This window comes from Sphingomonas molluscorum (assembly GCF_039522995.1).
Lineage (GTDB): Bacteria > Pseudomonadota > Alphaproteobacteria > Sphingomonadales > Sphingomonadaceae > Sphingomonas > Sphingomonas molluscorum.
The window spans coordinates 1-113048 of record NZ_BAAAEL010000006.1; the positions used below are offsets into that span (position 1 = coordinate 1).

General features: G+C 67.9%; 100 protein-coding genes and 4 tRNA genes (1 of these 104 running past the window's edge). 50 read left to right on the plus strand and 54 right to left on the minus strand.

From position 1 onward, the window contains the following. The 7 genes from ABDZ92_RS07830 to ABDZ92_RS07860 form a co-directional block, all read right to left on the minus strand. The coding region (locus ABDZ92_RS07830) for a hypothetical protein (RefSeq protein WP_343762286.1) at positions 1-275 on the minus strand (275 nt) is incomplete at its 3' end. A gap of 33 nt (positions 276-308) precedes the next feature. Then, positions 309-515, minus strand: a complete 207-nt coding sequence (locus tag ABDZ92_RS07835) for a hypothetical protein (protein ID WP_272695649.1) — start codon at positions 513-515, stop codon at positions 309-311. Between the two features lie 1092 nt (positions 516-1607). Next, positions 1608-1682 (minus strand) — tRNA-Glu (locus ABDZ92_RS07840). A gap of 75 nt (positions 1683-1757) precedes the next feature. Beyond that, positions 1758-3521 (minus strand): single-stranded-DNA-specific exonuclease RecJ, encoded by a 1764-nt coding sequence (gene recJ / locus ABDZ92_RS07845; protein ID WP_125961894.1) that lies wholly within the window; start codon positions 3519-3521, stop codon positions 1758-1760. Between the two features lie 50 nt (positions 3522-3571). Next, positions 3572-4252, minus strand: a complete 681-nt coding sequence (locus ABDZ92_RS07850) for a prolyl hydroxylase family protein (protein WP_125961892.1) — start codon at positions 4250-4252, stop codon at positions 3572-3574. A gap of 81 nt (positions 4253-4333) precedes the next feature. Further along, positions 4334-5314, minus strand: coding sequence for an RcnB family protein (locus ABDZ92_RS07855; protein ID WP_206432240.1), 981 nt, complete (start codon positions 5312-5314; stop codon positions 4334-4336). 98 nt (positions 5315-5412) lie between these two features. Next, positions 5413-5949, minus strand: coding sequence for a (2Fe-2S)-binding protein (locus tag ABDZ92_RS07860; RefSeq protein ID WP_125961891.1), 537 nt, complete (start codon positions 5947-5949; stop codon positions 5413-5415). 163 nt (positions 5950-6112) lie between these two features. On the opposite strand from ABDZ92_RS07860, the gene ABDZ92_RS07865 reads away from it, so the two are divergent. The 4 genes from ABDZ92_RS07865 to ABDZ92_RS07880 all read left to right on the plus strand — a co-directional run bounded on the left by ABDZ92_RS07865 (position 6113) and on the right by ABDZ92_RS07880 (position 11254). Next, positions 6113-6343, plus strand: a complete 231-nt coding sequence (locus tag ABDZ92_RS07865; protein ID WP_125961889.1) for a hypothetical protein — start codon at positions 6113-6115, stop codon at positions 6341-6343. Between the two features lie 66 nt (positions 6344-6409). Next, positions 6410-8011: an alpha-amylase family glycosyl hydrolase gene (locus ABDZ92_RS07870; protein ID WP_125961887.1), complete on the plus strand. Its 1602-nt coding sequence runs from the start codon at positions 6410-6412 to the stop codon at positions 8009-8011. Beyond that, entirely contained in the window at positions 8011-9018 is a 1008-nt protein-coding gene (locus ABDZ92_RS07875) for a glycosyltransferase family 4 protein (RefSeq protein WP_125961885.1), read from the plus strand. The genes ABDZ92_RS07870 and ABDZ92_RS07875 overlap by 1 nt, the downstream gene beginning before the upstream one ends. 103 nt (positions 9019-9121) lie before the next feature. After that, positions 9122-11254, plus strand: coding sequence for a TonB-dependent receptor domain-containing protein (locus tag ABDZ92_RS07880; RefSeq protein ID WP_343762298.1), 2133 nt, complete (start codon positions 9122-9124; stop codon positions 11252-11254). Between the two features lie 109 nt (positions 11255-11363). Here ABDZ92_RS07880 and ABDZ92_RS07885 read toward each other — a convergent pair whose 3' ends face one another. The 5 genes from ABDZ92_RS07885 to ABDZ92_RS07905 form a co-directional block, all read right to left on the minus strand. Beyond that, complete coding sequence (locus ABDZ92_RS07885; protein ID WP_125961882.1) at positions 11364-11579, minus strand: DUF4170 domain-containing protein; 216 nt, start codon at positions 11577-11579, stop codon at positions 11364-11366. 69 nt (positions 11580-11648) lie between these two features. Continuing rightward, positions 11649-12104, minus strand: coding sequence for a hypothetical protein (locus ABDZ92_RS07890; protein ID WP_239435908.1), 456 nt, complete (start codon positions 12102-12104; stop codon positions 11649-11651). 44 nt (positions 12105-12148) lie between these two features. Next, positions 12149-12505: a DUF3618 domain-containing protein gene (locus ABDZ92_RS07895; RefSeq protein WP_164521333.1), complete on the minus strand. Its 357-nt coding sequence runs from the start codon at positions 12503-12505 to the stop codon at positions 12149-12151. Beyond that, the gene (locus ABDZ92_RS07900; RefSeq protein WP_125961879.1) at positions 12502-12843 is read right to left on the minus strand and encodes a phage holin family protein; all 342 of its coding nucleotides are present in this window, start codon (positions 12841-12843) and stop codon (positions 12502-12504) included. The genes ABDZ92_RS07895 and ABDZ92_RS07900 overlap by 4 nt, the downstream gene beginning before the upstream one ends. A gap of 19 nt (positions 12844-12862) precedes the next feature. Continuing rightward, a complete protein-coding gene (locus ABDZ92_RS07905) occupies positions 12863-13459 on the minus strand; it encodes a hypothetical protein (RefSeq protein WP_204991352.1) in 597 nt (198 codons plus the stop codon). Between the two features lie 148 nt (positions 13460-13607). Between ABDZ92_RS07905 and eno the strand changes: the two genes are divergently transcribed. Further along, a complete protein-coding gene (eno, locus tag ABDZ92_RS07910) occupies positions 13608-14885 on the plus strand; it encodes a phosphopyruvate hydratase (protein WP_125961878.1) in 1278 nt (425 codons plus the stop codon). A 120-nt stretch (positions 14886-15005) separates the two neighbouring features. Continuing rightward, on the plus strand, positions 15006-15395 hold the full coding sequence (locus tag ABDZ92_RS07915; protein ID WP_125961877.1) for a hypothetical protein: 390 nt from the start codon (positions 15006-15008) through the stop codon (positions 15393-15395). A 119-nt stretch (positions 15396-15514) separates the two neighbouring features. Here ABDZ92_RS07915 and ABDZ92_RS07920 read toward each other — a convergent pair whose 3' ends face one another. Continuing rightward, positions 15515-15913 (minus strand): hypothetical protein, encoded by a 399-nt coding sequence (locus ABDZ92_RS07920; RefSeq protein WP_125961875.1) that lies wholly within the window; start codon positions 15911-15913, stop codon positions 15515-15517. A 103-nt stretch (positions 15914-16016) separates the two neighbouring features. Next, positions 16017-16388 (minus strand): tRNA-binding protein, encoded by a 372-nt coding sequence (locus tag ABDZ92_RS07925; RefSeq protein WP_125961873.1) that lies wholly within the window; start codon positions 16386-16388, stop codon positions 16017-16019. 73 nt (positions 16389-16461) lie between these two features. Between ABDZ92_RS07925 and ABDZ92_RS07930 the strand changes: the two genes are divergently transcribed. The 3 genes from ABDZ92_RS07930 (at position 16462) to ABDZ92_RS07940 (ending at position 19441) form a co-directional block, all read left to right on the plus strand. Next, positions 16462-16818, plus strand: coding sequence for an FtsB family cell division protein (locus tag ABDZ92_RS07930; protein ID WP_241211963.1), 357 nt, complete (start codon positions 16462-16464; stop codon positions 16816-16818). A gap of 129 nt (positions 16819-16947) precedes the next feature. Next, a complete protein-coding gene (pdhA, locus tag ABDZ92_RS07935; RefSeq protein WP_125961872.1) occupies positions 16948-17997 on the plus strand; it encodes a pyruvate dehydrogenase (acetyl-transferring) E1 component subunit alpha in 1050 nt (349 codons plus the stop codon). A 1-nt stretch (position 17998) separates the two neighbouring features. Further along, positions 17999-19441: a pyruvate dehydrogenase complex E1 component subunit beta gene (locus ABDZ92_RS07940; RefSeq protein ID WP_125961870.1), complete on the plus strand. Its 1443-nt coding sequence runs from the start codon at positions 17999-18001 to the stop codon at positions 19439-19441. A 40-nt stretch (positions 19442-19481) separates the two neighbouring features. Here the strand turns inward: ABDZ92_RS07940 and ABDZ92_RS07945 are convergent, their stop codons facing one another. From ABDZ92_RS07945 to ABDZ92_RS07955, 3 genes are read right to left on the minus strand one after another with little or no spacing between them, the layout of a single operon-like run. Continuing rightward, positions 19482-20087: a TadE/TadG family type IV pilus assembly protein gene (locus ABDZ92_RS07945; protein ID WP_164521332.1), complete on the minus strand. Its 606-nt coding sequence runs from the start codon at positions 20085-20087 to the stop codon at positions 19482-19484. A gap of 56 nt (positions 20088-20143) precedes the next feature. Further along, positions 20144-20731, minus strand: a complete 588-nt coding sequence (locus tag ABDZ92_RS07950; protein ID WP_125961868.1) for a TadE/TadG family type IV pilus assembly protein — start codon at positions 20729-20731, stop codon at positions 20144-20146. Then, complete coding sequence (locus ABDZ92_RS07955) at positions 20728-22452, minus strand: TadE/TadG family type IV pilus assembly protein (RefSeq protein ID WP_125961867.1); 1725 nt, start codon at positions 22450-22452, stop codon at positions 20728-20730. The genes ABDZ92_RS07950 and ABDZ92_RS07955 overlap by 4 nt, the downstream gene beginning before the upstream one ends. 113 nt (positions 22453-22565) lie before the next feature. On the opposite strand from ABDZ92_RS07955, the gene ABDZ92_RS07960 reads away from it, so the two are divergent. Together ABDZ92_RS07960 and ABDZ92_RS07965 are read left to right on the plus strand one after the other, a co-directional pair. Beyond that, positions 22566-23234, plus strand: coding sequence for a squalene/phytoene synthase family protein (locus ABDZ92_RS07960; protein WP_125961866.1), 669 nt, complete (start codon positions 22566-22568; stop codon positions 23232-23234). A gap of 62 nt (positions 23235-23296) precedes the next feature. Continuing rightward, complete coding sequence (locus ABDZ92_RS07965; protein ID WP_343762313.1) at positions 23297-23758, plus strand: EF-hand domain-containing protein; 462 nt, start codon at positions 23297-23299, stop codon at positions 23756-23758. Here the strand turns inward: ABDZ92_RS07965 and trmFO are convergent. Next, positions 23755-25071: a methylenetetrahydrofolate--tRNA-(uracil(54)-C(5))-methyltransferase (FADH(2)-oxidizing) TrmFO gene (gene trmFO / locus ABDZ92_RS07970; RefSeq protein WP_125962303.1), complete on the minus strand. Its 1317-nt coding sequence runs from the start codon at positions 25069-25071 to the stop codon at positions 23755-23757. The two genes, ABDZ92_RS07965 and trmFO, sit on opposite strands and share 4 nt — an antisense overlap. Positions 25072-25175: 104 nt before the next feature. Between trmFO and ABDZ92_RS07975 the strand changes: the two genes are divergently transcribed. Both ABDZ92_RS07975 and ABDZ92_RS07980 read left to right on the plus strand, forming a co-directional pair. Then, on the plus strand, positions 25176-25622 hold the full coding sequence (locus ABDZ92_RS07975) for a DUF488 domain-containing protein (RefSeq protein WP_125962304.1): 447 nt from the start codon (positions 25176-25178) through the stop codon (positions 25620-25622). A gap of 272 nt (positions 25623-25894) precedes the next feature. Then, complete coding sequence (locus tag ABDZ92_RS07980) at positions 25895-26125, plus strand: hypothetical protein (protein ID WP_125962305.1); 231 nt, start codon at positions 25895-25897, stop codon at positions 26123-26125. A gap of 94 nt (positions 26126-26219) precedes the next feature. On the opposite strand, the gene ABDZ92_RS07985 is transcribed toward ABDZ92_RS07980, so the two are convergent. The 4 genes from ABDZ92_RS07985 to yaaA all read right to left on the minus strand — a co-directional run bounded on the left by ABDZ92_RS07985 (position 26220) and on the right by yaaA (position 30938). Further along, entirely contained in the window at positions 26220-26567 is a 348-nt protein-coding gene (locus ABDZ92_RS07985; RefSeq protein ID WP_125962306.1) for a DUF952 domain-containing protein, read from the minus strand. Further along, positions 26564-29380, minus strand: a complete 2817-nt coding sequence (gyrA, locus tag ABDZ92_RS07990) for a DNA gyrase subunit A (RefSeq protein WP_206432267.1) — start codon at positions 29378-29380, stop codon at positions 26564-26566. The genes ABDZ92_RS07985 and gyrA overlap by 4 nt, the downstream gene beginning before the upstream one ends. A gap of 101 nt (positions 29381-29481) precedes the next feature. Further along, entirely contained in the window at positions 29482-30180 is a 699-nt protein-coding gene (locus ABDZ92_RS07995; protein ID WP_125962307.1) for an SDR family NAD(P)-dependent oxidoreductase, read from the minus strand. Further along, positions 30177-30938, minus strand: coding sequence for a peroxide stress protein YaaA (yaaA, locus tag ABDZ92_RS08000; protein WP_125962308.1), 762 nt, complete (start codon positions 30936-30938; stop codon positions 30177-30179). The genes ABDZ92_RS07995 and yaaA overlap by 4 nt, the downstream gene beginning before the upstream one ends. 197 nt (positions 30939-31135) lie before the next feature. Here yaaA and ABDZ92_RS08005 point away from each other — a divergent pair, with 197 nt between their 5' ends. Beyond that, the gene (locus tag ABDZ92_RS08005) at positions 31136-32395 is read left to right on the plus strand and encodes a tetratricopeptide repeat protein (RefSeq protein WP_125962309.1); all 1260 of its coding nucleotides are present in this window, start codon (positions 31136-31138) and stop codon (positions 32393-32395) included. A 79-nt stretch (positions 32396-32474) separates the two neighbouring features. Here ABDZ92_RS08005 and ABDZ92_RS08010 read toward each other — a convergent pair whose 3' ends face one another. Then, positions 32475-32942: an Lrp/AsnC family transcriptional regulator gene (locus ABDZ92_RS08010; protein ID WP_125962310.1), complete on the minus strand. Its 468-nt coding sequence runs from the start codon at positions 32940-32942 to the stop codon at positions 32475-32477. A 182-nt stretch (positions 32943-33124) separates the two neighbouring features. On the opposite strand from ABDZ92_RS08010, the gene ABDZ92_RS08015 reads away from it, so the two are divergent. From ABDZ92_RS08015 to ABDZ92_RS08030, 4 genes are all read left to right on the plus strand, one after another. Further along, positions 33125-34828 (plus strand): histidine kinase dimerization/phospho-acceptor domain-containing protein, encoded by a 1704-nt coding sequence (locus tag ABDZ92_RS08015; RefSeq protein ID WP_272695645.1) that lies wholly within the window; start codon positions 33125-33127, stop codon positions 34826-34828. Between the two features lie 14 nt (positions 34829-34842). After that, the gene (locus tag ABDZ92_RS08020) at positions 34843-35832 is read left to right on the plus strand and encodes a polysaccharide deacetylase family protein (RefSeq protein WP_125962312.1); all 990 of its coding nucleotides are present in this window, start codon (positions 34843-34845) and stop codon (positions 35830-35832) included. Between the two features lie 46 nt (positions 35833-35878). Further along, a tRNA-Ile gene (locus ABDZ92_RS08025) sits at positions 35879-35954 on the plus strand. Between the two features lie 136 nt (positions 35955-36090). After that, positions 36091-36480, plus strand: a complete 390-nt coding sequence (locus ABDZ92_RS08030) for a hypothetical protein (protein WP_125962313.1) — start codon at positions 36091-36093, stop codon at positions 36478-36480. A gap of 70 nt (positions 36481-36550) precedes the next feature. Here ABDZ92_RS08030 and ABDZ92_RS08035 read toward each other — a convergent pair. The 3 genes from ABDZ92_RS08035 to ABDZ92_RS08045 form a co-directional block, all read right to left on the minus strand. Then, positions 36551-36627 (minus strand) — tRNA-Pro (locus tag ABDZ92_RS08035). 286 nt (positions 36628-36913) lie between these two features. Beyond that, positions 36914-37162 carry a hypothetical protein gene (locus ABDZ92_RS08040; protein WP_125962314.1) on the minus strand — a complete coding sequence of 83 codons (249 nt, stop codon included), beginning with the start codon at positions 37160-37162 and terminating at the stop codon, positions 36914-36916. A gap of 134 nt (positions 37163-37296) precedes the next feature. Next, on the minus strand, positions 37297-38682 hold the full coding sequence (locus ABDZ92_RS08045; protein ID WP_125962315.1) for a M20/M25/M40 family metallo-hydrolase: 1386 nt from the start codon (positions 38680-38682) through the stop codon (positions 37297-37299). A 171-nt stretch (positions 38683-38853) separates the two neighbouring features. Here ABDZ92_RS08045 and ettA point away from each other — a divergent pair, with 171 nt between their 5' ends. Both ettA and ABDZ92_RS08055 read left to right on the plus strand, forming a co-directional pair. Further along, positions 38854-40533, plus strand: coding sequence for an energy-dependent translational throttle protein EttA (gene ettA / locus ABDZ92_RS08050; protein WP_125962316.1), 1680 nt, complete (start codon positions 38854-38856; stop codon positions 40531-40533). 118 nt (positions 40534-40651) lie between these two features. Then, positions 40652-41305: a peptidylprolyl isomerase gene (locus ABDZ92_RS08055; protein WP_125962317.1), complete on the plus strand. Its 654-nt coding sequence runs from the start codon at positions 40652-40654 to the stop codon at positions 41303-41305. A 6-nt stretch (positions 41306-41311) separates the two neighbouring features. Here the strand turns inward: ABDZ92_RS08055 and ABDZ92_RS08060 are convergent, their stop codons facing one another. From ABDZ92_RS08060 to ABDZ92_RS08080, 5 genes are all read right to left on the minus strand, one after another. Next, complete coding sequence (locus tag ABDZ92_RS08060; protein WP_125962318.1) at positions 41312-42544, minus strand: cytochrome P450; 1233 nt, start codon at positions 42542-42544, stop codon at positions 41312-41314. Between the two features lie 39 nt (positions 42545-42583). Next, the gene (locus ABDZ92_RS08065) at positions 42584-43417 is read right to left on the minus strand and encodes an NYN domain-containing protein (RefSeq protein ID WP_125962319.1); all 834 of its coding nucleotides are present in this window, start codon (positions 43415-43417) and stop codon (positions 42584-42586) included. Positions 43418-43533: 116 nt separating this feature from the next. Beyond that, positions 43534-43773, minus strand: coding sequence for a hypothetical protein (locus ABDZ92_RS08070; protein ID WP_125962320.1), 240 nt, complete (start codon positions 43771-43773; stop codon positions 43534-43536). A gap of 50 nt (positions 43774-43823) precedes the next feature. Then, the gene (greB, locus tag ABDZ92_RS08075) at positions 43824-44306 is read right to left on the minus strand and encodes a transcription elongation factor GreB (RefSeq protein ID WP_125962330.1); all 483 of its coding nucleotides are present in this window, start codon (positions 44304-44306) and stop codon (positions 43824-43826) included. Between the two features lie 11 nt (positions 44307-44317). Further along, on the minus strand, positions 44318-46366 hold the full coding sequence (locus ABDZ92_RS08080; RefSeq protein ID WP_125962321.1) for a lytic transglycosylase domain-containing protein: 2049 nt from the start codon (positions 46364-46366) through the stop codon (positions 44318-44320). 66 nt (positions 46367-46432) lie between these two features. Between ABDZ92_RS08080 and dapA the strand changes: the two genes are divergently transcribed. Then, positions 46433-47317: a 4-hydroxy-tetrahydrodipicolinate synthase gene (gene dapA, locus ABDZ92_RS08085; protein ID WP_125962322.1), complete on the plus strand. Its 885-nt coding sequence runs from the start codon at positions 46433-46435 to the stop codon at positions 47315-47317. A gap of 106 nt (positions 47318-47423) precedes the next feature. Next, positions 47424-47867 carry a PAS domain-containing protein gene (locus ABDZ92_RS08090; protein ID WP_206432268.1) on the plus strand — a complete coding sequence of 148 codons (444 nt, stop codon included), beginning with the start codon at positions 47424-47426 and terminating at the stop codon, positions 47865-47867. Positions 47868-47876: 9 nt separating this feature from the next. Here the strand turns inward: ABDZ92_RS08090 and ABDZ92_RS08095 are convergent, their stop codons facing one another. Together ABDZ92_RS08095 and ABDZ92_RS08100 are read right to left on the minus strand one after the other, a co-directional pair. Next, positions 47877-49724, minus strand: a complete 1848-nt coding sequence (locus ABDZ92_RS08095) for a sensor domain-containing diguanylate cyclase (RefSeq protein WP_164521354.1) — start codon at positions 49722-49724, stop codon at positions 47877-47879. Continuing rightward, positions 49721-51889 (minus strand): EAL domain-containing protein, encoded by a 2169-nt coding sequence (locus ABDZ92_RS08100; protein WP_164521355.1) that lies wholly within the window; start codon positions 51887-51889, stop codon positions 49721-49723. Before ABDZ92_RS08100 ends, ABDZ92_RS08095 begins: the two co-directional genes overlap by 4 nt. Before the next feature lie 68 nt (positions 51890-51957). Here ABDZ92_RS08100 and ABDZ92_RS08105 point away from each other — a divergent pair, with 68 nt between their 5' ends. The 11 genes from ABDZ92_RS08105 (at position 51958) to ABDZ92_RS08155 (ending at position 66626) form a co-directional block, all read left to right on the plus strand. Further along, positions 51958-52494 (plus strand): hypothetical protein, encoded by a 537-nt coding sequence (locus ABDZ92_RS08105; protein ID WP_343762334.1) that lies wholly within the window; start codon positions 51958-51960, stop codon positions 52492-52494. After that, positions 52491-53201: a cellulose synthase operon protein YhjQ/BcsQ gene (locus ABDZ92_RS08110; RefSeq protein WP_125962327.1), complete on the plus strand. Its 711-nt coding sequence runs from the start codon at positions 52491-52493 to the stop codon at positions 53199-53201. The genes ABDZ92_RS08105 and ABDZ92_RS08110 overlap by 4 nt, the downstream gene beginning before the upstream one ends. 14 nt (positions 53202-53215) lie before the next feature. After that, the gene (bcsA, locus tag ABDZ92_RS08115; RefSeq protein WP_272695641.1) at positions 53216-57568 is read left to right on the plus strand and encodes a UDP-forming cellulose synthase catalytic subunit; all 4353 of its coding nucleotides are present in this window, start codon (positions 53216-53218) and stop codon (positions 57566-57568) included. After that, positions 57568-60978: a cellulose biosynthesis protein BcsC gene (locus ABDZ92_RS08120; RefSeq protein ID WP_343762341.1), complete on the plus strand. Its 3411-nt coding sequence runs from the start codon at positions 57568-57570 to the stop codon at positions 60976-60978. Before bcsA ends, ABDZ92_RS08120 begins: the two co-directional genes overlap by 1 nt. Next, positions 60975-61439, plus strand: coding sequence for a cellulose biosynthesis protein BcsD (gene bcsD / locus ABDZ92_RS08125; RefSeq protein ID WP_125962094.1), 465 nt, complete (start codon positions 60975-60977; stop codon positions 61437-61439). Before ABDZ92_RS08120 ends, bcsD begins: the two co-directional genes overlap by 4 nt. Beyond that, the gene (locus ABDZ92_RS08130; RefSeq protein WP_125962093.1) at positions 61429-62490 is read left to right on the plus strand and encodes a family 8 glycosyl hydrolase; all 1062 of its coding nucleotides are present in this window, start codon (positions 61429-61431) and stop codon (positions 62488-62490) included. The genes bcsD and ABDZ92_RS08130 overlap by 11 nt, the downstream gene beginning before the upstream one ends. Positions 62491-62646: 156 nt before the next feature. Next, entirely contained in the window at positions 62647-63987 is a 1341-nt protein-coding gene (locus ABDZ92_RS08135) for a dicarboxylate/amino acid:cation symporter (RefSeq protein ID WP_125962092.1), read from the plus strand. 133 nt (positions 63988-64120) lie between these two features. Next, entirely contained in the window at positions 64121-64801 is a 681-nt protein-coding gene (locus tag ABDZ92_RS08140; RefSeq protein ID WP_125962091.1) for an RBBP9/YdeN family alpha/beta hydrolase, read from the plus strand. Positions 64802-64874: 73 nt separating this feature from the next. Next, the gene (locus ABDZ92_RS08145) at positions 64875-65462 is read left to right on the plus strand and encodes an alpha/beta hydrolase (protein WP_125962090.1); all 588 of its coding nucleotides are present in this window, start codon (positions 64875-64877) and stop codon (positions 65460-65462) included. A gap of 86 nt (positions 65463-65548) precedes the next feature. Then, positions 65549-66370: a glycoside hydrolase family 16 protein gene (locus ABDZ92_RS08150; protein WP_125962089.1), complete on the plus strand. Its 822-nt coding sequence runs from the start codon at positions 65549-65551 to the stop codon at positions 66368-66370. A gap of 49 nt (positions 66371-66419) precedes the next feature. Continuing rightward, entirely contained in the window at positions 66420-66626 is a 207-nt protein-coding gene (locus tag ABDZ92_RS08155) for a hypothetical protein (protein ID WP_125962088.1), read from the plus strand. Between the two features lie 61 nt (positions 66627-66687). Here the strand turns inward: ABDZ92_RS08155 and pip are convergent, their stop codons facing one another. After that, on the minus strand, positions 66688-67644 hold the full coding sequence (pip, locus tag ABDZ92_RS08160) for a prolyl aminopeptidase (protein ID WP_125962087.1): 957 nt from the start codon (positions 67642-67644) through the stop codon (positions 66688-66690). Positions 67645-67747: 103 nt separating this feature from the next. Here pip and smpB point away from each other — a divergent pair, with 103 nt between their 5' ends. The 6 genes from smpB (at position 67748) to recA (ending at position 75113) form a co-directional block, all read left to right on the plus strand. Next, a complete protein-coding gene (smpB, locus tag ABDZ92_RS08165) occupies positions 67748-68230 on the plus strand; it encodes an SsrA-binding protein SmpB (RefSeq protein ID WP_125962101.1) in 483 nt (160 codons plus the stop codon). A 56-nt stretch (positions 68231-68286) separates the two neighbouring features. Further along, positions 68287-68817 (plus strand): DUF2062 domain-containing protein, encoded by a 531-nt coding sequence (locus tag ABDZ92_RS08170; protein ID WP_125962100.1) that lies wholly within the window; start codon positions 68287-68289, stop codon positions 68815-68817. Positions 68818-68873: 56 nt separating this feature from the next. Further along, positions 68874-70967 (plus strand): M13 family metallopeptidase, encoded by a 2094-nt coding sequence (locus ABDZ92_RS08175; protein ID WP_343762355.1) that lies wholly within the window; start codon positions 68874-68876, stop codon positions 70965-70967. A 93-nt stretch (positions 70968-71060) separates the two neighbouring features. Continuing rightward, on the plus strand, positions 71061-73454 hold the full coding sequence (locus tag ABDZ92_RS08180) for a hybrid sensor histidine kinase/response regulator (RefSeq protein ID WP_125962085.1): 2394 nt from the start codon (positions 71061-71063) through the stop codon (positions 73452-73454). A gap of 40 nt (positions 73455-73494) precedes the next feature. After that, positions 73495-73848, plus strand: coding sequence for a response regulator (locus tag ABDZ92_RS08185; protein WP_125962084.1), 354 nt, complete (start codon positions 73495-73497; stop codon positions 73846-73848). A 170-nt stretch (positions 73849-74018) separates the two neighbouring features. Continuing rightward, positions 74019-75113 (plus strand): recombinase RecA, encoded by a 1095-nt coding sequence (gene recA, locus ABDZ92_RS08190; protein WP_125962083.1) that lies wholly within the window; start codon positions 74019-74021, stop codon positions 75111-75113. Positions 75114-75481: 368 nt separating this feature from the next. On the opposite strand, the gene ABDZ92_RS08195 is transcribed toward recA, so the two are convergent. The 3 genes from ABDZ92_RS08195 to ABDZ92_RS08205 all read right to left on the minus strand — a co-directional run bounded on the left by ABDZ92_RS08195 (position 75482) and on the right by ABDZ92_RS08205 (position 78768). Continuing rightward, positions 75482-76429 carry a family 43 glycosylhydrolase gene (locus ABDZ92_RS08195; protein WP_241211994.1) on the minus strand — a complete coding sequence of 316 codons (948 nt, stop codon included), beginning with the start codon at positions 76427-76429 and terminating at the stop codon, positions 75482-75484. Positions 76430-76489: 60 nt separating this feature from the next. After that, complete coding sequence (locus tag ABDZ92_RS08200) at positions 76490-78145, minus strand: S10 family peptidase (protein WP_125962082.1); 1656 nt, start codon at positions 78143-78145, stop codon at positions 76490-76492. An 80-nt stretch (positions 78146-78225) separates the two neighbouring features. Continuing rightward, a complete protein-coding gene (locus ABDZ92_RS08205; protein ID WP_125962081.1) occupies positions 78226-78768 on the minus strand; it encodes a hypothetical protein in 543 nt (180 codons plus the stop codon). Between the two features lie 209 nt (positions 78769-78977). Here ABDZ92_RS08205 and ABDZ92_RS08210 point away from each other — a divergent pair, with 209 nt between their 5' ends. Beyond that, positions 78978-81974: a TonB-dependent receptor domain-containing protein gene (locus tag ABDZ92_RS08210; RefSeq protein ID WP_125962080.1), complete on the plus strand. Its 2997-nt coding sequence runs from the start codon at positions 78978-78980 to the stop codon at positions 81972-81974. 66 nt (positions 81975-82040) lie between these two features. Here ABDZ92_RS08210 and ABDZ92_RS08215 read toward each other — a convergent pair whose 3' ends face one another. Further along, positions 82041-83813 (minus strand): 2OG-Fe(II) oxygenase family protein, encoded by a 1773-nt coding sequence (locus tag ABDZ92_RS08215; RefSeq protein WP_125962079.1) that lies wholly within the window; start codon positions 83811-83813, stop codon positions 82041-82043. 101 nt (positions 83814-83914) lie between these two features. On the opposite strand from ABDZ92_RS08215, the gene ABDZ92_RS08220 reads away from it, so the two are divergent. Genes ABDZ92_RS08220 through ABDZ92_RS08230 form a run of 3 tightly spaced genes read left to right on the plus strand, consistent with a single transcriptional unit; the run spans position 83915 to position 87185 of the window. Next, a complete protein-coding gene (locus ABDZ92_RS08220; RefSeq protein ID WP_125962078.1) occupies positions 83915-84655 on the plus strand; it encodes a 2OG-Fe(II) oxygenase in 741 nt (246 codons plus the stop codon). Between the two features lie 2 nt (positions 84656-84657). After that, positions 84658-85386 (plus strand): 2OG-Fe(II) oxygenase, encoded by a 729-nt coding sequence (locus ABDZ92_RS08225; protein ID WP_125962077.1) that lies wholly within the window; start codon positions 84658-84660, stop codon positions 85384-85386. Between the two features lie 35 nt (positions 85387-85421). Beyond that, positions 85422-87185, plus strand: a complete 1764-nt coding sequence (locus ABDZ92_RS08230) for a DUF885 domain-containing protein (RefSeq protein ID WP_125962076.1) — start codon at positions 85422-85424, stop codon at positions 87183-87185. Here ABDZ92_RS08230 and ABDZ92_RS08235 read toward each other — a convergent pair. The 8 genes from ABDZ92_RS08235 to ABDZ92_RS08270 all read right to left on the minus strand — a co-directional run bounded on the left by ABDZ92_RS08235 (position 87182) and on the right by ABDZ92_RS08270 (position 95372). Continuing rightward, a complete protein-coding gene (locus tag ABDZ92_RS08235; protein ID WP_125962075.1) occupies positions 87182-88222 on the minus strand; it encodes a glycosyltransferase family 4 protein in 1041 nt (346 codons plus the stop codon). The genes ABDZ92_RS08230 and ABDZ92_RS08235 overlap by 4 nt on opposite strands. Beyond that, positions 88219-89082 carry a UDP-2,3-diacylglucosamine diphosphatase gene (locus ABDZ92_RS08240; RefSeq protein ID WP_125962074.1) on the minus strand — a complete coding sequence of 288 codons (864 nt, stop codon included), beginning with the start codon at positions 89080-89082 and terminating at the stop codon, positions 88219-88221. The genes ABDZ92_RS08235 and ABDZ92_RS08240 overlap by 4 nt, the downstream gene beginning before the upstream one ends. A 114-nt stretch (positions 89083-89196) precedes the next feature. Further along, a complete protein-coding gene (locus ABDZ92_RS08245) occupies positions 89197-89484 on the minus strand; it encodes a DUF3325 domain-containing protein (protein ID WP_125962073.1) in 288 nt (95 codons plus the stop codon). Beyond that, entirely contained in the window at positions 89481-91070 is a 1590-nt protein-coding gene (locus tag ABDZ92_RS08250; protein ID WP_343762372.1) for a PepSY-associated TM helix domain-containing protein, read from the minus strand. The genes ABDZ92_RS08245 and ABDZ92_RS08250 overlap by 4 nt, the downstream gene beginning before the upstream one ends. After that, a complete protein-coding gene (locus ABDZ92_RS08255) occupies positions 91067-91381 on the minus strand; it encodes a DUF3649 domain-containing protein (protein WP_125962071.1) in 315 nt (104 codons plus the stop codon). Before ABDZ92_RS08255 ends, ABDZ92_RS08250 begins: the two co-directional genes overlap by 4 nt. 137 nt (positions 91382-91518) lie before the next feature. Then, positions 91519-92844 carry a PepSY-associated TM helix domain-containing protein gene (locus ABDZ92_RS08260; RefSeq protein ID WP_125962070.1) on the minus strand — a complete coding sequence of 442 codons (1326 nt, stop codon included), beginning with the start codon at positions 92842-92844 and terminating at the stop codon, positions 91519-91521. Positions 92845-92855: 11 nt separating this feature from the next. Further along, entirely contained in the window at positions 92856-94874 is a 2019-nt protein-coding gene (locus ABDZ92_RS08265) for a TonB-dependent receptor (RefSeq protein WP_125962069.1), read from the minus strand. Positions 94875-94928: 54 nt separating this feature from the next. Continuing rightward, complete coding sequence (locus tag ABDZ92_RS08270) at positions 94929-95372, minus strand: hypothetical protein (protein ID WP_125962068.1); 444 nt, start codon at positions 95370-95372, stop codon at positions 94929-94931. Between the two features lie 132 nt (positions 95373-95504). Here ABDZ92_RS08270 and ABDZ92_RS08275 point away from each other — a divergent pair, with 132 nt between their 5' ends. Continuing rightward, positions 95505-96632 carry a PLP-dependent cysteine synthase family protein gene (locus tag ABDZ92_RS08275; protein ID WP_272695637.1) on the plus strand — a complete coding sequence of 376 codons (1128 nt, stop codon included), beginning with the start codon at positions 95505-95507 and terminating at the stop codon, positions 96630-96632. Positions 96633-96795: 163 nt separating this feature from the next. Here the strand turns inward: ABDZ92_RS08275 and ABDZ92_RS08280 are convergent, their stop codons facing one another. Further along, entirely contained in the window at positions 96796-97590 is a 795-nt protein-coding gene (locus ABDZ92_RS08280) for an SGNH/GDSL hydrolase family protein (RefSeq protein WP_125962066.1), read from the minus strand. Between the two features lie 18 nt (positions 97591-97608). Further along, positions 97609-100077 carry a glycoside hydrolase family 3 protein gene (locus ABDZ92_RS08285; protein WP_125962065.1) on the minus strand — a complete coding sequence of 823 codons (2469 nt, stop codon included), beginning with the start codon at positions 100075-100077 and terminating at the stop codon, positions 97609-97611. Positions 100078-100225: 148 nt separating this feature from the next. On the opposite strand from ABDZ92_RS08285, the gene ABDZ92_RS08290 reads away from it, so the two are divergent. Next, a complete protein-coding gene (locus tag ABDZ92_RS08290) occupies positions 100226-101320 on the plus strand; it encodes a LacI family DNA-binding transcriptional regulator (protein WP_125962064.1) in 1095 nt (364 codons plus the stop codon). 60 nt (positions 101321-101380) lie between these two features. On the opposite strand, the gene xylB is transcribed toward ABDZ92_RS08290, so the two are convergent. Both xylB and ABDZ92_RS08300 read right to left on the minus strand, forming a co-directional pair. Then, positions 101381-102166, minus strand: coding sequence for a D-xylose 1-dehydrogenase (gene xylB, locus ABDZ92_RS08295; protein ID WP_206432250.1), 786 nt, complete (start codon positions 102164-102166; stop codon positions 101381-101383). A 33-nt stretch (positions 102167-102199) separates the two neighbouring features. Further along, positions 102200-103351 (minus strand): fumarylacetoacetate hydrolase family protein, encoded by a 1152-nt coding sequence (locus ABDZ92_RS08300; protein WP_125962062.1) that lies wholly within the window; start codon positions 103349-103351, stop codon positions 102200-102202. Positions 103352-103503: 152 nt separating this feature from the next. Here ABDZ92_RS08300 and ABDZ92_RS08305 point away from each other — a divergent pair, with 152 nt between their 5' ends. Then, positions 103504-105069: a carboxylesterase/lipase family protein gene (locus ABDZ92_RS08305; RefSeq protein WP_125962061.1), complete on the plus strand. Its 1566-nt coding sequence runs from the start codon at positions 103504-103506 to the stop codon at positions 105067-105069. On the opposite strand, the gene ABDZ92_RS08310 is transcribed toward ABDZ92_RS08305, so the two are convergent. Next, entirely contained in the window at positions 105066-105950 is an 885-nt protein-coding gene (locus ABDZ92_RS08310) for a diacylglycerol/lipid kinase family protein (RefSeq protein WP_125962060.1), read from the minus strand. The two genes, ABDZ92_RS08305 and ABDZ92_RS08310, sit on opposite strands and share 4 nt — an antisense overlap. Before the next feature lie 92 nt (positions 105951-106042). Here ABDZ92_RS08310 and hemB point away from each other — a divergent pair, with 92 nt between their 5' ends. Together hemB and ABDZ92_RS08320 are read left to right on the plus strand one after the other, a co-directional pair. Further along, positions 106043-107035, plus strand: a complete 993-nt coding sequence (gene hemB / locus ABDZ92_RS08315) for a porphobilinogen synthase (protein WP_125962059.1) — start codon at positions 106043-106045, stop codon at positions 107033-107035. Between the two features lie 75 nt (positions 107036-107110). Continuing rightward, entirely contained in the window at positions 107111-109342 is a 2232-nt protein-coding gene (locus ABDZ92_RS08320; RefSeq protein WP_125962058.1) for a fused MFS/spermidine synthase, read from the plus strand. A 6-nt stretch (positions 109343-109348) separates the two neighbouring features. On the opposite strand, the gene ABDZ92_RS08325 is transcribed toward ABDZ92_RS08320, so the two are convergent. Then, the gene (locus tag ABDZ92_RS08325; protein ID WP_125962057.1) at positions 109349-109840 is read right to left on the minus strand and encodes a hypothetical protein; all 492 of its coding nucleotides are present in this window, start codon (positions 109838-109840) and stop codon (positions 109349-109351) included. A gap of 83 nt (positions 109841-109923) precedes the next feature. Here ABDZ92_RS08325 and ABDZ92_RS08330 point away from each other — a divergent pair. Then, positions 109924-110000: transfer RNA gene (locus ABDZ92_RS08330), tRNA-Arg, on the plus strand. Between the two features lie 57 nt (positions 110001-110057). On the opposite strand, the gene ABDZ92_RS08335 is transcribed toward ABDZ92_RS08330, so the two are convergent. Both ABDZ92_RS08335 and ABDZ92_RS08340 read right to left on the minus strand, forming a co-directional pair. Beyond that, a complete protein-coding gene (locus ABDZ92_RS08335; protein ID WP_125962056.1) occupies positions 110058-111290 on the minus strand; it encodes an NAD(P)/FAD-dependent oxidoreductase in 1233 nt (410 codons plus the stop codon). A gap of 79 nt (positions 111291-111369) precedes the next feature. Then, positions 111370-112272, minus strand: a complete 903-nt coding sequence (locus tag ABDZ92_RS08340) for an ROK family protein (protein WP_125962098.1) — start codon at positions 112270-112272, stop codon at positions 111370-111372. Between the two features lie 373 nt (positions 112273-112645). Between ABDZ92_RS08340 and ABDZ92_RS08345 the strand changes: the two genes are divergently transcribed. Further along, a protein-coding gene (locus ABDZ92_RS08345; protein ID WP_125962055.1) for an ROK family transcriptional regulator crosses the window boundary here: on the plus strand, positions 112646-113048 show its 5' end (the start). 821 nt of this gene lie beyond the right edge of the window; 403 of the gene's 1224 nt are visible here — the first part of the coding sequence; it begins with the start codon at positions 112646-112648; its stop codon lies beyond the right edge, outside the window.

Consider the following 113048-nt stretch of genomic DNA (forward strand, 5'->3'; position numbering starts at 1 on the left):
TTCTTCTCCGCAATCGCCCTCGCTGCCACCGTCATCTTCTGGCTGTGATCAACGAGTCCTGACCCTAGTGCGAGTCCTGCGAGCGCAATGAAGATACGCGCATAGCCTTTAGGCATTGCTACAAGAACACCGCTGCGATTTTTCCCCGGCTGATCTTGTTCCTGATATTTGGTTCGGTGTCCATGACAATCCCTGGCCCTACCGCTGCCATGAGCCGTGCCGCCGGCCGGAACCTTGCGGAACATAATAGGAACGCGTATTTTCGACCAGGTCATGGATCGTATGAGTCGCACGGTGCAAGTCGATCGTTACGGGAGCCGCGCCCGAGCTTCGCGGCATGGTTGTTGATGCAGAGGGATCGAGGTGACTGGGTCGACCGCATCGCCGAACAAGCGCGCGCGGATCGTTCGTTCCCGCGCGAGGGAGATGCCGACCAAGTGCGTGCCCACCTCAACTAGCAACAGGCGGATGGCGACGCGTTCGCCGCGATTGACGACGCCGAGGTCGACTATCATGCCTACTGACCGCAAGCGCATTGCGTCGCTTGGCCGTGGGCGAATGCTTCCAGCGGATCCGCGCGAAGCGCTGCTGGCGATGGCGGCCGAGCGCAACGAGACCATGACCGCGCTGTCGCGCCTGATTGGGCGGAGCGCCGGCTACTTCGGCGGCTACGTTAAGCGCCAGTCGCCGGCCGCCCTGCCTGACGCCGACCGGCAGCTGCTCGGCAAGTACCTCGGGATCGACGACAGCCTACTGGCCGAAGGCGAAGCGGCCCCCTGCAACAATATTGCCTCGCGCGCCACGGCCGAGCCAGCCGACGAAGACAGAGCGGCGCCCCGATTGCCGCCTAGGAAGCCCGTGCAACGCCGCCAGGGCATAGCCCTCACACGCGCGCCCGGCGCGCCTAGTCGCGTTCCTGTGCCCCCGTGCGCTGCCTGTGCCTGCGTGACCAGCCCCGGTCCTGCGACCCCAATTTACGCGCAGAGACCCCCGCCTCGCCCGCGCTCTTTTTGTGGCGCTTTCGACGCATCCAAAAGCATAATCCGAGCCCTAGGAAGTCCGCCGAGGGTGTGCCGCTTTTTGTGCCCCCGGCGTGACGCAGATCGACGCAGCTGGAGACATACGCGGAGCCCGCAACGGCCGCCGCGAAAATTCTGCGGCTCAAGCCCCAGCAGGGAAGGTCGATCGGGAAATTCCTGATCTTCCGTACCACCTCTCTGAACCCGACCAAGAACGACAATTTTCCGCCGTTTTCTGGGTCACCTTTCGCTGCTGACTTCTTGCTGACCTCGGGTGCCCGTTTTCGTTATGTCGTTGAAGATGCGCCGTTTTCTCAACCTGAGAGGTCACCCTAAAACGTCATGACTTGATCATGATGAGATCAGGAAGAAAATCAGGGCGCAAAGCCGCAGAAAACCGTGAGTGTCAGGAAGATCAGGAGTTTCCCGCGGCCTACTTTGGCTGTGGCACTTCGCTCGCTACGAGAGGAGTAAGCGGCATCATCACCAGCCTGCTGAGCCAGTGGCGGTCGAGGACCTCTGGGGAACTGAGCCCCAAAAATGGGGAACTCGCTCGCCGTGCCTCTAAAAAACCACGCTATTTCAACGTGGTGACCCCTACGGGACTCGAACCCGTGTTTCAGCCGTGAAAGGGCCGCGTCCTAACCACTAGACGAAGGGGCCGTTGCCGGTTGCGGCGAACTAGGGAAATGCTGCCGGGCGGTCAAGCGGGTGTTTGCGATTTTTGTTTCGGGTCCATCAATCGGCCCAGGCTGCGTCTTCGACGTGGAGCTCGGCGGCGGGGCGGCTGCCCCAATCGTCGATCTTCGCCCGCCCGGCGAGCCATAGCCGCCGGTGGGGCGGCGCGCCGAGCAGCGCCATGCCGAGCGGCGTGTCCGCCTGCCGGAACGCCACGGCCTTCAGGCTGCGCCCGTCGTCTCCGGCGACCGTCAGCCGGACATGGCCGTTGCCGACCGTATCCGCGCGGATCACGCGCACCGGGCCGGCTGCCACGCGCGGCGCGGGCCAGCCGACCCCGTAGGGACCGCCCACCTCCAGAGCCTCCACCAGCATCGGGTTCACGCCGCCGGGGGCGAGCACCGCGTCGAACAGCAGCGCGCGTTCGCCGCGCGCGCGTTCCACGGCCTCGGCGAGGCTGTCGTGCAGAAAGTCGGCGAGCGCCGGAATCGTGTCCTCCGACACGGTGACGCCCGCCGCCATGGCATGGCCGCCGCCTGCGTGGAGAAGGCCGCTGTCCTTCGCCGAGAGGATCGCCGCGCCCAGGTCGACGCCTGCGATCGACCGGCCCGAGCCCTTGCCGACGCCATTCTCGTCGACGGCGATGACCAGGACGGGGCGCCCGAGCTTTTCCTTCAGCCGGCCTGCGACGATGCCGATCACGCCGGCATGCCATCCGCGCCCGGAAACCACCGCCACGCCGCGGTCCTGCTGCGCAACGCAGCGCTCCTCTGCCTCGGCCTGCACCACCGCCTCGATGGCGCGGCGTTCCTCGTTCAGCCGGTCCAGTTCCTCGGCGATCGCGCGAGCCTCGTCCCGATCCCGGGTGGTCAGCAGCCGGACGCCCAGGTCCGATCGGCCGACGCGCCCGCCCGCGTTGATCCGCGGCCCGAGCGCGAAGCCCAGGTCCGAGCAGGTCGGCGCCCGCGTCAGCCTGGACGCCTCGATCAGCGCGGCCAGCCCCAGGTTACGGCGCTGCGCCATGACCTTGAGCCCCTGGGCGACAAAGGCGCGGTTCAGCCCGCGCAACTGCGCGACGTCGGCGACGGTGCCCAGCGCGACGAGGTCCAGCAGCTCGATCAGCTTGGGCTCCGGACGGTTGGCGAACCAGCCCCGCGTCCTGAGCGTGCGCAACAGCGCTGCTCCCAGCAGGAAGGCTACGCCGACGGCTGCGAGGTGCCCGTGCTCGGCACCCTCGCGCTCGTCCATGCGATTGGGGTTCACCAGCGCATGCGCATAGGGGAGGGCGGCTGCGCACTTGTGATGGTCGACCACCACCACGTCGACCTTGGCCTCGCGCGCCGCGTCCAGCGCCTCGAACGCCTGGGCGCCGCAGTCCACCGTAACGATCAGGCTCGCGCCTTCTTCCTTCAGCCGCAGCAGCGCCGGGCCCGAGGGGCCGTAACCCTCCGTCATCCGATCCGGGATATAGGCGCGCGGCTCGATGCCCAGCTGGCGCAGCAGCAGGATCAGCAGCGCCGCCGAAGTCGCCCCGTCGACGTCATAGTCGCCGAAGATCGCGACCTGCTCGCCCGCCTGTACGGCATCAGCCAGCCGGTCGGCGGCCTTGTCCATGTCACGGAAGATCGATGGGTTCGGCATGAAGCCGCGAATGCTGGGGCTGCGATGCGCCTCCAGCGCGTCACGCGCGCAGCCGCGGGCGAGCAGCAGCTGGGTGATCAGGTCGTCGGGCGCGAAGCTCGCGTCGCACGGGTCTGCGGCCAAGCCGCGCCAGCGCCAGGGTTGCCCGAGGATCGAGCGGTGGATGTTCAGTACGGGACGCATGGGCGGCGCTTACGCCAACCGGAGGAGGATGGAAATCGCCGTCGTTTCCATCACTTGACCCAGGGGCGCTCGCGAAACCACTTGGTGATGATGTATTTGGTGCCGCGCACCACCGCCATCCCCTCGTGCAGGGTCAGCTTGTTGGGGCTGCCGTCCGGGTTCATGTTGTTCCAGGCGACGAGCTGGCCGGCATTGGGCTTGAAGCGGACGCCCGCCTGCGGGAACCAGGTGGCGCCGCCCTGCTCGACGGTGTTCAGGAACACCATCGCCGTCCAGGTCCGCTGCCCGCCCTGCTGCTCCATGTCGGCCCAGTAGCGCTCGCCCTCGTGGAAATAGTCGTGATGCGCGCGGAACTGCTGGCCGGGCGCATAGCGCTGGCCCTGCATGGTTTCGCCGAACTGGGGCTCGATGCCGAGCAGGTCCGCGATCCGTTCATCCAGGGGCTGGATCTCGGGAGACCAGCGGTCGAGGTCGCAGCTGTCGCTGGTGCGGAAATTGGGGTCGTTGGACTCGGTGAGCAGCGTCGAGCGGCGGCTGCCCGCATCGATGGTGCGCATCAGCATCGCGCATTCGTCCGGGCTCAGGAAGTCGGGATGGAAGAACATCTGGGCCGCCTCCGTCTTGGCGGGGCGGACATTCGGATTGGCCTTCAGCCGCTCGGCGACGCGGGTCCCGAACTCTGCCCGGACCGGGGACGGGGAGCCATGCGGACGGGTCGATTGCACCTTCATGGCACCGTTCCTTCGAACAAGGTGCCGGCGAACGCAAGGGGGCCCGGCAGTCGCCCGCCGGACCCGCTCGCATCGATCCCGTTACCAGAACAGGTCGTAGACGGTGTCGACCACTTCGCCGCTCTCCAGATCCACCAGCAGCGCGTCGTTATAGTAGCGGACCCAGCGATAGGGGCCGTACGCCGGCGGCAGGCGATAGTAGAACGGGTCGTTGATCCAATAGCTCGATCCATAGAGCATCGAGCCGAGCGTCAGCCCCACCGAAAAGCGGCGATAGCCATAGTGGTAGCCCGACGGCGGGTAGTAGCGCGGAAGGCGATAGACGTTGCGGTTCGCCTGGCGATACCGGTCCCAGTCGTAGCGGCGATCATCGCGCCAGCCGCGGCTCCACCCACGGCGATCGTTCCAGTCCTGCCGGTCCCGGGCTTGATTGCGCCAGCCGTCGTTCCGATCGTATCCGCGGTCAGGCCGGCGGTCATTCCGGTCGAAGCGGTCGCTCGGGCGACGATCGTTGCGATCGAAGCGGTCGCCGGCACGACGGTCGCGACCTTCCCAATTGCCGCCTGGACGACCGGGCTGGACCCCCGGACGATCGGGGCGGCCGTCGTTGCCGCGGACGTCCGGCCGGTTGCCCGGCCGAGGATCGGGACGATCAAAGCGGCCGTCCGGGCGCCGGTCGCCACCCTGCCACCGCTGCTGCCCGTCGCTGCGGGGGCGATCGAAGCCAGCCGGGCGTTCCGGGCGCTGAGTCCACTCCTCGCGCCGCTGCGGCCGCTCCCGCTGGAAGTCGCGCTGCGGCATCTGCGGGCGCGCCTGCTGCGGCCGCTGGTTCTGATAATCCCGCTGCGGCATCTGCGGGCGGGGCTGTTGCGCCCGCTCGTTCTGGAAGTTGCGCTGGGGCTGCGGGCGCTCGCGCGGAGCATTGCGCTGAACGCGCTGCGGTGCAGGGCGGCTCGCCTCACGCGCTTCGCGCCGGGGGCGATCGCCCCGATCCTGCGCCCATGCCGATGCAGGCACCAGCGCGGTGGCTGCCATCAACCCCATCAACAAGAACTTGGTCACTGCGGCTCTCCCAACCGGACCCGCCGGTTACGTTGATCCGCAGATAGGCCCTGCGCGATGAGCCGCGGCTGAACTCGGGTGACAGCCGCCTGAAAGGATCAGCGCGGGCTGAGCGCCGGCACCGCGCGTGCCGCCTCGTCATGGTCGGTGCCGGGCCTGGGCGCCGGCTCCAGCATCTCGTCGCCCCGGGCAAGCCGCGCCGCCCGCCGGACGGCCTCCGTCAGGCGCGGCTGGATGCCACAACGGCAAAGATTCGTCAGCGCCTCGGCGATCGCCGCATCGGAAGGATCGCGGTCCGTCCGCAGCAACGCGGCCGTCGCCATGACCAGGCCGGGGATGCAATAGCCGCACTGGCCCAGATTGGAGGCGAGGAAGGCGGCCTGCACCGGATGGCTGCGATCGCGCGACAGTCCCTCAATGGTGGTGACGAAGGTCCCTTCTAAGGCGCCGATCGCGACCTGGCAGGAACGCACCGCCTCTCCATCGACATCCACGGTGCAGGCGCCGCACTCTCCGACACCGCACCCGTATTTCGTGCCGGTGAGGTTCGACGCATCGCGCAGCGCCCACAGGAGCGGCGTCTGCGGGTCCAGTTGATATTCGACGGGCTGGTTGTTCACGGTGAAGCGGGTCATGAGCCTGCAGCCTAGCCGAGCGGCGGGGTTCGCGAAACGGCGCGTTTGCGCCGCTGGAGCGGTTCCACCTGCCGCTTCGGCTGAACCGATGCGTCTGGAGGGCGAATGCTGCAACTCCGCGGGGTGCCGGCCGTTGATCGGGCTCCGCAGGAGGAGAGCGATCATGGCCAAGGACGATATCCGCATGCACGGCCACAACACGCCCGGCATGGACACCAAGCGCGGGCACGAGCGGTACGAGGATCCCGTGGCTCCCGGCGACGCGATCGGCAGCGGGCCAGAAGGCGCGCGGGAGGGCGATCAGCGCGAGGCCGATGTCGCCGGCAGCACTGCCGACCGGGAGCAGGACAGCGCCCTTGGCGGCCACACGGCCACCCGTTCCTCGGGCGAGTGACGTGACTGGTGGCGGGGGGCGACCCGCCACCGCTTTCGGGTGCAGGCGATCGGACGGGGAGTGCTCATGGCAGAAGCGCGGCCGTGGTGGGAAGCGGCCACCATCTACCAGATCTATCCCAGGTCCTTTCAGGACAGTGACGGCGACGGGATCGGCGATCTCAGAGGGATAACCGACCGGCTGGACTATCTCGTCGAGCTCGGCATCGACGCCGTCTGGATTTCGCCAATCTTCCCGTCGCCCATGGCGGACTTCGGCTATGACGTGGCCGATTACTGCGACATCGACCCGCGGTTCGGGACGCTGGCTGACTTCGACGCGCTGCTCGCGGCCGCACACGCCCGCGGATTGCGGGTGCTGCTCGATTTCGTGCCCAACCACAGTTCGGACCAGCACCTCTGGTTCGTGGAGAGCCGCCAATCGCGGACCTCGTCGAAGCGGGACTGGTACATCTGGCGTGATCCGGCGCCCGGTGGTGGTCCGCCCAACAACTGGATCAGCGATTTCGGCGGCCCCGCCTGGGAATGGGACACGGCGACCGGGCAGTATTACTCTCACGCCTTTCTGAAGGAGCAGCCGGACCTCAACTGGCGCAATCCGGAGTTGCGGGCCGCCATGCTCGACGTCCTGCGCTTCTGGTTCGCGCGCGGGGTCGACGGCTTCCGCGTCGACGTGCTCTGGCACATGATCAAGCACGCCGACTTCCCCGACAATCCGATCAACCCAGGCTATCTGCCCGGCTCGGGTGAGAAGAACCGGGTGCTGCAGCTTCACTCGACCGACCAGCCGGAAGTCCATGACATCGCCGCCGACATGCGCGCGGTCGCCGACGGGTTCGCCGCGACGGGGCAGGAGCGGGTGCTGATCGGCGAGATCTACCTGCCCGTCGAGCGGCTGGTGGCCTATTACGGGAATGCCCGCCCGGGCGTGCATCTTCCTTTCAACTTCCAACTGATCGAGGTACGGTGGGACGCAGCCGAACTGGCGCAGCGGATCGCGAAATATGAAGCGGCCCTTCCACCCGGCGGCTGGCCGAACTGGGTGCTGGGCAACCATGATCGCTCCCGCATCGCGACGCGGGTCGGGGAAGCGCAGGCACGCGTCGCGGCCATGCTGCTGCTGACCCTGCGGGGTACGCCCACGCTCTATTATGGCGACGAACTCGCGCTTGCGGACGTGACGATCCCGCCCGGTCAGGCAGTTGACCCGCAGGAACTGCGCGAGCCCGGCCGCGGTCGTGATCCGGTGCGTACCCCCATGCCGTGGGACGAAAGTGCCAGAGCGGGCTTCACCACTGGAGATCCCTGGCTGCCGCTCAACCCGGATCACCCGACCCGCAACGTTGCGTTCCAGCAAGACGATCCCGCCTCGATGTGGACGCTGACGCGCGCGCTCCTGATGCTGCGCAAGAACACGCCGGCCCTGTCGGTCGGCAGTTGGCACCTCGTCGAGGGCGAGGGCAGGTTGCTCGCCTATGAGCGGCGTGACGGCGACACGCGGGTGTTGGTGGCGCTGAACCTTGGCGCTACTCCCGTGGAGATGAACGTGCCGCATTGGGCGGCAGGCTGTCGCCCGCTGCTCTCCACGCTGGGGGGTGCAACGGGCCCGACCGGCGCGCTGCTGCGCTTGAGGGGAAATGAAGGAATGATCCTGGGGACTGCCGCCTGATGCGGATCGCGATGCTGGCGCCGATCGCATGGCGCACACCGCCGCGGCACTATGGTCCCTGGGAACTGGTCACCAGCCTACTCACCGAGGCGCTGGTCGCGCGCGGCGTGGACGTGACGCTGTTCGCAACCCTCGACTCGATCACGTCCGGGACCCTCGCGGGCATCGTGCCCGCACCCTATTCGGAAGATCCCGCGGTCGACGCGAAGGTGTGGGAGTTCCGCCATCTCGCCCATGCGTTCGAGCGCGCGGGCGAGTTCGACCTGATCCACAACCAGGCGGATTTTCCGGCGCATGCCTTCTCCGGGCTAGTGTCGACGCCCATGGTCACCACGATCCACGGCTTCTCCTCCGACCGGATCTTGCCGATGTACGCGCCCTACCAGGATCGGGTGCACTACGTCGCGATCAGTGACGCGGACCGGCATCCGGCGCTGCGCTATGCGGCCACCATTCACCACGGCATTCCGATCGACGACTTCCCCTTCGATGCAGCGGGCAGCGACGATCTGCTGTTCTTCGGCCGCATGCACCCCGACAAGGGGCCGCGCGAGGCGATCGAAGTCGCTCGGGCGACCGGCCGGCGACTGCACATGGCCGGGATCGTCCAGGACGAGCGCTATTGGCGTGAGGAGGTCGAGCCCGGGATCGACGGCGTCCGCATCCTCCATCACGGTGCCGTCGGCGGCGCAAAGCGGACCGCGATGCTGGGGCAGGCACGGGCGCTGCTCCACCTGATCGGCTTCGACGAGCCGTTCGGCCTTTCCGTGGTCGAGGCGATGGCCTGCGGCACGCCGGTGATCGCCTACCGGCGCGGCTCCATGCCGGAACTGATCGAGGACGGGGTTACCGGCTTCCTGGTGGACGACCTGGACGGGGCGATCGACGCCGTGGCACGGGTCGACCAGATCGATCGCGCCGCGTGCCGCGCGAGAGTGGCGGCGCACTTCTCCGTCGAGCGCATGGCAGAGCGGTACGAGGCGCTCTATCGCCGGATCCTGGGCTAGCCGGCGCATCCATCAGAAAAACTTTGTCACAAAAGCAATTCGCCTATTGTGACGTTGTATCATTGCCCGCTAGGGGAGGCCATCCGCTTATGGGAGGGTCTCGATGTCGTTTGCTCGTCTTCTTCTTGGTAGTGCTGCGCTCGCCTGTGCGCTTCCGGCCAATGCGCGCCCGGATGCTGCCCCGGCAGAGACCGACGGCGCCCCGGTGGATGCAGCGGCGCAGGCAGGGCAGGGCAGCACTACCGACGCGAACCACCAGGAGATCGGCGCCAACATCGTCGTCACGGCGTCGCTGGACCGCCCGAAGGCGGATCTGCTCGGCGGCACCACCGTGCTTTCGGGAGACGCGCTGAACCGTTCGCTGCGACCTACCCTGGGTGACACCCTGGCGCGGCAGCCCGGCGTGAGTTCCAGCAGCTTCGGGCCCGGCGCCTCGCGGCCCATCCTGCGCGGCCTGCAGGGGGACCGCGCACGCGTGCTGACCGAGGGGATCGGCAGCTTCGACGTCTCGACCACCAGCGTCGATCATGCGGTCGCCATCAACCCGCTGATCGCCGACCGCATCGAGGTGCTCCGCGGTCCCGCGGCGCTGCTGTTCGGTCCGTCGGCGATCGGCGGTGTGGTCAATGTGATCGACAGCCGCATCCCGCGCACGCTTCCGGAGGAACCGGTCCATCTCGACGGTATCGTCGGCTATGGATCGGCTGCGGATGAGCGTACCGCCTCGGGCAGCATCGACGTGCCGGTCGGCGGCAAGGTCGTCCTCCACGCCGACGGCAGCTACACCAAGTCGGACGACCTGGAGACCGGGGGCCACATCCTGGCCGGGCCGCAGCGTCGCGCGGCGGCGGCCAGCAGCGATCCCGACATCGCCGATCTGGCAAACCTCAGCGGAACGCTTCCCAACAGCTCGGCCGAGACCTGGCAGGTCGCTGGCGGCGCGGCCGTCGTCGCCGATGGCGGCAACCTCGGCTTCTCCGTGTCGCACTACGACACCAACTATGGCGTACCCATTCGCTATGCGATCGAGCCTGGCGAGGAAGCGGAAGCGGTGCGTATCGTCATGCGCCAGACACGCCTCGACATGCGCGGTGAGGTGGAGACCGGCGGCTTCATCGACCGGCTTCGTTTCCGCGGCGCGATCGCCGACTATCGCCACCAGGAACTGGAGGACACCGGCGAAGTCGGGACGACCTTCTACAGCCAGGGGCTGGAAGCGCGCGTGGAAGCGCAGCAGGCGGTTCGCGGCGGCTGGCGCGGGACGACCGGCGCGCAGATGCTGATCCGCACGCTCAACGTCATCGGCGAGGAGAAATTCCTGCCGCGCAACGAGACGCAGCAATATAGTGTCTTCACCCTCCAGAGTGCCGATTTCGGCGCGGTGCGTGGGGAATTGTCCGGCCGCTACGAGCGCACCGAAGCGGTGGCACAGCCGGACGCGGACCTCGGCAACGGCCGGCTGGAGCGCAGCTTCAATGCCTTCTCGGCCGCCGGCGGCGCCAGTGTGGAACTGGGCAGCAGCGGCGTGCGCTTCGGCGTGTCGCTGTCGCACAGCGAGCGGGCCCCGACCGCCGAGGAACTCTTCGCCAACGGCCCGCACGCCGGCACCCAGGCGTTCGAGATCGGCGACGTGAACCTGGGCGTGGAGCGCAGCAACGGCGTGGAGGCGACGCTGAAGGGCGGCGGCGACGGCTTCGATTTCAGCCTCGCGGCCTACCACAATTGGTACGACGGCTTCATCTACGAGCAGCCCACCGGTGAGCTCGAGGATGGGCTGCCGGTCTACCAGTACAACCAGGTCGATGCCCGCTTCTACGGCCTTGAGGCGGAAGCCTCTGCGCGGCTGGCGCAGATCGGCAGCACCGCCGTGGTGGTGGATGGCGTCGCGGACTATACCCATGCGACGATCAAGAACGGCGGACCGGTGCCGCGCATCCCGCCGCTCCGCCTGCTCGGCGGCATCGAGGCGCAGGGCGTGCTCGCCCAGGGACGCCTGGAAGTGGAGCATGTCACCAAGCAGGACCGGGTCGCCGCTAACGAGACCGAGACGGGCGCCTATACGCTCGTGAATGCCTCGCTCACGCTGAAGCCCTGGGGACGCGACAACCCCACCAGTCTGCTTCTGTCCGCCAACAACCTGTTCGATGTGGTCGCGCGCCGGCACGCGAGCTACCTGAAGGACTATGCCCCGCTCGCGGGGCGCGATCTGCGCGTCACCGCCCGCTTCGCGCTGTAAGGGGCCGGGGCGGGGCCACCCGCTTCGGGTCACCCGCGCACGAAACAGAAACGGGGCCGCTTCCAATCCGGAAGCGGCCCCGTCTCGTGTCGGCTCTCTCGGGCTGCCGTTACTTCAGCTCGGGCTCGAGCAGGCGGTGCAGCGGCACCACCACATACTTCATCTCGGCATCGTCCACCGTCCGCTGCGCGGCGGCGCGCCACGCCTTTTCGGCGCTCTCATAGTCGGGGAACAGCCCGACCAGATCGACTTCCTTCAGATCGACGAAGTCGAGCGTCTGGGGGTCGCTGACGCGGCCACCGAAAACGAGATGCATCTTGCTCATGTCAGCTCCTGATGTGTGCTGCACTGCCGCATAGCGGCTCGAGCCGAGCACTCAAGGGCGCAGAGGCGATCAGGCCGCGCTGCTACCGGTAGCAGCCGTTTTTCCGCCGTCCTTGGCCGCCTCGACGACGTTGCCGAACGCCTTCTTCAGCGACTCCTTGGCGGCATCCTTGTCGGGGATCGCGCTGGTCAGCTGTTCCTTGCCCGCCTCGCGAGCGGCGGTGGCGGCAGCCGCGGCCGTCTCGGACAGACGCTTGCCGAGCGGGCCCAGCACCTTCTGCTCGCTTTCCGACTTGGGCAGGAGCGCGCCGAGGATGGCGCCGAGCGCAATGCCGCCCGCCAGCACCGCGAGCGGGTTTGCCTCGATGCCCTCGCTCGCACGCGCCGCTGCCGTCGCCGCGCTCTCGCGCGTGCTCTCATAGGCGTGGCTCGCGCTTTCGCGCAGGTGGGCGAGGGTGCCTGCGTCGCCCTGGGTGTCCGCGGACGTGTTGGTCGAAGCCGTGGTGTTGTTGCCGTTCGTGGTCATTCCACTTGTCCTTGCTAGGGGCCGATCACGGCCCAGTGATGGTGTCAGGATCCTGCGGGGGGCGGTGCTGGCGGCGGCTCCGGGCTAGCGACCGTGGCTGGTACCTTGGCGCGTGCCCGCTTCTGCTTGCAGCGCCGCCGAAGGCTGCGGATCAGCTTCGGCGTGATGAACAGGGCGAACAGCCCGGCTGCACCCGCCGCCACGGCGCGGGGCTCGCGCTGGACGACGGCGACGCCTTGCTCGACCGCAGCCGACGCCCGTTCCTTGACTCGGCCGGCCACATCCTCCGCGACGGTTCCGGGGTTCAGCCGGGCCTTCAGCGCGTCGACGGTACCCAGCATCCTGGACTTGGCCTGCTGCGCGTTCGCGCGCGCCGCTGCGATGCCCTGGGGTTCGGTCACAGCCCGTCTCCCGAAAAGGCGCGGCCCAGCCGCGTCGCCGCCATCTTGCCGAGGATGCCGGCGATCGCGAGCGCCACGAGCACGACCACGGCAGTCGCGCCGCCGTTGCCCAATGGCCCGCGAAGTACCAGGATCAGCCCGACGAGCAGGGCGCCGATTGCTGCAAAGGTGAGCACCAGCGCCCCGACGCCGAAGGCGATCCCCAGGATCGCGTCGTTCTTGCGGGAGGCGGCGACCGCCTTCCACACGGCCAGCTCGGCCTGGATCCACGTCCGGCCGTCAGAGACCAGTCGCTGGATCAGTTCGCCGATGCTGGCGTCGCTCCTGCTATCGCGCATCGCGTCCACTCGCTCGGGGTCAGGCCGTCGGGGTCGTGTCGGTGGCGTCCGCGGCGCCGTCCACGCCCGCCTTCACCACGCGCGCCAGGACAAAGCCCAGGGCGGCTGCGGTGCCGATCGCGACTGCCGGGCTCTTGCGTACGAAGCCGCGGACGTCCTCGATCAGCTCATCGACATCCTTGTCGCGCAGCGAGTCGGAGAAGCCCGACAGCGCCTGTGCCGCGGAGCGGGCGTATTGGCCGTACTGCTCGCCCAGCTTGTCGTCGACCGTGCCGGCGGCATCTTCCATCATCTTCGAAAATTCATCGAGTGCGCCGGTCGCGCGCAGCTTGCCTTCATCGGCAAGGCCGCGCGCCTTGTCCGTCGCCTGGCGACCCAGCTTGTTCGCCTCGTCCTTCAGCGTCTGTGCCGTACCCTTGGCCTTGTCCGCCGTCGTGCCGGTGGTGCTGCCGCCCGTGTCGGTCGTGCCTGCGGTCTCGAAGACGGACTCGTCGCTGCCGGTTGGCTTGAAGCTGACGTCCGCGCCACCGGCGGTGCTGGAAGAGGGGGTGAACTCGACGTTGGTGTCGCTAGGGCCCGTGCTCGAAAGCGGGTCGGTCCGGTTGGTGTCGCTCATCGTGCGTTTCCCTTCGTGGTTCGCCTGGAGAACCAAAGCCGGCGACGGCGGTTCCCGATCCGGCACGAATTGCCCCGCGGGGGCCGAGCGGATAGGGCTGCGCACGATCGCCGGCAGCGTCCGGCCGAGAAGGTAGGGAGATCGTTACGTGACCGCAATCATCGACATCCACGCACGCCAGATCCTGGACAGCCGTGGGAACCCCACCGTCGAGGTCGACGTGATGCTGGAAGACGGCAGCACCGGCCGCGCGGCCGTGCCCTCGGGCGCCTCCACCGGCGCGCACGAAGCCGTCGAGAAGCGCGACGGCGACAAGTCGCGCTGGATGGGCAAGGGCGTGCAGGCGGCCGTGGACGCGGTGAACGCCGACATCGCCGAGGCGGTACTGGGCCTCGACGCCGAGGATCAGGCAGACGTCGACCGGGCGATGATCGAGCTCGACGGCACGCCCAACAAGGGCCGCCTGGGCGCGAACGCGATCCTGGGCGTGAGCCTTGCGGTCGCCAAGGCGGCGGCGGATGCGCGCGGCCTGCCGCTCTATCGCTATGTCGGCGGCGTCTCGGCGCACCTGCTGCCGGTGCCGATGATGAACATCATCAACGGCGGCGAGCATGCCGACAACCCGATCGACTTCCAGGAATTCATGGTGATGCCGGTCGGCGCACCGAGCCTCGCCGAGGCCGTGCGCTGCGGGTCGGAGATCTTCCACACGCTGAAGAAGGGCCTGCACGACAAGGGCCTCGCGACCTCGGTCGGCGACGAGGGCGGCTTTGCGCCCAACCTCTCGTCCACCACCGACGCGCTCGACTTCATCATGACCAGCATCGAGAAGGCCGGCTACACGCCGGGAGACGACGTGATGCTGGCGCTCGACTGCGCCGCGACCGAGTTCTTCAAGAACGGCAAGTACGAGATGGTCGGCGAGGGCAAGTCGCTGACCCCGGTCGAGATGGCGGACTATCTGGCGGACCTCGCCGCGCGCTACCCGATCTTCTCGATCGAGGACGGCATGGGCGAGGACGATTTCGAGGGCTGGAAGGCGCTCACCGACAAGATCGGCGACAAGGTCCAGCTGGTCGGCGACGACCTGTTCGTCACCAACCCGGAGCGCCTGGCGATGGGCATCGGCAAGGGCCTCGCCAACTCGCTGCTAGTGAAGGTCAACCAGATCGGCACGCTGACCGAGACGCTGGAGGCGGTGAGCCTGGCCCAGCGTTCGTCCTACACCGCCGTCATGTCGCACCGTTCGGGCGAGACTGAGGACGCGACGATCGCGGATCTCGCGGTCGCGACCAACTGCGGCCAGATCAAGACCGGCAGCCTCGCGCGTTCGGACCGGCTCGCGAAGTACAACCAGCTGATCCGCATCGAGGAAGAGCTGGGCGACGCCGCCCGCTACGCGGGCCGCTCGATCCTGCGCGCGTAAGGGGAAGTGGGGGACGCGCGGGCAACGCGCGCTCCCCCGCCATCCTAAGCTGGAGAGCGTCGGGTGGCGAAGAGGGGCGGTAGCACTGGTAGCCGTCGCGTAACCGGCTAACATCGGCTGATGGCCTGCTCTAACTACGCGCTACTCCCTTCCGTCCTCTTCATGGTGGGCTGTCCCGCGGGCAAGCCGAGTGAAAAGGTCGTGGAGCAGATAGAAGGACAGCTGGCCGCCGATCCTTGTCTCAAGAACATCGCCAGCATGCGACGGACGTACGCGTTTGCGAGACGGGGCTGGAAGATCGATCCCAACAGGATTGACGTCAGCATCGAGCGCGCCGGCTTCGATGGACTTCCTGCGGGGAGGATCATCACCAGCCCTCCCAGCCAAGTTGGTATCGATGAGCGGGAGCGCTTTAGCGCCGCCGCGACCTATGTCGTCAGCGCAGATGCTCTGGATATCTGGGCTTGCGGCGGGACGCGGAGCGGGCTGCGCCATCTCCCACGCTTCTGACCTCTTGTTCTTTCTACACCAACGCCCAAAAGAGCCGCCCGCTCCGCCGGCCGCTCGATCCTGGTCCTCTGCCTACGCCGGGGTGACGGGGGAAAAGGACGGGGGAGAAGTCGCGAAGATCAAGGCGCCAGCCTAGCTGACGCGAGAAAGCGCAGGATCTCCTCGCGTGCTACCTGCTCTGCCTCTGTAGCGGGAACTGTCTCGCTGTGATCGAATGCCAAGTAGAACTTCCAAAACATCTTGGGCTCATCAACAGGGTGGGCGTCATCCAGTTGTATATCGGTAAGCACGCCAAACAAGGTATTAGCGGTGACGTCGCAGAACTCCCACGTCAGGATTCCGGCGGCATCATCGCGTGACAGCTCGATGCCGAGCCGATCAAAGGTTTGCGTGAGGTTGAGGCTGCCAACCACGGACCACCGAACCACATCTTCTTTCCCGACGCTGCGTGATCGACCGGTCTCAGGAGCGTCTCCGCGATAAAGCTCGCGTAAGTCGCGGAAAGCTTCGTCATACATGCCGCTACCCGCCTCTTGCGCTACTAATGTTGGCGGGCTGACTTTCCGAGCCCGTGGGTTGTGGACGACCGGCCCCCGCGACCCCTTTCCACCACCCCTCATGTCAGAACAGCCGCCCACCATCCGGCACCTTCCGATCCGGCGCGAACAGCACCACGGCACCGTCTTCGTCGGGAAAGCCGAGCGTCAGCACTTCCGACAGGAACTTCCCGATCTGGCGGGGCGGGAAGTTCACCACCGCGGCCACCTGCCGCCCGACGAGCGCCTCGGGCGTGTAATGCTCCATGATCTGCGCGCTCGACCGGCGAACCCCGATCGTCGGGCCGAAGTCGATCCGCAGCTTGATCGCCGGTTTGCGCGCCTCGGGGAACTCTTCAGCGGCGACGATCGTTCCGACGCGGACGTCGACCGCGAGAAATGCATCGAAGTCGATCGGCTCGGCAGCGGGGCTGGCGGGGTCGTGGCGTAGATGCATCAGCTTCGAATCTCTTGATGTTTTCGACTCGGGCGACCTTGCGCACGCCCGCGGCTTGCGCAAATATCGGGGCATGCCGCGCTCCTCGCCGCTTCACCCGATACTCCGTCGTGCAGGGTTTCCCGCGTTCGCGATTCTGTTCATGGGGTTCTTCGGCTATTATGCGGTGCTCGGACCCAACGGCATTCTCGCCTACCGCGATTATTCCCGCAAGCTGGCCCAGCGTCAGGCCTACTACGCTTGCCTGGACAAGGCGCGGGCGGAGTTGCGCAACCGCGTCGCGCTGCTCGATCCCCGCCACGCTGATCCCGACATGGTCGACGAACTGGTCCGCAAGCAGCTGAACGTCGCGCACCCGGACGAGTTCATCATGCCGCTCGGCAGCGGTGCCGGCAATGCGGATCGCTGCGCAGGGACGGTCGACGGCTAGGCCGAGTTGCGCTAGCAGGGCTCCAGCGCGGTCGCCCAGCCGCTCCGGCCGGGTGATTGCAGTTGGGAGAGAAACCGGCCTATAGGCTCGGCTCCTTTCCCCTTTCCCAGGCATGAGGGTACCTACATCGTGGCAAAGGCACCGGCGCAGAGCGCCAAGAGCGAACCTGCCGTTCCGAACCGTGAGCGTCCCAACGAACCGACGCGCTACGAGGCCTCGAAGGAGGAACTGCTCGACTTCTACAAGCAGATGCTGCTGATCCGCCGCTTCGAAGAGAAGGCGGGCCAGCTCTACGGCCTCGGCTTCATCGGCGGCTTCTGCCATCTCTACATTGGCCAGGAGGCGGTTGCCGTCGGCCTGCAGTCGGCGCTGGATGGCGAGAAGGACTCGGTCATCACCGGCTATCGCGATCACGGCCACATGCTGGCCTATGGAATCGATCCCAAGATCATCATGGCCGAGCTGACCGGCCGTGCCGCCGGCATCAGCCGCGGCAAGGGCGGCTCGATGCACATGTTCTCGACCGAGAAGAAGTTCTACGGCGGCCATGGCATCGTCGGCGCGCAGGTGTCGCTCGGCACCGGCCTCGCGTTCGGGCACAAGTACAACGAGGACGGCGGCGTCGCGATGGCCTATTTCGGCGACGGCGCGGCCAACCAGGGCCAGGTGTACGAGAGCTTCAACATGGCCGAGCTGTGGAAGCTCCCGATCATCTACGTGATCGAGAACAACCAGTACGCCATGGGCACCTCGGTCAACCGCTCGTCGGCGGAAGACCAGCTCTACAAGCGCGGCGAGAGCTTCCGCATCCCGGGCATCCAGGTCGACGGCATGGACGTGCTCGCCTGCCGCGGTGCAGCCGAAGAGGCGCTGGCGTGGGTGCGTGCGGGCAAGGGCCCGATCATCCTCGAGATGAAGACCTATCGCTATCGCGGCCACTCGATGTCGGATCCGGCCAAGTACCGCTCGCGCGAGGAAGTGCAGGCGATGCGCGACAACTCCGACCCGATCGAGGCCGCCAAGCGCGAGCTTGAGAAGCTGGGCGTCGGCGAGGGCGACCTCAAGACGATCGAGCAGGAAATCCGCAAGGTGGTGAACGAGGCCGCCGACTTCGCCGAGAGCACGCCGGAGCCCGATCCGGCCGAGCTCTATACGGACGTGCTGGTGGAGAACTACTGAGATGGCGATCGAACTGAAGATGCCGGCGCTGTCGCCCACGATGGAAGAGGGCACGCTGGCGAAGTGGCTGGTCAAGGAAGGTGACGTCGTCAAATCCGGCGACATCATGGCCGAGATCGAGACCGACAAGGCGACCATGGAGTTCGAGGCCGTCGACGAAGGCACGATCGCCAAGATCCTGGTCACCGAGGGCACCGACAATGTGAAGGTCGGCACCGTGATCGCGCTGATCGCGGGTGAGGGCGAGGACGTGGCCGAAGCCGCCAACGCGTCGCAGACCTCCACCGGTGCAGCCGCAGGCTCCAAGCCGGCCGAGGGCGAGGGCGGCGTGCAGACCCCGTCCGACCAGCGCACCGAAGCCGTCTCCGATGCACCGAAGGCGCAGGAGACCGGCACGACCCAGCTCGTCAACGCCGTCGAGCAGACGTCGACCGATCCCGAAGTGCCGGAAGGCACCGAGATGGTGAAGGTGACGGTCCGCGAAGCGCTGCGCGACGCGATGGCCGAGGAAATGCGCGCCGACGGCCGCGTGTTCGTGATGGGCGAGGAAGTCGCCGAGTACCAGGGCGCGTACAAGGTCACCCAGGGCCTGCTCGAGGAGTTCGGTCCCAAGCGCGTCATCGACACGCCGATCACCGAATACGGCTTTGCCGGCGTCGGCACCGGTGCCGCGATGGGCGGCCTGAAGCCGATCGTCGAGTTCATGACGTTCAACTTCGCCATGCAGGCGATCGACCACATCATCAACTCGGCCGCCAAGACCAACTACATGTCCGGCGGCCAGATGCGCTGCCCGATCGTGTTCCGCGGTCCCAACGGCGCCGCGAGCCGCGTGGGCGCGCAGCACTCGCAGAACTATGGCCCGTGGTACGCCAGCGTCCCCGGCCTGGTCGTGATCGCGCCCTATGACGCGGCGGATGCCAAGGGCCTGCTGAAGGCCGCGATCCGCTCGGAAGACCCGGTCGTGTTCCTTGAGAACGAGCTGATGTACGGCCGCACCTTCGAGGTGCCGAAGCTCGACGACTATGTCCTGCCGATCGGCAAGGCGCGCATCATGCGTCCGGGCAAGGACGTGACGATCGTGTCCTACTCGATCGGTGTCGGCGTCGCGCTGGAAGCAGCCGAGAAGCTGGCCGGCGAGGGCATCGAGGCGGAGGTCATCGACCTGCGCACGCTGCGCCCGCTCGACACCAAGACGGTGCTCGCAAGCCTGAAGAAGACCAACCGCCTGGTGGTGGTCGAGGAAGGCTGGCCGGTCTGCTCAATCGCGAGCGAGATCGCGGCAGTCGTGATGGAGCAGGGCTTCGACGACCTCGACGCACCGGTGCTCCGCGTCACCAACGAGGACGTGCCGCTGCCCTACGCGGCGAACCTGGAGAAGCTGGCACTCGTCACCGCCGACCGCGTGGTCGAGACGGTGAAGAAGGTCACCTACAAGGGTTGAAGATGAAAAGGGCGGCGGGCTGAAGAAGCTTCGCCGCCCCTCACGTCGCCGAGTAGACGGTGCAGACGCTCGGCGTCACGCCGGTAGCGCTCTGGATATCCTCGGTCCGCCGTTCGCGGACGGAGAAGGCGGTCTCAGAGCGTAGGACCATCGGTCCGAACAATGTCTCCGAAACGATCGGCTTATAGCGGTAGGTCACTTCGGCCAGGATCAGGTTGGTGGTGCTGCTGGCGGCAATCGAACGCGTGCTGCTCCCGATGAACTTCAGGCTGCCCGTAGTCTTGCCGGTTCCTTCCCTGCCGTAGCGCGGTTGGGATTCCGGGGTGTTCAGTGCCCCGGTGCATCGTTGCCAGCGGATCCATTGGCCTGCTTGGCTGCCGCTGAGCCCGTTGGGGGAGACGCTGGAGACGACGACGCGCCCGCGCGCGCCGAAGTCGATCCCGCCGCCAAGCAGGTTGGCGCCGAGCAGCAGCTCGTTGACATCGCGTTCATCGATATTGTCGCGGACGCGCGCCGCATTGTCGGCGATCGTGCTGGCGATCTGGTTCACCCGCATCTTGGCGATGGCGAGGTTCGCGGTCTCCACCCCATAGAGGGTGACCGTCAGCAGCAAGGGCAGCGACAGCGCGAACTCCAGGAGCGCCACGCCGCGGACGTCGGCCGCGACAGCGGCGGGAGTGTGCCGCGGTTCCCGGGATGGCGTCAGTCGCATCGGATGGTCGCCGAGGCGCGTGAGGTGAAGGGCTGGTTGCGCAGGGCGATCGTCGCCGAAACCGATCGCCTGCCTACCCAGCTGACGAAGCGCGAGATCGGCGTCAGGTTCGGATAGTTGGCGGTAACCTTATAGTAGGTGATGTCGTCTGCGGTTCCCAAGCCCGCGGAGCCCAAGGACGTGTCATACTGGCCGTTGTTGTTCGCGTCTTCGTAGCAATCACCCTTATTGTACACCGTCTTCGGATCCGTATCCTGAGTGATCTTTTCTGCGGACCCGACATTGGAGAAGTTGTAATAGCTTCGGGTCTCGACCGAGATGTATTGTCGATCCACGACTTGCCCGACCTCGTCCTTGATCATCTTCTCCACGTCGGCGGACGTCCGGCCGCCAACCGTCGCCAGGCGAGCGGCCTTGGTCATCGCACCTTGCACCATCGCGTTGATATAGCCCTGATACCCGAATTCGAGCGCGGCCATCAGGACGAGCAGAAGGATCGGGGTCACCAGCGCGAACTCCACGATCGTCGCACCGCGTCGATCCGAAGCCAACGCCAGACGAGAGCGGGTCGCGCTCACTGGCTAAGCCTCAGCGATCCGATTTTCGAACCGATCTCCTGGAATTTCGCGATCAGGTCTGCAGAGGTGCTGATGCCGGCCGCTTGGCTGGGCGAACTCGCGCAGTTCTGCATTTCCGAAGTGAGGGTGGTGGAGAAGGCGATCACCCACACGTCGATGTTCTGCCCCTTTGCCGCGTTGCACGCCATACGAAAGCGCTGAAGATGGCGGTTTACCTGGTTGGTGCCCGTCACTGCCGCCGAGCCGAGAACCCGCTTATCCAGGTTCTCGATGCCATAGCTGGAATATTCGTCGAGTGTCGGCGAGAGATCACCGTCCGTCATGAATATGAGGTACTTCCGCACGGAAAAACCGCGGATCTTCGAGGGATTGTCCGCAGTGAACTGATCGTTGGTCTCCGCAGGCCCCGCAAAAATGCCTTCCGACGCGATGAACCGAGCACCCCAGATCATGCCGATGTCGTGATAGGTCGATCCTAGCGGCTTCAAGTTGGCCAGATAGTTCGTGAACCCTTGCTTGTTATTGTAATATTCGGTGAGGCGGCTTGCCTCGCTCGCACAATAGTCACTTCTGGTTCGCTGCGCCGTCGCGTCTCTGCCGAATTCCACTTCCGGCCACCAAGGTCCCCAACGGCTGTCATCCGAGTTCGGAATGCGTGTGACGTCGAGATCCCAAGCATCCGCCGGCGCGGTGGTACCGCTTCCACCGTTGATCGTGCCGTTGTTCGTCTTGCGCTCTTCAATGCAGCCGGCCCAGCGTGCCGTGCTGCCGTTCGTCTGCGTCGGAACGGGAACCGTAGCGCCGGTAACATATCTGGAGACGTCGACCCAATATTGGCCGTAGGACCAGGCCCCTCCCGTCACCTCCTGGTACGTGCAGTATCCGAGAGACAAGAAAAAGCGGCTCCACGTCCCGCCCAGGGCGGCACAGTCCGACTCCGACCTGAACGAAGTTGTTGTTCGGGTGGTGGGCACCCATACCCGTGTCTGGTACGGGTATGTTGGACCGCGGATATAGTCTGGGTTCTTAGCGTACAGAATCCTTCCGACGTTGACCGTTCCGTTATACGGCACAAATCCATAGCGCAGCCGCAGGCTGTTCGCATGCAGTTGGTTCTGCGCGCCCGCCAGGGTATCGTATAGGGATGTTGCGGCCGAGCGTAGTGCGGCCATCTTGGACCCCGGCTGCTCGACTTCGTTGCACGCGCCGGCTTGGCCCGGCGGACAGTTCATGGAACCGGACATGTCGAGCACCAGCATGATGTCGGTCGAGACGAAGTCCTGCGTCGCCGAACAACTCGCCGAGAGCGCCATCGTCTTGAAGCCGAGAATGCCCATGATGGCCGTCGGGATCGTCGTACTGGCCGTCATCCGCACGGTGCCCAGCTTCGGAACGGTCACCACAGGCGTGAAGGCTGCCGCGTCGTACGTTCCCTGCGGAAAGTTGAAATTGAAGTACGCCTTGGCTTCGTTGTTCACTGCGTCCGTCAGCTGGGAGCCGCTGAGCAGCCGCCGGGCAGCGAGCACTCCGGCATCGCATGCTTGTTGCAACTGGTCCTGCGCCATATAGCCGCGAGCCATGTCGACCCCTGACCCGATCATCGCCATCAAGGGAATCAGGGCGGCCGCGACCAGCATCAGCGTGTTGCCGCGAACGTCCCGGGCGAGCGCGCTCAGGAACGGCCGCGCACCTGCACGCCGCTTGGGCAATCGCTTCTTCATTTCAGTGCCTTGGGACCATGACGTTCGACGGTCTCCTATGGTTCGCAGAGGGATAAGCTTGGTTGAACCATCATGGTTGATTTGATGTTTACCCAATTGCGGGAGGCCGTTGCATGACCGGCAACAATCCCGAACATGCTGTTCTTCTTGCCTACGCCCCGGCGAAGGGACGACCAGCGCTTGCGGCTGCTCTGGCCTTGGACGCAGCGCTTGCAGAGGTGCTGCGCTCTACAAGCGAGCCTGTGCTGGGTCAGATCCGCCTGCGGTGGTGGGGCGATGCCTTGCGCGCGCTAGATGACGGCCCTGCGCCTGCTGTCCCCGTCCTGGCGGACCTTGCCCGGGCGTTCGCCGGCACCGGGGTTCGCCCGTCGATGCTCAGTGGGATGACGGATGGGTGGAGCATGTTGCTGGAGGAGGAAGCGTTCGACGCGGAAACGCTGGATCGGCAGGGGCGGCTGCGCGGCGGGAGCCTGTTCGAGGCGTGCGGGCAGATGTTTGGAGCGCAGCCAGGTGACCCGTTGATCGATGCCGGTACAGGCTGGGCTCTAGCAGACCTGGCCAGACACGTCCGTGAGCCGGCGCTGGCAACCATGGCGGCGGCGCGTGCGCGGGTGCTGCTGGACCAGGCGCTGGGCATGCGATGGAGCAGCGCCGCCCGCAGTCTTGGGGCGGCAGCCCATTTCGCCCGAATGGACCTGGATGTGCCGCTCGATGCTCCATTGCCGTCCGGCTCGCCGCGCCGCCTCTCGCGGGTGCTGTGGCATCGGTTAACCGGACGTTAGGGCTATTCGCCGCCTGCAGCTTGCGATAGCCTGCGCTCCGGCACAGCGGGGCGGGGGCAGGCATGTGGCGGTACGGGGCGGGGGTCTTGTCGGCGTTGCTTCTGGCGGGGGGCGGCGTGATCCTGTTCCGGGGCACGGCGCAGACGGAGGCGCCGTTGCCGCAGCCAAAGGCGGCGCCCGTCGGCATGGCACCGCTGCCGCCGGTACCCGTCACGATACCCAGCGCCACCGAACGTACCCGCGAGCAGAAGCGCTTCGATCGCTATGACAAGGACCGGGACGGCAGCATCACGCGCGACGAATATCTCGCCAGCCGGCGCAAGGCCTATGCCAAACTCGACACGAACCGCGACGGCCAGCTCTCGTTCGACGAATGGGCGGTCGCCACCACGACCAAGTTCGCCAAGGCAGATGCGGACCGGTCGACGGCGCTGAATCCGGCGGAGTTCGCGACCACCGCGATCCCGCGCAAGCCTGCCGCGCGCTGCGCCTGTCCAGCCCCGCGCGCGGAGGCAGAAGACTAGGCGGGCATCCAGTCCGCAAGCGCAGCACGGGCACGCGCGGTGTACATCCTCTTGCGATCGGCCTTCTTGGTGCGGCCCTCGATCGGCGGGAACAGGCCGAAATTGACGTTCATCGGCTGATAGGTCTCGGCCTCGGCGCCGCCGGTGATGTGGCCGAGCAGCGCGCCCAGTGCCGTCTCGGGCGGAGGCGGCGGAAGGTCCTTGCCGGCAAGTTCGGCCGCCGCGAAGCGGCCGGCCATCAGGCCGATCGCCGCACTCTCGACATAGCCCTCGCAGCCGGTGATCTGCCCCGCGAAGCGCAGGTGGGGCCGCGCCTTCAGCCGAAGCGTGGCGTCGAGCAGCTCGGGCGAGCGGATGAAGGTGTTGCGGTGCAACCCGCCCAGCCGCGCGAACTCGGCCTTCTCCAGGCCCGGGATGGTGCGGAACAACCGAACCTGCTCGGCATGCTTGAGCTTGGTCTGGAAGCCCACCATGTTCCACAGCGTCCCCTGGGCATTGTCCTGGCGCAGCTGGACGACGGCATAGGGCCAGCGGCCGGTACGCGGATTGTCGAGCCCGACCGGCTTCATCGGGCCGTAGCGCAGCGTGTCGACGCCCCGCTCGGCCATGACCTCGATCGGCATGCACCCTTCGAAATAGGGGACGTTCTCCCACTCGCGATACTCGGTCTTCTCGCCCGCAAGCAGCCCGGCGTGGAAGGCGAGGTATTGGTCCTTGTCCATCGGACAGTTGATGTAGTCCTTGCCACCCTTGTCCCAGCGCGCGGCCATCCAGGCGACGTCCATGTCGACGCTGTCGAAGTGGACGATCGGCGCGATCGCGTCGAAGAAGGCGAGGGCGTCGCTGCCGGTGGCGCCGCCGATGCTCTCGGCCAGCGCGGGTGCGGTCAGCGGGCCGGTCGCGATGATCGTCGGACCCTCCGCGGGAAGGATGTCGACCCGTTCGCGAACGATCGTGATGTTGGGGTGCGTCTCCAGTGCGGCGGTGACCCCGGCGGAGAAGCCATCGCGGTCCACCGCCAAAGCCGAACCTGCGGGCACGCGGTGTTCGTCGCCCTTCGCCATGATCAGCGATCCGAGCGCGCGCATCTCGGCGTGAAGCAGCCCGACTGCGTTGCTTTCCGCATCGTCGGAGCGGAAGCTGTTGGAGCAGACGAGCTCGGCCAGCCCTTTGCTCTGGTGCGCGGGCGTGCAGTCGCCGCTGCCGCGCATTTCCGAAAGCCGCACGCGGAAGCCCGCCTGGGCCAGCTGCCAGGCTGCCTCGGACCCGGCGAGACCGCCGCCGATGATATGAATCTGGTGGGAATGCGTCACGAACGTCTCGAAAGCTGCTAGGTGAGGGAGGGCGGCGTGCGCCGCGATCGAAGGCTGCCTAGCCGATCCAGGAGCGGGTGCACAGCCGCAACGAAGGACATGCCATGCCGGACGCGCCGCAGACGATCTACACCATCGGCTATGAAGCGACGACCATGGCGGACTTCCTTGCCGCCCTGCAGCGCGCAGGCGTCCGGCGGGTGATTGACGTGCGCGCGCTTCCGCTGTCGCGCCGTCCGGGCTTCTCCAAATCGTCGCTTGCCGCGCATCTCGCGGAGGTCGGTATCGAGTACCACCACCTGAAGGCGCTCGGTACGCCCAAGCGCGGGCGGGACGCGGCGAAAAAGGGAGACGTGGCAACCCTCCGGGACGTGTACGCACATCAACTGGCGTTGCCCGAGGCGCAGGCACAGGCGGCGGCGATGCTGGCGCTGGCCGCGGAGATGCCGTCGGCGCTGCTCTGCTACGAGCGCGAGCCCGGGCACTGCCATCGAACGCTGCTGCTCCAGGCGGAAGCCCCGGACGCGCGCATCGTCGATCTGGTGCCGTAGCGTCCGGAACCAAGCCGGCGGCGGAACGTTCCGGCATTGTGGGGGAAGTCTCATGCCATTCCCGGATGACCCGGCCGCTCCGACCTCGCCTTGCGAGGGGAGGGGCGATCGCCGATCCGCCCGTGCGCCGCGATCGACAGCGATGCTGGCCATTCCCTTCAAGGGCGTTTTGCCCTAAGTAAACTCAAATAAAATGACGATCAGGAGCCGGCATGATCGGCTCCATCCAGGACAGGATCGGCGCATCGTCAAGATGCGTTCGAGAGGCAATCATGACTGAAGTCGACAACAACGCCTATTTCTACGAACGTGCCGAAGCGGAACTGAAGCTAGCGCAGAATGCCGAGCACCCCGCCGTGGTGAAGGCGCACTATCTGCTTGCAGGCTATTATCTCGACCGTGTCTATGGTCCCGGCGATGCGGAGAACACGCCGGCGGTGCCGCTGCCGTCGGCAGGCGAGCCGCTGGCGCAGTCAGACGCCTCCACGTCTCCGCCGGCCTAGGGCGCTGCTGCGCCACCGGCGCCGAATGGCTGGCCGACGTTACGAACGCCCTTGGCGCCGGTGAGGCTCCGGCGGATCACCGCCGGAGTCGTTGTCAGCCGGTGACCGGCAGCCGCACGCTGCCGTCGCTTTCCCGCTCGAGCGGGGAGTAGGCGACGATCGTGTCCAAGGTCAGCTTCCCATAGAGATGCGGGAAGTCCTGACCGCCGCGGGAAGGCTCCCAGCGGATAGCGTCGCCCAGCGCCTCCAGATCCACCTCGGCGACCCACAGCCCTTCCTGACCCGCGAAGTGCTTGTCCACCGTCTCGGTCAGCTGGGCTGCCGTCGATAGGTGGATATAGCCGTCCTGCTGGTCGATCGGGGCACCGGCGAAGCTGCCGGCCTCCAGTTCGGCCATCTGATCGGCCGTCAGAACCTTGAACGCGGCGTTGGGCTTGCTCATTCCTCGTCGCTCCCGCTGTCCTCTTCTTCGATCCGCTCGGGCAGGGTCTCTGGACCGGTGCCGTCATCGAGCTGGATCGCGTCGTCGGTCGAACCCGCAGCCGGGGTTGCGGTTGCACGTTCCTCGGCCACGATCGCCTCGGCCTCGTTCTCCGGCTCTTCCTCCTCGTCGATGCGGGCGGCGGAGACGACATGCTCCTGGGCGGCGACATGGAACAGGCGCACGCCCTGGCTGGCGCGGCCGGTCACGCGGGTGTCGCCCACCGACATGCGGATCAGCTTGGCCTGGTCGGTCACCAGCATCAGCTGCTCGCCCGAGCTCGCAGGGAAGCTCGCGACGACATGGCCGTTGCGATCGGAGGTGACGATGTTCGTGATGCCCTGGCCGCCGCGGTTGGTGCGGCGATACTCATAGGCGGAGGTGCGCTTGCCATAGCCGTTGGCGGTGACGGTCAGGATGAACTGCTCCGCCGCCTCGAACTCGGCCATGCGCTCGGGTGAGAGGGTGACCTCGCGGTCGCCTTCCTTCCACGGCGCGGCCTTGAGATAGGCGTCGCGCTCCTCGGTGGTGGCTTGGAAGCCGCCCAGGATCGACAGCGAGATCACCTCGTCGCCCTCGGCCAGGCTGACGCCGCGCACACCGGTGGAGGTGCGGCTTTGGAACTCGCGCACGTCGGTCGCAGCGAAGCGGATCGCCTTGCCGCACTTGGTGGCGAGCAGCACGTCGTCGGTCTCGGTGAGCAGCGCCACGCCGATCAGGCGATCATCGCTCTCCTCGTCGAAGCGCATGGCGATCTTGCCGGCGGTCGGCACGTTGGTGAACGCGTCCATCGAATTGCGGCGCACGGTGCCGTTGGCGGTCGCGAACATGACGTGCAGGTCGGACCAGCTCGCCTCGTCCTCCGGCAGCGGAAGCACGGTGGAGATGGTTTCGCCCGCCGCCAGCGGCAGCAGGTTGATCATCGGCCGGCCGCGCGTGGCGGGTCCACCCTCCGGCAGGCGCCACACCTTCATGCGGTATACCTTGCCGGCGGTCGAGAAGAACAGCACCGGCGTGTGCGTGGACGTCACGAACAGCGACGTGACGGCGTCCTCGTCCTTGGTCGCCATGCCCGCGCGGCCCTTGCCGCCACGCTTCTGCGCGCGGAAAGTGTCGAGCGGCGTGCGCTTGATATAGCCCTGCATGGTCACGGTGACGACCATGTCTTCGCGCTCGATCAGGTCCTCGTCGTCGATGCCGTCGACGGCATTGGCGATCTCGGTGCGGCGCGGGGTCGCGAACTCAGCCCGGACCTGCACCAGCTCGCCGCGCATCACGGCATAGAGCTTGGCGCGATTGCCCAGGATCTCGAGCAGCTCGGCGATCGAGTCCGCCAGCTTCGAAAGCTCGTCCCCGATCTCGTCGCGGCCGAGCGCGGTCAGGCGATGGAGACGCAAATCGAGGATCGCGCGGACCTGTGCGTCCGACAGGCGATAGGTGTCGCCGGTGACCTCGGCCTCCACCGCCTCCACCAGGCGGATGTAGGGCGCGATCTCAGCGATCGGCCACTCGCGCGCGAGCAGCGAAGCGCGGGCGGCGGCTGGGTTGGCGGCGCCGCGGATGATGCGCACCACCTCGTCCAGATTGGTGACCGCGATCACCAGGCCCAGCAACAGGTGGGCACGATCGCGCGCCTTGGCGAGCTCATACTTCGACCGGCGGGTGATCACCTCCTCGCGGAAGGAGATAAACGCGTCGATGATGTCCTTGAGGTTGAGCAGTTCCGGACGGCCGCCGCGGATCGCCAGCATGTTGGCGGCGAAGCTCGACTGCGCAGGCGTGTGCCGCCACAACTGGTTGAGCACCACGTCGGGGGTCGCGTCACGCTTCAGGTCGATGACGATGCGGACGCCCTCGCGGTTCGATTCGTCGCGAATGTCGCTGACGCCCTCGATCCGCTTGTCCTTGGCCGCTTCGGCAATCTTCTCGACCAAGCCGCTCTTGCCGACCTGGAAGGGGATTTCGGTGAGCACGATCGAGCGACGCTCGCCCCGCGCCTCGGTCGTGTAGCGCGAGCGCAGGATGATCGAGCCGCGGCCGCCGGCGTACGCAGCGCGCGCACCGGCGCGGCCCAGCATCAGGGCGCCGGTCGGGAAATCCGGGCCCGGCACGATCTCGGACAGTTCCTCGACGGTCACCGGCTCGCCGCCCTCGACCGCGCGGTCGATGGTGAGCAGGCAGGCGTCGATCACCTCGCCCAGATTGTGCGGCGGGATGTTGGTGGCCATGCCGACGGCGATGCCGCCCGCACCGTTGACCAAGAGGTTGGGGAAGCGCGCCGGCAACACCGACGGCTCGCGCTCCGACCCGTCATAGTTGGGGACGAAGTCGACCGTATCCTTGTCGAGGTCGTCGAGCAGGAAGGCGGCCGCACGATGCAGGCGCGCCTCGGTGTAGCGCATGGCTGCGGCCGGATCCGGGTCCATCGAGCCGAAGTTGCCCTGGCCGTCGATCAGCGGCACCCGCATCGACCAATCCTGGGTCATGCGCGCCAAGGCGTCGTAGATCGCCGTGTCGCCGTGCGGGTGGTATTTACCGATCACGTCACCGACGATGCGCGCCGACTTGCGATACGGGCGGTTGTAGTGGAAGCCGCTCTCGTTGGCCGAAAACAGAATGCGCCGGTGAACCGGCTTCAGGCCGTCGCGCACGTCGGGAAGCGCGCGCGAGACGATCACGCTCATGGCATAGTCGAGGTAGCTCGACCGCATCTCGTCGACGATGGAGACGGGGGAAATGTCGGAAGGGTCCGCGAGGCGAATCTCGTCGGTCAAGGCGTCCTGCTTTCGGGAAGATTGAAATCCGACGCCCTGACTAGCGGGGAGAGGCTCCTATGCCAAGCCGCGCGCACGCGTGCGCGTACGCGAGGGCAGGGTCAGAACGGGATTTCGGCGCCGTCCCAGGCGAACAGCTTGCCGCTGTCCTTCGGCTTCAGCTCCTCGATCACGTCGAGCAGCTGCATCGCGGCGCGATCCGGTGCGAACAGGCTGCCGGGTGCGACATTGCCCTGGAACGGCTTCGACAGCGCGCTGTCCACGGTGCCCGGGTGGAGCCCGACCACGATCGCGCGCGGGCTCTGCCGCTTCGCCTCGATCGCGGCGTTGCGGATCAGCATGTTGAGCGCCGCCTTGGCCGCGCGATAGCCGTGCCAGCCGCCCAGGCCGTTGTCGCCGATCGAGCCGACCCGCGCGGAGAGCGCGGCGACCACCGGCTCGCCGTTCTTTGGCAAGAGCGGCAGGAAATGCTTGAGCACCAACGCCGGCCCGATCGCGTTCACCGCATAGCTGCGCGCCAGCCATTCGGCGTCCAGTTCCTTGAAGCCGCGCTCCGGCACGCGATTGCCCTCGTGCAGCAGCCCGGTTGCAATTAGGATCAGCGAAGGGGAGGGGCCGGCCGCAACCCGCGCCGCCGCCGCCGCGATGCTCGCCTCGTCGAGAAGGTCGAGATGGTCCGCCCCAGTGCGGGAGCGGGCAAAGCCCCAGACACGGTCGTGCACGCCTTCCTCGATCAGCGCGCGCTCGATCGCACCGCCGATCGCCCCGGAGGCGCCGATTACGACGGCCGAGCCGCTCATGCGCGGGTGAACCGCCAGCGGGTGTCGCTGCTTTCCTGGGAATCGAAACGATAGCCGTCGCTGTCGAAGCCGCGCATCGCCTCCACCTCCGTGATCCGGTGCTCGCACATCCAACGCGCCATCATGCCGCGCGCCCGCTTGGCGTGGAAGCTCAGGAAGCGAGGGCCGTTCGGGCCAGGTTCGCGGAAATCGACGTCGATCACGCGGATCGTGTCCGGCAGCTTGCCCGCCACCGCTTTCCAATATTCCTGGCTGGCGAGGTTCAGGACCACGCCCGATCCCTCTGCGGCGACATCCTCGGCGAGCAGATCGGCGATCCGATCCTTCCACCAGTCGTACAGCGTCTTGGCCGAGCCCGGAGCCCAGCGCGTGCCCATCTCGAGCCGATAGGGTCGCATGGCATCGAGCGGGCGCAACAGACCATACAGGCCCGACAGGATGCGCAGGTGGTCCTGCGCGAAGTCGATCGCCGGCGCGTCCAGCGTCGTCACCTCGAAGCCGGTGTAGACGTCCCCGGCGAAGGCATGGATCGCGGGGCGCTCGGGCGCCTCTGCGAAGTCGCGGAAGCGGGCCGCATTCAGCTCCGCGAGCTTGGGCGAGATGTGCATCAGCTTGCCGAGCTTCTCGGCGCCAAGCGACGCGGCGCCCTCGGCAAGCGTGTGCGCTTCCTTTGCCAGGCGGGGCACACTGGGCGTGCTGCTGGCAGGAACGGGGGTTTCGTAATCGAGCGATTTTGCGGGGGAAACAACGGCAATCATCGCGCGGCTGCCTAGCGGGCAAGCGCGAGCGGGTCAAAAATTTCGCCCGGGCGTCCGCGCTCCGGGATCGGCTCCGTTCAATTCGCGTTCACCGGGGCAAGGGCATCCGTCCGGATGGCCGCTGCGACTTGTCTGGCGTATCTGCGCAACTTACAGACGGTCCGACGCGTGTGCGCACAGCATCAGGAGAGTTCCGAATGGGTTTCGTATCGAAGTCGGCGCTTGCCGCGGTTCTTGCTCTGGGAGCGGCAGCGCTGACGGCAGCCCCTGCCGAGGCCCAGAAAAAGAAGAAGGAAGAGGCTCCCAAGGTCCAGATCAACGACGCGTTCCGCGCCGCAGCGGTTGCGGGTGAGACGGCGGCGAAGGCGGGCGATATCGCGACCGCGAAGGCGCGCCTGGCCGAGGCGGACGCAGCCGCGACCTCCGACATCGAGAAGTTCTACGCAGCCAACCTGCGTCTGCAGGTGGCGCAGGCGTCCAAGGACAACGCGCTGCTGGCGACCGCGATTGACCAGATGATCGCGAACCCGAATACGCCGGCCGAGCAGCAGGCGACGCTGAACTACAACCGCGGCATCCTGGCGCTGAACGCCAAGGACAAGGCCGGGGCCCGGCAGTATTTCCAGCGCGCAAAGCAGCTGGGCTACAACGACCCCGAATACGACCTCCGCATGGCGAGCCTGGAGCTTGAGGGCGGCAACGTCGATCAGGGCGTCTCGGCACTCGACAAGGCGATCCAGGCGAAGGTTGCAGCCGGCCAGCCCGTGCCGAACGACTGGTACAACCTGGCGATCTCGCAGCTGTACAAGGCGAACAAGCCGGCGGAGACCGCGGCCTGGATGCGCCGCCAGCTCAAGGATTACCCGACCGCGACAAACTGGCGCAAGGCGCTGATCCTGTTCCGCGACCGTGCGGACCAGGGCCGCGCGCTCGGTGGCTCGGCCCGTCTCGACACCTTCCGCCTGATGCGGGAGACGGGCGCGCTGACCGACCAGGCCGAGTTCGGCGAATATGCGCAGCTCGCCCAGGACCTGGGCCTGCCGTATGAGACCGTGGCCGTGATCGACCAGGGCCGTGCGGCCGGCAAGATCCCGGCATCGGCCACCCAGTACAACGCGCTCAAGACCGAGGCGCAGGCCGGCATCCGTGCGGAGGGCTCGCTGTCGTCGCTCGACGCCAAGTCGCGCTCGGCTGCCAACGGCAAGCTCGCCGCCGGCACCGCCAACGCATACCTCGCCAACGGCGATGCGGCCAAGGCGGCGGAGTTCTTCCAGCTCGCCCTGCAGAAGGGTGGCGTCGATCAGGACGAGGTCAACACCCGTCTCGGCATCGCACTCGCCAAGAGCGGCCGCCGCGAGGAAGCCAAGGCGGCCTTCGCCAAGGTGACGGGCTCACCGCGCAACGAGCTCGCGGCCTTCTGGACGCTGTGGCTGGACTCGCCCAAGACGGCGGGCTGAACGAACACGGGCGGCAGGTTGCCCTGCCGCCCGCTGTTTCCGGAATGGAAGAAGGGCCGTGCGACTGTGTCGCGCGGCCCTATTCCGTTGGCACCGGGATGCCCGGCAGCTGCTTGGAAGTGCGGATCGTCAGCGAGGTCTTGACGCTGCTGACATTGTGGGCGGTCGTCAGCCGCGTGGTAAGGATGTCCTGGAACGCCTTAAGGTCGGTCGCGACGATCTTCAGGATGAAGTCGATCTCGCCGTTGAGCATGTGGCATTCACGCACCTCGGGGATGCCGGCGACATGTGCCTCGAACGCCGCAAGGTCGCTCTCCGCCTGGCTGCGCAGGCTCACCAGCGCGAACACCGTGATGGTATAGCCCAGCTGTGCCGGGTTCAGCGCCGCGTGATAACCGCCGATCGTGCCCGACTCTTCCAATGCGCGAACCCGCCGCAGGCAGGGCGGAGCCGTCAGTCCGACACGTTCTGCGAGTTCGACATTGGTCATCCGACCGTCCTCCTGAAGCAGCGAGAGGATTTGACGGTCGATACGGTCGAGAACCATGGAAGGGGCAACTCCGGGAATCTGATACAAGGAAAAAGGATTCTGTCCGCCCCCTATAAGATAATTACACGCCAAAGCAATTGTCCCACAATGTTACGGGCGCAAAATGTCTGTACCCGAACGCCTTTTCCCGGCGTAAGGAGATGCGGCAGGCGCGAACGGCGCCGGGGATCAGGTGGCGCGTGCGGTTCGACGATACTCTTCAAACAGTGCTCACCACGGACCTCAGCCATCCGCAGGCACGCCAGTCCGCGTGGCGGCAACTCGTCGACCTGATCGGCCGACGCCGTGCCTCCGCCGACCCGCGCGCGATCGCGCTGCTGGCCGACATCCGCGACGCGGTACCGCAGTCGGTGCGGGCGGCGAGCGCACGTGCCCTCGTCTTCGCGAACCCGCCCGCGACCCTGGTTCGCCTGCTCGCCGAAGACACGCTTACCGTGGCAGCCCCGGTGCTTGCGAGCGCCCGACTGGACGCTGCGGAATGGGTGGCGCTGCTTCCCGATCTTACCCCTTCGACCCGCTCGGTGCTGCGCAACCGCCGCGACCTGCCTGCCGAAGTGGAGCGGGCGCTGGCAAGCTTCGGTCCCGCCGACATGGTGTTGACCGACCAGAGCGCCGCGGATGCGAGCACCGCGCAGCCGGCGACCGCACTCGAAGCGCCGGCGCCGCTTCCGGAGGCTGAGCCAATGCCGGCGCGGATGGCTGAGCCGGTTGAAGCTCCCATCGCCACCGTCCCGGAACCCGTGGTCGAGGCCCCGGCGGCAGTACCGGAAGGTCCGTTCCGCATCGCCGACGTCGTGGCGCGGATCGATGCCTACCAGCGCCAGGCCGACAGCAAGCCGCGTCGTCCGGCTGCGGCTCCGGGAATCGTCACCAGCTTCCGGTTCGAAACCGACAGCCGCGGCGTGCTCTCCCGCGTCGACGGGGTCGAGCGGGGGCCGCTGCTCGGCCTTTCGCTCGCCCGTGCCGGCGAAACCGGATTGGCGCAGATCGATGGCGTGCCCGGCGGGGCCCTTCGCCGTCGCGCGGCCTTTTCCAACGCACGGCTGCGGGTCGGCGGCAGCAGCGACGCGGCAGGCGACTGGCGCATCTCGGGCGTGCCGAGCTTCGATCCCGCATCGGGTCGGTTCATCGGCTACCGGGGCTCGGCACGACGCCCGCGTTCGGACGAACGCGCGGAGCCGGCACCCACGCTCGCGCCTTCAACCGCCGACTCGCTCCGGCAGCTGGTGCACGAACTGCGCACCCCGGCGGGCGCGATCTCCAGCTTTGCCGAGATGATCGAGGCACAGATGCTCGGCCCGGTCCCGCCCGTCTATCGCGGGCAAGCCGGCGTGATCCGCCAGCAGGCGCGGGATCTCCTCGGCGTCATCGACGATCTCGATCTCGCCGCCCGGATCGAAGAGGACGCACTCGATCTGCGCCCCGGCACGGTGCCGCTTGCGCCGCTGCTCGCGGAGATTGCCGGCGAGCTGGCGCCGCTTGCGGAGCTGCGCGGCGCGTCCCTGTCGGTAGAGGGCGTTGACACCATGGTGCGCGGCGACCGCCGCGCGGTGGAGCGACTGCTGTCCCGGCTGCTGGCAACCTTGGTCTCGGCCGCACGGTCCGGAGAGACGATCCGCGTGGAGGCACTTGCCGGCGCCGGCGAGGCGCCGGTGCTCGCCTTCGCGCGACCCGCTGCGTTGGACGCCTATCCCGGCGACGCGCTGCTTGCGATCGACGACGAGGGCGAGGATGCCGCCCTCCTCGGCACTGGTTTCGCGATGCGCCTGGTGCGCAATCTGGCGAAGGAGCTTGGCGGTGCGCTGCTGTTCGAACCCGGTCAATTGATCCTGCGACTGCCGTCCGCGGACACCATCCCGCTGGGGCAGGCGCACGGCGGCTGATCGTGGAGGCGCCGATGGTCTTCCATCCGCCGGCGCCCGCTCCTGAGGCGCTGGTCCGGTGGCCGGACGCTTTCGGAACCCGCTTTACCCTTTTCGTCGACACCGAAGAGGAGTTCGACTGGTCTGCCGGGTTCCGCCGTGAGGGCTTCACCACCGGCGCCATGGCCGCGGTGCCCGAGGCGCACCGCCGCTTCTTCGAGCGCGGCATCGGTGTCGTCTATCTGGTGGACTATCCCATCGCGCGCGATCCAGCGGCAGTCGCGTTTCTGCAAGAGCCGCTAGCCGATGGCCGCTCGGAGATCGGTGCGCAGCTGCATCCCTGGGTGACGCCGCCGTTCGAGGAAAGGGTTAACGTTTCCAACAGCTTCGCCGGCAATCTTGCGGAAGCGGTGGAGGCCGCCAAGCTCGACCGGCTGGGTCATGCGATCAGCCGGGCATTCGGTCGACTGCCGTGCGCCTATCGCGCCGGGCGATATGGCCTAGGTCCGCATACGCTCCGTCTGCTTGCCGCCCGCGGCTACCGGGTGGATACGTCGATGCGCGCGAGGTTCGACTACTCCCGGGAGGACGGCCCCAACTACAGCGACATCGGCAACGCGGCATTCCGCACCGGCCCGCACGAGACGCTTCTCGAACTGCCGTTCACGACCGTGTTCACCGGCCGGGCACGCCGACAGGGGGGCGCCCTCCACAAGCGGCTCTCGCGGCTTCCCAAGGGCGCCGCAGTCGCCGCGAAGCTGGGCCTGTTGAACCGCGTTCCGCTGTCGCCGGAAGGGGTGTCTCGATCGGAGGCATTGGAAGCGATCCGGGTTTCGGTGGGAGAGGGGCTGCGGCTCCTGAACTTCGCCTTCCACTCGCCCTCGCTGGTGCCGGGGAACACTCCGTACGTCCGCGACGCGGCCGATCTGCGGCGCTTCTGGGCGTGGTGGGAAGGTGTCCTCGACCTGCTCGATCGCCTGGGCGTCCGCCCCGCCACGCTCGACGAGGTGCTGCAGGCTGCATAGCCCGCTTGCAGGAAAGCCCCAGCCTCCGCTATCGCAGCCCCGCTGGGGGCCTGTAGCTCAATGGTTAGAGCTGGCCGCTCATAACGGCTAGGTTGCGGGTTCGAGTCCTGCCGGGCCCACCAGCGTCTTCCCCAGGAAAGCTGCACCCTCGATCCCACTGCAACGCCCTGGCTCGTCAGGTGACCGGTCCCTCCCGGGCCCGCGGCCGGGGCGGAACGCTGCGCTTCGGCCGCCGTTTGGAGGACGAGGAGATTGCCCATGAACGACACCGGACCCTTGGACCGGGATCACCCGCAGGTAGATCCGCAGCGGACTAAGCCCAAGAACGCCTTTGATCGCAGCGACGGCGCTTCCGGTCAGGAGTACACGCCCGAGCGTGCGCTGGAGGAATATGGCGACAGTCCCGTCGCGCCCGTCCACCAGAGCGGCCTGCCGCAGGGCGGCGCGGCGACGCCCGCGGGGCAAGACCTCCCGCCCGACAATGGCAGCCGGGCCTGGATCAACCAGAAGACGGGCGAGGTGCACGGCAGCGGCGCAGGCGCCGGCGGCGGCAATCCGGGCGAGGACTATGACAGCGACCGCCAGGGCGGCTCCGGCTATCCGCTGACCGGGGCCGAACAGGAAGGGAAGGGGCAGGCTCCGGGCTGAGCCTACCGGCGTCTGGCAAGATCGAGGCACAGCCCGCGCTGGGGCTTGGAGTCGACCAATGGCGCAGAGATGGTCGGGGAGACAGGATTCGAACCTGCGACATCCTGCTCCCAAAGCAGGCGCGCTACCAGACTGCGCCACTCCCCGACGCCGGCTTGCCCTTAGGCTCACCCCCCACACCGGGGCAAGCGGCAATATCGCTCGCGGCAAGATAAGGCAGAATGCGGCAGGACTGCGCGCCACGAGTGCCGGAGGATGTCCAAGGGATCGCGGGAAGTTCGCCAACTTCTCTGAACCAGGATCTTCGCGGCGGAGCGAGAGCCCGGAAAGGTTCCGGGCGGCCCCTCTCTCGCGCAGGCAAAAGAAAAGGGCGCCCCGTTGCCGGGACGCCCCTTCTAACCGGTCCGTCCGGAGGAACCGGACGGGCGTCGGATCACATGGCGTTGGTTTCGCCCGCGTCCTCGACGTTGTCGGCTGCCTCGTGCAGGTTGTCAGCCTGGTTCTCGAGAGCGGCTTCCGAACCCTCGGTGGTGGCGTTGTCGGCCATGTCTTCCATGTTGTCGGCCATCATCTCGAGGTTGTCCGCCTGCGCGTCAGCCGCGTTTTCAGCCGGAGTGTTCGAACCGCAGGCCGTGAGCGACAGCAGGCCGGCGGCAGCAGCGACAAGAACGATCTTCTTCATTCGGGTGCTCCCAAGCAATCCAAAGTTCGCGGCCGGCCCGTCGCCGTCGCGAGGCTGCCGCAATAACGTTCGCGTCTGCGGCGTCAATCCCGCAAATTCATCGGCGTGTCATCATCGCGGCATTGTTGTGGCAATCAGTGGCCCGCGGCAGGGCGAGTGACTGCCCCGATCTCCTCCGGCGCATCCGCCACCACGGCCAGCATCGCCGTCCATGCAGCGACGTTCTGCTGCAACTGCGCACGGTCGATCTTGTCGAGCGTGTCATCGGGCGTGTGGTGATAGTCGAAGTAGCGGGTGCCGTCCTGGGAGAGGTCCACGGCGGCGACACCCTGGGCGAGCGTCGGCGCGATGTCGGTGCCGTCGCCCGCAACGGCATTGCCGCGGGTGATGCCGAGCGGCGCCAGCGCCGTCTGCAGCCGGTCGGCGACCGCGGTTGCGCTGGCAGGAAGGGCGGTGTCGAACTTCCAGACCCGGTCGGCACCGAAATCTGACTCGGCTGCCAGCGCGTGTCGTTCGCCGGCGTGTGCCTTGGCATAGGCGATGCCGCCGAAGCCGCCGACTTCTTCCGCACCGAACCACACCACCCGGATCGTGCGCCGCGGCCGGCCGGCCGCCATGATGCGCTTGGCGGCGGCAGCCGTGATCGCGACGCCGCTCGCGTCGTCGATCGCGCCGGTGCCCAGGTCCCAGCTGTCGAGATGGCCGCCGACCAGCACGACGCCCGCCTTCGGATCGCGGCCGGGTACCTCGGCGATGACGTTGCCGGACTCGCGCGTGCCGATCTGCCGCGGGGTGAGCAGCAGCTTCACGCGCACGGGCTTGCCGCGTTCGAGCACGCGCTCCAGCTGTTCCGCATCCGGAAGCGAGAGCGCGGCGGCCGGGATCGGTGCCACGCCTTCGGGGAAGTTGGTGACGCCGGTGTGCGGGTTGCGATGATAGTCGGTGCCGATCGAGCGGATCAGGATCGCGGCCGCGCCCTTGCGGGAAGCGATCGCCGGGCCCGCGCGGCGGACCTGGCCGAACGGGCCGTAGCTCGATCCGTCCTGCGCCGCGTGCATCGCATGGCTGACGAAGACGATCTTTCCCGCGACGCTTGCGGCGGGTGCTGCTTCCAGGTCGGCGAGGGTCGGGAAATAGACCACTTCCGCTTCCACGCCGTCAGCCGGGGTCGCGCCCGAGTTGCCGAGGGCGGCGAGGTGGAGCTGCTGGGGGAAGGGGGCGACGATCGACGCCTTCTCCTCGCCGCGTACCCAGACCGGCATCTGATAGGGTTCGATGCGGACGTTGCTGAAGCCCAGCGCCTTGAGCTTGGCCACCGCCCAGGTGCGCGCCCGGGCTTCGTCGTCGGTACCGGCAAGGCGCGGCCCGATCTCGGTGGTGAGCCCTTCGGTGATGTCCCAGGCGATCTCGTCCTTCAGCGCGGCGTCGCGCAGCTTCGCGACCTGGGCGGGGGACATCTGCGCCATCGCAGGCAGCGGCAGGGCGAGGGCGGCGAGCAGAAGGGCAGGCTTGAGCGGCATGGGCGTTCCGTCATGGGAGTGGCACGGGAAGCGGACGCCCCCCGCGGCCATGATGCGGCGCAGCCCGTTCGGGCGCAAGTCGCCCGCCTCCGCGTTGCCAATCGCGCCTCGGATCGCTATGTCCCGGTGCGAAAATCCCAGACCTGTAGACCCGCTTTTTTGGAGACCCCTGTGGCCGCCCAATACGCCTTCGTCATGAAGGACATGACGAAAACCTTCCCCGGCGCCCAGAAGCCGGTGCTGTCCAACATCAACCTGCAGTTTTACCAGGGCGCCAAGATCGGCATCGTCGGCCCGAACGGCGCCGGCAAGTCGACGCTGATGAAGATCATGGCCGGCGTCGACAAGGACTTCACCGGCGAAGCCTGGCCCGGCGAGAACATCACCGTCGGCTATCTGGAGCAGGAGCCCCAGCTCGATCCGAGCAAGACGGTGCTGGAGAACGTCAAGGACGGCGCGCGCGAAGTGGCCGACATGGTCGATCGCTTCAACGCGATCTCGGCCGAGATGGGCGACCCGAAGGACGACACCGACTTCGACGCCCTGATGGAAGAGATGGGCACGCTCCAGGAGAAGATCGACGCCGTCGACGGCTGGACGCTCGACAACCAGCTCGAGGTGGCGATGGAGGCCCTGCGCTGTCCGCCGTCCGATTGGCCGGTCGAGAACCTGTCCGGAGGTGAAAAGCGCCGCATCGCGCTCACCCGCCTGCTGATCCAGAAGCCGTCGATCCTGCTGCTCGACGAGCCGACCAACCACCTCGACGCCGAGAGCGTCAAGTGGCTGGAAAACCACCTGAAGGAATATGCGGGCGCGGTGCTGATGATCACCCACGACCGCTACTTCCTGGACAACGTGGTCGGCTGGATCCTCGAAATCGATCGCGGCAAGTACTTCCCGTACGAGGGCAATTACTCGACCTACCTGGAGAAGAAGGCGAAGCGCCTGGAGCAGGAGGACCGCGAGGCCTCCGGTCGCCAGAAGGCGATCCAGGACGAGCTCGCTTGGATCCGGCAGGGCGCCAAGGCCCGCCAGACCAAGTCCAAGGCGCGTATCGCCAAGTTCGAGCAGCTGGTCGCCAGCCAGGAAAGCCGCAAGCCGACCGGCGCCCAGATCGTCATCCAGGTGCCCGAGCGCCTGGGCGGCAAGGTGATCGAGGCTAAGGGCCTGACCAAGGCGTACGGCGACAAGCTGCTGTTCGAGAACCTGGACTTCTCGCTTCCCCCCGGCGGCATCGTCGGCGTGATCGGCCCGAACGGCGCCGGCAAGTCGACGCTGTTCAAGCTGCTGACCGGCCAGGAACAGCCGGATTCGGGCGAGATCGACATCGGTACCACGGTGCGCCTTGGCTATGTCGACCAGAGCCGCGACCACCTCGACCAGAAGAAGAACGTCTGGGAGGAGATCTCGGACGGGCTCGACTATGTGAAGGTCAATGGTCACGACATGTCGACCCGCGCCTATGTCGGCGCGTTCAACTTCAAGGGCCAAGACCAGCAGAAGAACGTCGGCAAACTGTCGGGTGGTGAACGCAACCGCGTCCACATCGCCAAGATGCTCAAGAAGGGCGGCAACGTGCTGCTGCTCGACGAACCGACCAACGACCTCGACGTGGAAACGCTGGGCGCGCTGGAGGAAGCGATCGAGAACTTCGCGGGCTGCGCCGTGGTCATCAGCCACGACCGCTTCTTCCTCGATCGTCTCGCGACCCACATTCTCGCGTTCGAGGGCAACAGCCACGTCGAATGGTTCGAAGGCAACTTCGAGGCTTATGAAGAGGACAAGCGCCGTCGTCTGGGTGATGCCGCCGATCGTCCAACCAGCCTCGCCTACAAGAAGCTGACGCGCTGATCGCGTCCTTCTGAACACGCGAAAGGGGCGGGCGGCCAGGTGCCACCCGCCCCTTTTGCTTGCCTGGCGGGCGCGGGCAGCGGGTCCCAAAGCCGGCGATCAGACGTTAGGGTGGTCTATGCGTTCGATTCTTGGCCTCGCTCTTGCCGCCCCGCTGCTCTTCCTCGCCACCCCCGCACTGCCGCAGGCGAAGCCGGCGCCCGGCACCATCCGCGTACGACTGGTGACTTCGGCCGGGCCCATCGTGCTCGCGCTGGACGGAAAACGCGCGCCGAAGACCACCACGAACTTCCTGAAATACGTCGACGATGGTCGGCTCGACGGCACGAAATTCTACCGTTCCGCCCCGCGCAAGGGCGATCCGAAGCAGGGCTTCATCCAGGGCGGGGTGGGGACCGACGCGCGGCGGACCTTGAGCCCGGTCGTGCTGGAGCCGACCGACAAGACCGGCATCCGGCATCTCGACGGTGTCGTGTCGATGGCGCACGCCGCCGACCCGAATTCGGCCACGGGCAACTTCTCGATCATGGTGGGGCCGAACCCGTCGCTCGACGCACGCGGCAGCTATCGCGGCTATGCAGCCTTCGGCCGCGTGGTGAGCGGCATGGACATCGTCCGCAAGATCCTGGCGCTGCCGACCTGCTGCGGACGCGAGGCGATGAAGGGGCAGATGATCGTCAAGCCGGTGCAGATCCTGCGGGCACAGCGCCTCGACGGGGTTCCCAAGCCCACGGGGTTGAGCAAGCCATGGCTGCTCAACATCCGCCGCTAGAGCCGTTCAGGCAAAGCTGAGGCGGACTTCGCTGCGCGGAAGCGTCGGGAAGCGGTCGTGGGGAATGGCCAGGTCCTGCGGTGGCAGACGGTACTCGGCGGCCAGGAGGAGCGGAACCAGCCGCCGCAGCAGCGCGAGGGTGATCCACTCGCCGGGGCAGCGGTGATCGTCCGCATGAGCGCCCGCGCCTTGCGGGATCAGGGCAAAGGCGCCGGGCTCCCGATCAAGGAAGCGTTCCGGTCGGAACGCCTCCGGTGCCTCCCACAGCCGGGGATCGTGGTTGGTGGCGTGCAGCCCCAGCATCACCCAGTCGCCCTGGCCGAACTCGTGGTCGCGGAACCGGAAGGGCGTCCGGACGCGGCCGCCGATGACAGGGAAGAAGGGGTAGAAGCGCCGCACCTCCTGCGCGAATGCCTGAAGCCGCGCGGGCTCCCGATCTGCCACAAAGGCTGCCGCGCCGGGCTCCTGGTGGAGCGCCAGGGTGGCGAAGCAGAGGAAGCGCGCCACGGCGACCGTCGGCCGCACGATGTTGAGCAGTTCGACGCCCGCGGTGCGCAGGTCCAGCAGTCCGCCGTCGAGATCGCGAAAGCCGGCAAGGCGCGCGATCGGCGTGTCCTCTCCCACCGTCCGCGTGCCGTCGCGCACCTGCGTCACGACCTCACGCGCCCAGCGCTCGGCGCGGCGGCGCAGCGCCAGGCCGCGCCACGCGCGCGTACCGACGCTGCCGGCACCGTCGATCATCGCCAGCATCTCGTGGGTGCGGCGGTCCAGCGCATCGTCCTCGATGGGCACGCCCAGCCAGTCACAGGCGGCACCGCACAGCAGGCGTCCGAACGCCTCGTGCATCTGCACCTCCTCCTGGTCGCGCCACTGCGGGAGTTCGGCATGCCAGCGGCGCTCGAACGCGTCCGCCAGCGCCTCGGCCGGATCACCGACCATCGTCGACAGGAACAGCTGCTTGCGATGGCGGTGGGCCGCGCCGTCCAGGGTCTGGACGCTGCCCTTGTCCTGTAGCTGCCGCAGCGTCGTCTGCGGCATGGCGCCGGCGCGGGTGAAGCTTTCCCCGTCGTAGAAGCGGCGCGCCGCCTCTTCTCCCATCATGCACACGACCGGGCGGAGCAGGATGCGCGCGCGGAACACATCGGTCCCGAGCGCGCGGCAGCGGTTGCCGATCCAATCATATCCTTCGGAAAAGAACGCGCGGGTGCTGTCGAGCGACGAGTCGTGGGGAAGCTCCATCCCGACAGAAGCGACCGAGCCGCCGGAGCGTTCCCCGGCTCAGCGCACCCGCTTCACGAACACGCCATTGTCCCGCCGCTCGACCTGGAAGTTCGGCACCTGCTCGATCAGGTCGGACAGGCGCGCAAAGCCGTAGTTGCGCGTATCGAAGCTCGAGCGGTTTCCGGCGCGCTGCCCCACTTCCGAAAGGCTGGCGAACTTCTGCGCGTCCTGCCGCGACTGGGCATAGGCATCCAGCAGCAGCTTCACGAGCGCGGCATCGACCTTGCGCTTCTGGTTGGCGGCCGCGGGCTCGGCGGCCGGCGGCTTTACTGCCGCGGTGCTGCTGGCCGCTGCCGGTTTGGCCGCGGTCCGCGTCCGCCCGATCGCGGGCGGCAGGATCAGTTCGGGCTCGGGCTCCGCCTCGCCTTGGAGTGCGCGGGCACGCGACACGTCGATGAAGCGGGTGCAGGATTCGCGGAATCCCTCCGGCGTGCGGTCGGTGCCGAAGCCATAGACCGGCACCCCCTCCTGGCGGATGCGCTGGGCCAGCGGCATGAAGTCGCTGTCGGAAGACATGATGCCAAAGCCCGTGATGCGCCCGCGGAACAGCAGGTCCATCGCGTCGATCGTCATCTTCATGTCGGTCGCGTTCTTGCCCTTCGTGACGTCGAACTGCTGGAAGGGTTCGATGCCATAGCGCAGTGTCAGGTCTGCCCAGCCCTTCAACGCCGGCTTGCGCCAGTTGCCGTAGATGCGCCGGACGTTGACCGTACCCAGCTCCGCCAGGATCGTGAGCACATAGTCCAGCGAGGCATGGGACGCGTTGTCCGCGTCGATCAGCAGCGCGACGTTGCCCGTAGGGGCGGTCGGGTGGGGCGGGGAGCGATCCATGGCCAATCCCTAGAACAGCCGGCGGCGGTTGGCGATGCGGCGACCGAAAACGGGCCCCCGCCGATGGCGAGGGCCCGTCCGCGCGACGAACTCGCTAACGGAGTAACGCTTGAGGTTCAGGCGTCGGGCGCACGCTGGTTGCGGCGCGCCTGGTCGTTATGGATCGCATCGTCCTTCTTGGGGCGGGTGATCGCCTCGGGATCGAGCGCCTCGGCCACCTCGTTCTGGCTCGCCACGTCGCGCTGCAGGTTGCCGCCGGCGCTGCTTGCGGTGGCGGGCGTGTCCTCGGCCTGGGCCGCGTCGATCACGGCGTTGTCGTCGTGGATGCGGGCACTCTCGGTGCGCGGGTTTTCCATGGTTGCTCTCCTTCGCCGCTATCAATCGACGAAGGGGCAGGGGCGTTCCGTCAGCCCGCCGGATAGGTGATGGCGATCACCTCATATTCGCGCTCGCCCGCCGGCAGCATCACGCGGCGCAGATCGCCCACCGCGGCGCCGCGCAAGGCGCGGGCGAGGGGGGCATTCCAGCCGATCCGGCCGCTGCCCGCTTCCGCCTCGTCGTCGCCGACCAGCGTCAGCACGCGCTGGTTGTCGTCCTCGTCCGCGATGGTGAGCGTCGCGCCGAACCAGGCGCGGCTGCGGTCCGGCTGCTGCGCGGGGTCGACGACCTTCGCTGCCTTCATCCGCTTTGCCAGCCAGCCGAGCCGCCGGTCGATTTCGCGCAATCGCTTGCGACCATAGATATAGTCGCCGTTCTCCGACCGGTCGCCGTTGCCGGCGGCCCAGGATATGGTCTCCACCAGCTGGGGCCGCTCGGTCGCGAACAGCGCGTCATATTCCGCCTTCAGCGCGGCATAGCCGGCCGGCGTGATGTAGTTCGGGCGATCCATCGGAAAGGAACTCAACCGGGCCGGTTCTTGCCCAGGTACCACGACAGGTTCGCCGGCCCGCGCGAGCGGGCGTGCTGCGGGTTCAGCAGGTCATAGACGACCGCATTCTCCAGCACGCGCTGCACATAGTTGCGGGTTTCGGTATAGGGGATCGATTCCACCCAATCGAGCGTGTCCACGGCACCCGTACGCGGATCGCCGAAGGCGCCAAGCCACTTGTTCACGTTGCCTGGCCCGGCATTGTACGCCGCCACCGCCAGCGGATAGCTGCCGCCGTAATAGTCGAGCATCCGCTGGAAATAGCTCGATCCCAGCTGGATGTTGTAGCCGGTGTCGCTGGTCAGCGAGCCGCTGTCGTAGCTCAGCCCCAGCTTGCTCGCCGCCTCGCGGGCGGTGCCCGGCATTAGCTGCATCAGTCCGCGCGCGCCGGCATGGCTTACCGCGGCGCGATCGAACTGGCTCTCCTGCCGCGCGATCGCGTGGATCATTGTGAAGTTGCTCTGCTGCGTCGCAGGCACCGGCACGGACGGATAGCCTGCCACCGTATAGTCGCTGTGGCCGTTCATCAGCGCGCTGCGCCCGACCATCACGCCCAAATCCGGCCGGCCGATCTTCTTGGAAAGTTCGGCCGCGAGCGCATGATCGGTGTCGCTGGTCGCGGCATTGGCGATCTGGCGCACGAACAGCGTCTGGTCCTGATAGGCGCCGGTGCGGCCTAGATACTGCACCGCCTGCACCACTTCGCGGCCATAGAATGCCTGGCGGGTCGCCGGATCCGGGGCAACCGCTGCCGTCGCGGAGGGCGCCCGCAAGGGCCGGCCCAGCCGCTCGAGCGCAAGCTGGCCATAGTAGACGTCGGACAGGGCCGCCGCGCTTTCGTACCAGCGGTTCGCGGTCGCCGTGTCACCCGCGGCTTCGGCTGCGCGTGCCGCCCAGTAGAACCCCTTGGCGCGGGTGGTGGGCGTACGCGATCCGTTGCCGTAGCGGCTGAACATGCCGACCGCGTCCGCCGGACGGCCGAGGTTCTTGAGCGCGATGCGCCCGGCGAGCCAGGCGAGGCTCGTATAGTCGTCACGCTCGCCATAGGGCTTGTCCGACACGTCGGTGCCGGCCGGATAGGCGTCGTCGATCTGACGCGCGATGTCGAACGCCACCGCATATTGCCGGTCGTTCGCCGCGCCGCTCGCGTTCGCGAGCAGCACTTCGTACCATTTCTCCACATTGCCCGGCAGCGCGGATAGCGTGCGCGGCTGGGCCAGATAGGCGCGCGCGGCGGGGCTTTGCCCGGAATTGCGCAGCCAGGTCGCGCGATCCGCGATGAAGCCCGGATCGTTGCGATCGGCGCCCACCACCATGCCGCCCAGCATCGACGCGTTCGTGCGGAAGGCGAGGCGGGCGCGGAAGAGCGCCTGCTTGGCGGGCGAGACATAGGGAAGCTCGCGCGCGGCCACGGTGGTCGAATTCGCCCACAGCAGCCGGTCCAGCCGCGCCTCGCGATCGGCCGGCGTCAGTGCGCTGGAGAAGACGCTGATCAGGCGCGCCTCGTCGGAGGGCCGCAGAACGCCGCTTCGCCAGGCAGCGCGGGCGGCCTCACGCGCCGCGTCGGCGCGGCCCATCGCCATCAGCGCCTCGGCATTGCGGAGGCGACCGGCCGCGGTCAGCGGCGGAAACCGCTCGAAGAACCGCACCGTGATCGACGGATCGCCCGCACCCGGCGCGGTTTCTGCTGCCGCGCGACGGCTCGTCTCGCCTGGCCAGCCCGGATGGGCGAGCAGGAAGCGCGCATAGTCGGTGAAGGGCAGGTTGTCCGACTGCTGCAGCCGCTTCCACTCGGCGAGCGGCGCCGCGATCGGATCGCTCGGCACCACCGGCTGCACCATTTGCTGGCTCGCCGGATATTGGCCGGGAAGCTGCTGCGGCACGGGCAGCGCCTGGCCGTAGAGGAACGAGGCGGCATGATGCTGGAGGGGGTCGGAGGCGACCGACGCGCCGGTCACGCCCGCCGCGAGCAACCCGCCCTTCAACATGTTCGAAAGCAAGGGGGTGAGCATGCTGGACATGATATGGAAGCCGGCCCTATGTCGCCAGCCAATTCTTCCCTTTTGTTGCTTGGAGCGTCCCTGCCCATGTTCTCCGGCTCGATCCCGGCCCTGGTCACCCCGTTCACGGACGGCGCGTTCGACGAGGCCGCCTTCCGCGCGCACATCGACTGGCAGATCGAGAGCGGCTCCACCGCCCTGGTGCCCTGCGGCACGACGGGGGAGGCGGCGACGATGACGATCGCGGAGCATAATCATGTGGTGCGCGTCTGCATCGATCAGGCCGCGGGCCGCGTGCCGGTGATCGCCGGTTGCGGATCGAACGACACGTCGGTGGCGCTGGAGCATGTGCGGGCGGCGAAGGGTGCGGGCGCGGCTGCGGCGCTGCTCGTGCCTCCCTATTACAACCGCCCCAACCAGGAGGGCGTGTTCCGCCATTTCGAGGTGCTGGCGCGCGACGGCGGGCTGCCGATCGTCCTCTACAATGTGCCGGGCCGCACCGTGACCGACATTGCCGTCGAGACGATGGCGCGAATCGTGACGGCCTTCCCGGATGTCGTCGTCGGGCTCAAGGATGCCACCGGCGCCATCCAGCGCGTCTCGGCGCAGCGTGCCGCCTGCGGCGCCGACTTCTGCCAGCTGTCGGGCAATGACGACATGGCGCTGGCGTTCATGGCGATGGGCGGACGCGGCTGCATCTCGGTCACCGCGAACGTGGCGCCGGCGCTCTGCGCGGAGTTCCAGGACGCGTGCCTGGCAGGGGATTATGGCCGTGCGCTCACGCTCCAGGACCAGCTCTATCCGCTGCACGCGGCGCTGTTCAGCGACGCGTCCCCGGGCCCGGTCAAGTACGCGCTCAATCGCCTGCGCCCCGGTTTCTCTGCCGAGATGCGCCTGCCGATGACGCCACCGTCGGAAGCGAGCCGCAACGCGGTCGACGCGGCATTGGCGCACGCCGGGCTCATTCAATAACGTCAGGGGCGGCACGACCCCGCTTTCGGATGCGCCGCCTGTAAGCTAATGTCCCCAGCGGGAAAGATGGTCATGAGGACGTCTTCTCTTTGGGGGGGCTGTGGTGATGCTCAGAATGCAGCGCGCGACGGCCTATGCGAACCGCATCGAGGCGGGTGAGCCCTTCGACACGCTCGACGACTGCGAAGACGCAATCCTGATTACGGAGGCGGCGCTTGCAGCGCCCGGCCCCCGCATCGTCTACGTCAATGCCGCGCTGGAGCGGCTGTGCGGTTATTCGCGCGAGGAGCTGCTGGGGAACACGCCTCGCCTGCTGCAGGGCTATGACACGGACCGGGAGGAACTGGCGCGGCTCCGGCGCGAGCTTGAGAGCCGGGGCCAGGCCGAAGGCGAAATCATGAATTATGACAAACGCCGCCAGGAGTATGTGCTCGGATGGACGATCGTACCCATCCGTGACTACGCGGGAGCGGTGCGCAACTGGCTTTCGCTCCAGATCGACGTGCTTCGGGAGAGCGCGGGCATGCGGGCGCAACCACCCGCCGCCTGAGCGGGCAGCCTATTCCGCCGCCTCTTCCACCCGCGGCGGCACCACTTCGATGCGGTCGCGGCCCAGCCGCTTGGCGCGGAACAGGGCCCGGTCCGCCTCTCCGATCAGTGTGTCCGTCGATCGTTCGTCGGCAGCGTTCCAGACGTCGATGCCGAACGACATGGTCACCGGCCCGAGGCGTTGTCCACGAAACTCGATCGTCATCTCACGCACGGCGCGGCGAAGCTCGTCCACGCGGCGGCAGATCAACTCCAGCGAGGCACCCGGGGCGATGACGGTGAACTCCTCGCCGCCATAGCGGCACACGATGTCGCCATGCCGGAAGTGCGCCTGGATCTGACCGGCAACCTCACGGAGCAGCGCATCGCCTGCCTCGTGGCCGTGCGTGTCGTTGAAGCGCTTGAAGTGATCCACGTCCGCCATGACGACGGCCAGCGGCGCGCCGGTTCGCTGGGCGCGCGCCGCCTCGATCTGCATCGCCTCTTCCAGGTACCTCCGGTTGAACAAGCGGGTGAGTGGATCGCGGATGGATTGTTCGCGAAGGCGCGCACGCAGGTTCTCGTTCACCAGTGCGAGCGCCACATTCTCCATCAGCAGTTCGAGGCGGAAGCGGTCCTCCGGGCTCGACAGCCCCTCCACGTAGATCAGGCCCAGGACCTCGCCGCCCGCAATGACCGGTTCGCACATCCGTTCGACGGGAACGCTTCCGCTGGCGTGCACGCAGACGATGTCGGCTCCCGGCCGCGCGACCTCGTGCGACTGGCCGCGCCGCAGCGCCCAGCACTGGTCCGGCAGGAAGGTCTCCGGGTTCGCGTAGGGCTCCCCCCAGGTCGAGATGCGGATGAGCAGGTTGTGCGAATGGTTGAGGACGTAGAGCGCGCCGGCCAGGTCCGGCAGGACCTGCGGCAGGAAACAGTCGAGCACGGTCGTGAGCTCGCCCTCGTCGCGGATCGCCTGCAGCCTGCGCGCCATCCCGCTCAGGAGCTCGATCGACTTCTGTCGCGTCTCCAGGGCCCGGCTTCGCTGGACCAGCTCGGCATTGGCACGGGCGAGCTGTGCCTCCGCCATGTTGGATTGCTCGATCGCGCTCGCCAGTTGCTCCGCCATGACATTGTGCGCGCGGGCAAGTTCGCGGAATTCGACACCGCCTGCCACTTTCGCGCGGGCATCCCGGTCCCCGCCACCGAAGCGGTTGACCGCGTCGAGCAGGTTCTCGAGCGGCCGGGTCATCCCCGTGCGGATCTGCCAGCCCAGCAGCAGGATCAACAGCGCGAGCAAGGGGCAGCCGACGAACAGGAGCACGCGGACGAGTTCGTAGCTCTGGTTCGCGTCTTCCGTCCGCTGGAGGAGAAGGCGCCGCTCGTCGTCCCGCATCGCCATGGTGATGGCGTTGATCTGCTGCATCAGCGATCGGCCGCGCTCCCGCGAGACGGGGTTCGCCGCCTGCGTCGCTCCAACTCGCCGGCCGCGCTGCACCGCCCGCGTCATGACCAGGGCCTTGTCGGTCGCGAGGCTGCGCAACGCCTCGGCCCGCTGCAACTGCTGTGGATTGTCTTGGACGAGCTCGATCACGGTATCGCGAAGCGTGGACGCACGGGCGATGTTGTCGTCGAAGTTCGCGAGGTACGAAGCGTCGTCGGTCAACAAATAGCCGCGAAGCCCGGACTCGGCCTGGCCGAGGTTGGCTTGCAGCGAATTCAGGCTGATGATGACCCGTTGCGAGTGCCCGACCCAGTCGAAGGCGGCGCGGGATTGGTAGCTGCTGTGAAGGAGAAGCCCGCCGAGCGACAGGGTGGCGATGGCGCAAAGGGCCATTACCGCATAGATGCGGGCGCTAAGGGAGGCGAGGATCTTCACGCGCGCACTCCGCTCAGTTGCAGCGGGCCTCGATGCCGCATCCATTCCTCGAACCGGGGCGCCGGCATGGGCCGGCCGAACAAATAGCCCTGGCCACTCCGGCAGCCGCTGGTACGTACCAGCTCCCATTGCGCCTCGTTCTCGATGCCCTCGGCCAGCACGTCGAGTCCGAGCCCGGCGCCAAGCGTCGCGATGGCTGCCACGATCAGGGCGTCCGGCCCGTCCGCCGTGATGTCCTTCACGAAGCTGCGATCCACCTTCAGCCGGTTCAGTGGGCAGGCCTTGAGCATGCTCAGTGCCGCATAGCCGGTGCCGAAATCATCGAACGCGACGCGGACCCCCTGCGCGTGCAACGCCATCAGCGCCTCGAGCGTGGCTGCGTCGTGGCGAAGCATGACCTTTTCGGTCACCTCCAGTTCCAGCGCGGTCGGGGCCAGTCCGGTCCGGTTGAGGATCGCGCGGACCTCGCCTGCCAGGTCCCGGCCGCGGAACTGAGCCTCGAACAGGTTGACGCTCATCCGAAACCGCGGCTCGCGCCGCCGCCACCCGACGGCCTGGGAGCAGGCGGTCTCCAGCACCCAGGTGCCGACTTCCGCCGCCAGCGGCCCGTGCTCGATCTGGTCCAGGAAATCGCCCGGCACCAGCAATCCGCGCTCCGGGTGGTTCCAGCGGATCAGGGCCTCGGCACCGATGAGGCTTCCGTCCGCGAGATCCACCTGGGGCTGATAGAACAGCTCGAACTCTCCCCGGGCCAGCGCCTGGGCCAGTGCCTCTCCGGCATCGCCTTCGTCCAGAGGCTCGTGCTTCAGGGCCTCTCCATACACGCGCCGGGTCCGTTTTCCGTCCCGCCGAGCGTCCTGGAGCGCGGCGCCGGCGGCTGCCATCAGACATTCGGCGTTGTCGGCATGCTTGGGGTAGCAGGCGATGCCCACCTGAGCGCGGAGGCGGAGGCGCTGCTTGCCGATCTCGAACGGCGCGATCAACGATCCAAGGATACGGTCCGCGACGACCAGCGCGGCGGAACGCGGCTCGCCCGGCTGCATCGGGCGCAGGACTGCGAACTCCTCTTCGTCCAGCCGCGTGACCGTGTCCCCTGGCGACACGCTGTCGAGGAGGCGGCGCGCAACCTTCTGCAGCGCGATGTCGCGGCTCCCCGGGGATGCCGTAGGCTCCAGCTGACGGAGCCCTGCCACGCCGACGCGCAGCAGATGGATCTGCTCGCCTCGCTCGAGGAACTCGGTGATCCGCTCCACCAGCACGGTTCGGTTCGGCAGGCCCGTAATGGGGTCCTGGTTCGCAGCATGCACGGCGAGGTCGTCGCTGCGCCGGCGCGACCCGATATCCCGCACCACGACGTCGTAGCCGGCTGGGCTTCCGCTGGAGGAGCTTGCGTGAACCAGCACCTCGACCGGGAACAACGTCCCGTTCGATCGCCGGGCATCCAGGTCCGTGGGCGTGTCGAGCAGCGATGCCATTCCCGCCCCGTCGCGGAGGGAGGGGAGGAAATCGACCAGCTGGGATCCCGTCGCTTCGGGCGCGGCAACACCGAACAGGCGCGCTGCCGCCTCGTTCCAGAAGGTTATCCGGCCCTGTGCATCGGTACAGGCGACCGCCTCCGAAGAAGCGGCGGCGGCAGGGCGAAAACGGGCAGGACCAGCGGCGCGCGCATGCGCCAGCCGCAGTTCCTCCATCCTCTCGGCGGCTCGAAGTCCCAACGCCCGCAGCGCCTGGCGATCCCGTGCCGAAAAGCCGCCGCGCGGACGCTGGTCGATCACGCACAAGGTGCCGACGATGTGGCCCGACGGGGCGCGAAGGGGGGCGCCTGCATAGAAGCGGACATAGGGCGGGCCGACCACGAGCGGGTTGTCGGTGAAGCGCGGGTCGAGCTTGGCATCGAGCACGACCAGCAGGTCGTCGCTTTCCAGTGCGTGCGAGCAGAAGGAAACGTCGCGCGGAGTGCCGCCTTGCTCCAGGCCCAGGCGGGCGACGAACAACTGGTCGGCTTCCCGCACCAGCGTGACAAGTGCGACGGGAGCCTCGAAGCGGCGCGCTGCTGCGCCTGCGATCTCCTGAAGGCGCGGATCCGCCTTTGGATCGCTCAGGCCATATTCTGCAACCGCAGCCAGCCGGGCGCCTTCGTCTGCACTAATCTTCGCTCGTCTCACACGCACACCTCACCAGGTGGCTCCGTCGTTAAACCGGAATAGTTAAAAACTGCGAACACCGTTCTAAAATGGGTCGACTGCACCCGGGTTCCTTCTGGCCCAAGTCCACACGGAGCCTCTACGGTGAAGAAATCGATCTGCCAGTGGCGAAACGGGGGCGCCGCCGCTATGCAATATGCTTCGTTAACTATCTTGCCGTAGGTGTCGAGCTGAACAAGGGGACAGCCATGCGGCAGGACGCGAAAACGCTGCTCGATCGTCTCGATCGGCATTATCTCGAATATCAGGACTTCACGGCGGTGGCCGAGGAGATCGAGCTGTGGCCGCTTTTTCAGACGCTGCTGCGCGATCCGCGGATTGTGGGAAACCGCGAGCAATCCGTGCCGGCGTCGGGCTCTGCTGCTGCGGATGGTACGCTGCCGTCCGCTCAGGAGGTGGCACCTGCCGCGCCTCGGTCTCCTTCCGCAGAGGCGGAGGCCCGGCCGGCCGCCGGTCTGTTCGGCCGATATGGGCGCGCCGCAGCACCTGCCCCCAAGGTTCCCGAGCCGGCCCGTGGGCCGGATCTCCGCAACTTCCTTCACGATCTCGGGAAAGGCCGCGCATGACCATGATCCTGATGCGCTCGCCCAAGGGCGGCGTGGGCACGACCTTCCTGACGGCCCGACTGGCGATCGCGCTCGCGGGGCGGGGGCATGATGTTTCTGCGGTGGACTGCACCACTCAGGAAGCGCTCAAGCTCTATTTCGGCCTGTCGCCCGCCCAGACGCTGGAGATGCTGGATGCCGAGGCGACGCCCGACGCGATTGCCGGCGTCGAGCTGTTCCAGGCGTATCCCGAGCAGAACGTGGAGCACGTGGCGGACCAGCTGCTCGCCCGCTGCGCCAAGGGAAAGGTCTGCCTCGTCGACCTCGGTACGGCGGCCGCGCAGCTGCGCGACCGTCTGCTGCCGCATGCCGCGCTGGAGATCTGCACGCTGGCGCCTTCACCGCTGGCGCTGGCTTCGCTAACCAAGGTCGATGCCCTTACCTCGGTTCTGTCGCTCACGCGTACGGCCTTCGTCCTCAACCAGATGGACGACCGCCGCCGCCTGTCGAACGACATTCACAAGCTGGTGCGCACGCTGCTGGGGGACCAGCTGCTCGGCACGGTGCGGCGCGACGAGGCGGTGATGGAGGCCCTGGCCGCCATGAAGCCGCTCGCCACCTTCGCCCCGGCCAGTGCGGCCCTGACGGATGTCGAACGGCTGACGGAGACGGTGATCGCACGATGCGGCCTCACGCCGGCCGGACGCTTGCAGGACGCTGCCGCGTGAGCCAAGGGGCGGCGATGACGGAGCCCGCCTCGCCGATGTCGCGCGTGGCGCGCGTGCTGATCGCGATACCCGTCCTGATGGCGGTCGTCGCGGTGCTTCTGATTCCGCTCGATTTCCGCACCCAATGGATCTTCGCCGGCACCACCATCATCGGTGCGCTGCTGATCGGGCGCAACAAGTCCCGTCGTGGTACCCTTGCGATCGCTGCGCTCTCGCTGCTGATGTCGACGCGGTACCTGATCTGGCGGACGACGACGACGCTGGAGTTCGACTCCATCCCCGAAATGCTGCTGGGAACCGGCCTCTACCTGGCCGAGCTTTATGCCTGGGTGATCCTGGTGCTCGGCTTCCTGCAGACCAGCTGGCCGCTCGACCGCCCGGTGATCGAGATCGAGGGGACGCCCGACACCTGGCCGATGGTCGATCTCTACATCCCGACCTACAACGAGAGCCTCGAGATCGTCCGCAACACGGCCTACGCGGCGATGGACATGGACTATCCGCGGGAACGCTTCCGCGTGTTCATTCTGGATGACGGGCGTCGCCCGGAGTTCCGGGCGATGGCTCGCCAGGTGGGATGCGGCTATCTGACCCGTACGGACAATCTGCACGCCAAAGCGGGCAACATGAACGCCGCGCTCCGCAAGACGGAGGGCGAGCTGATCGCGATCTTCGACTGCGACCATGTGCCGACCCGCGCCTTTCTCCAGCTGACCGTCGGCTGGTTCCAGAAGGATCCGAAGCTCGCGTTGCTCCAGACGCCGCACCACTTCTATTCGCCCGATCCGGTGCAGCGGAACTTGGCGGGGGCGGGCGACATGCCGGGGGAGGGCGACCTCTTCTACGGCGCTGTCCAGCGCGGCAACGATCTTTGGAACGCGACCTTCTTTTGCGGCTCGTGCGCGATCATCCGCCGCGAGGCGCTGATGCAGACCAACGGCTTCGCCGGCGAGACGGTGACCGAGGATGCGCATACCGCGCTCAAGCTGCAGCGCATGGGCTGGAACACCGCGTACATCGCCGCGCGCCTGTCGGCCGGTCTGGCGACCGAGCGCCTGGTGCTGCACATCGGCCAGCGCATTCGCTGGGCGCGCGGCATGACGCAGATCATGCGCATCGACAATCCGCTGCTCGGGCGCGGCCTGAACTGGCAGCAGCGCCTTTGCTACATCAATGCGATGCTGCACTTCCAGTTTCCGTTGCCGCGAATCGTGTTCCTGACCTCCCCGCTCGCCTATCTGCTTGCCGGCGCGAACATCATCCACGCCTCGGCCGGGCTCATCTTCGCCTATGCAGCACCGCACCTGTTCCTGGCGATGCAGTCGAGCGAACGCATCCAGGGCGGCGAGCGCCGTCCGTTCTGGGGCGAGATCTACGAGACGCTGCTCGCCTTCCACCTCGTCAAGCCGACGGTCTACACGCTGTTCCGTCCGCACGAGGGCAAGTTCAACGTGACGGACAAGGGCAGTCTGCTCGACCGGACCTATTTCGACTTCGCGACGGTCAAGCCGCACCTGATCACGATCGGCCTGCTGCTGTTCGGCATCGCCTTCGGTTTTGCGCGGCGGCTTCTGTTCCCGGGCGAGTTCGATGTGCAGCTGGACACGCTGTTCCTCAACACCGCCTGGGCGATGTTCAGCGTGGTCATCCTGCTGGCGGCCGTTTCGGTTGCACGCGAGCGGCGCCAGACGCGCCAGCACATCCGCTTGCCGGTAAAGCTGCCGGTGACCGTGTACCTCGACGATGGATATGTGCTCGACGGGACGACCAATGACGTGTCGCTGGGCGGCCTGTCGCTCACGCTGCCCGAAGGCGTGACGCTGACGGGACGGACCGTGACCGACGTTGCCCTGCCGATGGGAGACGACATGCTGACACTGCCGGTGGAGACGATGCGGAGCCGTGGATCGAACGCCTTTCTCCGTTTCCCCGAACTGTCCCCCGACCGGGTTCGCCTGCTGGTTCGGTCGGTGATGGGTCGCGCCGATGCCTGGCAGCCCGCGGGGCCGCACCCGACCGTTTCGGGCTTCCGTTCGCTCGCGCACATCACCGCGATCGGCATCGGCACGCTCGGCAACATCTTCCGCCGGGAGCCGAAGAACGTGGCGGCCGGCACCCCCGCGCCGATCAAGGCCGCTGCGGCCCTGGCACTCACCGTCCTCGGTGCGGCGATGCTGCGTCCGGACGCCGCCCACGCACAGGTGGCGCCGGAGACGGCCGGGGCGGCGGTTGCTCCGGCTGCCGATGGCACGGCACGCCAGATTCGCCTGACGCTGCGCGACCTGCAGCAGCGCCAGCCGATCCGTCTGGGCAGCACCCATGGTGAGATCGGCATCCCGTTCGGCGTGCGCTCCGACGCGGTGGTCACCGCGGCGACGATGACGCTGACCTTCGCCTATTCGCCCGCGCTGCTGGGCGACCTCAGTCAGATGGTGGTGCTGGTCAATGGCGAGACGGTTCGCACCATCCCGCTGGTGCGGGAAACCGCAGGCGGTACCCAGCTGACCTTTCCGGTCGATCCGGCGCTGTTCCTGCCGGGGGACAATCGCCTGAACCTGCGGTTCCTGGGCCATTATGCCCGCGACTGCGAGGACCCGTTCCACAGCTCGCTGTGGGCGAACATCAGCAACACGCGCACCTATCTGGACCTTTCCGTCCAGCCGCTGCCGCTCGACCCCAATCTTTCCCGCTGGCCGGCGCCGTTCGTCGATCGCGCCGATCCGCGCGCGCTCAACCTGCCGTTCGTGTTCCTGAGCACCCCCACGGCCGGTGAACTGGAGGCGGCGTCCGCGCTTGCCTCCTGGTTCGGCAGCCTGGCCAGCTACCGCGGCTTCTCCTTCCCGCCGCGCTACAACCAGCTGCCGCGCGGCAACGCCGTGCTGTTCCTGACCAACGCGCGCCGGATGGGGAGCTTCGGCGGCAACATCCAGGGGCCGTCCGCCTCCGTCGTCCGCAATCCGGCCGATCCCTCCGGCACGCTGCTGCTGGTGATGGGCCGCGACGACCGCGAGCTGAAGCAGGCGGCGGCGGCCCTGGCGCTCAGCCGCGGGCTCGCGGGTGGAACGAGCGCGTCCTTTGCCGGCGTCCGTATCCCGTCGATGCCGCGCTACAGCGCGCCGCGCTGGCTGCGGACCGACCGTCCGGTGGAACTCGGCGAGTTCACCCAGGCCTATGCGCTGCAGGGGCAGGGGTTGCCGCCCGGACCGCTCACGACCTCGTTCCGCGTCGCGCCCGATCTGTTCTTCTGGCCGCGTCAGGGCGGCGACCTGCGCCTGCACTACCGCTACCCCGGGGCGCCCTGGCTCGACCGGCGTGCCTCGCGGCTCGATATCTCGATCAACAACCAATATCTCGGCACGGAGCCGTTGCGCGGCGCGTCCTGGTGGCGGCGGTTGATGGGTGACGATGCGGCGGAGTCCTACACGTCCACCGCAGACATCGTGCTGCCCGACTATAACCTGTTCGGTCAGAACCAGCTGATCCTGGACTACAACCTGATCGTTGCCGACAAGAAGCGGTGCGAAGGCACGCTTCCGGACAATGTGCGGGTCAGCATCCTGCCGGACAGCACGATCGACCTCGGCCACGCCTACCACGCCATCCGCATGCCGGACCTCGCGACCTTCGCGGGCGCGGGCTATCCGTTCACCATCCGACCAGACCTGGGCGAGACGGTGGTCATGGTGGGTCCCAACCCGGCACCTGCGACGGTGGAAGCGCTGCTGGCAGTGATGGGTCGCCTGGGCGATTCCACCGGCGCCGCCGCGACCCAGGTGACGGTGGTGACCGACGGCTCGGCCGATCGCGCGACGGGCAAGAACGTGCTCGTCGTCGGCGACATGAAGCTCGCAGCCGGCTCGCTCTTCGCCGGCGCGCCCGTCCACTATGAGAACGGCCGCCTGCAGGTGCGCAAGCGGAACCCGATCATGCGCGCGGTCCAGTTCGTCTCCCCCGACAGCCGCGATGCAGAGGAATCGGTGGGAGAGGCGCTCTACAGCAGCGACAACTTCAGCGGCATCGTGAGCTTCCAGTCGCCGTTCGACAGCGACCGCACCGTGGTGGCGCTGCTGGCGACCGATCCGCTGAACCTGCCCCAGATGGTCGCGGGCCTGGCCGACGTGAAGATCAATGCGGCGGTCCAGGGCGATCTCTCGATCTTCACGGGCGACGACATGGCCAGCTTCGCGGTCGGCGATCGCTACTGGGTCGGTGCGCTGCCGTTCTGGATGAAGGCAGCCTATTGGACCAGCCAGCGTCCATGGCTACTGGCGCTTTCCGGCATCCTGGCGGCGATCCTGTTGTCCTGGCCCGCCTATTTCCTGCTCAAGCGACAGGAGCGCAAGCGGCTCCAAGCGGTGGAAAAGTAATGCGAACCCGATCCTTGCAGTGGCTGCTGAGCGGCGCCGTCATCGTCACGATTGCTCCTCCCGTGGCGGCACAGGCGCAGGCGGATGCCGTGCCGGCACTGCTCCGCCAGGCGAAATACTGGGAAGGCCGCGGCCGCCGCGACTTGGCCGTCCAGGCGTACCGCCGCGTCCTCGCGATCGACCCCAACAACGCCACTGCAAAGCGCGGCATGGCGGGCCCGGCGTCGACGCCTGCGCCCGCACCGGCGCCGGCCAAGCCGGCTGCCGCCCGTCCGCAGCCTAAGCCCCAGCAGCCCGCAGCGCGGCCCGCACCTGCCGCTCCGGCTCCCGCGGCTCCTGCGGCGCCCCGCCGCCCGGCAGCGCCCGCGCCCTCCCGCGATCCCGGCGGCGATGCTCGCGCGGCCGGGTTCACCGCGCTCGACGACGGCAACCTCGAGCGTGCGGAAACGCTGTTCCGCAGCGCGCTCAAGCGCTCGCCGAACGATGGCGACGCGCTGGGCGGCCTCGGCCTCGTCGAGCTCCGGCGCGAACGCTTTGCGGAGGCGCGCGACCTGCTGCAGCGCGCCTCGCGCCGCGGTACCGGCAACCGCTGGGCGGAGGCACTCCAGTCGGCGAGCTTCTTTGCGGATCTGCGTGCGGCGCAGGCCGACTTCGATGCCGGGCGTGTCGCAGAGGCGCAGGCAACGGCCGAGCGCCTGTCGCGCAGCGACAATCCCGCCGCGCAGACCGCAACCGAACTGCTTGCCCGCATCTACCAGCAGCAGGGCCGCTATGCGGACGCCGCCAATCTCTATACCCAGGCCGCCCGCGCGAGCGGGGGCGCCCAGGTGGGTGCATTGCGGGTAAGTGCGATCCGTGCGCAGGCACAGGCGGAGGTGGCCGCCGGTCGCCCGGGCCAGGCGCAGCAGCTCTACGACCGCGCCATCTCGCTCGACCCGAACGATCCGTGGCTTCGCTACGACTACGCCCGGTTCCTGCGCGACCAGCGCCGGCCGATGGATGCGACCACGATCATCAGCCCGCTCGCGCAGTCGGCCGCGCCGGAGTCTCTCTATGCCGCCGCGCTGTTCGCGCAGCAGTCCGGCCAGCTGGGCGCGGCCGAAACGCTGATGGCGCGCATCCCGGAAGGGTCGCGTACCGAGGAGATGAACGGCTTCGTGCTCGGCCTGCGCGCCGAAGCCGCCGTCACACGCGCGCGGGCGTTGGGTGCGCAGGGGCAGCAGCAGGCCGCGCTCCAGTCGCTCCGCCAGATTGCCGACATGCCCAACCTGCCGGCGGCGCAGACCGCCACCATCGCGACCGCGTTGTTCGAGCTTGGCGACACCCAGACCGCCTCCGTGCTGGCGCAGCGCGCTGCCGGCATGCCGGTGGCCTCTGCCGAGGCCTATGATCCGATCGTTCGGGTTCTGGCCGCCACCGGCCAGGACATGGCGGCCGAGGAAGCGCTCTCGCGTGCGACCCAGCTCGCCGGCGGCACGGCGCAGGGGATGCAAACCGTGGCGACGCTGCGCTCCGCGGTGGCCGTCGCACGCGCCGACCGCCTGCGTCTCGCGGGCCAATATGCCCCGGCCTTCGACGTCCTGCAGCAGGCATGGGCCGCGACGCCCGGCGACACCGACGTGCTCGCCTCCCTGGGGCGGCTCTACCAGACGGGAGGGCTCAACGCTCAGGCGGCGCAGACCTATCGCATGATCCTGGCGAAGGACCCGAACAACCGCGATGCGCTGATCGGCTTTGCCGAGACCGCATCGTCGGCCGGCGAGCACGGCGCCGCGCGCCAGGCGGCCCGGCAGGCGATCCGCGTCGCGCCCAGCGACTATCGCACCTATCTGGCGGCAGCGCGCATCGAGCAGGCGCGCGGAGACGACGGCGCCGCGCGCAAATATCTCCAGCAGGCGCGGACCCTCTATGTGGGACAGGCGGGGGCCGGCGGCGCCAATCCCTTCGCCGGCAATCCGTTCGCGCAGATGGCGCAGCCGGCGGTTGCGACCAATCCCTTTGCCCCCGTCCCCTCCGGCAGCAATCCGTTCGCCTTCGGCGCCGGCGGCGTCCAGACCGCGTCTGCGGCGCCGATGGGGCTCGCGCCCGTCGGTGGGGCGCCCGTGTCGCCCTTTGCCACCTCGCCCCGATCGGACGGCTACGCCGCTCCCTATCCGGCGGCTGGCGCTGCGGCGGCACCACAGGGCTGGATGCCCGGCGCTCCCGGTTCCCCCGGCTCGGCACCCCAGATGGCGGCGCAAGGCGGCGATCCGGTGCTCCAGGGGATCGAAGCCGACATGCGCCGGCTCGCCGCCAGCAGCGCTCCGCGCGCGGACGTCACCACCGGCTTCCGCGACCGCTCGGGCGAAACCGGACTCAGCTCGCTCAAGGAGGTGAGCGGCACTGCCAAGCTGTCGACCGGCTTTGCCGGCGGGCGCGTCGGCGTACAGGCGCAGGCCGTCGTCCTCGACGCCGGTCGTCCCACCGGCTCCGGGCTCGCCCGCTTCGGGCGCAACGGCACGGCCGAAGCGCAAGGTATTGTGGCGGAGCAGCCGTCGGAACTCACGCAGGCAGCGACCCAGCACGATGCAGGCGTCGCGGTTGCCGCCACCTATGAGGGCGATCTGGTGCAGGCAGACGTGGGCACCACCCCCCTTGGCTTCGCCAAGCATCATGTGGCGGGTGGGGTCGCGCTGACGCCGCGCTTCTCCGCCGAGGCGAGCGGCCGCGTCTGGGGTGAGCGGCGGCCGGTGACCGACAGCATCGTTTCCTATGCCGGTACGATCGATCCCGTGACGGGGGATTTCTGGGGCGCCGTGATGCGCACCGGCGGCGGTGCCTCGCTGTCCTGGGATCGCGACGGCACCGGCGCCTATGTCGACGGGGCCTGGCATCATTATGATGGCACCGAAGTTCGCGACAACCACTCGATCCAGTTCAACGCGGGCGGCTACACCCGCGCCTATCGCGATTCGCGCTCGTCGCTGACGATCGGGATCAATGCCAATTACCAGGCGTTCGGGAACAATCAGAACTACTTCAGCTATGGGCATGGCGGCTATTTCAGCCCGCAGAGCTTCTTCAGCGTGAGCTTCCCGGTGCGCTTCGCGATGAACACCAACGGCTTCGAGATCAGCGCCAACGCGGCGCCCGGCTATCAGAGCTACGAGCAGGACGCGGCGCCGCTGTATCCGACCGATCCGGGCGCGCAGACGGTCCTGGACCAGCTGAAGGCCCAGAACACCGATGTCCGCGCGAGCTACGACAGCCTCAGCGATACCGGCTTCGGCCTCGCTGCAGGGGCGTCGGTCTACTACGGGCTCGCCGGCAGCACCCGCGTGGGTGGTGACATCAATGTTAACACTTTTGGCCAATACAACGAAGTGCGTACCTCGGTAGGTATCAAACAGACGTTGGGAGGCGACAAGTGAGCAAGCCGATGCTGATGCCTTGGCGGCTTGATCCGTCAGAAACCGGGCTTCAGCCGCCGGTCATGCTCGCCTGCCACATGGTGGACGAGGCGTGGGAGGTAGCGGAGCCCGAGCAGGCGCAAGCGTTCTTCCGTGCCATCGGCGCCCGCATCGCGCGTGCCTACCCGCTCGGCGAGGCGCAGTCCAACGACGAGATCTTCGCCGCCATGAACGCCTTCTGGGCCGAGAGCGGTTGGGGCCGGGTGGTGCTGCGTTTTGCCGAAGGCGGGCTGCAGATCCTCCATTCGGAGTTGCCGCCGGCGCCGCACGGCATGGATGACGGCCGCTGGCACGACACCGCGGTGGCCGTGCTCGCCGGCATCTACGATCATTGGCTCGGCCAGCTCGGCGGCAGCGCGAGCATCCGCACGCGTGTCCTCGGTTCCAGCGAACGGAGCGTGGAATTCTTCTATGGTGCTTGATCGACGCGCGCTGCTGCTCGGTGCCGGCAGCAGCTTCGTCGTTGCATGCTCGGGGCGCGCGGCGGACAATGGCCACGACACCGCCGGCAATGCAGCGGCACCGCGCAAGACGCCCCCGGTGACAGGCGGCAACCCCGCCCTGATCCCGTCGCTCTGGACCGGCTTCAAGGGCAGCTTCGTGCAGCCGGACGGCCGGGTGATCGACACCGGCAACAACGGCGTCAGCCACACGGAAGGGCAGGGCTATGCGCTCGTCCTTTCCGCCACGGCAGGCGACCGCGACGCGTTCGACCGGATCCTCGCCTGGACGGAAAAGACGCTAACGCGCAGCAGCGACCCGCTCTATTCCTGGCGCTACGACCCCAATGCCGCCCAGCCCGTGCGCGATCCGAACAACGCCACCGACGGCGACATGCTGATCGCCTGGGGGCTGATGATCGGTGCAGATCGTTGGCGCGAGCGCTTCCTGGCAGAGCGGGCCGCGGCCATCCGGAACGCGCTGCACGACACCATGTTGCGGCAGGTCGGGAACGACCTCTTCCTGGTTCCTGGCGGCACCGGGTTCGAGCAGCAGGGCCGGCTGACGCTCAACCCTTCCTATTACGTGTGGCCCGCGCTCGAACGGTTCCGGGCGGCCGACGGCGACAAGAAGTGGGATGCCGTCATCAAGGGCGGGGAGGCGCTGATCGCCCGCGCGCGCTTCGGCCAGCATGCCCTGCCCACCGACTGGGTGGATGTGACGCCCGACGGCAGCATGTCGCCGGCTGCGGGGCGTGATCCGCGCTTCGGCTTCGACGCGGTGCGCGTGCCGCTCTACCTCGCGATGGCGGGGCGCGGTGCCAAGGCGGACGCGATCGCGCGCTTCTGGCGCGGCTATGGCGCCGGGCCAATTCCCGCGTGGATCGATGTCCGCACCGGGCAGACCGCACCCTTCGCCCTATCGAGCGGCGCGATGGTGGGCGTACGCCGCCTGCTCGGCCAGCCGCTGCCGGCACCGACCCCGCAGGCCGATTACTACGCCAGCGTCCTGCAGGCACTCGCCTATCTCTGAGCCGTAGCACCCGCCGTCGTTCAGGAGTTCGACCGGAACGACGGCGGTACGCTGCGCATGCTGATGCCCCTGCCGTAATCCCGAGTGGGCGCCAGCTTTTCCGTCCAGCAGAAAAGCTACGTTGGGATGTCTCCTGGCGAACCCCAGATCGGGTTCATGACCCAGGTTTCTGCAAGCGGCAGCGCGGTTCGCTTACCTTCGTTCGGCGTTCAGGTCCTAGTCGGCATGGTGGCGGGCGTTTTGCTCGGCTTGCTCGCACGCTCGATCCCGGGCGGGGACGCCAATTGGCTTGCGCAGACGCTGCACACGGTGGGGCAGAGTTTCGTCCAGCTTCTAAAGGCGCTGGTGCCGCCGCTGGTGTTCACCGCTATCGTCGGCTCAATCGCCGCGCTTCGCGAGCTGCGCAACGCCGCTCGGCTGGTGGTAGAGACGCTGGTCTGGTTCGCGATCACCGCGGGCATCGCGGTGACGATCGGAATCGTGCTGGGCATCTTGATCCAGCCGGGTCTCCATGCGGGCGTGGATCAGGCAGCGGCCGCGGTGCCGGCGACCACCGGCAGCTGGGTCGATTTCCTGAAAGGGCTGATCCCGGCGAACTTCCTGGGCATCACCGCGGCCACCAGCCAGGCGGATGCGAAGCTCTCGACCACCCTGTCGTTCAACGTGCTCCAGATCATCGTCGCCGCGATCGCGATCGGCGCGGCCGCGGTCCGGATCGGTGCCGCCGGCGAGCCGTTCCTGGCGTTCAACGCATCGGCGCTCCAGATCTTCCGGCGGCTGCTGCGCTGGGTGATCGCGCTGACGCCGATCGGCACCGCCGCGCTCATCGGCGATGCCGCGGTCCGCTACGGCTGGGGCACGCTGTCGAGCCTTGGGTCCTTCGCAGGTGCGATCTACCTCGGCCTCGCGCTCGTCCTGCTCGTCGTCTACCCGCTGCTGTTGGCGGCGCACGGGCTCAGCCCGCTGCGGTTCTTCGCATCCGCCTGGCCGGCGATCCAGCTCGGCTTCGTCTCGCGCTCGTCGGTGGGCACTCTGCCCCTGACCGAGGAAGTGACGGAGCGGGCGCTCGGCGTGCCGCGCGCCTACACGTCCTTCGCCGTCCCGCTTGCCGCGACGACCAAGATGGACGGGTGCGCGGCCATCTACCCGGCCATCTCGGCGATCTTCGTCGCGCAGTTCTTCGGCGTACCGCTTCACTTCGCCGACTATCTGCTGATCGTGTTCGTCTCGGTGCTCGGCTCTGCCGCCACGGCCGGCATGACGGGCGCGACCGTGATGCTGACGCTCACGCTCTCCACGCTCGGGCTGCCGCTCGATGGCGTGGGGCTGCTGCTCGCAATCGATCCGATCCTGGACATGGGGCGCACGGCGGTGAATGTCGCCGGGCAGGCGCTGGTGCCGACGATCGTCGCCAAGCGCGCCGGGATGCTCGACTTGGCACGCTACCATGCCGGCGGCGCTGCGGACCTCCAGCCGCGTCAGGCGCTTTCCGCCTGACGGGCACATCATTGGCCGCACGGCAAGGCCGTTCGGGCGCAGCTTGATTGTCTAGCTACATAGTAGGATTATCTTCGAACTGGCTGGCGGGCGTGATAGTCAAAGGGTTCTTCTCGGAACCAGGAGAAGCACGATGGCGAGTTCCTCTTCGAACGAAGCACTGCATCCGACGATCTTGACGGTGCCGGGGCTGAACGGCTCGGGTCCCTCTCACTGGCAGACGCTGTGGGAGCAGCGCCGCCCCGATACGGTGCGCGTCGATCTCGGCATGTGGCACACCCCGCATCGCAACAGCTGGATCACCAAGCTGGACCAGGCGATCCGCCGGGCGGAGGCCCCGGTGGTGCTGGCCGCGCACAGCCTGGGCTGCATCGCGGTCGCCTGGTGGGCGGAGCTTTCGCCGCAACTGCCGGACGGGCCCGTCGTCGGCGCGCTGCTGGTGGCACCCGCGGACGTCGATCGGCCGGAGGCGCCTGCCGAGGTCAAGGGCTTTGCCACGACGCCGCGCCTGCGGCTGCCGTTTCCCTCGATCGTGGTCGCTTCCCGGGACGACCCCTGGATCACGCTGGAGCGTGCGCGCGGCCTTGCCGCGGACTGGGGCAGCGAGTTCATCGATGCCGGAGAGCGCGGCCACCTGAACGCCGACAGCGGCCTGGGCGACTGGCGCGCGGGACAGGAACTGCTCGACGGCGTCCTCCTCGAAAGCTTCGAAGCGGGCGGGCACGGCACCGCCCCGACGGAAGCACGCAGCCTGGTTACACGCGAGGTACGGCGCCGCGCGGGCTTCGGCGGCTTCGAGGCACACGGGGCGTGAGCTCGGCGTCAGGGAAATAAGCAAGGCGGCGAGGGATCGCGACCGCCGCATAAAACAGGGAAGGGAGCTGCCTATGACCAGTCTGGCGATGTGGCGAGAGGATCTCTCCGTCATCACGCTTTCGGACCCGCAAGACCCGCTGCCTGCATGGCGGAAGCTGGGATGGCCGGCCGAAGGCGCGCGGCATCTGAGCGGGGGTTTCGCGACGCGGTCCGACCGGGCACGCTGGGCTGCCAAGCTGGACCGCGCCGTCACCGAGTCGGACCGGTCGGTGCTGCTGATCGCCAGCGGTCTCAGCTGCTTTGCCGTCGGCTGGTGGGCGAAACTGTCGCCGGCCAACTATGCCGCCCGGGTCGCAGGCGCGCTGCTGTTCGCGCCGGGGGAAGCACGGGAGGACCTGCGTGGCCGCTTCGCCGCGCCCCGGATCGCGATGCCCTTCTCCTCGCTGGTGATCGACGATGCGTTCGACGAGAAGGATGCGGAGCTGCAGCGCATCGCGAGCGACTGGGGCAGTGGCGTGGTGCGCACGCGGGAGCGGAACGTACCCGCCGGCGGCTCCTGGCGCCAGGCACAGCGTCTGTTCCGCCGCTTCACCACTGCCGTGGTCGAGCACGACGTGCAGCGCGCGCGGGCGCTTCGCGGGCTCAGCTCGGGCGAGTAACGCCGGCATCCGCTTCCCACTCCTGTCGGTATCGCCTAGGATCGTTTCATCCGGCGGCTGGAGACCGGGCAGTGGAGGAGGTGCCGATGCAATGGATGCTGCTCGCGGTTCAGGCGGCGACGCTGGGCGCCACCAACTATGCCGTGGACGCGCCGATGGCGGCGCCCGCGGCTCCGGCCAGTTTCGCGGACGAGTTTGCAGGCAACAAGGTCGACCAGCGCGTCTGGCGGTTCGACACCTCCCGCAACGCCGCCGGCTGGTACAACAACGAGAAGCAATATTACGCGGCGGACCGGCCGGAGAATACCCGCATCGAAGACGGCGTGCTCGTGATCGAGGCGCGGCGGGAGCCGCTCTCCAAGGCGAAGTTCCCCGACTGGGGAGGGCAGGCCTATAGCTCCGCTAAGCTCGTGACCCGCCAAACGCTCGGCTATGGCTTCTACGAGGTGCGTGCCAAGCTCCCCTGCGGCCGCGGCGCCTGGCCTGCCATCTGGATGGTTCCGGAGGACGCCTCCTGGCCCGCCGGCGGGGAGATCGACATCATGGAGATGGTCGGCTGGGACCCGAACGTCATCCATGCGACCCTTCACAGCGGCGCCTTCAACCATCGCCTCGGCACGCAGCGGGGCGCGCAGAAGCAGGTGGCGACCGCGTGCACCGCCTTCCACAACTACCAGCTCGACTGGAAGCCGGATTCGATCACCATCGGCATCGACGGCCGTGCCTATATGCGGGTGGCGAACGACCAGCCGGGTGGAGCAGCGGCATGGCCGTTCACCAAACCCTATCCGCTGATCCTGAACCTTGCCGTTGGCGGCGACTGGGGCGGGGCAAAGGGCGTCGACGACCGCAGCTTCCCGCAGCGTATGTCGGTCGATTATGTCCGCTACTGGAAGCACGGCGACTGATCGCACGGCGGCTGGACAGCGGCAGGATCGCGCCGCTATCCGCCCGGCGATGGGTATCATTGCAACGATCATGAACACGACCACGGGCCAGCCGATCCAGCGGATGAGCTTCGGCCGTATGCCGAAGCCATGGGCTTCCTTCACGCTGGAGACGGGCGAACTCGTCACTGCGGACCGCGTCGAAGTGGGCAAGCCCGCGCCGGGCAAGGTCGTCGTACCGGTGTCGGTCTGGGTGACGCCGAAGAAGTCGGGCTGAGCACCCAGGAGACGATACTGTACCTGGCCGTCGGCTGGGTACGAAGAAGATTGAGCGCCGCTTACGCCGCCGCGTACCGGTCGGTAGCGCGGACCAGCTGGTCCAGGATCCCCGGCTCGCTCCACGCGTGACCGGCACCCTCCACCAGCCGAAAGTCCGCCTCCGGCCACGCCTGGTGCAGCGCCCAGGCGGTGCGCGGCGGGCATACGATGTCGTAGCGCCCGTGCACGATCGTGCCCGGGATGCTCCGCAGGCGGTGCGCGTCGCGGATCAGCTGGTCCGGCTGCAACCAGCCGTGATGCACGAAATAATGATTCTCGATCCGCGCGAAGGCGAGGGCGAAGTGCGGGTCTTCGAACCCGGCGCTAAGGCTCCGATCGGGCAGCAACGTGATCGTGCGTCCCTCCCACAGGCTCCACGCCTTGGCCGCTTCGATCTGCGCCTCCACGTCGTCGCCCACCAGCCGCCGGCGGTACGCGCGCCGCATGTCGCCGCGCTCGGCTTCCAGGATCGGCGCCTGGAACGCTTCCCAATAGTCCGGGAACACCTCGGACGCGCCGAACTGGTAGTACCAGTGCAGTTCGCGCTCCGTCAGCGTGAAGATGCCGCGCAGCACCAGCTCGCTCACCCGCTCCGGATGCGTCTCGGCATAGGCAAGCGAAAGCGTAGAGCCCCAGGAGCCGCCGAACACCAGCCAGCGCTCCACGCCGACGTGGCGGCGCAGCCGTTCGATGTCGGCGACCAGATGCCAGGTGGTGTTCGCCTCCAGCGACGCGTGCGGGGTCGAGCGCCCGCAGCCCCGCTGGTCGAACAGCAGCACGTCGTAGCGCGCCGGGTCGAACAGCCGGCGGACGTCGGCGGAAATGCCGCCGCCGGGGCCGCCGTGCAGGAACACCGCGGGCTTGGCGCCCGGCGTGCCGCACCGCTCGTAATAGACGCTGTGACCGTCGCCCACGTCGAGGATGCCGGCCTCATAGGGTTCAATCGGCGGGTAAAGGCTGCGCAGCGGTTCGGTCATGCTCTGTTTCTTGCAGTTGCCTGGCCGCGCCGTCCAGCGGCGTGCACATCGCACCGTCGAGTACCTTTCCCTGCGCGACGCGAGCGCCTATGTCCGGCCTCCCATGGCCCGACCCAGACCCGCCACCTTCGACAAGCGCAAGACCGTCGCCGAGAACCGGCGCGCACGCTTCGACTATTTCATCGAGACCACCTACGAGGCTGGCATCGCGCTCACCGGCACCGAGGTGAAGTCGCTGCGCTTCGGCGAAGGCTCGATCGCCGAGAGCTATGCCGAGGTGAAGGACGAGGAGGTCTGGCTGATCAACGCCAACATCCCCGAGTTCAGCCACGGCAACCGCTTCAACCATGAGCCCAAGCGGCCCCGCAAGCTGCTGCTCAACATGCGTGAGATCAACAAGATGCACGGCGCCGTCGCGCGCGAGGGCATGACGCTGGTCCCCCTGTCGGTCTACTTCAACGGGCAGGGCCGCGCGAAGGTCGAACTGGCCCTCGCCAAGGGCAAGAAGGCCCACGACAAGCGGGACACCATCAAGGAGCGCGACTGGAAGCGCGAGCAGCAGCGCCTGCTGCGCGACCGCGGCTGACGCGCTTGCGCGACAAGCAGCTCGGCGTCCGCATCTTGCGGTGGGCGGCGGCGAACATGCCGACGCGCGAGAGCATGGGCGAGAACCGCTGGCTTCGTCCGGTGGCGCATCGCGTGCTTGCCCCGGAACTCTGGCGATTCACCCGGCGCTCGGTGCCTCGTGGCGTCGCGCTCGGGATGGTGACCGGCATCCTGATCCCGATGGGCCAGATCCCGGCCTCCGCCGTGCTGGCGCTGCCGCTTCGGGCGAACATCCCGGCCGCGGCGCTCACCACCTTCTTCACCAATCCGATCACGACGCCGCCGCTGTGGGTCGCAGCCTATTGGGTCGGAGCCTGGCTGCTGCGGTTCAATGCACAGGTGCCCGGCCAACCGCTTGCCACCCATGCCCAGGTCGATGTCGGCTGGCTCGACTGGCTGCTGGTCGATGCGGGCCCCGCGACGCTCGTCGGCCTGCTGTTCTTCTCCCTGCTGGGCGCGCTGCTCGGCTATTTCGGCAGCGCGTTCGGGTGGCGGTTGTGGATCGGGCGCAAGTGGCGCCGCCGCCATCGCCGTTCCGCACGGCACGAGGATACGTCTTTGAATTGACGGGTGATCCCCGCCCACTAAGACAGCCGCATTCCACCCAGTGTGAAGGACTCACCATGCGGCGTTCGCTTCTGTTATCCTCTCTGCTCGCCGGCTCCGCGCTGCTCGGCGCGTGCGCCACCACTGGCGCCGCCGACCCCGCTGCCGTCGCCGAGCAGACGCAGGCCGTCGGCCAGGCTGCAACCGGCCCGGTCAGCGCCGCGGGCACTGCCAAGCCGCAGATCGGGACCTTCGGCTTCGACGAAGCCGGCATGGACCGCACGATCGCGCCAGGGGACGACTTCTACGGCTTTGCGAACGGCACCTGGGAAAAGACGACGCCGATCCCGGCCGACAAGTCCAACTTCGGCATGTTCACGGTGCTGGAGGATCTGTCCCGCAGCCGCACCCGCGAGATCCTGGACGGCGTGCGCGCCGACGCGAACTCCAAGATCGGCGTCGCCTATGCGACCTACCTCGACCAGGCTTCGATCGACGCCAAGGGTCTCGCCCCGATCCAGCCCTGGCTCGGCAAGATCAAGGCGCTGTCCGGCAAGGCCGGCTATGCCGCGCTCGCGGCCGAGGCTTCGGTCAACGGCATCGAGGGTCCGTTTGGCGGCTATGTCGGCCCGGACGACAAGCACCCGGACGTCTATGCGCTGAACCTCAGCCAGTCCGGCCTAGGCCTGCCGGACCGCGACTATTACCTCTCCACCGACGCCAAGATGGTCGAGACGCGCAACGCCTATGTCGCGCACGTCGCCAAGATGTTCACCCTGGCCGGCGAGCCCAATGCGCAGGCGCGCGCCTTGGCGATCCTGGCCTATGAGACCAGCATCGCCAAGGCGCACTGGACCCGGGTCGAAAGCCGCAACGCCGACAAGACCTACAACAAGCTGACGCTGGCGCAGCTTCAAAAGCAGGCGCCCGGTTTCGACTTCCCGACCTATTTCAAGGCGATGGGCGCGACTGTTGACATGGTGATCGTGGCGCAGCCGAGCGCGGTGGCAGGCATCGCCAAGGCGATTTCGGCCGCTCCGGTGTCGGTCCTCAAGGACCAGATGCTGGTGCGCTCGCTCGACCAATATGCCGGCGTCCTGCCGAAGGCGTTCGACCAGGAGAGCTTCGCCTTCTACGGCACCACGCTGTCGGGCACCCCGGAGCAGCAGCAGCGCTGGGAACGCGCGGTCGACTTCACCAGCGACGCGCTCGGGGACGAGGTCAGCCAGGTCTACGTCGCGAAGTATTTCCCGCCCGAGACCAAGGCTGCGGCCGATGCGCTGGTTCGCAACGTGACCGAGGCGATGGGCCGCCGGATCGACCAGCTCGAATGGATGGCGCCCGAAACGAAGCAGAAGGCGCGCGCCAAGCTCGCGGCCTTCACGCCCAAGATCGGCTATCCGGACAAGTGGAAGGATTATTCCGACCTCCAGATCCGCGCCGGTGATGCGCTCGGCAATGCGGTGCGGGCCGCCAATTGGGCACATGCCGACAACTTCTCCAAGCTGGGTCGCCCGATCCAGAAGTGGGAGTGGTACATGACCCCGATGACGGTGAACGCCTATGCGAACCCCGTCATGAACGAGATCGTGTTTCCGGCCGCGATCCTGCAGCCGCCGTTCTTCGATCCCAACGCCGATCCCGCGGTGAACTATGGCGGCATCGGCGCCGTCATCGGCCACGAGATCAGCCACCACTTCGACGACCAGGGCCGCAAGTACGACGCGAACGGCAGCCTCACCGACTGGTGGACGCCGCAGGACGTGAAGCGGTTCGAGGAACGCACTGCAGCGCTCGTCCGCCAGTACGACGCCTATGAGCCGCTGCCGGGCCTTCACGTGAAGGGCGCGCTGACGCTGGGCGAGAACATCGCCGACCTCGCCGGCCTGACCGTCGCGTGGGACGCCTATCAGCACGCGCTCGGCGGCAAGCCTGCCGGCGTCGTGGACGGCTATACCGGCGAGCAGCGCTTCTACCTCGGCTGGGCGCAGGTTTGGCGGCGCAGCTACCGCGAGGCGAACCTTCGCCAGCGGCTGCTGACAGACCCGCACTCCCCGTCGCAGCAGCGCGCCTGGGTCGTCCGCAACCTCGATCCCTGGTACGAGGGCTTCAAGCCGGCACCCGGCAGCAAGCTGTACCTGGCACCCGACGCGCGCGTCCGGATCTGGTGATCCCGCCCCGGCGCGCGCCACGCCACCCGTGGTGCGCGCCGGCCTGCGGCCAGCCCGCTTGACGGTGCCTGGAAGGGCGCCCAACACGCCGCGATGGCACGCGTTTCCACCGCCACCGACGGCCCGGCCAAGGTCGACCGTCTCCCGTTCTTCGTTGCGCTCGGCATCGGCCTCGTCGCGGCGCTCCTCGTCCTCAAGATGGTCGGGGAGCCCGTGCTTGCGGCCGGCTTCCTGGCCGCAGCGCTGATCGTCCCGGCGGCGCTGTTCGCCTGGTACCGGTTTTCCAGCGTGCCTCCGGTCGAGGCGCCACCTGCCGACTGGGCCCTTGCGCACGCCCTTGCCGAAGCGAGCGAGGAAGCGCTCGCCGTCACCGATCGCGCAGGGCAGTTGGTTTGCGCGAACGGGCGCTATGCCGAGCGGTTCGGCGGCTATCCGACCCCGCCAGGACTGCCGCTGGAGGAAGAGGGCGCGGCGCAGCTTGCAGCCGCCGGACGCGCGGCGTGGCGCGACGGTCGTGCCTCTGCCTGGATCCGCGCGGACGGCACCGTGCTGGAAGCCGCCATCGAGCGCGTCGGCGACGGGACGCTGGTGTGGCGCTTTTTCGGTGGCGGCCGCGCGACCGCTTCGGTGGAGGCGGAGCAGTGGCTGTCGGGCCCGCACGGCGATCGGCTCGGCGGGGCAGGCATCATGGCCGCACTGCTTGGCTCCGACGGCCGTATCCGTTCCGCCAACCGCGTCTTGCGCGCCCGAGCCCTCGGGCATGAAGAGGGCTCGATCGTCGGCCGCGACTTCGCCCGTTTCCTCACCACCGACGGCGAGGGGCGCATCCGCTTTGAACGCGAGGGCGCAGGCGGAAACCCGTTGCGGCTGCTCCAGGTGCCGTTCCTGCCCGACGAAGGGGCGCCGATGCTCGTCGTGCTGCTCGACGAGGAGGCGGCCGAGGCTGCCGCGCCGATCTCCGGCGGGGCGGCGGGGCATGTCCGGGCGCTGGTTTCGCTGCTTCCGGTCGGCATGGCCCTGATCGACCGCGACGGCCGCTTCCTGCACATGAACCACGCCTTCGCGCGCGCGACCGGCGTCAACACCAACGCGCCGCCGCTGTACCCGGGCGATCTCGTGGTACGCGAAGACAAGGGCGCGCTCGCCGACGCGATCCGCCGGTTTGCGGGCGGGGCGCAGCACGCCTCGGACATGGCGGTGCGGCTGATCAGCCACCCCGACGAGCCGATTGCGGTCACCATCGGCGGCGGGCGCGGGCTTGGGGACGCTGCGGTGCTGTTGACCCTCAAGGATACGGGCGAGGAGTCGCGCCTGAAACGCCAGGTCGCGCAGGCGACAAAGATGCAGGCCGTCGGCCAGTTGGCCGGCGGCGTTGCGCACGATTTCAACAACATATTGACCGCTATTATCGGCCATTGTGACCTGATGCTGATGCGCCATACCCCCGGCGACAGCGATTATGACGACATCCAGCAGATCCGCGCCAACTCCAACCGCGCAGCCAGCCTGACCCGCCAGCTGCTCGCCTTTTCGCGCCAGCAGACGCTTCGGCCGCAGGTGCTGCAGCTTCCCGACGTGATCTCCGAAGTGTCGAACCTGTTGAAGCGCCTGCTGGGAGAGGCGGTCGAGCTGGTGGTGCGGCACGGTCGCAACCTCGGTCCCGTGCGCGCGGATCCCGGCCAGCTCGAGCAGGTGGTGGTGAACCTGGCGGTCAACGCCCGCGACGCCATGGTCGCCAAGAACCCCAACGGCCGCGGCCGCCTCGTGATCGAGACGCTGGCGATCGGCGCGGCCGAGGTGCGGGCGATGGAGAACGAGGTGCTTCCGGTCGGCGACTACACCGCGGTGCGGATCACCGATACCGGCACGGGCATCGCACCGGACGTGCTGCCCAAGATCTTCGAACCCTTCTTCACCACCAAGGAAGTGGGCAAGGGCACCGGGCTCGGCCTCTCGACCGTCTACGGCATCATCAAGCAGTCGGGCGGCTATATCTTTGCCGACTCGCAGGTGGGGCAGGGGACCTCCTTCACCATCTATCTTCCCGTCCATTCGGCGCCGGCGATCGCTGCTCCGCCCGCGCCGGTGCTGCCGCGGCGGGAGCGCCCCAGCGACATCTGGGGCACCGGCACGATCCTGCTGGTGGAGGACGAGGACATGGTCCGCTCGGTCGCCGAGCGCGCGCTGACGCGCCAGGGGTACAAGGTGCTGACGGCGGAGAATGGCGAGGCGGCGCTGGAGCTCCTCGCCGACCATCCGCAGATCGACCTGCTCGTGTCCGACGTGGTGATGCCGGCGATGGACGGGCCGACCATGGCCCGGCACGTCCGGCGCATCTATCCCGACCTGCCGATCCTCTTCATGTCGGGCTATGCCGAGGAGCAGCTTCGCCGCTCGATCGATCTTGGCAACGTCGCGTTTCTGCCGAAACCCTTCTCCGTTCAGCAGCTTGGCGAAGCTGCTCGTGACGTTCTGGCAACGAAATGAGGCTTGGCGTTCGTGCCGTCATCTGCTTAGACGCGCGGGCATGACAGCTCCCCAGCGTATCCTCATCGTCGAGGACGAGCCCCTGATCGCGATGATGCTCGAGGATTTCCTCGATATCCTCGGCAAGTCCGTCGCCGGCACCGCCGATTGCGTCAGCGATGCGCTGTCCCGGATCGAGGAGGGCGGCATCGATGCCGCGATCCTCGACGTCAATCTGCGCGGCGGTGAGAAGAGCTGGCCGATCGCGGATGCGCTTGCCGCTGCCGGCATTCCGTTCGTGCTTGCCACCGGTGGGTCCGGCGACGCGGTGGAGCCCACGCACCGCGACCGTCCGGTGTTGCCCAAGCCGTTCACCATGGATGGCGTGGAGAAGGCGCTTACCGAACTCGGCTGAGCGCCGTTCTGTTTCTCCAGTTGTTGTACGTCCGGGGCGCTCCATCCGCGGGAGTGATGCGGCGTGTCCGTCTCATGTAGTTCGCCTCTTGTTCTCACGGAACAAATCGAATACATGGCGAACAACGCGTTGAACGGCTCGCGCGGTTGCTCTAGCGATGGAGGCCACGAATGGCGGCAAACCTCAAGGTGATCGACAGCAAGATGGCAGCGACCAACGACAAGGCTGCGGGCGAGCGGCAGAAGGCGCTCGATGCGGCGCTCGCGCAGATCGACCGCGCGTTCGGCAAGGGTTCGGCGATGAAGCTGGGCCAGAAGGAAGCCATGCAGGTCGAGGCGATCTCGACCGGTTCGCTCGGCCTCGACATCGCGCTCGGCGTCGGCGGCCTGCCGCGCGGCCGCGTGATCGAGGTCTATGGTCCGGAAAGCTCGGGCAAGACCACGCTCGCGCTCCACGTGATTGCAGAGGCGCAGAAGAACGGCGGCACCGCCGCGTTCGTGGACGCCGAGCACGCGCTCGATCCCGTTTATGCCAAGAAGCTGGGCGTCAACATCGACGAACTGATCGTGTCCCAGCCCGACACCGGCGAGCAGGCGCTGGAGATCACCGACACGCTGGTGCGTTCCAACGCCATCGACGTGCTGGTGGTGGACTCGGTCGCGGCGCTGGTGCCGCGGGCGGAGATCGAGGGTGAGATGGGCGACAGCCACGTCGGCCTCCAGGCCCGCCTGATGTCGCAATCCTTGCGCAAGCTCACTGGCTCGATCAGCCGCTCGCGCTGCATGGTGATCTTCATCAACCAGTTGCGCATGAAGATCGGCGTGATGTACGGCAATCCGGAGACGACGACGGGCGGCAACGCGCTCAAGTTCTACGCCTCGGTCCGCCTGGACATCCGCCGCACCGGCCAGATCAAGGACCGCGAGGACATCATCGGCAACTCGACGCGGGTGAAGGTCGTCAAGAACAAGGTCGCCCCGCCGTTCAAGCAGGTCGAGTTCGACATCATGTACGGGGAGGGCATCTCCAAGATCGGCGAGATCCTCGACCTGGGCGTGAAGGCCGGGCTGGTGGAAAAGGCAGGCGCCTGGTTCAGCTACGACTCGGTCCGCATCGGGCAGGGTCGCGAGAACGCCAAGACCTTCCTCAAGGAGAATGACGAACTCCGCGACCGCCTGGAGCGCGCGATCCGTGCGCGTACGGAAAAGGTCGCCGAGGAAATGATGACCGGCCCCGATGCCGAGGACGGCGACGACGATCTCTGATCGCCCGCTGATGCCCTGAGAAAAGGCCCGCTGGCTTCCCGCCGGCGGGCCTTTTTTATGGCTACACTCGGCCGCGGCCAGGATCTTCTCGTTGCCGGATGCTCGAGGGACTCCCTTGCCAGCGTGACTTCACGCCGAAGTAGGAGAGTTCACCTACTTCGTACCCCGGCGGAGGCCGGGGCCCAGCTGCGATGGCTGCCGAACGTCAGCGTAGCCCTTCGCCTCACGGCGCCAGGTTGTGCGCGCCGTACCGCACGGAGCACCGCGAGCCGCCGCATCGTACGCTCGACGCCGCCCGCCCTCCAAACTCCAGACGCGCCGCGACTTCCCTCGCGCAGGCGCCCCGGCAGATCAGGGCGCTCGCTGTGTCAGTCGCTCATCTTGACCGGCTGGATCAGCCCGGACGCATCATAGCGGATCTGCTGGATCGCCACCCGGCGTTCCCCGACGTAGGGGCCGTTACCGGTTTGCCCCTCCCAACGGTGGTAGACGATCAGCCACTCACCCGTTTTCGGATCCCGCACGAAACTGTGGTGCCCAGGGCCCTTGTACTTGGCATCGGCCGTCAGGATCGCGCCGCGATACTGCCAGGGCCCGGTCGGCGAGGATGCGGTCGCATAATGGACGGAATAGTCCGAGCGGTTCCACCGACCGTGGCTGTATGAAAGATAGTAGACGCCGTTCCGCTCGTGCACGAACGCGCCCTCGGTGAAGTGCGGCGGCTGCTCGACGGGGACCTCGCGCGCGATCGTCACCATGTCCGGGGCGAGGTCGAACACCCGCAGCTTCGCGCCGGCACTGCCCCCCGCGTAGAGCAGTCGGCGTCCGGATCTCGGATCGATGAAAACGGTCGGGTCAATCGCTTCGAAGCCGTCGCCGCCCGTCAGCAGCGGCTTGCCGCTGTCAGTGCAGGGGCCGGCAGGGCTGGAGCAGACGGCCACGCCCAGCCGGCTCGGCGTCGGATTCTGCGGGCCGATCGAATAGTAGAAATAGTATCGGCCGCGATCGACGACCATGTCCGGCGCCCAGAGGTAGTGCACCGGCGCGCCGTCCGCCTTGGTCCAGCGAATGTCCCTCAGCCGCAGCAAGGGGTGCTTCTTCCAGTTCCGCCGGTCCGCCGTGGACCAGGCCTGAAGGCCGTCTCCGCCAGTGGGATAGATCCACATCTTGCCCTCCGCCACCATGGCCGAGGGGTCGGCCCCCGCAAAGACCGACGGAACGTCCTGGGCCACACCCGCAGTGGCTGAGAGGAGCAGGGCGGTCGCGGCGCCTGCAAGCGCGCTACGACGATGGTGGGAAAGCATCCTGTACGTCATCCGCCCACTCTGCCGGTGCAGCCGCGGGAAGCGCAAGGGTGCCCGAGCCGGCCGCCAGCCTCAGTTCGGCCCTTGCCCGGGCTCGCCTGCGGAAAGCGATGGCGCCTGCGGCGGCACGGGGCTGCTCGCCGCCTCGACCGCTTCGTCGTACCAGCCCGCCAGATCGACCTTCATCTGGTGCAGCGCTTCCGGGTTCACATAGCTCATGTGCCCGGCGGGATAGTAGCGGAACGAGAGGTTCCCCTGCTGCGACCGCTCCAGCATCATGTGCCCCAGGTCGTTTTCGGTCCCGAAGAACGGCGTTGCCATGTCGTAGTACCCGTTCAGCGACAGCACTTTCAGATACGGGTTCGCGCGCATCGCCGCGCCCAGGTCCAGCGCCGTGTTGGGGTTGTTCTGCGCGCCAAAGCCGCGTCCCGGGGCCTTGTGCTGCCAGTTCCACGTCCAGCCGGCGGCCTCTCGGGCGCTCAGCCGGTAGGGCATCTCCGTCTTGTAGCCGAGCGTATGGGTCACGTAATCGTGGAAGGTCGCGATGAACGCGCCGCTGATCGCGTCCGATGAGGCATCGGTTTCCGGCCGTTCGCCGGCCGCGTCCGGATCAATCCCGGTGTAGCGGGAGTCGAACCGGCCGATGGTCTGCCGCCGGTCGCGCAGCAACTCCTTCTGGAAGCGCGCGAGGTCGACGCGGAGGTTTGCCTGCTTGATGAACGCTGGCGAGAGTCCGATCAGCTGGCTCATCTGCTCGGCGATCGCGTTTTCTTCCGCGGGCGAGATGGTCTGCCCCTTCGCAAGCGCCGCGGCATAGGGCCCGACCGCAAAGGCGCGTGCCTGGGCGACGGCCGTTGCCACGTCGGCGGGCGGGTTCGGCAGCTTGCGGTGGTACCAGGCGGTCGCTGCAAAGCTCGGAAGATAGTTCAGGTACAGCTGGTCGAGTCCCGGCTGGCGATAGCCGTAGTTCATGATCGAGGAGAGCAGCACCACGCCGTTCAGCGCCATGCCCCGGTCCTGGAGCTGATAGGCGAGCGTCCCCGACCGCAACGTGCCGTAGCTTTCGCCGAACAGGAACTTGGGGCTGTTCCAGCGTCCGCTCTTCGTCACGTAGCGCAGGATCGCCTTGGCGAACACGTCGGCGTCCTCGTCGACACCGTAGAAAGCCTCGGGCTTCGCGTCGCCGAGCGGCCGCGAATAGCCCGCGCCGATCGCGTCCAGGAACACCATGTCCGTCTTGTCGAGCAGCGTCTCGCCATTCGGTCCGAAATCATAAGGTGCCGGCTTGATGAACTCGGGGTTGGTGGTCTTCAGGCGGACGGGCGCGAAGGAGCCCATGTGCAGCCAGAAGGTCGGGCTGCCGGGACCGCCGTTGTAGAAGAAAGTGATCGGGCGCTTGGTGCCGGGCTTGGTGCCGTCGAGCGTGTAGGCGGTGTAGAACATGCTCGCTGTCGGCTTGCCCTCGATGTCGCGCACGGTGAGCGTGCCCGCGATCGCCGTATAGCCGAGCGACCGGCCGCCGACCGTCACCCGGCCCTTGGATCGTGCTTCCTGCTCCTCGACTGGTGGAATGGCCCAGCCTGCCTCGGCCTGCTCCTTCATCTTGTCCTTGTGATCCTCGGCCCCCGCGCGCCCGCGCTCCACTTTGGGCTCTGCAGCCCCCTGGGCAGTCGCTGCGGCAGAAGAGCAAAGCAGCAGGGCGACGAGAAACCTGACACCGATCGACATTCACAAACCCCCAGAAGAAAACATGAATTCGGCACCGGCGCCCAGCCGCCCGCACGAGGCTGGCCGCACCATCGGCAGGGTCAGTTCACCCGCCGCACCCGCATGGCAGGCTGGCCCGCCACATTCGCCAGATAGCTGCCCATTGCCGCCCGGCGGATCGCGATCGCCATTCCCGGCTTCGGGTCGCGCGCCAAGGTGCGTCCGTCGATCTGCTGCCAGCGCGCGCCATCGGCGAGCACCATGACCCACTTCCCGTCCGGCGTCGTGCTGACACCTTTGATGCTGGTATCTATGCGGGTGGGCGGAGGGGGCGCCTGTTCCTGCTCGCGCACGGCGATCGCCGGGGCGGAAGCGCTGCGCCCGAATTGCGCCGCCTGCGCCTCCGCGATCCGGGTCCGAGTCGCCACCACCAGATCCCCCTTGTTCAGCAACACCTCCACCTCTGCGGTGCGGGCGTCGAGGCAGCGCAGTCGCGCCGCCGCGTCGGTGATCGTGCGGCATTGGAGCAGGGCCTGCAGGGGCTCGGCCCGACCCGGGTCGGCCTGGCGGGCGAGGGCAGTGGGGGAGGTGAGCACAAGTCCCAGCCCGAACGCCATTCCCAAAGCCGTATGTGCGGAAGCCATACTTCGATCCCCCGACGCACGCCAGTGGCGACGCGCTGTTCCTGAACGTTGCATTTATGCGACAGTGTCGCGCCATTTTCTTTCATCGTGAAAGCAGTCTTGCAACTATTTTTGTGCAGTGCATCGTAGGCGGACGAACAAAAGTTCGAGAGGCATGATCCTGAAAGATTCGAGCCCGTCTGGCTCGGGGGCAACAGAAGGGGAACTGCATGAATCGCAATCGTGGACGCCGCCTGGCGCTGCGCGCCGGCGCCGCACCTTTGGTATTGATCGCCGCTACACTCGGCTTTCCTGCTTTCGCGCAGGATGCGCCTCAGGAAAGCACCTCAACCTCGCAGAATGTCGGCATCAGCGCCGTACCGACCGGCAGCGGCGAGCCGAACCAGAGTGTTGACGAAAACCAGGGTACGATCGTTGTTACGGGATCGCGTATTGCACGCCGCGATCTGACTTCCGACAGCCCGCTCGCAGTCGTTTCCCAGGAAGAGTTCAAGCTTTCCGGCGCAGTGAACGTCGAAAGCGTAATGAACACGCTGCCGCAGGTCATTCCCGGATCGACCGGATTCTCGAACAACCCTGGTGGCGGCGTCGCGACGCTGAACCTGCGCGGTCTCGGCTCCAACCGGAACCTGGTGCTGGTCAACGGCCGGCGCTACATGTTCTATGACACCTCGCAGGTGGTCGATCTCAACACGATCCCGGCGTTTCTGATTGACGGCGTCGACGTCGTCACTGGCGGCGCCTCGGCCGTGTATGGCTCGGACGCGATTGCGGGCGTGGTCAACTTCCGCCTCCGCAACGACATCAACGGCGTTGAAGCCGGCAGCCAGTACAGCATCACCGGCGAAGGCGATGGCCGTCGTTGGGACACCTACCTCGCGATGGGCACCGACTTCGACGAGGGTCGCGGCCACATCACGGCTTATGGTGAGTATTACCAGCGCGGCGCGATCTTCCAGGGAGCACGCGACTTCTCGGCTGTTGCCCTGGGCGACGACGGCACCAGCCTGGTGCCGCTGGGCAGCCCGTCGGTCCCGAACGGCCGCTTCTACGTGAACCCGTCGACGGTCTGCGTGGGTGGCACCGGCGCGACCTGCGCCGGCGGCACGAACTTCACCCGCGGCGCGGGTTCGCTGTCGGCGAACGGTACGCTTGGTCAATATTACACCGGCCCGAACACTTCGCGCCCGTTCACGACCGACGACTACTACAACTACGCGCCGGACAACCTGCTCCAGGTTCCGCAAGAACGCTGGATGCTGGGCGCCTACGCCAACTACGAGGTGAACGAGTGGTTCAACCCGTATCTGGAGGTGTCGTTCGTCAACAACCGCGTTCAGAACGAGCTGGCGGCGACGCCGATCAGCGGCACGTTCGGCATTGCGCTGGACAACCCGTTCCTCTCGGCGGCGGATGCCTCGTCGCTGGCTGCCATCGATGCGCAGGAAGCTGCCATCGACGCAGCGCTGATCGCGGCCGGCGGCACGGCGCGCTACGGCAACCCGGGCGTGGTCAACGTCGCGCTCGCGTCGCGCACCAACGCGGTTTCCTCGCGTCAGGCGCTCGACGATCGCAACGCGTTCCGCGTGCTGATCGGCACCACGGGCGCGGTGACCGGCGACATCAAGTATGACGCCTATTACAGCTACGCCCGTACCCGGAACTCGAACATCCAGTACGGCAACATCTCGCGCTCCGCATTTGCGGCCGAACTGCTGGCGAACCGCCTCAACATCTTCGGCCCGGGCCTGATCTCGGCCGAGGAGATCGCCGCGATCTCGATCACGACGCAGAACACGGATATTTCCGAGCTGCAGGTGGCGCAGGCATCCATCTCGGGTTCGCTGTTCGATTTCGGTCTGGGTGGCGGCGACGTCGGCTTCGCACTGGGCGCCGAATATCGCTCGGTGGAAAGCCAGTTCATCCCCGATCAGGCGCTGTCCTCGGGCGATGTCGTGGGCTTCAACGGCGGTGATCCGACCGCCGGCGGCTACAACGTCAAGGAAGTGTTCGGCGAACTTCGGGTTCCGCTGCTGGGCGGCATGCCGTTCGCAGAGCGTCTCGAACTGAACGGCGCGTTCCGCTATTCGGATTATTCGCTGGGCGGCGTCGGTGGCGTCTGGACCTACACGGGCGGTGCGCAGTGGGCGCCGATCCGGGACATCACCTTCCGGGGCCAGTATTCGCGGGCGGTGCGTGCGCCGAACGTGGCCGAGCTCTTCGGCGGCCTGTCGAACGGCTTTCCGGGCGCGACCGATCCGTGCGCAACGCCGGGTGCGCAGAACGACGCCGGGCTCGTCGCCATCTGCACCGCCACCGGCGTTCCCGCCGGTGCGGTGGGCTCCGGCACGTCGCTGCAGCCTGCTAGCCAGATCGAGGGCGTGTTCGGCGGTAACCCGAACCTTCAGGAAGAAGTCAGCGATACCTACACCGCTGGCGTCATCCTGGCGCCCCGCTTCCTGCCGGGCTTCCACCTGACTGCCGACTATTTCCACATCAAGGTCGACAATGTCGTCACCTCGCTGGGCGGCGGCGTCGGCGGCATCCTGAACCTTTGCTATAACGTCTTCCGAGACGTGAACAGCATCTACTGCCAGGCGATCGCCCGCAACGAGGACGGCACGATCCAGAATCCGAGCTTCGTCACGGCGGTGAATGCCAACGCGGCGAGCCTCAAGACTTCGGGTATCGACCTTTCGGCGGACTACACCCAGACGCTGGGCTTCGGTCTGTTCGGGGCCGAGAGCAAGCTCAACGCCTTTTTCCAGGGTACCTGGACGGAGAAGAACGAGTTCGCTCCGGTGGTCGGCGAGGCGCCCTATACCTGCGCCGGCTACTTCGGTGCCAACTACTGCGGCACCCCGCAGTCGAAGTACAAGTGGTCGTCGCGCCTGTCGCTCATCGATGGGCCGATGACCGCCAGCCTGCGTTGGCGGTACCTGTCCAGCGTCAAGGCGGACTCGATCGCCAACGCGGACGTCGATCCGGCAGAGCTGGCCGTGCCGAAGCTCAAGGCGAAGAACTACATCGACCTCGCCTTCTCGTTCGACCTGACCGACACCTACAACTTCAGCTTCGGTGTCAACAACGTCGGCAATGTGAAGCCGCAGCTGATCGGCGACGATCAGGAACAGGCGAACACCTATCCGGGCGTCTATGACGTGCTGGGTCGCGACTTCTACGCGGCGGTTCGCTTCCGCTTCTGACGCGCTCGCGCGACCAAGCAGAACGGTGTGGCCCGGGGGAAACCTCGGGCCATTTCCTTGTCCGGCTTAGAAGAACACGTCGAAGGCCACGGTCAGCCGCTCTCCGCTGGAGAAGGGTCGGGTGCCGTGGAACAGATTGCTCGGGAACAGCACCAATTGTCCCGGCTGCGGCTCGAACTGGGCGAGCGGCCCCAGCGGAAGGTTCGCCGCGTCCGGCGGGCGCCCGATCTCCAGCCACCCCTCGCGTGCGGCGCGATCGAGATCGACCGGGACACTCACATACAAGGCGGAGCTCAGCACCCCGCGCGGATGGATGTGGCTGACGTGAAAGCCCGCACCGCGCAATCGTACCGACCAGGATCCGGCCAAACGGGGAGAAGTCTCCCGGTGGCGGAGCAGCGGATGGCGCGGATCTGCCGGGGGAAGTGCGGCCATATGGGCCGTGATCGCCTCCAGCAACAGCGCCTTCAGCCGGCGTAGCTGCGGCTCGGTCCGGGCAAGCAGACGCCCGCGCGTCTGGGTCCCGCCGCGCAGCGACTGCCCCACCGGGTGCGCCCGGCTTCGATGCAGGTCCCGCAAGAGGTCCGCCAGTTGCGCCAGCTCGGCCACGTCAATGGCGAGCTGCCGGGGTGCGTATAGGCCGGGCTGCCCGCTCAGCCATTGGTGGCGCGGGTCGTCCAGTAGCCGCCATGCCAGATCCAGGAAGGCCCAGCCTGCCACGCTTGCGCCATCCGCCGCGACATGTCGCTCCAGCAGCCGCGCGGCGAGCTGCGCGTCTCCCTGCGTCAATGCGCACCGCGCCCGCGGCATCAGCGTCTCTTCGGCGTCCGGCAGGGCATCAAGCACGCGGTGCGCCCGATCCAGATCGCGCGCCTCGATCGCCAGATCGGCTTCCTCCAGCAGCCATTCCGGACGCTGCCCAAGCGTGCTTCGCGCCGCCTCCAGCGCTGCCAGCGCCTCCATGTGCCGGCCCGCGCGATGCAGCAGGCGCCAGCGGGACTGGTGCAGCGCGATGCTCTCCGGAACCCGCGCGAGCGCCGCCTCGTGGCTTTCGGTCAGGCGATCGGCGAGGCCGGCTTCGGAACGCATGCGGGCAAGCTCCTCATGCGCTTCCACCCACTCGGGCACCCGGATCACAGCGTCCTCCAGCAACGCCATCCCGCCCGGATCGCCATCCGCCTCCAGCGCATTGGCCAGTCCCAGCAGCACGTCCGGCCCGGCCGCACCCGCCGTCGCGCAGTGACGAAACCGCGCCGCCGCATCCGCCTCCCCGCGTTCCAGGGCGACACGCGCGCGCCCTCGTAAGGCGGTCGGCCGCGCCGGCTCGAGCGACAGCGCCTGGTCGAATGCCGCCGCGGCTTCGTCGAGCCGGTCGTGGTCGCGCAGGATGGTGCCGCGGATGCTGTGCGCGTTCGCCGCCCGCGGGTCCAAGGCCAGCGCCGCATCCACATCGGCCAGCGCTTCGTCCAGCTGCTGAAGTTGCTGTCGAAGCACGGCGCGGTTCACCAGCGCGTCGATGCGCGCCTTTCCAGAGCCTCCTGCGGCAACCGAATAATGCCGAAGCGCCGCCTCGACATCGCCCGCGTGCGCACAGAAGTTCGCGTAATTGTTGTTGATCTGCCCGTCCTGCGGCGCGCGCGCCAGCGCCTGGCGAAAGAAGTCGCTGGCATCCGCAAGTCGGTCTTGCCGCCGCGCGATGAGCGCCATCAGATGAAAGGCTGCCGCCGGTGCGCTCTCCTGCGCGATCACCGGTTCCAGTTCAGCGCGCGCGCCGTTCAGATCGCCTGTCCGAAATGCCGATTCAGCGCGCGCAAGTCGCTGGAGAAGTCTGCTGTCCATGGCGCATGGTTTAAGCTTTGCTCCCGCCTGTCCAGCAGGACTTCGTCCGCGAACGAACACAAGCGCTTGAATGTTCGGCTCCGACCCCGGAAGGTGGCGGCATGCCCAACGAGCCCCTGCCGCTGTTCGATCTCAACCCCGCGCAAGATGTCGCGGCACTTGCACGGGAGTTTGCCGGAACCGGCCGCCTGCAGGTGCGCAACCTGCTCACCCCTCGCTCAGCCGATGTGCTCGCCGACGTGATCCAGCGGCAGACGCCGTACGGTTTGGCCTATCGCGAGCCGGGATCGGCGCCGAAGTCGGTCCGCGCGGATGCGGTGCGTGCCATGCCGCGGACCGAGCACGGGCGCCTGTGGCAGTCGATCGGCGCCGGGGTGGGGCAGGGGGACTATGGCTTCATCTACGGCCAGTATCCGATGCTGGACGCCTATCTGGGTAAATGGGCGCCGGGGCATCCGCTGGAACTGGTCCTCGAATATATCAACACGCCCGAGTTCCTCGGTTTCGTGCGGGCGATCACCGGCATGCCGTCGCTCATCAAGGCGGATGCGCAGGCGACGCTCTTCGCGCCCAACAACTTCCTCGCGATGCACGACGACCGCGGCACCGGCGAGGAGGGACGGCAGGTCGCCTATGTCCTCAGCCTCGCCCGGGAATGGCGCCCCGACTGGGGCGGCTATCTGCTGTTCTACGACGATGACGACGACGTGATCGCGGGCATGAAACCCCGCTTCAACTGCTTGAACCTCTTCCGCGTGCCGCAGCGGCACAACGTCAGCTACGTGCCTCCCTTCGCCCCGGTGGGCCGCTATGCGATCACCGGCTGGTTCCGGGATCGGTGAGCGTGCTCGAAGGACTCCAGCTCAACCCGGCGCTCGATTGGGAGGCACTCGCGGCAGAGTTTGCCGCGCGCGGGCGCATCCGGATCCACGGCTTCCTCGCCGATCCGGTGCCGGCGTTGCTCCACGCAGAGTTGCGCCGGCGCGAGGACTGGCGCCAGCTGGTCAACAGCGGCGACAAGCTGTTCGAGCTCGATCGGGCCACCCGCGCCGCCATGTCTGCCGAGCAGATGCAGGCACTGGAGGCGGCGGTACAGGCCGGCGCCCGGTCTGGCTTCCAGTACCGCTACGAGACGCTTCGCCTGATAGACGGCGATGGCGGCGGCAATGCGGGCGATCCGGAGCTTTCCGCCTTCACCCGCTGGATGTCGGGCGGGGCCGCGCGCTACCGTCTTCGCCAGCTCACCGGCTCGGAGGCGATCGACTTCGCGGACGGGCAGGCGACCGCCTATGCGCCAGGAGATTTCCTGACCGGACATACGGACGAGGTATCCGGCAAGCACCGGCATGCCGCCTATGTCTTCGGCCTCACGCCGCAATGGCGGACCGAGTGGGGCGGGCTGCTGCTCTTCCACGAGGAACGCGGCGCGGTCACCGGCATGTCCCCGGGGTTCAACACGCTGGATGTCTTCGCCGTTCCGCAGCTGCACAGCGTCTCCCGCGTCGCACCGGAGGCTGCGTACCGCCGCTATGCGATCACCGGCTGGCTGCGTTCCCGTCCGCCGCGCGCCTGACCTTCGTCCACTCCAGAAAAACGGGAAGCCTCTCCATGCGCCTTCTTGCCTCTGCCATCCTGCTGTCGTTCGTTCCGCTCGCGCCAGCGCCCGCGTTTGCCCAGGCGAGCGTGAGCACCGGCGCTGCCGACGCTCGACTGCAGAAGCTCTACGAAAAGGAGTGGGCATGGCGGCAGAATGAATTTGCCCGCGTTGCAGAGGACGACAGCTGGAGCGCGAGCGGCGACCACCTGCCCCACGTCGATGCCGCCACCCAGCAACGCCGGCTCACCTATTGGCAGGGGATCGCCCGGGAACTCGATGCGATTTCCGCGGCGGAGCTTTCGCCGGAGGAGCGGATCAACGCTGCGGTCTTCCGCACGACGCTGGAGGCGAACATCGCCAACCAGAAGTTCCGCCACTGGGAAATGCCGCTCAACGCGGACAGCAATTTCTGGTCCGGCCTGGCTGCGCGCCAGCCCTATGCCCGTGCAGAGCAGTACCGGCGCTATCTCGGCCGCATGCGCGACGTCCCGCGCTACTTCGACGAGCAGATCGCCAACATGCGGGCGGGCCTGAAGCGTGGCTTCAGCGTGCCGCGGGTGACGCTCGCCGGCCGCGATTCCTCGATCGCCGCCTATGCGGTGGCAGGGGTGGAGAAGAACCCCTTCTACGCGCCGTTCGCGACGATGCCGTCGAGCATTCCGGCGGCCGAGCAGGCAAAGCTGCGCGAAGAAGCGCGCGCGCTGATCGCCGGCCAGGTGGCGCCCGCCTATGATCGGCTGCTGCGCTTCTTCCGAAGCGAGTATCTGCCGAAAACCCGCACCACGCTGGCGGCAGAGGCGATGCCGGACGGCAAGTCCTTCTACCAGGCGCAGATCCGTGAATATACGACGCTGGACCTCACCGCCGAGCAGATCCATGCGCTGGGGCTGAAGGAAGTCGCGCGGATCAGCGCGGAGATGGAGAAGACCGAGGCGGCGGCCGGCTTCCAGGGAAGCATGGCCGAATTCCTGAAGTTCCTGCGCACCGACCCGCAGTTCTACGCACGCACGCCGGACGAGCTGCTCGGCGTGTCCGCCTATGCCGCGAAGCGGGTCGACGGCCAGCTGAAGAACACCATCGGCCGCTTGCCGCGCTACCGCTTCACCATCGTGCCGGTGCCCGACGCGATCGCGCCCTTCTACACCGCCGGTCGCGGCGGGCTGGAGGCGTGTTCGATGAACACCTACGACCTGCCGTCGCGCCCCCTCTACCAGATCCCGGCGCTGACGCTGCACGAATGCAATCCCGGGCACAGCCTGCAGGCGGCGATCTCGCTGGAGGGACCGGACCGCCCCGCCTTTCGCCGCCAGACCTATTTCTCCGGCTATGGCGAAGGCTGGGGGCTTTACACCGAATGGCTCGGCACCGTGATGGGCATCTACCGCACGCCCTATGAGGACTTCGGCCGGCTTTCCTACGAGATGTGGCGCGCGTGCCGCCTGGTGATCGATACCGGCGTCCACCACCAGGGCTGGAGCCGAGAGCAGGCGATCGCCTATCTCGCGCAGCATACCGCCCTGTCGCAGCACGAGATCGAGACCGAGGTCGATCGCTACATCAGCTGGCCGGGCCAGGCGCTCGCCTACAAGCTTGGCGAGATGACGCTGCGCCGCAAGCGCGCCGACGCCGAGCGGCAGCTCGGCACCGCGTTCGACCAGCGCTGGTTCCACGACGTGGTGCTGGGGCTCGGCTCCGTGCCGCTGCCGGTGCTGGAGCAGGAGATCGACCGCTGGATCCAGGGTGGCGGCAAGAACCCGAACGCGCCCGACGCCTAGCCCGCCAGTGCCTCCCGCTCGGTGGCGAGGTGGGCGAGGAACTGGTCGGTGCACGCCGACCACCCGTAGCGCCGGCCTTCGGCTGCGCAGGCGTCGCGGTCTGCGGTGAGCGCGATGCGGATCGCGCTTGCCAGGTCCCGGTCCACCGCACCGATCCGCCGGCCACCCAGACCGCGGCCCTCCGGCCCCAGGATGTCGATCGGCCCTTCGACCGGGAACGCGGCGACCGGCGTGCCGCAGGCCAGCGCCTCGATCATCACGAGGCCGAACGTGTCGGTGCGGCTGGGGAAGACCAGCACGTCGGCCGCACGATAGGCTTCCGCAAGCGCCGCCCCGTGCAGCGTGCCGAGGAAGCGTGCTTCCGGATAGCGGGCCGCCAGCATCGGCCGCGCCGGACCATCACCGACCACCAGCTTGGTTCCCGGAAGGTCGAGCGCCAGGAAAGCCTCCAGGTTCTTCTCCACGGCGACACGCCCGACATGCAGCATCACGGGTCCGGTCGTGCGGCGCAGCGCCGATCGGGGGGCGCCAGGGCGGAAGATCGCCGGGTCCACGCCGCGGGACCACGGCTTGGTATGGCGAATCCCTTGCGCCGCAAGCCGCGCGGACACGGATGGGGTGGCGGTCAGCACGGCGCTGGAGGGCTGGTGGAACCGCCGGAATGCGGGCCACAAGCATCGCGCCGGCAGATGCGTCCGCAGCGCCAGATAGTCGGGGAAGTTGGTGTGGAACGAGGTGGTGAAGCGCTGGCCGCGATCGAGGCACCAGCGCCGCGCCCCCCAGCCGAGCGGCCCCTCGGTGGCGATGTGCACCGCCTGGGGCCGGAACTGCTCCAGCCGGTGCGCCACTGCCCAGGACTGGCCAAATGCCAGGCGGATCTCGCGATAGCCGGGGCACGCCCAAGTGACGAACCCGTCCGGGGTCACGGTCTCCACGGTATGACCGCGTCGGCGCAATTCGTCGATCGTCGCGGCGAGAGTGCGGACGACGCCGTTCACCTGCGGGGCCCAGGCGTCGGTGACGATCGCGATCCTCATGCCTCGACCGCCACGCCGGCGCAGGCCGCGGCAGCGACTGCCGCCTCGGCATGCCAGTCGATCAACTCCATACGGCCATCGGCGTGCTCCACCAGCGCGGTGCAGCTCTCCACCCAGTCGCCGTCGTTGTAATAGGTCACGTCGCCGATCCGACGGATCTCCGCGGTGTGAATATGCCCGCAAACCACCCCGTCGACCCCGCGTTCGGCGGCGGCATGGGCGACCGTTTCCTCGAAGCGGGAGATGAAGCTCACCGCATTCTTCACCCGGTTCTTGGCGTAGGCGGAGAGCGACCAATAGGGCAGGCCCATCCGCCTGCGGCCTGCGTTCCACAGCCGGTTCGCCTTCAGCAGCAGCGTGTAGGCATGGTCCCCAAGGAAGGCGAGCCAGCGCGCGTAGAGCACCACGCCATCGAACTGGTCACCGTGCAGCACCAGCAGGCGGCGGCCATCCGCGGTGGTGTGGATGTCCTCGTCCAGCAGTTCGACGCCGCCGAACTCCAGCCCGACATAGTCGCGGAAAGCCTCGTCGTGGTTGCCCGGCAGGTAGACGACGCGCGTGCCGCGCCGGGCGAACTTCAGGATGGTGCGGACCACGTCATTGTGGCTGGCCGGCCAGTACCAGCCTTTGCGGATCTGCCAGCCGTCCACGATGTCGCCGACCAGGTAGAGCGTCTCGCACTCGACGGAGCGCAGGAACTCCACCAGCGCGCGGGCGCTGCTGCCGGGCGTGCCCAGATGGACGTCGGACACGAACACCGTCCGAAACGCCCGCCGCGGTGCCTCGGGTGCGTAGGACTCGGGTTCGGCGATCCAGGCGGGAAGGGTCTTGAGGGCGGGGGCGAGTGCGGTGCGCGGCATGTGCGAACTCCCATCGTCGGGCCGAGGGGAGCTTTAGGGCAGACAGGCTACAGGCGCTTTGCAATCGGGTGACGCCGCTGTCATCGCCCGGTCACCTGCGTGTCACGGATGAAGTCAGCGCACGTGCCGCCGGGCCTGGATGCGAAAGGCGAGGTGCAGGACCGCAGCGGTCGCGCCCAACGTGCAGGCTCCCAGCCAGACGATCAGGCCATAGCCCCAGCCGAACGCCAGTACCGCCAGTGCGGTGCCGAGCGCGATGCCGGCCCAGCCGGCGATCCGCAGGCGCCGGCTCGCTTGGCGCGGCAGCATGCGGTGCAGCAGGGGTCCCTGGTGGCGCGGCAGGCCGTGCATCAGGGCGCTGAAGCTCAGCGCCGCGACCAGGAGGAGCAGCAGGTGGATCATGCGAGTGCGAGCTCCTTTGCGCGCGGCGTGCGAAGGCCGGTCGCCTTGGATGCGTTGCGGTGGACCTTGCGTGCGCTCCAGCCGAGTGCCGCTGCGATGGCCAGCATCACCAGGTCGAAGCTCGGGAACAGCCAGTTGCCAGCGGCGATGCTCGTGATCGGATTGCGCGACGTGGTGACGGCGTTGACCACGGGAATTGCGGCATAAAGCGCCGCGCCGGCCGTCAGCACCTCTACCCAGGCGCGGCGGGCGGGGCGGGCGATCGCCCATACGAGCGACGCGCCCCAGACGATGAACATCCAGTGGATCTCCCACTCCGCACGACCGTCCATCTGCACCGGCAGCAGGCGGTTCGCGAGGAAATAGGTCGCGATGCCGGCCATCAGCCCGCCGATCGCGGCGATATTCAGGCGTTCCACCAGGCGGAAGCCGAAATGCGGTCGGGCAGGGTTCGGCAGCTTCGCCCGCCGCTTCACCGTCCACAGCACCAGGCCGCTACCGACCATGATTGTGCCGCCCACGCCGGAGAGGAAATAGAACCAGCGGAGCGCGATGTCGGCGAACCGGCCGGCATGAAGGCCCACCATCACGCTTTCGGTCGCCGCCGCGCCGCCCTGTTCCGGGCTTGCCGACGCGAACTTGCCGGTCGCGCCCGAGAAGGTGACGGACGGCCCGCGGGTGCCGATGCCGCTTCCCATCGCGCGGACCAGCGTCACGGTCGCGGTGGTGTCGCCCGGATTGGCGACGGTGACTACGCCCACGTCGGCGCCGTTCCAGCGGCGCTGCGCCTCTGCGATCATCGGCGCGATCGGCGCCATCGGCGCGGCGATCCCCGACCGTTCGACCGGTGGCGCCTCGCCTCGAAGCTGCTGGTAATAGCCGGTCGGCTCCGCATAGTTCGCAGCAATGCCCCAGGGCATGTACATCACCGCGAGCGTTACCAGCCCGGTATAGGTAATCATCAGGTGGAACGGCAGCGCCGTCACCGCCGTAACGTTGTGCGCGTCCAGCCAGCTACGCTGCCCTTTGCCGAACCGCAGCAGGAAGAAATCGACGAAGATCTTCTTGTGGGTGATGATTCCCGAAAGAATGGCGACCAGCATGAACATCGCTGCGATGCCCACCAGGTAGCGCGCCCACAGCACCGGCATGTAGTGAAGGTCGAAGTGGAAGCGGTAGAGGAAGAAGCCGCCCCGCGTCTCGCGTGCGGCAACCTTGTTGCCCTCACCGTCGAGCACCGCCTGCGTGTCGCCGCGTCCGCGACCGCCGCGCCCACCGGGCTTGCCCGGGGCGCCCGCCTTTTCGCCGGGGACCCAGAACGCCGTGGTCTCGGCACCGCGTGCGCTGGGGAGCGTGATGTACCAGCTGCGCGCATCACCGGCATGCTCGCCCAGCCAGCGTACCGCGCCCTGGGCGGATTGCACGGTGGAGGGATGGCCGCTCACTTCCGGGCGCATCCAGCGCGTGATCTCGTCCTGGAAGTATGCGGCCGTTCCCGTCGCGAACACCGCGAACAGCAGCCAGCCGAACAGCAGCCCAGTCCAGGTGTGCAGCCAGGCCATGCACTGGCGGAACCCGTCCTTCACAGCCGGCCTCCCGACGCCAGCGAGAGCCAGAGCCCGCCTCCCAGCAGGACGGCGGCGGCGATCAGCCCCGCCCAGAGCTTCCAGGGAGAACGAATGGCAAAGGCGGTGAGCGCGATGACCGGAAAGATCACGAACGCCAGCAGCGTCGAGGCCATCGTCGCCTGCGCCGGCGCGATCGGCCAGGTCCGCGCGAGCAGCCCCGTAGCGAGCGAGGTCACGACATAATTGCCCAGCGTCGCCGCCACGATGCGGGCGCTGAGCGCCAGCGACTGGCGGTGACCACCGTTGTGCTTGGCAGCGGCCGCGCTCACCGGCCGCTGTCCGGACCGAGGATGCTAGGGAATGCCGCCGCGAACGGGACAGGACGTGCAGCCTGAAGGCAGCCGAAGGACACGATCACGGTAATTCCCCACTCCGCTATTGCGTGTGGTTCTCAATAAAGCGCCCGTCACAACTGTAAAGGCTCCGTGCGAGCCATTCGCAAGAATCCTTCGATCCCGAGTGCCACCAGCATGGTGAGCCCCGTCAGCGGAAACAGGACGCCGGCCGCCGCCATCATGAGGAGGAGCGCCCGGGCAGCGCGGCGGTCCGGGTGGCGGGGCGGGGCGGCAAGAGTCCCCGGCGCGCGCCGCTTCCACCACATGGCCGCGCCGGTGAGCGACAGCAGCACCACGGCGACGCATCCGAACAGCATCAGCAGCCGGTTCGGCTCGCCGTACTCCTCGCCCTTGTGCGTGGCGATGCCCCATTCGACGACCTTCGCGCCGGCGCCGAAGCCGGCGAAGCGCGCGTCCTGCAACACGCGGCCGCTGCCTGCGTCCAGGTAGAGCGCGCGGCCGTCTTCCGCCCGGCGGATCGTCTTGGAAAAGAGGTAGGGCTCGCCCGGCGCCGCGGGCAGGCTCAGCACCCAGGGCGCCGTCATGCCATGGCGCGCCGCCAGCGCAGCCGCCCGGTCAACGCCGATGTCGCCGTGGCTGCCGTGCGGCATCGACGCTTCCTGGAGAGACCAGGGCAACGCCTCGGCCACGTCATGGCCGGCGTGGCCGCCGTGGCCCGGCATCGCGCTTGCCTGTGGCGGCTCCGGGCGGCCGAGCCCCTGGCTCGCGATCGTGCCGCGTAGCGCATTGCCCCAGGTGCCGGTCCACGGCATGCCGGTCACCGCCAGGAACAGTACCACCGTGCCGGCGACGACGCCGACTGCCGCATGGAGATCCCGCCAGAACAGGCGTCCTCCCGGGGTCCCGCGTACGCGCAGGGCCGGACTGCCGCCGCGCGGCCACCACAGGTACACGCCGGTCACGACCAGCAGGATTGCCCAGCCGCCTACCGCCTCGATCAGCGCGTTGCCGACCGGTCCGGTGAGGATCAGGCTGTGGAGATCGCGCACCGTCTGCAACGCGCCGCCCTTGCGCGTAAGTCCCAGCACCGTTCCGCGATACGGATCCACCCACGCCGTTTGCTGCGTCCCTTCAGACGTGGTGACCAGCATACGCCAGCTTTCTGCGGCCCCGGCAGGGCGATCCACCTCGATTACTGCGCCGCCGGTCTCATGGCGTACCCGCTCCAGCAGGGTGCCGAGCGGGAGCGGCGCAGCCTCTGGCTCGACCGCCACCAGCTGCGGATAGATCAGCCGCTCCAGCTCCGGCTTGTACAGGTACAAGGCGCCGGTGATCGCCAGCCAGATGAGGAAGGGGAGCACCAGCAGGCCGGCATAGAAGTGCCAGCGCCATACCGCGCGATAGAAGCCGCCGGTCGCGGCTGCAGACGTTGCCATGCGCGACTTCCTCAGAATCGCAGCCGCACGGCGCCGTACAGCGCGCGCGGGTCCGCAGGGGCGTTGAGCAGCTGGGTGCCGTCCCACCACACATATTCATATTGCTCATTGCCCAGGTTCTTCACCTGGGCCGAAAGCTCCACCTGCGGCGTCACTTCGAACGCGACCTCGCTCGACACCACCACATAGGCGCCGTAACGGCCGCGATCGTTGTTGGCGGTAAGCTCGTACGAGAACTGGCCATTGCCCCACAGCGACACGCGCCAGCGTGCGGCCGGGACGAGGTCCAGCCCGCCCGAGAACAGGTTCTGCGGAACGTGGTCGATCCAGTTCCCCGCCTGCGCCGGGGTGGCGGGATCGGGCGTCCGGATGCGAGCATGCTGGTAGGAGTAGGCACCCCACAGGCTCACCCCGGCGATTGGGGCCAGGTTCACCTGCACGTCGATCCCCTGCCGGCGCGTTTCGCCCAGATTGTCGAAGTCGCCGTTGGGGTCGTTCAGGCGGCGCTTGATCTCGCCGGTCGCGGTCTGCCGCCACAGTGCGACGCGTCCCTCCAGCCAGGTGCCGCGGGCATATTTAACCCCCGCCTCCCAGCCGGTGTTGATCGACGGGGCCAGGTCAGTCGTCCGCGGCGGCACCTTATAGGCGCCCGATCCCGCGCCGATCTGGAACGTGCGACCATAGTTCGCATAGGCGGTCAGCCCGGTCAGTGGCGTCACCGCGACGCTGAGCTTCGGCTGGCTGATCGTGCCATAGTCGTTGACGGCATAGCGCGCGCCGGCAAGCCGGTCGTCAAGCTCGCCCGATACCCGGTCCACCCGCCAGGCCGGCGTGATCTTCAGCCACCCGGTCGGCTCGATCACCGCCTGCACATAGCCGCCGTAGACGGTGAGATCGAAGGCCTGGTCCCGGGTCTGCCGGGTCGCCACCCGCCGCTCGGTCAGCCAGCGGCGGCTCTTGTTGTCCTGCACCTGCACGTCGCCGCCCGCCTCAATTTGCAGCCGGTGGAGGAACGCCACCTCGGGTCGATAGTGGAGCGTGAGCAGCCCGCCATATTGCGTCTCCTCCGTCAGCCGCCGCTGCTGCGAGACGTCGGCGGAGAAGCGCACGTAGCGGTCATCGAACTGGGTGGTGACATAGGCCTTGGCAGCAAGGCTCAGCTCGGACGCGACATCCGCGTCGAGATGCAGGCTATATTCCCCCAGCCGCCGCTTGCCACCGTCCGTCTCCGAAATCGCGTAGGAGGTGGAGCGGTTCTCGGCGTTGTCCCTGCTCGTCAGATAGCCCGGCTCCTGCGCTTTCGCCGTCGAATATCGCGCGATTGCGCCCACCGCGGCGCCGCCGAGATCATAGAACCACTTGCCCGCCAGGTTGGCGCGGCGCAGGTCGGCATGCTCGCGAAAGCCGTCGGTCTGGCGATATCCGACGAAGTAGTTCTGGCTGAAGCCGCCGCGCTCGATCCCGGCGGAGACCTGTCCCTCATAGGTCCCGAACGCCCCCGCCAGCGCTCGCGCGTCCAGGTAGGTGCCGCCGATGCGGGTCAGGATGTTGGCGTTGCCCGCGATGTTGTGGAGCCCATAGCGCGGGTCTGCGGTGCCGCGGACCAGTTCCACCGCGGCGATGTCCAGCGGCATCACCATGTCGATGAACACCATGCCGCCGTCGTTGGCGTTGCTGGGAATGCCGTCGATCAGCAGCTTGACCGCGTTGATCTCCCCCTCGCCATTGAAGCCGCGGATCGAGAAGCGGCCGGAAGTATTGCCCTGGTTGAAGTCGGTGAGCGTCACGCCGGGCAGGCGCGCGAACAGCTCCCATGTATTGTCCACGCTCTGGCGCTGGGCGAGATCGCCGCCCAGCACGTCGACGGAGGTGAGCACCTCGTCCCCGGAGCGGGGGAGGCGGGTGCCGGTGACGACGACGGATCCCACCGTCAGGCTGGTGTCGGCGACGTCACGGTCGCTCGATTGCGCCGCCGCGGGAGAGGCCGCGACGACGAACGCCGCGTATGCGGCGGTTCGAAACAAGGTCATGCAAATATCCTGATCCGGCGACCCCTTGGGGACGCCCTTGACGTGATGAGCGGATCAGGCGGTGGTGGGGGGTCCCCGCAGCGGCGGACGCAGGAACGGGCTCGCCGCGACGGGCACCCGCACGGGCAACCGGAAGCTGGCCGCCAGGATGAAGAACAGCGCGATCGCCAGCAGCAGCGGATCGGTCGCGGCAAGCGCCGCCGTCGCAACCCCCGCGAACGCGCAAGGGGGCTGCTCCTTGACATCGTGCTGCTGGCCGTGGTGCTCCCCGCTGCCCGTCGTCGCGTGGCTGTCGTGGGCGCCATGGCCCGCCCCGTGCGCGGCCGCCGCGGGCAGGACCGCGCCATAGCCTGAGCACATCGCAAAGGTCGGAAGGCCGGCCGGGGAGGCCACCAGCATGTAGCCGGTCGGGATCAGCAGCCGCATCAACAGCGCCGCCGCGATCAGCCAGGCGGCCGACCGGCGATGGGCCAGGAGGTAGCGGCGAAGCGCGGTCACAGATCCGCTGTACCGGGAGGGCGCAGGCAAGTCACGCGCCGCGCCCTGCACCGGCCGCAGGGCCGCCGCATTGACCTACCCCGAGGCTTGCGCGACGAGCGCGCGCAGAGTGGCGCCACGAAAGGATCATCCGTGCTCCGTAACGACACAGCCCCTGGGGAAGTTCAATCGCGCGCGTCGCGCCCGGGCGATCGCGGCTGGGTGGCGGACGCCATCGCCCGGCTGACGGCGGAGCAGCGGCGTTCCGCCGACACGCACCTGATCGAGGTGCCGCTTTCGGCGGCGGCCGGCGGCGTGCGCCTGTACCTGAAGGACGAGTCGAGCCACCCGACCGGCAGCCTCAAGCACCGGCTCGCCCGCTCGCTGTTCCTCCACGCGCTGTGCAACGGCTGGATCGATGCGGGCACCACCGTGGTAGAGGCATCCTCAGGCTCGACGGCGGTGTCGGAAGCCTATTTCGCCCGGCTGCTCGGGTTGCCGTTCGTGGCGGTGCTGCCGCACTCGACCTCGCCCGAGAAGATCGCGGCGATCGAGCATCTCGGCGGCCGCTGCCACAAGGTCGCTGACCCGCGCACCGTCTATGCCGAGGCGGAGCGGATCGCGGCCGAAACCGGCGGCCACTACCTCGACCAGTTCACCTATGCCGAGCGTGCGACCGACTGGCGCGGCAACAACAACATCGCGGAGTCGATCTTCGCGCAAATGGCGCTGGAGGCGCATCCGATCCCGACCTGGATCGTATGCGGGGCCGGCACCGGCGGCACCTCCGCCACCATCGGCCGCTACCTGCGCTACCGCGGGCATGCGACCCGGCTGTGCGTCGCCGATCCGGAGGGCTCGGTCTTCCACCGCTACTTCGCCGATCGCAGCGTCACCGCTTGGGACGGGCCGATGACGCTGGTGGAGGGGATTGGCCGCCCACGCGTCGAGCCGTCGTTCGTGCCGAACGTCATCGACCGGATGATCGCGGTGCCCGACGCCGCGAGCTTCGGCGGCGCCCGGCAGCTCTCGGCGGTGCTCGGCCGCCGCTGCGGCCCGTCGACCGGCACCAACCTCATCGCCTGCCTGACGCTGATCGAGGAGATGGCCGCGCGCGGGGAGCAGGGTTCCATCGTCACGCTGCTGTGCGATCCCGGCGAGCGCTACGCCTCCACCTGCTTCTCCGACGAATGGATGGCGAGCCGCGGCCTCGTCTGTCCCGACCAGGCGGCGCGGATCGAGCGCATGGTCGGGCAGGGTGAACGCCAGGCCGGCGTTTGAGGTTCCAAAACGCAGCAAAACCAAAGCGTTCGGCTGCAAATTTCCGTGCTCCTGCGAAGGCAGGAGCCTAGGTGCCGAGCAATACGCTCCGTTTTGCTTGGCCAAGTATCCGCGCCGGCGCGGGTATACGGCGTCAGCAGGCCGCTTCACCCGGTCCGCGAAGTCACTTGCCCAGCGTCCGCCGGATCGCCTCCAGCGCCACCGGCCGCATTGCCGCATAGCCGGCTGGCGTCGGGTGCACTCCGTCGTTAGCGAACCCCGGCTTCATCGCGCCCTCGGCCGTTGCGAGCGCCGGGTGGTAATCGACATAGGTGAAGCCTTCGGCTGCCGCATAGCGCTTCAGCCATGCATTCATCTCCGCGATCTGCGGCGCCGGCCGCTTGTCGGGGCTCCATGGGAACGCGGCGGCAGGGGGGATCGAGGCCAGGATCACCTTGATGCCGTTGGCCCGCGCCAGTTCGGCCATGCCCTGGATGTTGCCCTGGACCATCGCCATGGTCGCGGCTCCGGTGTTGCCGGCGATGTCGTTGGTGCCGGCCATGATGTGCACCGCCTTGGGCTTCAGCGCGATCACATCCTCACGAAAGCGCACCAGCATCTGTGGCGTGGTCTGCCCCCCGATGCCGCGGTCGATGCGGCCCTCCTTGAAGAAATCGGGATCGCCCTTGATCCAGCCGTCGGTGATGCTGTCGCCCATGAAGACGACGCTGACCGGCTGCCCGCGGACCGCAGCATTGTCGCGGTGGTAGCGGCACAACTGCGCCCAGTCGCGCGTTACCTGGTGCAGCTTGCGCATCTCACGTCCCTCGGGATCGGTCTCCTCGGCACGGCTGGGGCAGGGGTCCGCGACAATCCCCACGGGATCGCTGGCATGGGGATCGCCCGGAAGCTTCACCTGGGCAGAGGCAGGTGCCGCCAGGAGAAGCGGCACCAAGAACAGACGGACAGCATGGTTCATCACGGGCCTCCGCAAGGATCAGTTCGGGCAGACGGCGCCGGCGGGGTCGGTCACCAGCCGGAGGTCGGCGATCGCGAAGCGTAGCGGCGCGCTGCTGGTGACGGAGAAGACCTCGCCCACCTTGGCCACGTCAGCCCCCTTGTCGCGGAAGCATTTGAGCGGCACCCGCACCGTCCGCCAGTTGGCGCCTGCCGCGCCGAACAGGGTGCGTGCGTCAATGCGGCCGGCGCCGAAGCCTAGCGTGACCGGCCCCTTTGCGGGCGCGCCGACGCGATAGGTCACCTGCAGCAGCAGGTCGGCGTTGGTCTCGCGCGTCAGGTCGATTTCCGGCCCGGTGATCCGCACGCTCCCAGCGCCGTTCCAGCTGAACTGGCGCGCGCCTTCCTGGGTCTGCGGCCCGTCGACCGCCGTGACGGTGACGCCTGCATCGGCTGCCAGCTTGAACGGGGCAGGCACCTGGCCGCGCGCGAAGTAAAGGCTGGTGTTGCCGAGGCTTGCGTCCACACCCGCGACTTCCGCCAGCCGCGGGACGGTTCCGCCGCGCGCGTAGGACAGGCCATAGCCGAACGGGAATAGCGGGTCATAGCCGGGCGCACCCTTGTTGAGGGTGAACTGCCCCGCGGTCTTCGGCCAGCTGAAGGCGAGCTTGCCTGCAAAGTCGCGGCGCGGCCGCCCGTCGCGGTCGCCCACCAGCACGTCGGCCACGCCTGCGCCCTCGGTGCCGGGCAACCAGGCGGCGACGAACGCATCCGACTGGTTGATCTCCGGATTGACCCACATCGGACGGCCGGAGAGAAAGACGGACACGGTCGGCACGCCCGCAGCCTTCAGCTTCTTCAGCAGGTCGAGCGCCTGCTTGTCGCCCGGCTGGAACTCCAGCGTGCGAACGTCGCCCCGCATCTCCGCATAGGGCATCTCGCCGAACACGACGATCGCGACGTCCGGCTTCTTCGTGAAGCTGCCGTTGGCGCTCAGCGTTGCGGTGCCGCCGCCGGCCTTCACCGCCTGGGCGATGCCGGCATAGATCGACTGGCCGTTCGGGAAGTCCGCATTGGTGTTGCCGTCGCCCTGCCAGCTCAGCGTCCAGCCGCCCGACTGGCGGCCGATGTCGTCGGCGGCGTCGCCTGCGACCAGGATGTTCGCGCTCGCCTTGATCGGCAGCACGCCGGTGTTCTTCAGCAGCACCAGGCTCTTGGCCACGGCCTCGCGGGCAACCGCCCGGTGCTCTGCCGATCCGAACACGTCGGCCCGCGTTTCATAGGGGCGCGCAGGATCGAACAGGCCCAGCTTCGCCTTCACCCGCAGGATGCGGCGCACGGCATCGTCGATGCGCGCCATCGGGATGCGGCCGTCCTTTGCCGCCGCGACGGTGGTCTCGAACAAGCCCTTCCAGCTGTCCGGCGCCATCGCCATGTCCAGCCCGGCGTTGAAGGTCGCCGGGCAGTCGGCGTTGGTGCAGCCCGGGATCTGGCCATGGCCGTTCCAGTCGCCGACGACGAAGCCGTCGAAGCCCATCCGGCCCTTCAGTACGTCCGTCAGCAGCGACTTGTTGCCGTGCATCTTGGCGCCGTTCCAGCTGCTGAACGATGCCATCATCGTCATCGTGCCGGCGTTCACCGCGGCCGGGTAGCCCGCGTTGTGGATGCGGATCAGCGTCTCCTCGTCGACCTGCGTGTCGCCCTGGTCGACGCCGTCCTTGGTGCCGCCGTCTCCCAGGAAGTGCTTCACGCTCGCGGAGACATGGCCCTGCTGGATCGGCCCCTTGCCGCCGCCCGTCGCCTTCCCGCGCCCCTGCAACCCCTCGATCATCGCCCCGGCGTAGGAGCGGACCACGGCGGGATCCTCCGAATAGCCTTCGAACGCACGGCCCCAGCGATCGTCCTGCGGCACCGCCAGCGTCGGCCCGAACGCCCAGTCGAAGCCCGCCGCTGCCGTCTCGGCCGCCGTCGCCGCGCCGATCCGCCGGATCAGGTCAGGATCGCGCATCGCGCCCAGCGCGCTGTTGTGGGGAAAGATCGTCGCGCCGACGACATTGTTGTTGCCGTGCACCGCGTCAATGCCGAACATCAGCGGGATCGGCACATGGCCGGGGCGCTTCTCCAGCGCGACCTTGTTGAACGCATGGCTGGTCGCGACCCACGGCGCTGCCGGCGAGCGATCGGGGGCCCCCAGCGGCGGCGAGCTGCCGCCGGCCAGGATGCTCCCCAGCGGGTAGCGGCGCAGGTCCTCCGGCGTGATCGCGCTGGTATCGGCCTGGATCATCTGGCCGACCTTCTCCTCCAGCGACATGGAAGCCATCAGGCGGGTGACGAACGCTTCGGTGGCTGGATCGATGAGGTCGGGGCTCTTGGCGGCCGGCCAGCGATCCGGGTGGGCGGTGCTCGCCTGCGGCCCGGGAGCGGGCTGGTTCGCCTGCTGTGCCACCACCGGAGTCGCGAAGATCGCCGCACCGGCGAGCAGTCCACGCAGCGTCGATACCCTGTTCATCTACCTCTCCCTCCCTGTTGCCGTGTTCGGCACACCGGCGCACCTTGTCCCGCTATGTGGACTTAAAGCGTGCCATCTGAAAATCTTTGCGTTCGCAACCCTTTCTGGGCTTGGCGGCGGCTGCCGCAGATGCTTCATCAGCCGCAACATGCGAGAGAGCAACAGGAAACCCAGGGCGCGGAGCGCTCGCCAGAGCGGCGCGCCGACGATCTCGGACGTCGCGGCGCGCGCCGGGGTTTCCACCATGACGGTCTCGCGCGTCATCAACGGCGAAGGAAGTGTCCGGGACACCACTCGGGAGACGGTGGTTCAGGCGATTTCCGACCTGAACTATGCGCCCAACCGGGCGGCGCGCAGCCTGGCGGGGGCCGCGCAGCTTCGGATGGCGCTGCTCTACAGCAATCCCAGCGCCGCCTATCTCAGCGAGTTCCTGGTCGGGAGCGTCGACCAGGCCGGGCGCAGCGACATCCAGCTGGTGGTGGAGAAATGCGAAGGCGACGGCGACGAGCGGCGCGTGGTGCAGCGGCTCGTCGCTGGCATCGACGGCATCATCCTCCCCCCTCCGCTGTGCGATTCGCGCGCGGTGCTGGACTATCTGGCGGAAGAGGGCGTCCCGACCGTGGTCGTGGCGACGGGAAAGCCACCGGAGGACGCCACTGCGGTCTCCATCGACGACCGTGCCGCCGCCCATGCGATGACGCGGCACCTGCTGTCGCTCGGCCATGCCCGCATCGGCTTTATCATCGGCAATCCGAACCAGACCGCCAGCGCCCTGCGGCTGGAGGGGTATCGCGCCGCGCTGGCGGAAGCGGGCATCCCGCACGATCCGGCACTCGAGGTGGCGGCGCTCTTCACCTATCGGTCCGGTCTCGATGCGGCCGAGACCCTGCTCGACTTGCAGCCCCGGCCGACGGCGGTCTTCGCGAGCAACGACGACATGGCCGCAGCCACGGTCGCCGTGGCGCACCGCCGCGGGCTGGACGTGCCGGGTGACCTGACGGTCTGCGGGTTTGACGACAGCGCGCTTGCGACCACCATCTGGCCGGAGCTCACCACGATCCATCAACCGATCGCGGACATGTCGCGTGCCGCAGTGGACCTGCTTGCCGAACGGATCCGTGCGCGCCGCGCCGGAAACGGGGAGGCGGCTCGCCGCCTCGTCCTCGACTACACCCTGATCCGGCGCCAGTCCGATGCCTCGCCGCGCAAGCGGCCGCGCGTCGTGGTTCGCGCCGGGCGATAGCAAAAGGGGCCCGGACGCTTCGCATCCAGGCCCCCTCCGTTCCACCTGCTTGATGACGCCTCAGCGCCAGCCGGCGTCGATGAAATAGTCGTGGCCCGTGCACATCCGGGCATCGTCGGACGCCAGGAACAGCACCAGGGCTGCCACGTCCGAGGGCTGGATGCGGCCGTTCAGGCATTGGCCCGCAATGATCTCAGCCTCGCCTTCGGGCGTGTACCAGCGCTCCTGCCGGGGCGTCTGGACGTTGCCGGGAACGATGGTGTTCACGCGGATGTTCTCACGACCCAGGTCGCGGGCCAGGCTGCGCGTGAGCCCCTCGATCGCCGCCTTGGAGGTCTGGTAGAGCACCAGTTCGGGCAGCGCGAGGTGCCAGCTGATCGAACCGAAGTTCAGGATCACGCCGCCGCCGTTCCGCTTCATCGCCGGAGCCACCGCCTGCGCGGCGAAAAACTGGTGGCGCAGGTTCACCGCCAGCCGCTCGTCCCAATATTCCGGGGTGACCTGCTCCACCGTATGACGATCGTCATTGCCGGCATTGTTGATCAGGATGTCGACGCCGCCGAGCTCGGCTTCCATCTCCGCAAAGCAGGCGCGCAGCGCCGCGATGTCGGTCAGGTCGCAGCGGAAGAAGCGCGGGGCATGCTCCGCGTCCTGCGAAAGGCGCGCGACCAGCTGCTGGCTCGCTTCTTGGGCGATATCGACGAAGGCGACGCGTGCACCCTGGGCCACGAACGCTTCGGTCAGCCCTTTGCCGATCCCCGAGCCGCCGCCGGTGACGATCACCCGCTTGTTCTTCAGGCTTGGGTAGATCGCCCGCCGTTCGGCCGTACTCGTTTGCTGCAACACGGAAATCCTTCTCAACTGATGTTCTAGCGGCGCTCAGCGGGCGAGCAGGCCGCGCTGCGCCAGGTTCTGCATCAGGGCACCGATGCCCTGGCTCCACGGCGCTGCCGCCTTGGAGGTGGTGACCGTGTTCACCAGCGTGCCCAGCCGGGCGCTCGCGATCGTCACCTGGTCGCCGACCTTGTGGGTGAAGCCCCGACCCGGCGCATCGCGGTCCTGGGTGGGCGCGAACAGCGTCCCCAGGAACAGCACCAGGCCATCGGGATACTGATGCTCGCTCATCGCCTGGGCAAGCAGCGTCTCGGGGTCGCGGCTGATCTCGCGCATCGTGCTGTAGCCGTCGAGCGTGTAGCCGTCGGCGCCCTCGATCCGCAGCGTCACTTCGGCCGCACGCACGTCGTCGATGCCGAAGCCGTCGTCGAACAGCCGGATGAACGGCCCGAGCGAGCAGGACGCATTGTTGTCCTTGGCCTTGCCGAGCAGCAGGGCGGAGCGGCCCTCGAAATCGCGCAGGTTGACGTCGTTGCCCAGGATCGCGCCGACCGCACGGCCGTTCGCGTCGGCAAGCAGCACGACCTCGGGCTCCGGGTTGTTCCAGGTCGAATCGGAACGGACGCCGACCTCGGCGCCCCAGCCGACGGTGGAAAGCACCGGCGCCTTGGTGAAGATCTCGGCATCCGGGCCGATCGCGACCTCCAGATACTGGGACCAGAGGCCATCGGCAATCAGCGCATCCTTCAGCACCGCAGCCTCGGCAGAACCCGGCACTACCGAGCGGATGCTGCCGCCCAGCGCACTTTCCAGGCGCGTGCGGACTTCGGCGGCGCGCTCATGGTCGCCGCGCGCACCTTCCTCGATCACCCGCTCCAGCGCGGAGACCGCAAAGGTCACGCCCGCGGCCTTGACGCACTGCAGGTCGATTGGGCTGAGCAGCCGCACGGCCGCGTCGGCATCGGGCGAGAGGCCCAGCGTCTCCAGGTCGCCGATCGCTTCGCCGCCGGTCGCATCCGTCACGCCCTGTGCGACCAGTGCGGACACGGTGGGGGCCACGCGCGCCATGTCGTGGACGATGCCGTCCTTGATCAGCACGGGGGAGGGGCCGTCGCCGCGATCGATGCGGCCGAGCAAGGTGGCGCTGCGCCAGTCAGCCGGCAGCGCGCCGAGAATCGAGTGCTGAGTTTCTGTCATGTCCTCTCCGTCCCTGTTAGCGGTATCGTTCACGGTGAAGCGGTCCGTCAAGTGAGCGATGGTGCCGATGCGTCATCCTCCGGCCCGGGCGCTCTGCCACATCCGCAGTTCGCCCCCTTGCGGGGCTTTCGTCGATGGCCCAGCTTTGCGCGATGAGATGGAAGCGTCTGCTGCCGTTGCTTCAGGGCGAGTTGGTCTATCCCGGGCGGGTGTCGCACCTCGTCCAGGCGCCCGATGCGAGGCGGGAAACCGTTCGGATCGCGTCCGGTCTCCTGTCGGGCGTCGCGGCGGCGCACGGCCGGGCGTTCCTCGGCATTCCCTATGCGGCGCCGCCGGTGGGCGCGCTTCGCTGGCGTGCGCCGCAGCCCGTCGAGCCGTGGCAGGGTGAGCGGGATGCGACCCATACCGGGTCGCCCGCGGTCCAGAGCGTCGGCCAGGGCCGGTTCGCCCCCGTCGCAGGGAGCGAGGACTGCCTGTATCTGAACGTCTATACACCGCCGGGAACTGCCCCGATCAGGGGCTGGCCGGTGATGGTCTTCCTCCACGGGGGCGCCTTCTCGCTGGGCGCCGCAGACAATTACGACCCCAGCTTGCTGGCGACGGAGCAGCAGGTGGTGGTGGTCGCGCCCAACTACCGGATGGGCGCCTTCGGCTTTCTCGCGCATCCCGCGCTTGCTGCCGAGCAGCCGGACGGCGGGTCGGGCAACTTCGGACTGCTCGATCAGCAGGCGGCCCTCCGCTGGGTTCGCGACAACGTCGCCGCCTTCGGGGGAAACCCGGGGGAGGTGACGCTGTTCGGCGAGTCCGCCGGGGCCTGGAGCACCTCCTACCAGATGCTTTCACCGGGAGCGGCGGGACTGTTCCACCGCGCCATCCTGCAAAGCGGCGTGGCGGTGGACCCGCTCTCCACCGTAGCAGCCGCGGAGGCTCAGGCGGACGGCGAGGTTTTCGCGGAACGGTTCGACGCGGGCGGCCGCTATGCGTTCGATCGGCTGCGGGCGCTGCCTGCCGCCGACATCGCGCGCGCAGCCCCCATCCGGCGCGGCATCCTCGGTCCGGGGAGCTGGGGTCCGGTCTCGGGCGACGCGGTGATCCCGGAGGAGCCCGCGCGCGCCTTCGCGGAGGGGCGCTATCGGCCGGTGCCGGTGATCGTCGGCACCAACAGCGACGAGGGGCGGGTGTTCGGCCTCGGCATCCTCAGTCGCGCGGATTTCGAGGCGCGCGTGCGCGCGGACTGGGGCAGGGACGCCGATGCCGTGCTCGCCCGCTATCCCGCCTGGACCCGCAGCGAGGCGCAGCTTGCCTTCGCTTCCCTGATTACCGACGCACGTTTTGCGCATCCGGCGGATCGCATGCGACGGCTGCTTGCCGGCCGCGCGCCCGTCTACGGCTATCGGTTCGACGACATCGAGGCGCCGTTCACCATCCCGCATCCCTGGGCGCCGATGGCGATGCGCGCCTATCATGCAGGCGAGATCGCCTATGTGTTCGGCACCCGCTGGGTACTCGCCAATCCCGCGCGCTTCACCCCTGCACAGGCCCGGCTTGCGCGGCGGATGCGCGATCTCTGGGGCGCGTTCGCGCGGGGCGAGGCACTGCCCCACTGGCCGCCATTCACCCGCTCCGAGCCGGTCGTGCGCGTGTTCTCCCCGGAAGGGGACCGCACGGAGACCGACTTCGCCACACGCTACCGCTGCGACTTTTGGGAGGCCAGCTAGGCTGACGCGGGCGCCATCACCCGGATCACGCCTGCGGCGATTTGGGCGGTCACCGGCGTCTTCGCCAGCACCTCGCCGTCGATCGAGATCGGCAAGGGCGGATCGGTCGCGATCCGCAGTTCGCGGGCGTGGAAGGTGACGGTGTCGTCGCGGCGGGAGTCGAGCCCCAGCACGGTCGCGCCCCAGTTGCGGAGCAGCCCACGGCGGCCGTTTCGGGCCACCGCCTGAACGATGATCTCTCCGCTGTCGAGCCGTGCCTCCTCGATCAGTTCGACGCCGCCGTGGAACCGGCCGTTGGAGATGCGGACCTCCGTCGCCGACAGCCGCTTGGCATCCGCACCTTCGCCGATCACCAGTTCGAACGGGCGGAAACGGACGAATTGCAGCGTCGCCCAGGCGAGATAGCCGGCGCGACCGAACCAGCGCTTGAGCTTGTGCGGGATGGTGCTGGCGATCTGGGGCGAGATGCCGATCGCCGCGCAATTGGCGAAATAATCGCCGTCGATCATTCCCAGGTCGATCCGGCGCGGCGTGCCGTTTCGCAGCACCTCCACCGCGCCCTCGATCTCCAACGGAATGCCCAGGGTCCGGGCGAAGCTGTTGGCGGTGCCGAGCGGCAGCACGCCCAGGATCGTGTCCGTGCCCACCAGATGGTCCACCAGGCTGCTGATCGTGCCGTCGCCGCCGCCCAGGATCAGCAGGTCCGGCTTTCGTGCCATCGCCCGGTCCACCGTCTCGTGCAGCCGCTTGGGATCATCGACCGGATGCGGCGCCACTTCGAAGGGCAGGCCGGACAGGGCGGCACATGCCTGGTCGAATTGATCCTGCCCGGTGCGGGACTGCGTATTGACGACCAGCGCGGCCGAGCGGATCTTGTCCATGCACCCTCAACGCGCAAAGGGGCCGCCGGATGCACGCGGGGTTGCGTGGCCTGCGCTTGCGCACCGCCGGAGCTTGGCCCACACAGCGGGGCATGTCTATCGCCGCGTATCCCGCCCTCCGCCTTCGTCGTACCCGCGCCGCCGACTGGAGTCGCCGGCTGCATGCCGAAACGGTGCTGACGCCTGCCGACCTGATCTGGCCGCTGTTCATCACGGAAGGGGAAGGGGAGGAGCCGATCGCCGCATTGCCCGGCGTGTCGCGCTGGTCGATGGCCGGGCTGGTCGAGCGGGCGCGCGAGGCGCGCGACCTCGGCATCCCCTGCCTCGCGCTGTTCCCGAACACGCCCGCCCATTTGCGCACCGATCTGGGGGAGGAATCCTATAACGCGAACAACCTGATGTGCCGCGCAATCGCGACCATCAAGGATGCGGTGCCCGAAGTCGGGCTGCTGACCGATGTCGCGCTCGATCCCTATACGACCCATGGCCATGACGGTCTGGTGGACGATCGCGGCTATGTCATGAACGATGCGACCGCGGAACAGCTGGTCCGCCAGGCACTGGCGCAGGCACGCGCCGGGGCGGACATCATCGCGCCCTCCGACATGATGGACGGCCGGATCGGCCTGATCCGCGACGCGCTCGAGGGCGACGGCCACCACAACGTCCAGATCATGGCCTATGCCGCCAAATACGCCAGCGGCTTCTACGGTCCGTTCCGCGACGCGGTCGGCTCGCGCGGGCTGCTGAAGGGTGACAAGAAGACCTACCAGATGGACCCCGCCAACGCCGAAGAGGCGCTGCGGGAGGTTTCGCTGGATCTTTCCGAAGGCGCCGATAGCGTGATGGTGAAGCCGGGGCTGCCGTACCTCGACATCATCGCCCGGGTGAAGAGCAGCTTCGAAGTGCCTGTTTTTGCGTACCAAGTGTCGGGAGAATACGCGATGATCGAGGCGGCTGCCGCGGTCGGCGCGGGGGACCGCGACGCCCTGGTGCTGGAAACGCTAATGGCGTTCAAGCGCGCGGGCTGCACCGGCGTCCTGACCTACCATGCGGCGCATGCTGCCCGATTGCTCGGCGCGTGATCTGAACCGCGTGCGTTTGCGTACCCGAAGCGCCGACCGGATTACCGGCATGGACTTGTTGCCTGGGGAGCGGCGGTGACCCAGCCGGCGTTTCCGCGCCCCGGCCCCGCGCGCGCGCTCTTCGCGCTGACGATCCTCACCGGATCGTTCCTGCTGTTCCTGGTCCAGCCGATGGTCGCGCGCATGGCGTTGCCGCGGCTGGGCGGCGCTCCCGCCGTCTGGAACTCGGCGATGCTGGTCTATCAGGCGCTGCTGCTCGGCGGCTACGCCTATGCGCACTGGCTCGCCCATCGCCGGCCCCGTACGCAGGCGCTGACCCACCTCTCGGTTCTGGCCCTCGCTGCCTTGTGGCTTCCGATCGGCCTGTCGGCGATGCGCCTACCGGCTGGCGCGGAGCCGGGGCTCTGGGTGCCGTGGCTGCTCGGCGCCTCGATCGGCCCGCTGTTCTTCGCCGTTTCGGCCCAGGCTCCGCTGATGCAGCGCTGGTACTCGACGGCAACCGGCGGGCGGGACCCCTATGCGCTCTACGCCGCCTCCAACGTGGGCAGCTTTGCCGGGCTGCTCGCCTATCCGCTGCTGGTCGAGCCCAAGCTCGCGCTAGCGGGGCAGAGCTGGCTCTGGACCGCCGGCTATCTCTTCCTCGTCCTGCTGGTGTTTGCCTGCGCGCTGCTGCTGCCGCGCAGCGGTCCGGCCGCCCACCGTGCGCCGCTGACCAGCCCGGCGCCCACACGCGCCCGCTTGTGGTGGTGGATCGCACTCGCGTTCGTGCCCTCGGGCCTGATGATTGAGACGTCGAGCTATCTCACGACGGATATCGTCGCGGTGCCGCTGCTCTGGGTGCTGCCGCTCGGCCTCTATCTCCTGAGCTTCACCGTCGCCTTTGCCGCGCGGCGTGGCCTCGCCAATTTCCTCACGCGCTACGCACCCGTGGCGGTGCTGGTGTTCGGCACGATGGTGATCGCCGGCCACCACGGAAACGCCGCGGCCAACGCCGCCGTGGCGCTGCTGCTGCTGTTCGTGGTGTCGGTCGCCCTCCACAGCTGCATGTACGAGAACCGGCCTGCGCCAGAGCGGCTTACCGGCTTCTATCTCGCCATGTCCGTCGGCGGCGCGCTCGGCGGGGTGTTCGCCGGGCTGGTCGCACCCGTGCTGTTCGATTGGACCTATGAGTTCCCGCTGCTGATCCTGGCAGCGGGCGTGCTGGTGCCCCAGCAGTTCCTGTTGCCGATCACGGCGCAGCTTTGGAGGGAAGGGCGTGCCCGGCGCCGGATCATCGCTGCCGCGATGCTGGCAACGACAGCGTTCGCCGTGTGGCTCGGCCTCGACCATCAAGCCGGCTTGTCGGGCGGGGCTCGCCAGGGGATCGTGTTCGTGGCGCTCGCTTTGCTCGGGCTGTTTGCGATCGGGGTGCGGCCGGTATTCGCTGGCGTGCTGGCCGGCGCCCTGTTCCTCTTCGGTGTTTACGACGCGCTGCGGCTGTCGGCGATTCCCGGCGCCCGCACGCGGAGCTACTTCGGCGTCTACACCATCACCGAACGACCCGAGGCGCGTGATCTCGCCCACGGCACGACCCTTCATGGCGTCCAGTTGCTCGGCAGCGAGGCGCGGCTGCGCCAGCCGACGACCTATTACGTTCCCGGCTCCGGCGTGGGGCAAGCGATGCGCGCGCTCCCGGCGCTGTTCGGAAGCCACGCCCGCGTGGGCGTCGTCGGCCTCGGCACCGGCACGCTCGCCTGTTACGCGCGTCCCGGCCAGCGCTGGCGCTTCTATGAGATCGATCCGGCGGTGGTCCGCATTGCCAGCGATCCGCGCCGCTTCAGCTTCCTCGACCGCTGCCTGCCCGGCGCCGATATCAAGCTCGGCGACGCGCGGCTCTCGCTCGCCGACGAGCGGAGCAGCGACCTCGACCTGCTGGTGCTCGACGCCTTCACCTCCGACGCGGTGCCGCTGCACCTCATGACGCGCGAGGCGTTCGAGACCTATGCCCGCGTGCTCGCGGCCGACGGGCTGCTGCTGCTGCACACTTCCAACCGCTATCTCGCAATGGAACAGGTGGTTGCCGCGACCGTCGCTGGCACCGGCTGGAAGGCCGCTGCCTTCGAATACTTCCCGACGGAGGACGAGGCAGGGCAGGAGGCGACCGCATCGGAGTGGATCGTGCTCGGCCGCGGCGACAGCTTCGGCCGCCTCGTGCGCTCGGATGCCGGATGGCGTGCCCTCCGCCGCGAGCCGGGCCTTGCGCCCTGGACCGACGACTATGCCTCAATCGTGCCGGTGCTGCGCGGCGTCACGATCGACGCCAACTAGCCCGGATCAGGCGAGCAGCGCTTCGATCGTGCGGACCCGCTGCACCTGCGCATCGGCGCGCTCGCGGCCGCTCTTCAACGCCGCGTCGAGGGCAGGGTAGGCGGGCTCGCCCGCGGCGGCGCGATCGATCGCCAGCCGCTCCAACTCCGCGATCGGCTGCTGGATCTCACTGCGGGCGACGTCCACCTCCGCCAGCGCCATCTGTGCGTCGAGCCAGCGCTCGCTGCCCTGTGCCGCGCCCTTTGCGGCACGCGCCAACTGCTCGGCACGATCGGCTGCCTTGCGGAAGGCGGTGTCTGCCGCATCAACCGCGGAAGTCAGCTTCGCGATCTGAGCGTCCAGCGCGGGATCGGGCGTCGCGACCGGCACCGGACGCTCCGGCTCGGCATCGCTCCGCTGCTCGATCGCGCGCGGCAGCAGCGAAGGAAAGTCGCCGCGTTCCTTGGCGCAACCGGAGGCGAGGAGAAGGACGACGAGCGGAAGGACGGGGCTACGCATGACGCGGGTCTAGGTCGTGCAGAAAAACTGCGCAACGGGCTTGCGTCCCCCAGAAGCCGCGCCTATTAGGCCACCTCCACCGGGCGCCCGTAGCTCAGCTGGATAGAGCATCAGACTACGAATCTGAGGGTCGGACGTTCGAATCGTTCCGGGCGCGCCATCGAAAGCCCTGCCAGGCATCAGCCCGGCAGGGCTTTTGTGTATCTGGCCGAAAACGTCAGCCCTGTGCCAGCGCCTTGAGCGGCGTGCCCGTGTCGGCCAGGGCCGCGGGGTCCGCGATCGTTCCGGCCACCACCAGCGCACGGCCCTGCACATAGTCCCGCGTCGCGTTTACGCAGTCCAGCGCCACCACCCGGCCTTCGCGCAAATAGACCAGCGAGAAGCTGCGCGACGCCGGCTCCCCGCGCGCGATCAGCGCGTCATGACCGGCCGACAGACCGACCGTCTGCAGCTTCAGGTCATACTGGTTCGACCAGAACCACGGAACGGCATGATAGGGCGCGGGGTCGTCGAGGATCGCGCGCACCGCGGTAGTCGCCATGTCGTTCGCGTTCTGCACGGACTCCAGCCGGATGGGCAGCCCGTCGGCAAAGGCGTTGGCGTGAAGCGCGCAGTCGCCGATCGCATGGACATGGCGCAGCGAGGTGCGGCAGTGCGCGTCGACGGCCACGCCATTGCCGCCCTCCGCGCCGGCTGCAAGCAGCGGCTGCACCGCCGGCACGATGCCGATGCCGACGATCACCATCTCCGCCGGCAGCACTTCTCCGTCCGCCAGCCGAACGCCGGCCGCCCTCCCGTCTCGTTCCTCGATGCAGGCGACACGCGCGCCCAGCCGGACGTCCACGCCATGGGCGCGATGTTCCGCCTCGTAGAAGCGCGACAGCGGCTCCCCCGCGACGCGCGCGAGGACCCGGTCCTGGGTCTCCAGGACGGTCACCTGCTTGCCGAGCTTCGTCAGCACCGCCGCCGCTTCCAACCCGATATAGCCGCCGCCGATCACCACCACCTTCGCGGTCGTCGGCAGTTCGTGGATCAGCCGGTCCACGTCCGCACGGCTGCGTACCGAGTGCACGCCCGCCAGGTCATGACCGGTGCAGCTCAGCGAGCGCGCATGGCCGCCCGCCGCCCAGATGAGCGTGCCATAGTGGACCGTCGTGCCATCATCGCACGCGACGCTGCGCGCAGCCGGATCGACCGCCGTCACCCGCCGCCCGGTCCGCATCGTCACCGCGCGTTCTTCCCAGAAGGCGGGCGGGCGGATCAGCAGCCGCTCGAACGGCTTCTCGCCGGCGAGATATTCCTTCGAAAGCGGGGGCCGCTCATAGGGCAGTTCCGGCTCCTCGCCGACGATGGCGACGGTGCCCGCGAACTTGCGCTGGCGCAGCGCGATCGCGGCCTGTGCCCCTCCGTGTCCGGCCCCGACGATCAGGATATCGAAGCGGTCGGTCACGGCAGAATTCTCCGGCTGGGTGCGAAGGCCGCCCTATAGCCCGGCCGACGCACTTTGGGAGGGGGCGGGCGCCGCCGCGTCAGCCGGCAGTCGCCGCCACCGCGATCGCCCCCAACGGACCCGCCAGCGCACCCAGTGCCGGTGCCACGATATACGGCCCGTCGGAGGGAAGCTGCATATAGCCGCCCAGGCTCTCCAGCAGCGCGGCCTCGATGCGGGCGTGGAGGTGCGGCTGCCCGGACAGCACGCCGCCGCCGATCGCGATGCGCAACGGCCCGGTCGTGCAGACGAGGTCGTGGCACATCAGCGCCAGCGCGGAGACGATCGGCTCCCACACCGGGTCGTCGTTCGCGACTTCGGCCACCGGACGGCCGCCCAGCCGCGCGACCAGCGCGGTGCCGGAGGCGAGCCCCTCAATGCAGTCCGGATGATAGCGGCAGACGCTCTTCAGCGTATCGGACGGCAGCCGCGGCACGCGCAGATGGCCGATCTCGCTGTGGCTGATGCCGCGCGTGGGTCGGCCATGCACCACCAGCCCGACGCCGACCCCGGTCCCCACCGTCACATAGGCGAAGTCGTCCAGCCCCTGCGCGCAGCCCCAGCGGATCTCCGCAAGCGCGGCGCCGTTCACGTCCGTGTCGAAGGCAACCGGCACGTCGAACGGAGCGGACAGGGTGCCGAGCACATCGGCGCCCGGCCAGGCCGTCTTGTTCGTCGCCAGCACCTGACCATAGGTCGGCGAGAGCGGATTGATGTCGATCGGGCCGAACGATGCGATGCCGATGGCGCGGAACCCGTGCGTCCCGTGCCACTCGGCCAGGATGGCGAGGATCGCCGGCAGCGTCTCCGTCGGAACCGTCGTCGGCACCGTACGCTGATCCAGGATCGCATCCGGCCCATGGGCGATCGTGCAGATGCACTTGGTGCCGCCAAGCTCGATCCCCACCAGCGGAAGCGCCGGGGCGGTGGGCGTGTCGGTCATCATGCGTCGGCGTTCCCTTGCTGTGTCATTATGGGATGAGATGGTTGGCGCGCTGCCGCCATCAGGGTCAGCCGAAACATGGTTGATCTCTCCCCTTTGCTGCCGTCGTTCCCCGCGACGTGCCACGGCGCCTACGCTGTCGAGCGAATTAGTACATCAAATATCGTAACTCAACGGGTCACGCCGGCGGCGACAATGAAGCTGTCCCAAGCCTTTGTCTTCTGAAAGGTTGTATCCCGCGCCGGGTGCGGCATTAATGCCATGTTATCGATCACAGCCGGCAGACCGGCGAGCAGGAGAGGCAGATGCGTCCAGGGGCGGTTCGGTGTCGGCATTGGGTCCAAACTACCGGCCGGAAAGAGGATCCGTTCGCATGATGGAGAACTCGCCTGGTGCCCGTTTGTCCGGGACCAACCTGGAACGGGCTGCCGACCACAACCAGCGGGTGACGCTGCACGCGATCCGCGTCGGCGGGTCGCTGACGCGCGTGGACCTCGCAGGGATTACCGGGCTTACGCCGCCAGCCATCGCCAACATCACGCGGCGCCTGCTGCAGGATGGCCTGATCGAGGAAGCGGGGCAGCGGCGTGGCGGGCGCGGGCAGCCGCCGACGAAGCTCGTCGTCCGGCGCGATGCCTGTTACTCGATCGGCATCAACATCGACCGGGATCATATCACTATCGTGCTGGTCGACTTCTCCGGACGGATCCTCGCCCGGGTGTCGGAGGAGGTCGCGTTCGCGCTTCCCGATCACGTCCGCTCCCTCTACGTCCGCT

Excerpts from the sequence above, each read along its gene's own strand:
- ABDZ92_RS07835 (WP_272695649.1), bottom strand. The coding sequence starts at position 515 with ATGATAGTCGACCTCGGCGTCGTCAATCGCGGCGAACGCGTCGCCATC.
- recJ (WP_125961894.1), bottom strand. The coding sequence starts at position 3,521 with ATGCGTCCCGTACTGAACATCCACCGCTCGATCCTCGGGCAACCCTGG.
- ABDZ92_RS07850 (WP_125961892.1), bottom strand. The coding sequence starts at position 4,252 with ATGAAGGTGCAATCGACCCGTCCGCATGGCTCCCCGTCCCCGGTCCGG.
- ABDZ92_RS07860 (WP_125961891.1), bottom strand. The coding sequence starts at position 5,949 with ATGACCCGCTTCACCGTGAACAACCAGCCCGTCGAATATCAACTGGAC.
- ABDZ92_RS07865 (WP_125961889.1), top strand. The coding sequence starts at position 6,113 with ATGGCCAAGGACGATATCCGCATGCACGGCCACAACACGCCCGGCATG.
- ABDZ92_RS07870 (WP_125961887.1), top strand. The coding sequence starts at position 6,410 with ATGGCAGAAGCGCGGCCGTGGTGGGAAGCGGCCACCATCTACCAGATC.
- ABDZ92_RS07875 (WP_125961885.1), top strand. The coding sequence starts at position 8,011 with ATGCGGATCGCGATGCTGGCGCCGATCGCATGGCGCACACCGCCGCGG.
- ABDZ92_RS07880 (WP_343762298.1), top strand. The coding sequence starts at position 9,122 with ATGTCGTTTGCTCGTCTTCTTCTTGGTAGTGCTGCGCTCGCCTGTGCG.
- ABDZ92_RS07885 (WP_125961882.1), bottom strand. The coding sequence starts at position 11,579 with ATGAGCAAGATGCATCTCGTTTTCGGTGGCCGCGTCAGCGACCCCCAG.
- ABDZ92_RS07890 (WP_239435908.1), bottom strand. The coding sequence starts at position 12,104 with ATGACCACGAACGGCAACAACACCACGGCTTCGACCAACACGTCCGCG.
- ABDZ92_RS07900 (WP_125961879.1), bottom strand. The coding sequence starts at position 12,843 with ATGCGCGATAGCAGGAGCGACGCCAGCATCGGCGAACTGATCCAGCGA.
- ABDZ92_RS07905 (WP_204991352.1), bottom strand. The coding sequence starts at position 13,459 with ATGAGCGACACCAACCGGACCGACCCGCTTTCGAGCACGGGCCCTAGC.
- ABDZ92_RS07915 (WP_125961877.1), top strand. The coding sequence starts at position 15,006 with ATGGCCTGCTCTAACTACGCGCTACTCCCTTCCGTCCTCTTCATGGTG.
- ABDZ92_RS07920 (WP_125961875.1), bottom strand. The coding sequence starts at position 15,913 with ATGTATGACGAAGCTTTCCGCGACTTACGCGAGCTTTATCGCGGAGAC.
- ABDZ92_RS07925 (WP_125961873.1), bottom strand. The coding sequence starts at position 16,388 with ATGCATCTACGCCACGACCCCGCCAGCCCCGCTGCCGAGCCGATCGAC.
- ABDZ92_RS07930 (WP_241211963.1), top strand. The coding sequence starts at position 16,462 with ATGCCGCGCTCCTCGCCGCTTCACCCGATACTCCGTCGTGCAGGGTTT.
- ABDZ92_RS07940 (WP_125961870.1), top strand. The coding sequence starts at position 17,999 with ATGGCGATCGAACTGAAGATGCCGGCGCTGTCGCCCACGATGGAAGAG.
- ABDZ92_RS07955 (WP_125961867.1), bottom strand. The coding sequence starts at position 22,452 with ATGAAGAAGCGATTGCCCAAGCGGCGTGCAGGTGCGCGGCCGTTCCTG.
- ABDZ92_RS07960 (WP_125961866.1), top strand. The coding sequence starts at position 22,566 with ATGACCGGCAACAATCCCGAACATGCTGTTCTTCTTGCCTACGCCCCG.
- ABDZ92_RS07965 (WP_343762313.1), top strand. The coding sequence starts at position 23,297 with ATGTGGCGGTACGGGGCGGGGGTCTTGTCGGCGTTGCTTCTGGCGGGG.
- ABDZ92_RS07975 (WP_125962304.1), top strand. The coding sequence starts at position 25,176 with ATGCCGGACGCGCCGCAGACGATCTACACCATCGGCTATGAAGCGACG.
- ABDZ92_RS07980 (WP_125962305.1), top strand. The coding sequence starts at position 25,895 with ATGACTGAAGTCGACAACAACGCCTATTTCTACGAACGTGCCGAAGCG.
- ABDZ92_RS07985 (WP_125962306.1), bottom strand. The coding sequence starts at position 26,567 with ATGAGCAAGCCCAACGCCGCGTTCAAGGTTCTGACGGCCGATCAGATG.
- ABDZ92_RS07995 (WP_125962307.1), bottom strand. The coding sequence starts at position 30,180 with ATGAGCGGCTCGGCCGTCGTAATCGGCGCCTCCGGGGCGATCGGCGGT.
- yaaA (WP_125962308.1), bottom strand. The coding sequence starts at position 30,938 with ATGATTGCCGTTGTTTCCCCCGCAAAATCGCTCGATTACGAAACCCCC.
- ABDZ92_RS08005 (WP_125962309.1), top strand. The coding sequence starts at position 31,136 with ATGGGTTTCGTATCGAAGTCGGCGCTTGCCGCGGTTCTTGCTCTGGGA.
- ABDZ92_RS08010 (WP_125962310.1), bottom strand. The coding sequence starts at position 32,942 with ATGGTTCTCGACCGTATCGACCGTCAAATCCTCTCGCTGCTTCAGGAG.
- ABDZ92_RS08020 (WP_125962312.1), top strand. The coding sequence starts at position 34,843 with ATGGTCTTCCATCCGCCGGCGCCCGCTCCTGAGGCGCTGGTCCGGTGG.
- ABDZ92_RS08030 (WP_125962313.1), top strand. The coding sequence starts at position 36,091 with ATGAACGACACCGGACCCTTGGACCGGGATCACCCGCAGGTAGATCCG.
- ABDZ92_RS08040 (WP_125962314.1), bottom strand. The coding sequence starts at position 37,162 with ATGAAGAAGATCGTTCTTGTCGCTGCTGCCGCCGGCCTGCTGTCGCTC.
- ABDZ92_RS08045 (WP_125962315.1), bottom strand. The coding sequence starts at position 38,682 with ATGCCGCTCAAGCCTGCCCTTCTGCTCGCCGCCCTCGCCCTGCCGCTG.
- ABDZ92_RS08055 (WP_125962317.1), top strand. The coding sequence starts at position 40,652 with ATGCGTTCGATTCTTGGCCTCGCTCTTGCCGCCCCGCTGCTCTTCCTC.
- ABDZ92_RS08060 (WP_125962318.1), bottom strand. The coding sequence starts at position 42,544 with ATGGAGCTTCCCCACGACTCGTCGCTCGACAGCACCCGCGCGTTCTTT.
- ABDZ92_RS08065 (WP_125962319.1), bottom strand. The coding sequence starts at position 43,417 with ATGGATCGCTCCCCGCCCCACCCGACCGCCCCTACGGGCAACGTCGCG.
- ABDZ92_RS08070 (WP_125962320.1), bottom strand. The coding sequence starts at position 43,773 with ATGGAAAACCCGCGCACCGAGAGTGCCCGCATCCACGACGACAACGCC.
- greB (WP_125962330.1), bottom strand. The coding sequence starts at position 44,306 with ATGGATCGCCCGAACTACATCACGCCGGCCGGCTATGCCGCGCTGAAG.
- ABDZ92_RS08080 (WP_125962321.1), bottom strand. The coding sequence starts at position 46,366 with ATGTCCAGCATGCTCACCCCCTTGCTTTCGAACATGTTGAAGGGCGGG.
- dapA (WP_125962322.1), top strand. The coding sequence starts at position 46,433 with ATGTTCTCCGGCTCGATCCCGGCCCTGGTCACCCCGTTCACGGACGGC.
- ABDZ92_RS08090 (WP_206432268.1), top strand. The coding sequence starts at position 47,424 with ATGCTCAGAATGCAGCGCGCGACGGCCTATGCGAACCGCATCGAGGCG.
- ABDZ92_RS08105 (WP_343762334.1), top strand. The coding sequence starts at position 51,958 with ATGGGTCGACTGCACCCGGGTTCCTTCTGGCCCAAGTCCACACGGAGC.
- ABDZ92_RS08110 (WP_125962327.1), top strand. The coding sequence starts at position 52,491 with ATGACCATGATCCTGATGCGCTCGCCCAAGGGCGGCGTGGGCACGACC.
- bcsA (WP_272695641.1), top strand. The coding sequence starts at position 53,216 with ATGACGGAGCCCGCCTCGCCGATGTCGCGCGTGGCGCGCGTGCTGATC.
- ABDZ92_RS08120 (WP_343762341.1), top strand. The coding sequence starts at position 57,568 with ATGCGAACCCGATCCTTGCAGTGGCTGCTGAGCGGCGCCGTCATCGTC.
- ABDZ92_RS08130 (WP_125962093.1), top strand. The coding sequence starts at position 61,429 with ATGGTGCTTGATCGACGCGCGCTGCTGCTCGGTGCCGGCAGCAGCTTC.
- ABDZ92_RS08135 (WP_125962092.1), top strand. The coding sequence starts at position 62,647 with ATGACCCAGGTTTCTGCAAGCGGCAGCGCGGTTCGCTTACCTTCGTTC.
- ABDZ92_RS08140 (WP_125962091.1), top strand. The coding sequence starts at position 64,121 with ATGGCGAGTTCCTCTTCGAACGAAGCACTGCATCCGACGATCTTGACG.
- ABDZ92_RS08145 (WP_125962090.1), top strand. The coding sequence starts at position 64,875 with ATGACCAGTCTGGCGATGTGGCGAGAGGATCTCTCCGTCATCACGCTT.
- ABDZ92_RS08150 (WP_125962089.1), top strand. The coding sequence starts at position 65,549 with ATGCAATGGATGCTGCTCGCGGTTCAGGCGGCGACGCTGGGCGCCACC.
- ABDZ92_RS08155 (WP_125962088.1), top strand. The coding sequence starts at position 66,420 with ATGGGTATCATTGCAACGATCATGAACACGACCACGGGCCAGCCGATC.
- pip (WP_125962087.1), bottom strand. The coding sequence starts at position 67,644 with ATGACCGAACCGCTGCGCAGCCTTTACCCGCCGATTGAACCCTATGAG.
- smpB (WP_125962101.1), top strand. The coding sequence starts at position 67,748 with ATGGCCCGACCCAGACCCGCCACCTTCGACAAGCGCAAGACCGTCGCC.
- ABDZ92_RS08170 (WP_125962100.1), top strand. The coding sequence starts at position 68,287 with ATGCCGACGCGCGAGAGCATGGGCGAGAACCGCTGGCTTCGTCCGGTG.
- ABDZ92_RS08175 (WP_343762355.1), top strand. The coding sequence starts at position 68,874 with ATGCGGCGTTCGCTTCTGTTATCCTCTCTGCTCGCCGGCTCCGCGCTG.
- ABDZ92_RS08180 (WP_125962085.1), top strand. The coding sequence starts at position 71,061 with ATGGCACGCGTTTCCACCGCCACCGACGGCCCGGCCAAGGTCGACCGT.
- ABDZ92_RS08185 (WP_125962084.1), top strand. The coding sequence starts at position 73,495 with ATGACAGCTCCCCAGCGTATCCTCATCGTCGAGGACGAGCCCCTGATC.
- recA (WP_125962083.1), top strand. The coding sequence starts at position 74,019 with ATGGCGGCAAACCTCAAGGTGATCGACAGCAAGATGGCAGCGACCAAC.
- ABDZ92_RS08195 (WP_241211994.1), bottom strand. The coding sequence starts at position 76,429 with ATGACGTACAGGATGCTTTCCCACCATCGTCGTAGCGCGCTTGCAGGC.
- ABDZ92_RS08200 (WP_125962082.1), bottom strand. The coding sequence starts at position 78,145 with ATGTCGATCGGTGTCAGGTTTCTCGTCGCCCTGCTGCTTTGCTCTTCT.
- ABDZ92_RS08205 (WP_125962081.1), bottom strand. The coding sequence starts at position 78,768 with ATGGCTTCCGCACATACGGCTTTGGGAATGGCGTTCGGGCTGGGACTT.
- ABDZ92_RS08210 (WP_125962080.1), top strand. The coding sequence starts at position 78,978 with ATGAATCGCAATCGTGGACGCCGCCTGGCGCTGCGCGCCGGCGCCGCA.
- ABDZ92_RS08215 (WP_125962079.1), bottom strand. The coding sequence starts at position 83,813 with ATGGACAGCAGACTTCTCCAGCGACTTGCGCGCGCTGAATCGGCATTT.
- ABDZ92_RS08220 (WP_125962078.1), top strand. The coding sequence starts at position 83,915 with ATGCCCAACGAGCCCCTGCCGCTGTTCGATCTCAACCCCGCGCAAGAT.
- ABDZ92_RS08230 (WP_125962076.1), top strand. The coding sequence starts at position 85,422 with ATGCGCCTTCTTGCCTCTGCCATCCTGCTGTCGTTCGTTCCGCTCGCG.
- ABDZ92_RS08235 (WP_125962075.1), bottom strand. The coding sequence starts at position 88,222 with ATGAGGATCGCGATCGTCACCGACGCCTGGGCCCCGCAGGTGAACGGC.
- ABDZ92_RS08240 (WP_125962074.1), bottom strand. The coding sequence starts at position 89,082 with ATGCCGCGCACCGCACTCGCCCCCGCCCTCAAGACCCTTCCCGCCTGG.
- ABDZ92_RS08245 (WP_125962073.1), bottom strand. The coding sequence starts at position 89,484 with ATGATCCACCTGCTGCTCCTCCTGGTCGCGGCGCTGAGCTTCAGCGCC.
- ABDZ92_RS08260 (WP_125962070.1), bottom strand. The coding sequence starts at position 92,844 with ATGGCAACGTCTGCAGCCGCGACCGGCGGCTTCTATCGCGCGGTATGG.
- ABDZ92_RS08265 (WP_125962069.1), bottom strand. The coding sequence starts at position 94,874 with ATGACCTTGTTTCGAACCGCCGCATACGCGGCGTTCGTCGTCGCGGCC.
- ABDZ92_RS08280 (WP_125962066.1), bottom strand. The coding sequence starts at position 97,590 with ATGAACCATGCTGTCCGTCTGTTCTTGGTGCCGCTTCTCCTGGCGGCA.
- ABDZ92_RS08285 (WP_125962065.1), bottom strand. The coding sequence starts at position 100,077 with ATGAACAGGGTATCGACGCTGCGTGGACTGCTCGCCGGTGCGGCGATC.
- ABDZ92_RS08290 (WP_125962064.1), top strand. The coding sequence starts at position 100,226 with ATGCGAGAGAGCAACAGGAAACCCAGGGCGCGGAGCGCTCGCCAGAGC.
- ABDZ92_RS08300 (WP_125962062.1), bottom strand. The coding sequence starts at position 103,351 with ATGACAGAAACTCAGCACTCGATTCTCGGCGCGCTGCCGGCTGACTGG.
- ABDZ92_RS08305 (WP_125962061.1), top strand. The coding sequence starts at position 103,504 with ATGAGATGGAAGCGTCTGCTGCCGTTGCTTCAGGGCGAGTTGGTCTAT.
- ABDZ92_RS08310 (WP_125962060.1), bottom strand. The coding sequence starts at position 105,950 with ATGGACAAGATCCGCTCGGCCGCGCTGGTCGTCAATACGCAGTCCCGC.
- hemB (WP_125962059.1), top strand. The coding sequence starts at position 106,043 with ATGTCTATCGCCGCGTATCCCGCCCTCCGCCTTCGTCGTACCCGCGCC.
- ABDZ92_RS08325 (WP_125962057.1), bottom strand. The coding sequence starts at position 109,840 with ATGCGTAGCCCCGTCCTTCCGCTCGTCGTCCTTCTCCTCGCCTCCGGT.
- ABDZ92_RS08340 (WP_125962098.1), bottom strand. The coding sequence starts at position 112,272 with ATGACCGACACGCCCACCGCCCCGGCGCTTCCGCTGGTGGGGATCGAG.